At 69.1% G+C, this 113,244-nt stretch carries 97 protein-coding genes (2 of these 97 cut by a window edge); 50 read left to right on the top strand and 47 right to left on the bottom strand.

Annotated features, from left to right (window positions below; translation table 11 throughout):
- Together AC07O8_RS07350 and AC07O8_RS07345 are read right to left on the bottom strand one after the other, a co-directional pair.
- On the bottom strand, positions 1 to 756 hold the 5' portion of the coding sequence (locus AC07O8_RS07350) for a phospholipase (RefSeq protein WP_495047404.1). Its footprint begins 327 nt before the window's first position; only the first 756 of its 1,083 coding nucleotides appear in the window; the start codon lies at positions 754 to 756; the stop codon falls past the left edge of the window.
- Positions 757 to 823: 67 nt separating this feature from the next.
- The gene (locus AC07O8_RS07345; protein ID WP_495047403.1) at positions 824 to 2,962 is read right to left on the bottom strand and encodes a TonB-dependent receptor plug domain-containing protein; all 2,139 of its coding nucleotides are present in this window, start codon (positions 2,960 to 2,962) and stop codon (positions 824 to 826) included.
- Positions 2,963 to 3,480: 518 nt separating this feature from the next.
- Here AC07O8_RS07345 and AC07O8_RS07340 point away from each other — a divergent pair.
- Together AC07O8_RS07340 and AC07O8_RS07335 are read left to right on the top strand one after the other, a co-directional pair.
- On the top strand, positions 3,481 to 3,777 hold the full coding sequence (locus AC07O8_RS07340; RefSeq protein ID WP_495047402.1) for an IS110 family transposase: 297 nt from the start codon (positions 3,481 to 3,483) through the stop codon (positions 3,775 to 3,777).
- On the top strand, positions 3,774 to 4,226 hold the full coding sequence (locus tag AC07O8_RS07335; RefSeq protein WP_495047401.1) for a transposase: 453 nt from the start codon (positions 3,774 to 3,776) through the stop codon (positions 4,224 to 4,226). The genes AC07O8_RS07340 and AC07O8_RS07335 overlap by 4 nt, the downstream gene beginning before the upstream one ends.
- A gap of 67 nt (positions 4,227 to 4,293) precedes the next feature.
- Here AC07O8_RS07335 and AC07O8_RS07330 read toward each other — a convergent pair whose 3' ends face one another.
- A complete protein-coding gene (locus tag AC07O8_RS07330; RefSeq protein WP_495047400.1) occupies positions 4,294 to 6,633 on the bottom strand; it encodes a Tex family protein in 2,340 nt (779 codons plus the stop codon).
- Between the two features lie 52 nt (positions 6,634 to 6,685).
- Positions 6,686 to 8,395, bottom strand: coding sequence for an acyl-CoA dehydrogenase family protein (locus AC07O8_RS07325; protein WP_495047615.1), 1,710 nt, complete (start codon positions 8,393 to 8,395; stop codon positions 6,686 to 6,688).
- Between the two features lie 415 nt (positions 8,396 to 8,810).
- On the opposite strand from AC07O8_RS07325, the gene AC07O8_RS07320 reads away from it, so the two are divergent.
- Both AC07O8_RS07320 and AC07O8_RS07315 read left to right on the top strand, forming a co-directional pair.
- Positions 8,811 to 10,643, top strand: a complete 1,833-nt coding sequence (locus tag AC07O8_RS07320) for a M4 family metallopeptidase (RefSeq protein ID WP_495047399.1) — start codon at positions 8,811 to 8,813, stop codon at positions 10,641 to 10,643.
- A gap of 95 nt (positions 10,644 to 10,738) precedes the next feature.
- Positions 10,739 to 12,325: a M20/M25/M40 family metallo-hydrolase gene (locus AC07O8_RS07315; protein WP_495047398.1), complete on the top strand. Its 1,587-nt coding sequence runs from the start codon at positions 10,739 to 10,741 to the stop codon at positions 12,323 to 12,325.
- Here AC07O8_RS07315 and AC07O8_RS07310 read toward each other — a convergent pair.
- Complete coding sequence (locus AC07O8_RS07310; RefSeq protein WP_495047397.1) at positions 12,300 to 13,202, bottom strand: LysR family transcriptional regulator; 903 nt, start codon at positions 13,200 to 13,202, stop codon at positions 12,300 to 12,302. The genes AC07O8_RS07315 and AC07O8_RS07310 overlap by 26 nt on opposite strands.
- Before the next feature lie 197 nt (positions 13,203 to 13,399).
- Here AC07O8_RS07310 and AC07O8_RS07305 point away from each other — a divergent pair, with 197 nt between their 5' ends.
- On the top strand, positions 13,400 to 14,386 hold the full coding sequence (locus AC07O8_RS07305; protein ID WP_495047396.1) for an MBL fold metallo-hydrolase: 987 nt from the start codon (positions 13,400 to 13,402) through the stop codon (positions 14,384 to 14,386).
- A 225-nt stretch (positions 14,387 to 14,611) separates the two neighbouring features.
- Positions 14,612 to 14,824 (top strand): cold-shock protein, encoded by a 213-nt coding sequence (locus tag AC07O8_RS07300; protein ID WP_331615178.1) that lies wholly within the window; start codon positions 14,612 to 14,614, stop codon positions 14,822 to 14,824.
- Positions 14,825 to 14,878: 54 nt separating this feature from the next.
- Here AC07O8_RS07300 and AC07O8_RS07295 read toward each other — a convergent pair whose 3' ends face one another.
- The 4 genes from AC07O8_RS07295 to AC07O8_RS07280 form a co-directional block, all read right to left on the bottom strand.
- A complete protein-coding gene (locus AC07O8_RS07295; RefSeq protein WP_495047395.1) occupies positions 14,879 to 15,112 on the bottom strand; it encodes a hypothetical protein in 234 nt (77 codons plus the stop codon).
- Between the two features lie 19 nt (positions 15,113 to 15,131).
- The gene (locus tag AC07O8_RS07290; RefSeq protein WP_495047394.1) at positions 15,132 to 15,329 is read right to left on the bottom strand and encodes a hypothetical protein; all 198 of its coding nucleotides are present in this window, start codon (positions 15,327 to 15,329) and stop codon (positions 15,132 to 15,134) included.
- A 148-nt stretch (positions 15,330 to 15,477) separates the two neighbouring features.
- On the bottom strand, positions 15,478 to 16,626 hold the full coding sequence (locus tag AC07O8_RS07285) for a hybrid sensor histidine kinase/response regulator (RefSeq protein WP_495047393.1): 1,149 nt from the start codon (positions 16,624 to 16,626) through the stop codon (positions 15,478 to 15,480).
- Between the two features lie 99 nt (positions 16,627 to 16,725).
- Positions 16,726 to 17,715: an aldo/keto reductase gene (locus tag AC07O8_RS07280; RefSeq protein WP_495047392.1), complete on the bottom strand. Its 990-nt coding sequence runs from the start codon at positions 17,713 to 17,715 to the stop codon at positions 16,726 to 16,728.
- Positions 17,716 to 17,816: 101 nt separating this feature from the next.
- On the opposite strand from AC07O8_RS07280, the gene AC07O8_RS07275 reads away from it, so the two are divergent.
- From AC07O8_RS07275 to AC07O8_RS07265, 3 genes are all read left to right on the top strand, one after another.
- Entirely contained in the window at positions 17,817 to 18,740 is a 924-nt protein-coding gene (locus AC07O8_RS07275; RefSeq protein WP_495047391.1) for a M14 family metallopeptidase, read from the top strand.
- Between the two features lie 152 nt (positions 18,741 to 18,892).
- Positions 18,893 to 19,381 (top strand): DUF1579 domain-containing protein, encoded by a 489-nt coding sequence (locus AC07O8_RS07270; protein WP_495047390.1) that lies wholly within the window; start codon positions 18,893 to 18,895, stop codon positions 19,379 to 19,381.
- Positions 19,382 to 19,675: 294 nt separating this feature from the next.
- Positions 19,676 to 20,653 carry an Abi family protein gene (locus tag AC07O8_RS07265; RefSeq protein ID WP_495047389.1) on the top strand — a complete coding sequence of 326 codons (978 nt, stop codon included), beginning with the start codon at positions 19,676 to 19,678 and terminating at the stop codon, positions 20,651 to 20,653.
- Positions 20,654 to 20,818: 165 nt separating this feature from the next.
- Here AC07O8_RS07265 and AC07O8_RS07260 read toward each other — a convergent pair whose 3' ends face one another.
- Together AC07O8_RS07260 and AC07O8_RS07255 are read right to left on the bottom strand one after the other, a co-directional pair.
- Positions 20,819 to 21,808 (bottom strand): dipeptide epimerase, encoded by a 990-nt coding sequence (locus AC07O8_RS07260; RefSeq protein ID WP_495047388.1) that lies wholly within the window; start codon positions 21,806 to 21,808, stop codon positions 20,819 to 20,821.
- A 3-nt stretch (positions 21,809 to 21,811) separates the two neighbouring features.
- Positions 21,812 to 22,963 (bottom strand): NAD(P)/FAD-dependent oxidoreductase, encoded by a 1,152-nt coding sequence (locus tag AC07O8_RS07255; protein ID WP_495047387.1) that lies wholly within the window; start codon positions 22,961 to 22,963, stop codon positions 21,812 to 21,814.
- A 114-nt stretch (positions 22,964 to 23,077) separates the two neighbouring features.
- On the opposite strand from AC07O8_RS07255, the gene AC07O8_RS07250 reads away from it, so the two are divergent.
- Complete coding sequence (locus AC07O8_RS07250; protein WP_495047386.1) at positions 23,078 to 24,469, top strand: peptide MFS transporter; 1,392 nt, start codon at positions 23,078 to 23,080, stop codon at positions 24,467 to 24,469.
- Positions 24,470 to 24,844: 375 nt separating this feature from the next.
- On the opposite strand, the gene AC07O8_RS07245 is transcribed toward AC07O8_RS07250, so the two are convergent.
- Positions 24,845 to 25,573, bottom strand: coding sequence for a helix-turn-helix domain-containing protein (locus AC07O8_RS07245; RefSeq protein ID WP_495047385.1), 729 nt, complete (start codon positions 25,571 to 25,573; stop codon positions 24,845 to 24,847).
- A gap of 175 nt (positions 25,574 to 25,748) precedes the next feature.
- Between AC07O8_RS07245 and AC07O8_RS07240 the strand changes: the two genes are divergently transcribed.
- The 4 genes from AC07O8_RS07240 (at position 25,749) to AC07O8_RS07225 (ending at position 33,743) form a co-directional block, all read left to right on the top strand.
- Complete coding sequence (locus AC07O8_RS07240; RefSeq protein ID WP_495047384.1) at positions 25,749 to 28,064, top strand: TonB-dependent receptor; 2,316 nt, start codon at positions 25,749 to 25,751, stop codon at positions 28,062 to 28,064.
- Between the two features lie 10 nt (positions 28,065 to 28,074).
- Positions 28,075 to 30,105, top strand: coding sequence for a serine hydrolase domain-containing protein (locus AC07O8_RS07235; RefSeq protein ID WP_495047383.1), 2,031 nt, complete (start codon positions 28,075 to 28,077; stop codon positions 30,103 to 30,105).
- 70 nt (positions 30,106 to 30,175) lie between these two features.
- Positions 30,176 to 32,257 carry a serine hydrolase domain-containing protein gene (locus AC07O8_RS07230; RefSeq protein WP_495047382.1) on the top strand — a complete coding sequence of 694 codons (2,082 nt, stop codon included), beginning with the start codon at positions 30,176 to 30,178 and terminating at the stop codon, positions 32,255 to 32,257.
- Between the two features lie 22 nt (positions 32,258 to 32,279).
- Positions 32,280 to 33,743 (top strand): M81 family metallopeptidase, encoded by a 1,464-nt coding sequence (locus AC07O8_RS07225; RefSeq protein ID WP_495047381.1) that lies wholly within the window; start codon positions 32,280 to 32,282, stop codon positions 33,741 to 33,743.
- Here the strand turns inward: AC07O8_RS07225 and AC07O8_RS07220 are convergent.
- Positions 33,704 to 35,380 (bottom strand): NAD(P)H dependent flavin oxidoreductase family protein, encoded by a 1,677-nt coding sequence (locus tag AC07O8_RS07220; RefSeq protein ID WP_495047380.1) that lies wholly within the window; start codon positions 35,378 to 35,380, stop codon positions 33,704 to 33,706. The two genes, AC07O8_RS07225 and AC07O8_RS07220, sit on opposite strands and share 40 nt — an antisense overlap.
- A gap of 228 nt (positions 35,381 to 35,608) precedes the next feature.
- Between AC07O8_RS07220 and pdxR the strand changes: the two genes are divergently transcribed.
- Together pdxR and AC07O8_RS07210 are read left to right on the top strand one after the other, a co-directional pair.
- Positions 35,609 to 37,171, top strand: coding sequence for a MocR-like pyridoxine biosynthesis transcription factor PdxR (gene pdxR, locus AC07O8_RS07215; RefSeq protein ID WP_495047379.1), 1,563 nt, complete (start codon positions 35,609 to 35,611; stop codon positions 37,169 to 37,171).
- A 77-nt stretch (positions 37,172 to 37,248) separates the two neighbouring features.
- Positions 37,249 to 37,494 (top strand): helix-turn-helix domain-containing protein, encoded by a 246-nt coding sequence (locus AC07O8_RS07210; protein ID WP_495047378.1) that lies wholly within the window; start codon positions 37,249 to 37,251, stop codon positions 37,492 to 37,494.
- A 68-nt stretch (positions 37,495 to 37,562) separates the two neighbouring features.
- Here the strand turns inward: AC07O8_RS07210 and AC07O8_RS07205 are convergent, their stop codons facing one another.
- Positions 37,563 to 39,107: a methyl-accepting chemotaxis protein gene (locus AC07O8_RS07205; RefSeq protein ID WP_495047377.1), complete on the bottom strand. Its 1,545-nt coding sequence runs from the start codon at positions 39,105 to 39,107 to the stop codon at positions 37,563 to 37,565.
- A gap of 338 nt (positions 39,108 to 39,445) precedes the next feature.
- Between AC07O8_RS07205 and AC07O8_RS07200 the strand changes: the two genes are divergently transcribed.
- Together AC07O8_RS07200 and AC07O8_RS07195 are read left to right on the top strand one after the other, a co-directional pair.
- The gene (locus AC07O8_RS07200; RefSeq protein ID WP_495047376.1) at positions 39,446 to 40,822 is read left to right on the top strand and encodes an alpha/beta hydrolase family protein; all 1,377 of its coding nucleotides are present in this window, start codon (positions 39,446 to 39,448) and stop codon (positions 40,820 to 40,822) included.
- 66 nt (positions 40,823 to 40,888) lie between these two features.
- On the top strand, positions 40,889 to 41,041 hold the full coding sequence (locus tag AC07O8_RS07195) for a hypothetical protein (RefSeq protein WP_431104798.1): 153 nt from the start codon (positions 40,889 to 40,891) through the stop codon (positions 41,039 to 41,041).
- 102 nt (positions 41,042 to 41,143) lie between these two features.
- Here AC07O8_RS07195 and AC07O8_RS07190 read toward each other — a convergent pair whose 3' ends face one another.
- Positions 41,144 to 41,326: a CsbD family protein gene (locus AC07O8_RS07190; protein ID WP_495047375.1), complete on the bottom strand. Its 183-nt coding sequence runs from the start codon at positions 41,324 to 41,326 to the stop codon at positions 41,144 to 41,146.
- A gap of 160 nt (positions 41,327 to 41,486) precedes the next feature.
- Positions 41,487 to 41,879 (bottom strand): YdaS family helix-turn-helix protein, encoded by a 393-nt coding sequence (locus AC07O8_RS07185; protein ID WP_495047374.1) that lies wholly within the window; start codon positions 41,877 to 41,879, stop codon positions 41,487 to 41,489.
- On the opposite strand from AC07O8_RS07185, the gene AC07O8_RS07180 reads away from it, so the two are divergent.
- Entirely contained in the window at positions 41,878 to 42,051 is a 174-nt protein-coding gene (locus AC07O8_RS07180; protein WP_495047373.1) for a hypothetical protein, read from the top strand. The two genes, AC07O8_RS07185 and AC07O8_RS07180, sit on opposite strands and share 2 nt — an antisense overlap.
- 7 nt (positions 42,052 to 42,058) lie before the next feature.
- Here the strand turns inward: AC07O8_RS07180 and AC07O8_RS07175 are convergent, their stop codons facing one another.
- On the bottom strand, positions 42,059 to 42,628 hold the full coding sequence (locus AC07O8_RS07175; protein ID WP_495047372.1) for a hypothetical protein: 570 nt from the start codon (positions 42,626 to 42,628) through the stop codon (positions 42,059 to 42,061).
- Between the two features lie 153 nt (positions 42,629 to 42,781).
- Between AC07O8_RS07175 and AC07O8_RS07170 the strand changes: the two genes are divergently transcribed.
- Positions 42,782 to 43,000 (top strand): tautomerase family protein, encoded by a 219-nt coding sequence (locus AC07O8_RS07170; protein ID WP_495047371.1) that lies wholly within the window; start codon positions 42,782 to 42,784, stop codon positions 42,998 to 43,000.
- A gap of 14 nt (positions 43,001 to 43,014) precedes the next feature.
- Here AC07O8_RS07170 and AC07O8_RS07165 read toward each other — a convergent pair whose 3' ends face one another.
- The 7 genes from AC07O8_RS07165 to AC07O8_RS07135 all read right to left on the bottom strand — a co-directional run bounded on the left by AC07O8_RS07165 (position 43,015) and on the right by AC07O8_RS07135 (position 51,137).
- The gene (locus AC07O8_RS07165) at positions 43,015 to 44,196 is read right to left on the bottom strand and encodes a Fic family protein (RefSeq protein WP_495047370.1); all 1,182 of its coding nucleotides are present in this window, start codon (positions 44,194 to 44,196) and stop codon (positions 43,015 to 43,017) included.
- A gap of 70 nt (positions 44,197 to 44,266) precedes the next feature.
- Positions 44,267 to 45,535, bottom strand: coding sequence for a BaiN/RdsA family NAD(P)/FAD-dependent oxidoreductase (locus AC07O8_RS07160; protein WP_495047369.1), 1,269 nt, complete (start codon positions 45,533 to 45,535; stop codon positions 44,267 to 44,269).
- 184 nt (positions 45,536 to 45,719) lie between these two features.
- Positions 45,720 to 47,411: a sensor histidine kinase gene (locus tag AC07O8_RS07155; RefSeq protein ID WP_495047368.1), complete on the bottom strand. Its 1,692-nt coding sequence runs from the start codon at positions 47,409 to 47,411 to the stop codon at positions 45,720 to 45,722.
- 247 nt (positions 47,412 to 47,658) lie between these two features.
- Complete coding sequence (locus AC07O8_RS07150) at positions 47,659 to 48,552, bottom strand: SDR family oxidoreductase (RefSeq protein WP_495047367.1); 894 nt, start codon at positions 48,550 to 48,552, stop codon at positions 47,659 to 47,661.
- Between the two features lie 55 nt (positions 48,553 to 48,607).
- Positions 48,608 to 49,624 carry a glutathione S-transferase family protein gene (locus AC07O8_RS07145; protein WP_495047366.1) on the bottom strand — a complete coding sequence of 339 codons (1,017 nt, stop codon included), beginning with the start codon at positions 49,622 to 49,624 and terminating at the stop codon, positions 48,608 to 48,610.
- Entirely contained in the window at positions 49,621 to 50,118 is a 498-nt protein-coding gene (locus AC07O8_RS07140; protein WP_495047365.1) for a GNAT family N-acetyltransferase, read from the bottom strand. The genes AC07O8_RS07145 and AC07O8_RS07140 overlap by 4 nt, the downstream gene beginning before the upstream one ends.
- Positions 50,118 to 51,137 (bottom strand): NADP-dependent oxidoreductase, encoded by a 1,020-nt coding sequence (locus AC07O8_RS07135; RefSeq protein ID WP_495047364.1) that lies wholly within the window; start codon positions 51,135 to 51,137, stop codon positions 50,118 to 50,120. Before AC07O8_RS07135 ends, AC07O8_RS07140 begins: the two co-directional genes overlap by 1 nt.
- A 249-nt stretch (positions 51,138 to 51,386) precedes the next feature.
- Here AC07O8_RS07135 and AC07O8_RS07130 point away from each other — a divergent pair, with 249 nt between their 5' ends.
- The gene (locus AC07O8_RS07130; protein WP_495047363.1) at positions 51,387 to 52,640 is read left to right on the top strand and encodes a hypothetical protein; all 1,254 of its coding nucleotides are present in this window, start codon (positions 51,387 to 51,389) and stop codon (positions 52,638 to 52,640) included.
- Positions 52,641 to 52,642: 2 nt separating this feature from the next.
- Here AC07O8_RS07130 and AC07O8_RS07125 read toward each other — a convergent pair whose 3' ends face one another.
- The 6 genes from AC07O8_RS07125 to AC07O8_RS07100 form a co-directional block, all read right to left on the bottom strand.
- On the bottom strand, positions 52,643 to 53,095 hold the full coding sequence (locus AC07O8_RS07125; protein ID WP_495047362.1) for a PaaI family thioesterase: 453 nt from the start codon (positions 53,093 to 53,095) through the stop codon (positions 52,643 to 52,645).
- A gap of 29 nt (positions 53,096 to 53,124) precedes the next feature.
- Complete coding sequence (locus AC07O8_RS07120) at positions 53,125 to 53,916, bottom strand: SDR family oxidoreductase (RefSeq protein ID WP_495047361.1); 792 nt, start codon at positions 53,914 to 53,916, stop codon at positions 53,125 to 53,127.
- A gap of 20 nt (positions 53,917 to 53,936) precedes the next feature.
- A complete protein-coding gene (locus tag AC07O8_RS07115) occupies positions 53,937 to 55,769 on the bottom strand; it encodes an acyl-CoA dehydrogenase family protein (RefSeq protein WP_495047360.1) in 1,833 nt (610 codons plus the stop codon).
- Positions 55,770 to 55,810: 41 nt separating this feature from the next.
- Positions 55,811 to 56,611, bottom strand: a complete 801-nt coding sequence (locus AC07O8_RS07110) for a hypothetical protein (protein WP_495047359.1) — start codon at positions 56,609 to 56,611, stop codon at positions 55,811 to 55,813.
- 119 nt (positions 56,612 to 56,730) lie between these two features.
- Entirely contained in the window at positions 56,731 to 57,906 is a 1,176-nt protein-coding gene (locus AC07O8_RS07105; RefSeq protein ID WP_495047358.1) for an acetyl-CoA C-acyltransferase, read from the bottom strand.
- Positions 57,907 to 57,933: 27 nt separating this feature from the next.
- The gene (locus AC07O8_RS07100) at positions 57,934 to 60,030 is read right to left on the bottom strand and encodes a 3-hydroxyacyl-CoA dehydrogenase NAD-binding domain-containing protein (RefSeq protein WP_495047357.1); all 2,097 of its coding nucleotides are present in this window, start codon (positions 60,028 to 60,030) and stop codon (positions 57,934 to 57,936) included.
- A gap of 281 nt (positions 60,031 to 60,311) precedes the next feature.
- Between AC07O8_RS07100 and AC07O8_RS07095 the strand changes: the two genes are divergently transcribed.
- Complete coding sequence (locus AC07O8_RS07095) at positions 60,312 to 61,871, top strand: hypothetical protein (protein ID WP_495047356.1); 1,560 nt, start codon at positions 60,312 to 60,314, stop codon at positions 61,869 to 61,871.
- Between the two features lies 1 nt (position 61,872).
- Here the strand turns inward: AC07O8_RS07095 and AC07O8_RS07090 are convergent, their stop codons facing one another.
- Positions 61,873 to 62,415, bottom strand: a complete 543-nt coding sequence (locus tag AC07O8_RS07090) for a hypothetical protein (RefSeq protein WP_495047355.1) — start codon at positions 62,413 to 62,415, stop codon at positions 61,873 to 61,875.
- A gap of 338 nt (positions 62,416 to 62,753) precedes the next feature.
- Here AC07O8_RS07090 and AC07O8_RS07085 point away from each other — a divergent pair, with 338 nt between their 5' ends.
- The 3 genes from AC07O8_RS07085 (at position 62,754) to AC07O8_RS07075 (ending at position 67,985) form a co-directional block, all read left to right on the top strand.
- The gene (locus AC07O8_RS07085) at positions 62,754 to 64,670 is read left to right on the top strand and encodes a hypothetical protein (protein ID WP_495047354.1); all 1,917 of its coding nucleotides are present in this window, start codon (positions 62,754 to 62,756) and stop codon (positions 64,668 to 64,670) included.
- Between the two features lie 96 nt (positions 64,671 to 64,766).
- The gene (locus AC07O8_RS07080; RefSeq protein ID WP_495047353.1) at positions 64,767 to 66,743 is read left to right on the top strand and encodes a hypothetical protein; all 1,977 of its coding nucleotides are present in this window, start codon (positions 64,767 to 64,769) and stop codon (positions 66,741 to 66,743) included.
- A 129-nt stretch (positions 66,744 to 66,872) separates the two neighbouring features.
- The gene (locus tag AC07O8_RS07075; protein WP_495047352.1) at positions 66,873 to 67,985 is read left to right on the top strand and encodes a hypothetical protein; all 1,113 of its coding nucleotides are present in this window, start codon (positions 66,873 to 66,875) and stop codon (positions 67,983 to 67,985) included.
- On the opposite strand, the gene AC07O8_RS07070 is transcribed toward AC07O8_RS07075, so the two are convergent.
- The 6 genes from AC07O8_RS07070 to AC07O8_RS07045 all read right to left on the bottom strand — a co-directional run bounded on the left by AC07O8_RS07070 (position 67,955) and on the right by AC07O8_RS07045 (position 75,110).
- A complete protein-coding gene (locus AC07O8_RS07070) occupies positions 67,955 to 68,755 on the bottom strand; it encodes an ABC transporter ATP-binding protein (protein ID WP_495047351.1) in 801 nt (266 codons plus the stop codon). The genes AC07O8_RS07075 and AC07O8_RS07070 overlap by 31 nt on opposite strands.
- The gene (locus AC07O8_RS07065; protein ID WP_067275955.1) at positions 68,752 to 69,543 is read right to left on the bottom strand and encodes an ABC transporter ATP-binding protein; all 792 of its coding nucleotides are present in this window, start codon (positions 69,541 to 69,543) and stop codon (positions 68,752 to 68,754) included. Before AC07O8_RS07065 ends, AC07O8_RS07070 begins: the two co-directional genes overlap by 4 nt.
- Positions 69,540 to 70,910, bottom strand: coding sequence for a branched-chain amino acid ABC transporter permease (locus tag AC07O8_RS07060; protein WP_495047350.1), 1,371 nt, complete (start codon positions 70,908 to 70,910; stop codon positions 69,540 to 69,542). Before AC07O8_RS07060 ends, AC07O8_RS07065 begins: the two co-directional genes overlap by 4 nt.
- Before the next feature lie 3 nt (positions 70,911 to 70,913).
- A complete protein-coding gene (locus AC07O8_RS07055; protein WP_495047614.1) occupies positions 70,914 to 71,858 on the bottom strand; it encodes a branched-chain amino acid ABC transporter permease in 945 nt (314 codons plus the stop codon).
- Positions 71,859 to 72,032: 174 nt separating this feature from the next.
- Positions 72,033 to 73,304, bottom strand: a complete 1,272-nt coding sequence (locus AC07O8_RS07050; RefSeq protein ID WP_495047349.1) for a branched-chain amino acid ABC transporter substrate-binding protein — start codon at positions 73,302 to 73,304, stop codon at positions 72,033 to 72,035.
- A gap of 135 nt (positions 73,305 to 73,439) precedes the next feature.
- Positions 73,440 to 75,110, bottom strand: a complete 1,671-nt coding sequence (locus AC07O8_RS07045) for a 3-(methylthio)propionyl-CoA ligase (RefSeq protein ID WP_495047348.1) — start codon at positions 75,108 to 75,110, stop codon at positions 73,440 to 73,442.
- Between the two features lie 280 nt (positions 75,111 to 75,390).
- On the opposite strand from AC07O8_RS07045, the gene AC07O8_RS07040 reads away from it, so the two are divergent.
- Positions 75,391 to 76,944 (top strand): methyl-accepting chemotaxis protein, encoded by a 1,554-nt coding sequence (locus AC07O8_RS07040; RefSeq protein ID WP_495047347.1) that lies wholly within the window; start codon positions 75,391 to 75,393, stop codon positions 76,942 to 76,944.
- Positions 76,945 to 77,157: 213 nt separating this feature from the next.
- On the opposite strand, the gene minE is transcribed toward AC07O8_RS07040, so the two are convergent.
- Genes minE through minC form a run of 3 tightly spaced genes read right to left on the bottom strand, consistent with a single transcriptional unit; the run spans position 77,158 to position 79,252 of the window.
- Complete coding sequence (gene minE, locus AC07O8_RS07035) at positions 77,158 to 77,421, bottom strand: cell division topological specificity factor MinE (RefSeq protein ID WP_088403459.1); 264 nt, start codon at positions 77,419 to 77,421, stop codon at positions 77,158 to 77,160.
- Positions 77,422 to 77,438: 17 nt separating this feature from the next.
- Entirely contained in the window at positions 77,439 to 78,251 is an 813-nt protein-coding gene (gene minD / locus AC07O8_RS07030; protein WP_297526444.1) for a septum site-determining protein MinD, read from the bottom strand.
- Between the two features lie 50 nt (positions 78,252 to 78,301).
- Positions 78,302 to 79,252, bottom strand: coding sequence for a septum site-determining protein MinC (gene minC / locus AC07O8_RS07025; RefSeq protein WP_495047346.1), 951 nt, complete (start codon positions 79,250 to 79,252; stop codon positions 78,302 to 78,304).
- Positions 79,253 to 80,198: 946 nt separating this feature from the next.
- Between minC and AC07O8_RS07020 the strand changes: the two genes are divergently transcribed.
- The 4 genes from AC07O8_RS07020 (at position 80,199) to AC07O8_RS07005 (ending at position 84,598) form a co-directional block, all read left to right on the top strand.
- Positions 80,199 to 81,191, top strand: a complete 993-nt coding sequence (locus AC07O8_RS07020) for a bile acid:sodium symporter family protein (protein WP_495047345.1) — start codon at positions 80,199 to 80,201, stop codon at positions 81,189 to 81,191.
- 106 nt (positions 81,192 to 81,297) lie between these two features.
- The gene (metG, locus tag AC07O8_RS07015) at positions 81,298 to 83,343 is read left to right on the top strand and encodes a methionine--tRNA ligase (RefSeq protein ID WP_495047344.1); all 2,046 of its coding nucleotides are present in this window, start codon (positions 81,298 to 81,300) and stop codon (positions 83,341 to 83,343) included.
- Between the two features lie 125 nt (positions 83,344 to 83,468).
- Positions 83,469 to 83,672: a DUF3460 family protein gene (locus AC07O8_RS07010; RefSeq protein WP_495047343.1), complete on the top strand. Its 204-nt coding sequence runs from the start codon at positions 83,469 to 83,471 to the stop codon at positions 83,670 to 83,672.
- Between the two features lie 83 nt (positions 83,673 to 83,755).
- The gene (locus AC07O8_RS07005) at positions 83,756 to 84,598 is read left to right on the top strand and encodes a segregation and condensation protein A (RefSeq protein WP_495047613.1); all 843 of its coding nucleotides are present in this window, start codon (positions 83,756 to 83,758) and stop codon (positions 84,596 to 84,598) included.
- A 93-nt stretch (positions 84,599 to 84,691) separates the two neighbouring features.
- Here the strand turns inward: AC07O8_RS07005 and AC07O8_RS07000 are convergent, their stop codons facing one another.
- The 3 genes from AC07O8_RS07000 to AC07O8_RS06990 form a co-directional block, all read right to left on the bottom strand.
- Positions 84,692 to 85,432 (bottom strand): response regulator, encoded by a 741-nt coding sequence (locus tag AC07O8_RS07000; RefSeq protein WP_495047342.1) that lies wholly within the window; start codon positions 85,430 to 85,432, stop codon positions 84,692 to 84,694.
- Between the two features lie 317 nt (positions 85,433 to 85,749).
- A complete protein-coding gene (locus AC07O8_RS06995) occupies positions 85,750 to 86,202 on the bottom strand; it encodes a MaoC family dehydratase (protein WP_495047341.1) in 453 nt (150 codons plus the stop codon).
- 62 nt (positions 86,203 to 86,264) lie between these two features.
- Positions 86,265 to 86,942 (bottom strand): nucleotide-binding protein, encoded by a 678-nt coding sequence (locus AC07O8_RS06990; RefSeq protein ID WP_495047340.1) that lies wholly within the window; start codon positions 86,940 to 86,942, stop codon positions 86,265 to 86,267.
- Positions 86,943 to 87,003: 61 nt separating this feature from the next.
- Between AC07O8_RS06990 and kefF the strand changes: the two genes are divergently transcribed.
- The 3 genes from kefF to AC07O8_RS06975 are packed head-to-tail and all read left to right on the top strand — an operon-like array spanning position 87,004 to position 90,042.
- Positions 87,004 to 87,624, top strand: a complete 621-nt coding sequence (kefF, locus tag AC07O8_RS06985; RefSeq protein ID WP_495047339.1) for a glutathione-regulated potassium-efflux system oxidoreductase KefF — start codon at positions 87,004 to 87,006, stop codon at positions 87,622 to 87,624.
- Entirely contained in the window at positions 87,624 to 89,576 is a 1,953-nt protein-coding gene (gene kefC / locus AC07O8_RS06980; protein ID WP_495047338.1) for a glutathione-regulated potassium-efflux system protein KefC, read from the top strand. The genes kefF and kefC overlap by 1 nt, the downstream gene beginning before the upstream one ends.
- A 25-nt stretch (positions 89,577 to 89,601) precedes the next feature.
- Positions 89,602 to 90,042 (top strand): DUF1841 family protein, encoded by a 441-nt coding sequence (locus AC07O8_RS06975; RefSeq protein WP_495047337.1) that lies wholly within the window; start codon positions 89,602 to 89,604, stop codon positions 90,040 to 90,042.
- An 88-nt stretch (positions 90,043 to 90,130) separates the two neighbouring features.
- On the opposite strand, the gene AC07O8_RS06970 is transcribed toward AC07O8_RS06975, so the two are convergent.
- The 3 genes from AC07O8_RS06970 to flgA form a co-directional block, all read right to left on the bottom strand.
- A complete protein-coding gene (locus tag AC07O8_RS06970) occupies positions 90,131 to 90,520 on the bottom strand; it encodes a hypothetical protein (protein ID WP_297526466.1) in 390 nt (129 codons plus the stop codon).
- 37 nt (positions 90,521 to 90,557) lie between these two features.
- The gene (gene flgM, locus AC07O8_RS06965; protein ID WP_331614953.1) at positions 90,558 to 90,881 is read right to left on the bottom strand and encodes a flagellar biosynthesis anti-sigma factor FlgM; all 324 of its coding nucleotides are present in this window, start codon (positions 90,879 to 90,881) and stop codon (positions 90,558 to 90,560) included.
- A 120-nt stretch (positions 90,882 to 91,001) separates the two neighbouring features.
- The gene (flgA, locus tag AC07O8_RS06960; RefSeq protein ID WP_495047336.1) at positions 91,002 to 91,826 is read right to left on the bottom strand and encodes a flagellar basal body P-ring formation chaperone FlgA; all 825 of its coding nucleotides are present in this window, start codon (positions 91,824 to 91,826) and stop codon (positions 91,002 to 91,004) included.
- 161 nt (positions 91,827 to 91,987) lie between these two features.
- On the opposite strand from flgA, the gene flgB reads away from it, so the two are divergent.
- The 14 genes from flgB to AC07O8_RS06890 all read left to right on the top strand — a co-directional run bounded on the left by flgB (position 91,988) and on the right by AC07O8_RS06890 (position 107,675).
- A complete protein-coding gene (flgB, locus tag AC07O8_RS06955; RefSeq protein WP_495047335.1) occupies positions 91,988 to 92,377 on the top strand; it encodes a flagellar basal body rod protein FlgB in 390 nt (129 codons plus the stop codon).
- Positions 92,378 to 92,404: 27 nt separating this feature from the next.
- Positions 92,405 to 92,821, top strand: a complete 417-nt coding sequence (gene flgC, locus AC07O8_RS06950; RefSeq protein ID WP_297526474.1) for a flagellar basal body rod protein FlgC — start codon at positions 92,405 to 92,407, stop codon at positions 92,819 to 92,821.
- A 60-nt stretch (positions 92,822 to 92,881) separates the two neighbouring features.
- On the top strand, positions 92,882 to 93,541 hold the full coding sequence (locus AC07O8_RS06945) for a flagellar hook assembly protein FlgD (protein ID WP_495047334.1): 660 nt from the start codon (positions 92,882 to 92,884) through the stop codon (positions 93,539 to 93,541).
- Between the two features lie 87 nt (positions 93,542 to 93,628).
- Positions 93,629 to 95,032, top strand: coding sequence for a flagellar hook protein FlgE (gene flgE, locus AC07O8_RS06940; RefSeq protein ID WP_495047333.1), 1,404 nt, complete (start codon positions 93,629 to 93,631; stop codon positions 95,030 to 95,032).
- 52 nt (positions 95,033 to 95,084) lie between these two features.
- Positions 95,085 to 95,813, top strand: coding sequence for a flagellar basal-body rod protein FlgF (gene flgF, locus AC07O8_RS06935; RefSeq protein WP_495047332.1), 729 nt, complete (start codon positions 95,085 to 95,087; stop codon positions 95,811 to 95,813).
- A 59-nt stretch (positions 95,814 to 95,872) separates the two neighbouring features.
- Positions 95,873 to 96,655 (top strand): flagellar basal-body rod protein FlgG, encoded by a 783-nt coding sequence (gene flgG / locus AC07O8_RS06930; RefSeq protein WP_495047331.1) that lies wholly within the window; start codon positions 95,873 to 95,875, stop codon positions 96,653 to 96,655.
- A 94-nt stretch (positions 96,656 to 96,749) separates the two neighbouring features.
- A complete protein-coding gene (locus tag AC07O8_RS06925) occupies positions 96,750 to 97,490 on the top strand; it encodes a flagellar basal body L-ring protein FlgH (protein ID WP_495047330.1) in 741 nt (246 codons plus the stop codon).
- Between the two features lie 45 nt (positions 97,491 to 97,535).
- A complete protein-coding gene (locus AC07O8_RS06920) occupies positions 97,536 to 98,681 on the top strand; it encodes a flagellar basal body P-ring protein FlgI (RefSeq protein ID WP_495047329.1) in 1,146 nt (381 codons plus the stop codon).
- Between the two features lies 1 nt (position 98,682).
- Positions 98,683 to 99,570 (top strand): flagellar assembly peptidoglycan hydrolase FlgJ, encoded by an 888-nt coding sequence (flgJ, locus tag AC07O8_RS06915; protein ID WP_297526486.1) that lies wholly within the window; start codon positions 98,683 to 98,685, stop codon positions 99,568 to 99,570.
- Positions 99,571 to 99,632: 62 nt separating this feature from the next.
- Positions 99,633 to 101,609 (top strand): flagellar hook-associated protein FlgK, encoded by a 1,977-nt coding sequence (flgK, locus tag AC07O8_RS06910; RefSeq protein WP_495047328.1) that lies wholly within the window; start codon positions 99,633 to 99,635, stop codon positions 101,607 to 101,609.
- A gap of 87 nt (positions 101,610 to 101,696) precedes the next feature.
- Complete coding sequence (gene flgL / locus AC07O8_RS06905; protein ID WP_495047327.1) at positions 101,697 to 102,944, top strand: flagellar hook-associated protein FlgL; 1,248 nt, start codon at positions 101,697 to 101,699, stop codon at positions 102,942 to 102,944.
- 13 nt (positions 102,945 to 102,957) lie between these two features.
- Entirely contained in the window at positions 102,958 to 104,103 is a 1,146-nt protein-coding gene (locus tag AC07O8_RS06900) for an EAL and HDOD domain-containing protein (protein WP_495047326.1), read from the top strand.
- Between the two features lie 216 nt (positions 104,104 to 104,319).
- A complete protein-coding gene (locus tag AC07O8_RS06895) occupies positions 104,320 to 106,845 on the top strand; it encodes a sensor histidine kinase (RefSeq protein WP_495047325.1) in 2,526 nt (841 codons plus the stop codon).
- A gap of 203 nt (positions 106,846 to 107,048) precedes the next feature.
- The gene (locus tag AC07O8_RS06890) at positions 107,049 to 107,675 is read left to right on the top strand and encodes a response regulator (protein ID WP_495047324.1); all 627 of its coding nucleotides are present in this window, start codon (positions 107,049 to 107,051) and stop codon (positions 107,673 to 107,675) included.
- 77 nt (positions 107,676 to 107,752) lie between these two features.
- On the opposite strand, the gene AC07O8_RS06885 is transcribed toward AC07O8_RS06890, so the two are convergent.
- Positions 107,753 to 109,537: a sensor histidine kinase gene (locus tag AC07O8_RS06885; RefSeq protein WP_495047323.1), complete on the bottom strand. Its 1,785-nt coding sequence runs from the start codon at positions 109,535 to 109,537 to the stop codon at positions 107,753 to 107,755.
- A gap of 256 nt (positions 109,538 to 109,793) precedes the next feature.
- On the opposite strand from AC07O8_RS06885, the gene AC07O8_RS06880 reads away from it, so the two are divergent.
- The 3 genes from AC07O8_RS06880 to AC07O8_RS06870 all read left to right on the top strand — a co-directional run.
- On the top strand, positions 109,794 to 110,177 hold the full coding sequence (locus AC07O8_RS06880; RefSeq protein WP_495047322.1) for an Hpt domain-containing protein: 384 nt from the start codon (positions 109,794 to 109,796) through the stop codon (positions 110,175 to 110,177).
- On the top strand, positions 110,174 to 112,381 hold the full coding sequence (locus AC07O8_RS06875; protein ID WP_495047321.1) for a putative bifunctional diguanylate cyclase/phosphodiesterase: 2,208 nt from the start codon (positions 110,174 to 110,176) through the stop codon (positions 112,379 to 112,381). Before AC07O8_RS06880 ends, AC07O8_RS06875 begins: the two co-directional genes overlap by 4 nt.
- An 85-nt stretch (positions 112,382 to 112,466) precedes the next feature.
- On the top strand, positions 112,467 to 113,244 hold the 5' portion of the coding sequence (locus AC07O8_RS06870; protein ID WP_495047320.1) for a GGDEF domain-containing protein. It continues 1,100 nt past the right edge of the window; only the first 778 of its 1,878 coding nucleotides appear in the window; it begins with the start codon at positions 112,467 to 112,469; its stop codon lies beyond the right edge, outside the window.

The following is a 113,244-nucleotide window of genomic DNA, read 5'->3' as shown; positions in this document are numbered from 1 at the left end:
CAGGTGCAGGTGGTAGTCGGTGATGCCGCCGTCCCAGTAGGCGCCGGCGGGGGCGCCTTCGATGTCGTGCACGGCCTGCAGCCAGAACGGGATCGAGCAGCTCGCCAGGATGCTCGGCTTGAGGTTGGCCGCGTCCAGCGCCACCTGTCGGCTGCGGTAATCGGCCAGCGGCATCGGCAACGGGGAACGCTTGTCGGAGAACACCACCCGCTCCAGCCAGGCGCCCATCGCGCGGCGCGACATCGCATTGGCGGCGAACGCGCCCAGATAGCCGAGCGGCGTGCGCAGCCGCCCTTCCCGCCCGAGCACGTGCCTGCCGCGCGAGGTGAACACATGCAGGCGGAACTGCGGATGCGACAGCACCTCGGCTTCGCGGCCGCCGAAAATCTCACCGAGCTTGCCGGCGAATGCGCGCGAGACCGTCGCGGCGGTGGGCCGCTTGCCGGGCGCCGACTCGTAATCCTGATGGGCGTAATCGTGGGCGAGCCGTTCGAATTCGGCATTCGCCTGCGCGGCGTCGCGGGTCAGGCAGGCGGTGGCCATGCGCCAGGCGCCGATGGACGCGCCGAGCAGATGAACCTCCTGACCGCCCGACGGCAGGAACTCGCCGAAGAGATGCGCGTCGAGCGCGCTGAGCACCAGCCCCTTCGGACCACCGGCGGCGCCGGGTACGACGCGCACGTCGGCCGCACGCAGGCCATGGTCGCGCAGCCGTTGGCGCGCACGGGGTCCGGCGAGGATCTGCAAGGCCTGCATCGGGCGGGTCGTCCTTTCAAAACGGAGGCGCCCGACGCGGCCGGTCAGCCGATCCCTCGCGGAGGGATCAGAGCTTCATTTCCAGATTCAGCTGGAACCAGGGCTTCAGCCCGCGACCGGTGGCGTAGTAGTCGCCGCCGGCCAGCGTGGTCTCGGCCCGCGCGTCGAGCGGGAAGAGATTATTGGCCGAGAAGCGCACCGAGGTCTTCGGATTGACGGTCCACTGGGCGAAGACGTCCAACCCGCGGTTGCGCGAGTACTCCACGCTCTGGCGGTCGGTCTGCCGCACCGTGTAGACCGGCGTGTAGTTCAGGTTGGCGCCGGTGGTGACCGGCACCGCGCTGAAGCGGTAGTCGAAGCCGAGGTTGGCCGTCCACGGCTGCTGCTGATCGAGGCGGTTGTCCGGGCCGGAGACCGACTTCACGCGCGACTGATAGACGCTCACCGAGCTGCGCAGGTTCAGCGGCAGCTTGGGCTCGAACAGCGACGGGAAGAGCTCGCCGGCGCGGCCCTTGAGTTCCATCTCGATGCCGGTGGTGGTGGCGCTCGAGAAGTTGGTGGGGCGGATCACGTAGCGCGACACCGGCACCAGCGCCGTCGGCGCGTCCAGCGTGACGACGTTGCGGATCAGTTGGCTGATGTTGCGGTGGAAGACGCCGACGCTGAAGAGGCTGCCGCCGGTGAGGTATTTCTCATAGGCGATGTCCAGGCCGGTGGCCAGTTCGGGCTTCAGCGCGGGATTGCCGACGCGGTCGGGGTTGAGCTCGTCGTTGGTCTGGCCCGCCGCCGGGAACTTGCTGTTGAGCGTGTAGCGGCCCAGCATCTGCGTCAGCTCGGGCGCCTTGTAGCTGCGGGTCAGGCTGGCGCGGATCATGTCGCGCCCCTTCGGATCGAGCTTGTAGGTCAGGTGCCACAGCGGCGACAGCACGCTGGAGCTGTTGCGCGCGTCGGTGCCGACGCCGCGGCTGGTGGTCACGATCTGTTCATGGCGCAGGCCGAAGTAGGTCGACCACTGCGGGTTGATCTCCCACTCGTCCTGCACGAAGAAGGCCTGGCGGCGGATGCGCGCGCCGAAGTTCTCGCCGTTCAGCGCGGGGAGCTGGTCCTGGCCATTCACGGTGGTGTCGCGGACCTCGTCGCGCTTGCGGAACTCGAAGTCCCAGCCGACGGTCAGCGTGTGCTCGTCGCCCAGGATCTGGCTGTACTTGCCGGCCTGCGTGAGGCTGCGGTCGCGGCTGTCGAGCAGCGCGTCGACCGGCGCCTGCGCATTCAGCGTGCGGTTCTCGATGTGGTTCTTCGCGTCCTGCACGCCGGCCTTGAGCTCCCACTTCTGCGTCTCGCTGAAGCGGTTGTTCCATTGCAGGTTGGCGCGCAGCATCTGCCAGGTGCCCTGGTTGTCGCTGTCGTCGTCCAGGCGCGGCGTCTTGTAGCTGCCATCCGGCGTCAGGCGGACCGAGTTGTTCCAGAAGCCCTTCTGCGCGAAGCCCTGCAGCGACACGATCTCGTCGTCGCTGAGCTTCCAGCTCGCGCGCGGCGCCGAGTTGAACCCATGCCCCCAGTTGCGCATCTTCCCGTGCTGTGACGCGACGACCGGCTGGTCGTTCTGGTCGGTGCCGGGGCGCTCGGTGGTCGACTTCATCTCCTGCAGCCACTGGAACGCCGACAGCGGCACGGACACCGACACCGGTCCGAAGCGCTCGCCGTAGGTGAAAGTGGCGGACGGCACCGGGTGGTTGATGTTGTAGCCAGCCCCGACGCGCAGGTCGCGCTGCGACATCTTCGGCGCTTCCTTCAGGATGATGTTGATCGCGCCGGCGACGGCCTGCGCGCTCTGGTCGGCACTGGGACCCTTGGTGATCTCGATGCGTTCGACCTGCGCAGGATCCAGCTGGTCCAGCTTGAAGCCGGGCGGCGCCGGATCACCGTTGATCAGGATCAGCGTGTAGCCCGAGCCCAGCCCGCGCATGCGCGGCGCGCCGTCGGACACGTTCACACCGGGCAGTCGCTTGAGCACGTCGGCGACGCTCGTGTCGCCGTACTTGTCGAGCTCGTCGCGGCCGTAGATCTGCTTGGCCACCGGTGCGCGGCGGCGCAGCTCGGAATCGGTGTTCCGGCCAGTGATCTCCACGCGGTCCAGCCGCTTGCCCGACGTCGACTCATTGCCCATCCCCGGCGGGGCGTCCTGCGCCCACACGGCAGCAGGCACAGCAGTCAGGCAGACAAGGGCACAGGCCCTGGCGATGGCGTGGGTCTTCAAGGAAACTCCCGAGGATTTGGTGTCGACACCTTGCAGGTCTGTCGACTTTTGTCTTTGACGGTAAACGGCGCGCAGCGTAGCCGTACGCCGCCCGTTTCGACACCTCAGGTGCGACCAGCCGCGAAAAAAGTGGGATCAAATGCGAATCGGCGCCGCGGATGGCGACGACGGAGCGAGATCAGGACAACCGGGGCCCCTTTTCTCCGTGTCCCTCCTTCGCTTGCCTCCCGGCAAGCGAATTCCCTCCTGATACTTTCCATCTTGCTCCCTTCGCGCTGATGGGAGCCCGCCGCGTGACCCTGTATTCCTTCCTGGGTTCTATCCCGAAGTTAAGAGTGGGGCACGCTGGTCGGATTCGACGCTGTAGCTCGAACGGTGTCTTGGGGCGCCGCCGGTGTTTGACCGGCGGCGACCTCGCGTATCAGGATGCGCATGTCGAATAGGCGCACTCATCGAGGAGGTTCGTCATGACTTCGATGGTGGGAGTGGATGTCAGCAAGGCCAAGTTGGACGTCGCGCTGATGGAAGAAGGGGGGAAGTACCGCTCCAAGGTGTTTCCCAACAAGCCTTCTGGCTTCTCGGCGTTGCTGGTGTGGCTGGGCGATTCAGCTGTGGGCGGCCGCAGCCAGGTGCATATCTGCATCGAGGCCACTGGTGCGTATCACGAGGCGCTGGCGCTGTATCTGCACGATCACGAGTTGCGGCTCTCCGTCGTCAATCCGATGCGGGTGAAGCGCTTCATTGAGCTTCCATCGCCGATGTGAAGGCGCAGATCAAGCAGACCATCGACGATGACCCGGATCTGCGCGAACGCAACGCTCTGCTGGACACCATCCCGGGATTGGGCGAGCGGACGATTCCGCAGTTGCTGGCCTACATTGGTCGGCCAGAACGCTTCAAAAACGTCAAGGCGCTGACCGCCTATGCCCGCCTGTCACCCATGGTCCGGCAATCGGGTGTATCGCTCAACAAGCGGCGAGGCACCAGCCCGCAAGGGCACCGCGCCCTCAAGCATTGCCTGTACTTCCCCGCCATGGTGGCAGGGAAGCACAACCCGTTGATTGCGAGGTTCTGGCAGCGCCTGAAGGCTCAAAACAAGCCCGGCAAGCTGATCGTCGAGGCCTGCATGCACAAGCTACTGGCCATCGTCTACGGTGTGCTCAAGTCCAAGAAGCCCTTCAATCCCCACCAAATTTCGCTTGAAGAGACTTGACGCTTAGAACGGTGTCTTGACCTCCGAAAAGGGGCCCCGGTCGTCCCGATCCGAGGCACCGAGGTCGTCAGCGCTTGAGCTTGGCGAAGGCCGCAGCCATCGCGTTGCCGCCCGTCGGCTGGGCGTCACGCGCGCCGGACGGGCGAGCACCGCCCGCTCGCTCGTTGCGATTGGCCGGACGGAAGCTGTTGTCGGGCTTGGAACCGCCGCGCGGCGCCTGCGCATCGAGCTTCATGGTCAACGAAATGCGCTTGCGCGCCAAGTCGATCTCCAGCACCTTCACCTTGACGATGTCGCCGGTCTTGACCACCTCGCGCGCATCGTTGACGAACTTGTTGGCCAGCTGGCTGACGTGGACCAGTCCGTCCTGGTGCACGCCCAGGTCGACGAAGGCCCCGAACTGCGCGACGTTGGACACCGTGCCCTCCAGCACCATGCCCTCCTTCAGGTCCTTGAGGTCCTCGACACCGTCGTTGAAGCGCGCGACCTTGAAGTCCGGGCGCGGATCGCGTCCGGGCTTCTCCAGCTCGCCGAGGATGTCCTTGACCGTGATCGCACCGAAGCGCTCGTCGGCAAAGGCCTCCGGCTTCAGCGCGCGGATGACATCGGACTTGCCCATCACGTCGGCGATGGGCCGATCGACCTTCGCCAGGATGCGCTGGATGACCGGGTAGGTCTCGGGATGCACGCCGCTGACGTCCAGCGGGTTGTCGCCGTCGCGGATGCGCAGGAAACCGGCCGCCTGCTCGAAGGTCTTCGGGCCGAGGCCGGTGACGTCCAGCAGTTGCTGGCGATTGCGGAACGCGCCATTGGCGTCGCGCCAGCGCACGATCGAGTTCGCCACGCTCGCCGACAGGCCCGACACGCGCGACAGCAAGGGCGCGGACGCCGTGTTCAGGTCGACACCGACGGAGTTCACGCAGTCTTCGACCACCGTGTCCAAGGTGCGCGCGAGCTCGCTCTGGTTGACGTCGTGCTGGTACTGGCCGACGCCGATCGACTTCGGATCGATCTTCACCAGCTCGGCCAGCGGATCCTGCAGTCGGCGCGCGATCGACACGGCGCCGCGCAGCGACACGTCCAGGTCAGGCAGTTCCTTGGACGCGAATTCGGACGCCGAGTACACCGACGCGCCGGCCTCGCTGACGACGACCTTGTCGATGACCGTGTCGGGCGCCATCGACTGGATGCGCTTGATCAGGTCGGCGGCGAGCTTGTCGGTCTCGCGCGAGGCGGTGCCGTTGCCGATCGCGATGAGGTTGACGCCGTGCGTGGCGCACAGCCGGCCCAGCGTGTGGATCGAGCCCTCCCAGTCGCGCTTGGGCTCATGCGGATAGACCGTCGAGGTGTCCAGCACGCGGCCGGTGTCGCTGACGACGGCGACCTTCACGCCGGTGCGGATGCCCGGGTCCAGGCCCATGACGACGCGCTTGCCGGCCGGGGCGGCCAGCAGCAGGTCGCGCAGGTTCTCGGCGAAGACCTTGGTGGCGACCTTCTCGGCTTCTTCCCGCAGGCGCCCGAAGAGATCGCGCTCCAGGCTCAGCGAGAGCTTGACCTTCCAGGTCCAGGCGACGGTCTTGCGGATCAGTTCGTCGCCGGCGCGCTTGGCATGGCTCCAGCCGAGGTGGCGCGCGATGCGGCCTTCGGCGAGCGACGGCTGGCCGAGGACGACCTCTTCGTCGAGCGCCAGCTTGGCATCGAGGAATTCCTGCGTGCGCCCGCGGAAGACGGCCAGCGCGCGGTGCGAGGGCACGGTGCGGATGGGCTCGGCGTAGTCGAAGTAGTCGCGGAACTTGGAGATGTCGGGGTGGTTCTCGTCCTTGCCGTCCATCAGCCTGGACTTGAAGAGCCCCTCCTCCCACAGCCATTCGCGCAGCTTGCCGATGAGCAGGGCGTCCTCGGCCCAGCGCTCGGACAGCAGGTCGCGCACGCCGTCCAGCACCGCGAAGGCATCGGCGAAGCCGGCATCGGGATTGAGGAAGGCGACGGCTTCGGTCATCGGATCCAGCGACGGATCGGCGAAGAGCTTGTCGGCGAGCGGCTCCAGGCCGGCCTCGCGCGCGATCAAGCCCTTGGTGCGGCGCTTCTGCTTGTACGGGAGGTAGAGGTCCTCCAGCTCCTGCTTGGTCGGCGCGGCGGCGATGGCGGCGGCGAGTTCGGGCGTCAGCTTGCCCTGCTCCTCGATGCTCTTGAGCACGGCCTCGCGGCGGTCCTCGAGCTCGCGCAGATAGCTCAGGCGCGCCTCGAGTTCGCGCAGCTGGATGTCATCGAGGCCGTCGGTGGCCTCCTTGCGGTAGCGGGCGATGAACGGGACGGTGGCGCCGCCATCGAGCAGTTCCACGGCCGCGTTGACTTGAGCCGGACGGACTTTCAGTTCGGCGGCAATCTGGAGCAGGATCTTGTCCAAAACAGCGTTGGGGCCAACGCCCCCGAGAGCAACGAAAGCGGGCAAGTTTAGGTCACGCGGGGAAGGCTCTCTGCAACAGCGCATCGACGCTGACGGTACGCGTGTCGATCGTGCCGGCGACGGCGCCCCATTGCGGATCGAACCGGCTGGCGACGAACGCGTCCGCGACGAAGCCGGGTGAGCGCTGGCGCAGCAGCGCGGCCTGGACCAGCAGCACCAGGCGCGTCGCGAAGCGGCGCCCCAGCGCTTCCAGCTGCTCCGGCGGCGTGACCAGAAGACCGCGCAACGCATCGAGCTCGGCGCGCAGCGCGCGCTCATCGCCGACGTCCGCCTCGAGCTCGTCGAGCAACACCAGGAAGGCCTGCGGATCGCGCGCGACGGCGCGCATCACATCCAGGCACATCACGTTGCCCGAGCCTTCCCAGATCGAGTTCACCGGCGCCTCCCGGTACAAGCGTCCCATGATGCCGTCGTCGATGTAGCCGTTGCCGCCGAGGACTTCCATGGCCTCGCCGGTGAGCTCGACCGCGCGCTTGCAGACCCAGAACTTCGCCGCCGGCGTGACCAGCCGCATCCAGGTGCGCTCGCGCGGGTCGTCCTGGTGCTCGAAGGCGTGCGCCAGACGCAGGCTCAGCTGCATGGCGGCCTCGCTCTCGAGCGCGAGGTCCGCCAGCACCGCGCGCATCAGCGGCTGCTCCACGAGCCGCTTGCCGAAAGCCCGGCGGTGCCGCGTGTAGTGCAGCGCCTGCACGAGCGCCTGCCGCAGCATCGCCGCGCTGCCGACGACGCAGTTCAGGCGCGTGTAGGTCGCCATCTCGATGATGGTCGGGATGCCACGACCCTCCTCGCCCATCAGCACGCCGTAGGCGTCCTGGAACTCGACCTCCGAGCTGCTGTTGCTGCGGTTGCCCACCTTGTCCTTGAGGCGCTGCACGTGGACCGCGTTCTTGGTCCCGTCGGGCCGCCAGCGCGGCACGAAGAAACAGCCCGGCGCGCCATCCGGCGTCTTGGCGACGACCAGGTGCGCGTCGCACATCGGCGCGGAGAAGAACCACTTGTGCCCCGTGAGGCGGTACTCGCCGCCGCGGCCGCCGGCGCCCCCGCCCGCGTGCGCGACCGGCTCGGCGCGCGTCGTGTTGGCGCGCACGTCCGACCCGCCCTGCTTCTCCGTCATGCCCATGCCGAGCCAGATCGAGCGCTTCTGCGCGAAGGGCAGGTCTCGCCCGTCGTACGCGGTGCTGAACAACTGATCGCGCAACGCGTCCCACAACTGCGGCTCGCGGCGCAGCACCGGGATGCTCGCCTGCGTCATCGTCGCGGGACACAACGTGCCGGCCTCGACCTGCCCGTGCAGGTAGAAACCCGCAGCCCATGCCGCCCATCGGCCGGGACGCTCGTCGCGGAACGGCATCGCGACCAGGTCCGCATGGCGGTACATCGCGAGCAGTTCGTGCCAGCCGGCGTCGAATTCGACGCGGTCGATGCGGCGGCCTCGCTTGTCGAAGCTGTCCAGCGTCGGCGTGACGCGGTTGATGCGCTCGGCGATCGCGTAGGTCTCGGGACGCCCCAACTCGGTCGCGTACGCGTCCAGGCCCGGCACGAAGGCCTCGGCGCCGGCGCGCGCGAGCGCCTCCTTCAGCGCCGGATCGGTGTCGAGCAGCGAGTAGCCGCTGAGCTCGTCGACCTGATTGGCGACCTCGTGGGTGCGCCACCCGGAGGCCAGGTCGGCGCGGGCCGGATCGACATCGGCGGCGGTGTGCATGGGCTTCGTCTCCATGGGCGTCATGGTGTGCGTCTCCTGATACGTCCCCGGTTTCCAGCATGTCCTCTGGATCGGGGTCGCGGTGAGGCGGATCCTCGCCTATCGCGCGCCTGCCAGCCACTGGCGTGCCCAAAAACTTCGTTGCAAGGGTTACACCGCCTGTAAGGCCTGACAGTCCGAACCGGCCCGCGATGCCCCTACATTCGCCCAGTCGTCCGGACACACAAGACCTGACCTCGGGACCTCCGGGGCACCCGGCGACACCTCGGGACGCGGCGCCAGCCGCACCTCCAAGAACATCTGACACGGCCCCACCACTGGGTCGCGCACAGAGGGGGCCGTCCCGTTCCTACCTGAGCGAGCACGGCCATTTCTTCGGGAGATCTGATCGATCCATCACGAAAGAAAGAGGCTTATGTCTAACGTTTCCACACAGGCATTCATCCAGCGCGCCATTCGCGCCAGCATCCTCGCCGCCGCGGCCACCGCCGCCTGCCAGGCGATCGCCGCAGACCGCGTCCTGCTCGACGACGCTTCCCCCGTGAACACGCAGATGCGCGCCTCCAGCGCCGCGCCGCAGTCCGCCGCCACGGCGCTCGGACTCGGGACCGGCGAGCTGCAGGCCGTGCGCAGCCAGGCTTACGCCGGCGGCAAGGTCGTCACGCGCCACCAGCAGTACTACCAGGGCGTCCCGGTGTGGGGCGAAGGGGTGGTCGAGAGCAGCGACGCGGGCGCCTCGCGCTTCTCCGGCAGCATGCTGGCCAACATCCAGCAGGACCTGCCCACCGCGCAGGCCAGCCTGACCGCGCAAGGGGCGCTGGCGCAGGCCAAGGGCGCCATCAACGCCGCGATCACCGAGAACGAGCAGGTCAAGCTCTACGTCCGGCTGAACCAGAACAACAAGGCCCAGCTGTTCTACCTGGTGTCCTTCGTGCGCCACGACGCCAAGCAGCCGAGCCGCCCGCACTTCATGATCGACGCCACCACCGGCGCGGTGCTGGAGCGATGGGAAGGCCTGGCCCACAAGGACGCGACCGGCCCCGGCGGCAACGCCAAGACCGGCCGCTACGAGTACGGCACCGACTACCCACCCCTGAAGGTGACGGACACCTGCCAGATGAATTCCGGCAACGTCGTCACCGTCAACCTCAACGGCAGCACCGGCGCGAGCAACACGCCCTTCCAGTTCACCTGCTCGCGCAACGAGTACAAGCAGATCAACGGCGCCTACTCGCCGCTGAACGACGCGCACTACTTCGGCGAGATCATCTTCAAGATGTACGGCGACTGGTTCAACATCCGTCCGCTGACCGGCACGCTGTACATGCGCGTGCATTACGGCAGCAACTATGAGAACGCGTTCTGGGACGGCACGGCGATGAGCTTCGGCGACGGCCGCACCACCTTCTATCCGCTGGTGTCGCTGGACGTCTCCGCGCACGAGGTGAGCCACGGCTTCACCGAGCAGAACTCGGGCCTGACCTACTCCGGCCAGTCGGGCGGCATGAACGAAGCCTTCTCCGACATGGCCGGCGAAGCCGCCGAGTACTACCGCAACAACGGCAGCAACGACTGGCTGGTCGGCGCGCAGATCTTCAAGGGCTCGGGCGCGCTGCGCTACTTCGACGATCCGACCCGCGACGGCAGCTCGATCGGCAACGCCGCCGACTACCGCAGCGGCATGGACGTCCACTACTCGAGCGGCGTCTACAACCGCGCGTTCTACCTGCTCGCGACCAAGCCGGGCTGGAACACGCGCAAGGCCTTCGAGGTGATGGTCGACGCCAACCGCCTGTACTGGACCGCCAACAGCACCTTCAACCAGGGCGCCTGCGGCGTGGAGACGGCGGCGACCAACCGCGGCTACGCGAAGGCCGACGTGACCGCCGCCTTCGCCACGGTGGGCGTGAGCTGCAGCGGCACCACCCCGCCGCCGACCACGACGGTGCTGACCAGCGGCGTGCCGGTGACCGGCATCTCGCTGGCCAAGGGCGCGACCAAGCTCTACAGCATCACCGTGCCGGCCGGCCGCACCACGCTGACGATCAAGCTGTCCGGCGGCTCGGGCGACGGCGACCTCTACGTCAAGCGCGGCTCGGCGCCGACGACCACGAGCTACGACAAGCGCTCGATCGGCTCGACCAACGCCGAGACGATCACCTTCTCGGCACCGACGGCCGGCGTGTATTACGTGCTGGTCAGCGCGTACGCGACGGTGACCAGCGCCTCGCTGGTCGGGACCTATTGATCCCCGCTTGATCGATCACTGACCGATCCCGGCGCGCTGCCTTGCGCGGCGCGCCGGCTTCGCCATTCCTGGAACGATTCCGGAGAGAACACCCCATGCGTTCATTCCTCACCATCACCGCGGTGTGCGTCGGCCTGGCCGCGCTCACGCCCGCCTACGCGGGCGACAAGGTCTGGATCAGCCTCGGCGACGCCGCGCTGGCCCAGTTGCAGAAACACCGCCCGGCCGCGCGCGCCGTGGCCAGCGTCAAGGCCGACGCCGCGCAGGACGCGTCGGCGTTGTCCGTCGCCGCCAGGCCCGAGGGCATCCATCTGGTCGAGGTCGACGAGGACGCGCTCGCCTCGCTGAGCCACTCGATCCACGAGGAGCTGCGCCGCTGCGGCGGCTACATGTACCACCCGAGCCAGGAGGCCGGCCTGGCCTCGCTGCAGCGCCACAGCACGCCGGGCGCCTCGCAGCGGCTGGCGGCCGCCTTGGTCGCGACGCGGCCGAACTACACGATCGACCAGCAGGCCGTCGTGACGCCCATCCTGTCGCAGATGCAGGCCAGCAACATCGGCCAGACCATCGTCGACCTCTCGGCCAACCTCAACCGCTACTACACGAGCAGCAGCGGCGTGGCGGCGTCGAACTGGCTCAAGCAGCGGTGGACGACGCTGGGCGCCGGGCGCAGCGACATCACCGTCGAGCAGTTCACCCACGCGGGCTGGGCGCAGAAGTCGGTGATCGCGACGATCCAGGGCTCCGACAACGGCAGCGAAGTGATCGTGATGGGCGCGCACCTGGACTCGATCAACCAGTCCGGCGGATCGGGCGAGACGATGCGCGCGCCGGGCGCCGACGACGACGCCTCCGGCGTGGCGAGCCTGACGGAAGTGCTGCGCGCGCTGGTGCAGGCGAACTACAAGCCGCGCCGCACGATCAAGCTGATGGCTTATGCGGCCGAGGAAGTCGGCCTGCGCGGCTCGCAGGAGATCGCCAACAGCTTCGCCGCGGCCAACACCAACGTGGTGGGCGTGCTGCAGCTCGACATGACCAACTACAAGGGCGCCGTCAACGACATCTACATCTTCACCGACTACACGGACAGCGCGCAGAACACCTTCCTCACGAACGTGATCGCGACCTACCTTCCGACGCTGCGCGTGGGAACGGACCGTTGCGGCTATGCGTGCTCGGATCATGCGTCGTGGAACGCCAAGGGCTTCTTCGCGAGCATGCCCTTCGAATCAAGCTTCAGCGCGGACAACCCCAACATCCACACGGCCAACGACACCTACGCCAACATGGGCAGCCAGGCCGACCACGCGCTGAAGTTCGCGCGCATGGCCGCGGCGTATGCGGTGGAACTGGGCAGCGACGGCCCCGGCACGCAACCGCCGGCGGACAGGACCGAGAACTTCAGCGGCAGCCTGGCGCGCGGCGCCAGCAAGAGCTTCGGCCCGTTCAAGGTCGCCAATGGCGGCAGCCTCGCGGCGAGCACGACCGGCACCGGAGACATCGACCTGTATGTCCGCAAGAGCGCCGTCCCGACGACGTCCACCTATACCTGCAAGTCGGACGGGTCGACGGCGACGGAGGGCTGCAGCGTCACGATGACCGCCAACGGCGATGTGTACGTGCTGGTCTATGCGTACTCGGCCGGCAGCTATCAGCTCAAGGTGACGTACCGGCCGCAGTGAAGCGGTCCCGCAGCCAACGCCCGGCGGCGTCGTTCTGCGCGCGCGGATGCCACGCCATCGCGAGCCGGAACGGCGCCAGCTCGAACGGGAGTTCGAGCAGGTCGACGAAGGACTCGTAGCGCTGCAGCAGCTGTCGCGGCAGCGTCGTGACGAGGTCCGTCTGCGACAGCACCAGCGCGACCTGGTTGTAGCTGGGCACCGCCGCCATGACGCGGCGGTGCCGGCCCAGCTTGCCGAGCACGCCGTCCACCGAGGAGGAGAACTCGCCCTTGGATGACACGATGACGTGCCCGAGCCGGCAGTACTCGTCGAGGTCGGGGGGCCGATTGCCGCGAGGATGGCCGCGCCGCTGCGCCAGCGCGAAATCGGCGCTCAACAGGGAACGCGCCTTGAGCGTCTCCGGCATCTTGTCGATGTCGCCGAGGTAGAGATCCACCTCGCCGCGCGCCATGCGCTCGACGATGCCGATGTCGTAGGGCGGCACGACGGCCATCTTCAGGTCCGGATTGCCGTGACGCATCACCTCGGCCATCACGTCGAGCGCCAGGATCGTGAACACGCTGTCGTTCGCAGCGACGGTGAAGGTGCGCGCCGACGTCGCCGGATCGAAGTCGTGCGGCTGCGCCACGGCCTCGCGCAGTTGCGAGAGCGCCTGCGCGAGCGCGGGGCGCAGCGCCAGCGCGCGCTCGGTCGCGACCATGCCGCGGCCGGTCTCCGAGGGCACCAGCAACGGGTCCTGGAACAGCTCGCGCAGCTTGGCCAGATGGCCCGACAGCGTCGGCTGGCTGATGTGCATGCGCTGCGCGGCGCGCGTGACGTTGAGCTCGTCGAGCAAGGTGTCCAGCGAGATCAGCAGATGCAGATCCGAACGTCTCATATCCACGATTCCGATACCTCCCATCGAATCTGACGACTCACGCCTCCCGGCGCGCCCGCCCTACGCTTCGCCTCGTTCACAGGCTTCAAGCCTTCGACACGCGGGGCGACTGCCTTCCATGGTATCGCCGCAATGGATGACTCGCCGCATTGGCCAGCCTGATCGCCACTTCACCTCGACGACGACTTCCCGACACCATGACCACTCGTTCATTCCTCACCCTGACCCTGGCCATCGCCGCCGCCTTCGCTGCCGTTCCGCCCGCCGCCCACGCGGCGGGCGCCGTCGACGCGCCCCAGCTCAGCCACATCCAGGCGGGCTACCAGCATTTCAAGATCGGCGCCTTCGAAGTGATCGCGCTGTCCGACGGAACGCTGCCCATTCCAGCGCAGCAGGTGCTGAAGGGCCTCAGCGCCGACGAGGTCGGGGCGCGACTCGCCAGCACCTATCAAGGCACCGATGTCGAGGCCTCGATCAACGCTTTCCTGATCAAGGCCGGCGACCGGCTGGTGATGGTGGACGCCGGCACGGGCGAGCTCTACGGCCCCAAGCTCAACAAGATCGGCGCCAGCCTCAAGGCCGCGGGCTACGCGCCGGAGCAGATCACCGACATCCTCATCACGCACATCCACACGGACCACACCGGCGGCCTGATGGACGGCTCGCGTCTGGGGTTCCCGAACGCGACGCTGCACCTCGAACGCAAGGAACTCGACTACTGGCTGGGCGCCGACCAGCGCGACCGCGCGCCGCAGGCGCTGAAGGTCTACTTCGACCAGGCGGCGGCGAAGGTCCAGCCCTACGTCGACGCGGGCCGGGTGAAGACCTTCAGCGGCGAGACCACGCTTTTCCCCGGCATCCGCTCATTGCCGGCGCCGGGCCATACGCCGGGCCACAGCTTCTACGTGCTGGAGAGCCAGGGCGAGAAGCTGGTGTTCTGGGGCGACCTGCTCCACGTGGCCGATGTCCAGTTGCCCAGGCCCGACGTGACCGTCGCCTTCGACGTCGATCCGAAGGCCGCGGCGGCCACGCGCAAGCTGGCCTTCGCCGATGCGTTGAAGGGTCGCTACTGGGTCGCGGGGGATCACGTCGCCTTCCCCGGTGTCGGCCACCTGCAGGCAGACGGCAAGGGCTACCGCTGGATCCCGATGCCCTACGTCAACGACCATTACAAAACGAAGTGAGCGCGTGGCTGTCGGACGGCATTCATCCGTGCTACATTAGCTGGATAGATTCGCACAAGACCTTTCTTCTGAGGTCTTCTCTGCAGCCCCCGCCGGTCCTCTCCGGACCCGCCTCGCGAGCGGCTGCTTCAGCAACACCCCCCCGCTGCAAGCTCTTGAGTGTCTCTGTCCCGGCACGCATCCGTGCGCCGGGTTTTTCCTGTCATTCATTCCAAAGGAAACAACATGACGACCAAGACCGGCACCGTGAAGTGGTTCAGCGACGACAAGGGCTTCGGCTTCATCACCCCGACCGACGGCTCCAAGGACCTGTTCGCCCACCACAGCGAAATCCAGAGCTCGGGCGGCTTCCGCACCCTGGCCGAAGGCGCCAAGGTCGAGTTCGAGACCAAGGACGGCCCGAAGGGCCCGCAAGCCTCCAGCATCCGCGTCATCTGAACGCCGACTGAGTGAGTCCTCTGGCGAGCCTCTCCGCAGGCGCGCCAGTCCGGCTCACAGCTTCCACCCGTCGCTGAGCAGCGACGGGTCGAGCATTCTCCGGATCGCCTGCGCAGCCGCCTCGCGATCATCGGCGACGCCCTCCACGTGGAGCACCCTCCGCGTCGGCAACCCGGGCCGCTGAAAAATGACCGCCCCGACATCCGTCGCCGGCGCCGTCACGAACACCAGATCAAACGAATCGATCCGCAGGCCGCTGATGTTGGCCAGACGCGTCCGGATCAGCACGACGCCGCCCGTGCGGCGGTCACGCCAGCTCCTGCCAGTAGATGCGCTCGCCGTCCTCGGTGAGGCAGAGCGCCCCACCCCGCCATTCCAGCCAGCGCTGGCGCACGAGCCGGTCGATCAGCAGTTCGGGGATCTCGCTGGCGCGGCGCCGGTGAAGTGCGTCCACGCACGTGCGCAGCGACGCCCGGAGCGTCTCCAGGTCCTGCAGTGCAGCCATTGCCCTACTCCTCGCGTTTCGCGCCACGACATGCGGCGCGAACAGAAGCGCCAAGCGATCACGGCGAGGACTTGCGGCGCGTTCGAGACCCTCGAACGAAGCAAGGACTTCGGGATGACAACCTCACGGTCTATGGGCCGATGGTAGCTCAGCGGCCTGCCGTCGCTCCCGCCGCCGACGGCGCCGCGGGGAGCTCGATCCGGAATTCGGTCCCCGAGTCGCCGGTCTCGACGCCGATGCGCCCGCCGTGCGCCTCGACGATCGTGCGGCACACGAAGAGCCCCAGCCCCATGTTGCTGGCCGCCGGCGCGTCCGTGGTCCGATGGGCCATCGGCTCGAAGAGCCGTCCCCGCACCTCGTCCGGGATCGGCCGGCCTTCATTGCGCACGGAGAGCTGCCGGGTATCTCCGTGAGCGCCCGTCCTCACGACGATGGGCCGGCCGACGGCCCCATGCTCCACGGCGTTGCGCAGGAGATTGGCGATGACGCGCGACAGCCGGTCGCCGTCCCACCAGCCGTCGTCGGGCGACGATTGCACCAGTTCGACGACGAGCCCGGGATGGGCCCCGCGCGCCTCGTCGATCGCCGCGGTCGCCAGCCCACCCAGGCGCTGCGGCGCGCGCCGCAGGATGAGGTCGGCGCCGAGCCGGCTGCGGGCGTAGTCCTGGATGTCGTCGAGCATGTGCGTCATGCGTCGCGACGCCGCCGTGATGCGGGTCGCCATCTTCTGCGTCAGCTCGGCGGACGGCGGCGCCTTGGCCAGCAGCTGGCTGCTCATCGAGATCGCGTCCAGCGGATTGCGCAGGTCATGACCGAGGATCGCGAGGAACAGGTCGCGCGCGCGCTCCTCGTCGATGCGCTTCTGGTCGAGCTCCGCGGAGAGCGCGCGCAGGACGTCGCGCCGCCGCAGCAGCGCATGCAGGTTGGCGATCAGCACGTCCTCGTCGACCGGGCGGGTGAGGTAGGCGTCAGCGCCGCTTTCGAGGCCATGGACCAGGTCCCGGTCGGCGACATGGATGCCGGAGACCTGGATGATCGGGACCGACGCGGCCGACTTGGAGGCGCGCAACTGGCGGCAGACCTCGAAGCCGCTGATGTCGGGCAGCATGACGTCCAGGATGATCGCGTCGACGCCGGCACCATCGACGGCCTGCCGGAGCGCTTCCGCGCCGTCCGGGGCCTCGATGACATCGAAACCGGCGAGTTCCAGCCGGCGCCGCAACGCGTACCGGTGTGCGGCCTCGTCGTCGACGAGCAGGATCGTGCGCCTCCCGTGCGCCTGATGTGCGGCATCCATCCTGTTTTCCTTGCAGGAATCCCTCACGCCCCATCGGACCGGGGCGCCGGATTCGGAGCGTCGAGGGTAGCGCAACCCTGCCGGTCGCGCGTCCCGGATTTACTCGTGTCCGCTGATCGCGTGCGGGACGTAGGGCGCCTCCAGCGCGGCGATCTCGTCCGCGGCGAGCGTCAGATCCAGCGCGCCCACGGCGTCCTCGAGCTGACCGATGGTCGACGCGCCGATGATCGGCGCCGTCACCTGCGGCTTCGCGAGCACCCACGCCAGTGCGACCTGCGCCATCTTCGCGCCGCGCCGGGCCGCAAGGTCCTGCACGGCCTGGATGACCGGCCGGTCCTGCTCGCCCGACCTGTCGTAGAGGCGCTTGCCGACGTCGTCGGTCTGCAACCGCCGGGTGGCCTCGTCCGCCGGCCGCGTGAGACGGCCGCGCGCCATCGGGCTCCACGGGATCAGCCCGACGCCCTGGTCGGCGCAGAGCGGGATCATCTCGCGCTCCTCCTCGCGGTACAGCAGGTTGACGTGGTTCTGCATGCTCACGAACGGCGTCCAGCCGTTGCGACGCGCCACCTCCTGCGCCTTGGCGAACTGCCACGCGTACATCGACGAGGCGCCCAGGTAACGCGCCCGGCCCGAACGCACCACGTCGTTCAGCGCGCACATCGTTTCCTCGATCGGCGTGTCGTGATCCCAGCGGTGGATCTGCAGCAGGTCGACATGGTCGGTGCCCAGGCGCGCCAGGCTCGCGTCGATCTCGGCAAGCACCTGCTTGCGCGACAGGCCGCGGCGATGCTTGACGCCCTCGGGGGTCTCATACGGGAAATACATCTTGGTCGCGAGCACGACCTCCTCGCGGCGCGTCATCTCCTTGAGCAGCACGCCCACCATCTGCTCGGACGTGCCGCCGGAGTAGCTGTTGGCGGTGTCGAAGAAGGTGATGCCGCTGTCGACCGCCTTGCGGAAGATCGGCCGCGAGGCGTCGAGATCCAGCGTCCAGCTGTGGTTGCCCACGTCGGCGGCCCCGAAGGTCATGCATCCCAGGCACAGCCGCGAGACGTCCAGCCCCGTGTTGCCCAGCTTGGTGTACTTCATGCCTGCCGCTCCTGGTTGAACAATGACGGCGCAGGATAGTCGACGCTCGTGAATGGGAGACACTCGCCCTCTTGATGGCCCTCCCCGCATTCGGAGCATTCATGAGCACAGCGCGCTTCTATCCCATCGGCACTCCCGGCGTCCCTTGGGGCGACGCGGAACGCACCGCCTGGCGTGAGCGCCAGGTCGTGTCCCGGCGTTATCAGGACGACGTCGTCCCACGCGTCGAAGCCCTGGCGGATCGCTTCGAGGTCGTGCGCTACGGACAGTTGACCTACGGCGCCGACAGCTATCCGCTGCTCGCGTTGAAGAGCCGCGCATGGGACCCGTCGCGCCCGGTGGCGCTGGTGACGGGCGGCGTGCACGGCTACGAGACCAGCGGCGTGCTCGGCGCCCTGCGCTTCGCGGAGGACCATGCCGAGGCCTTCGGCGATCGCGTGAATGTCCTCGTCGTGCCCTGCGTCAGCCCCTGGGCCTACGAGCGCGTGTGCCGCTGGAACTATCACGCGGTCGATCCCAACCGGAACTTCGGCGCGCGCCGCGAAGCCGCGGAGTCCTCGGCCCTGATCGAGCTGCTGACGCCTTTCGCGGGCCGGTTCCTGCTGCACATTGACCTGCACGAGACGACGGACACCGACATCACGGAGTTCCGCCTGGCGCTGGCGGCCCGCGACGGCAAGCCGCTGGAAGCCGAGGAAGTGCCCGACGGCTTCTACCTGGTCGGCGACAGCGAGACGACCCGGCTCGACTTCCAGCAGGCGATCATCGCGGCCGTGGAGCAGGTGACCCACATCGCGCCGCCCGACGCCGACGGCCACATCATCGGCGCGCCGCTGAGCGCCCGCGGCGTCATCGAGTTTCCCGTCCGCAACTCCGGCCTGTGCGCGAGCGTGACGCGGGCGCCGTTCACCACGACCACCGAGGTGTATCCCGACAGCCCGCGGACGAATCCGGAGGAATGCGTCGAGGCGCAGGTCGTGGCCGTGCGCGCGGCGCTGGACTTCGCCCTCGCGCACCAGCCCTGACGGCAGGACCCTCGTGCCGCCAGACGGCACGGCACGGCACGGCACGGCACGGCACGGCACGGCACGGCGCGGCACCGCGCCGGGTCTGCTGCCAGAACTGGACGGGCTCGCGCAGAAACTGGGCTGGTCGACCACGAGACCCGAGGCTTCCCATGCACACGCCCGCACATCCTGGCGCCGATGACTTCGACTTCGAATTCGGCGCCTACGCCGTGCATCACAGCCGGCTCAACCGTCGCCTGAGCGGCTGCGAGGACTGGACCCCCTTCGAGGGCCGCTGCACGACACGGCCGATCCTCGGCGGCCTGGGCAACATCGAGGACAACGAGCTGGATCTCCCGGAGGGCCGCTATCGCGCAGTGGCGCTGCGGTCCTTCGATCCGAAGAGCGGCCTGTGGGCGATCTGGTGGCTGGACAGCCGCGCGCCGCATGCACTGGACGTGCCGGTCAAGGGCCGCTTCGACGGTCCGATCGGGCTGTTTTACGCCGACGACGTGCTGGACGGTCGCGACATCAAGGTCCGCTTCACCTGGGACAAGCGCAACCTGGATGAGCCGCGCTGGGAGCAGGCGTTCTCCGCCGATGGCGGGACCACGTGGGAGACGAACTGGGTCATGCGCTTCTCACGGGTAGCCGGTTGATTCGAATGACGAGGCTTCGCTGCGGCATGCGCTTCGATCGGACAGGCGACGACGAGCTTCACCACTCCGCCGAAGGTCGTCGCCGTATAGCGCCAAACCTTCGTCCGGCACACCGATCTGGTCAAACCGAGTGCAGCGCGCAATCAGGGTGACGCGTGTCGTAGACAGCTTTCGGCATCGACGCCAGGACAGCGTGACACTCTGAATGCCGGCTGTCTAGACTGGGACGACAGTGGACCCGACGCGTCCACCCGGGCTCCACCCACCCCAGGTTCACTGGCTCCAGAACACTCGATGATCCTGCCTACCGGCTCGGCCCTTGTCAGCCCCCTCGTCAATGCGATCTCGCATGCGCGACTGAGCAACTACCGGACGTTCTTCAACCCTCTGGACGATGGCGAAACGCTTGGTCTGTATCAATGGAACGATGACATCAGCGGATCGCTGTTCCGAGCACTGTCGCTCTTGGAAGTAGTTCTCCGGAACCAGTTTCACAAGGCCCTGGGAAGTCGCTTCGGTGCCGTCGGCACGAGCGGCGCGAAGGACTGGTTCAACCACCTTCACTTGAATCCTGACTCGCGTGAGAAGGTCAAGAAGATCACGCATAAGAAGCGCCACGGGACATGGCTACCGCGCAATCCCATGCCCTCACCGGACGATGTGGTCTCGAAGCTGTCGTTCGGTTTCTGGCCTCACTTGCTGGACGTGACTGCTGATAGCACCGGACGCCCGCTCAGGTGGGGCGAGATCCTCGTGGAGGTCGTGCCCGGCCACCGCATGCGACAACCGACCCAGTGGAAACAGGCCGAGCGCGACGCGCTCTTCTCTCGCCTGGATCTATGCAACGCGATACGCAATCGCATCGCGCATCACGAGCCCATCTGGAAGCTGGGGCCCTTGATGGAAGAAGCTCGTGCTCGAACGGGCGTCACGCCAGCCATCGTCGCCGGCGCGCCAGCCACGCCCGCAGATGCCGTCGATCGGCTGCGCCTTTACTACGACCGCATGGTGGAGTTGCTCAAGTGGCTGTCCCCCGACGTGGCGACTGCCTACCGTGGAGGCGAAACGGATGCACGTTGCCGAACGCTGTTGAGCCATGACACCGTGGCGCACTACCGTCGGCGACGATCCTTCGGCGAGGTCCAGCTCGACTTTTTCCTGGGAGATCGCCGCTTGGCGAAGATCCTCAGGTACGCATCACGCCATCGTCAGCCGGTGGCGCTCAAGCGAGGTACGGCAACGATCGGCTACTGGACAAGCCACGCTCGGTAGCCTTCTCGCGCTCACAGGCGTTGCGCGACAGCAGCAACGCACCGCACAAAGGAAAAAGGCCGCTTGCGCGGCCAGTTCCCTCTTTTGCGTCTTGGAGTTTGGCGTCCGTCCGAGGAGGGAAGCAGCCAACCTGTGTTCCAAGCGCCTACCTGCGTAGTGTAACCCCTACCCCCACACCGCCACCGGACAGTCCACCTTCCCTCCGCCGTACCTCACACCCGGCACGACGTCCTGGACCAGGATGGTCGGCCCGTCGAGGTCGACGATGTCGCACAACTGGCCGACCAGCATCGCGGGCGCCATCGCCAGGCTGGTCCCGCCCATGTTGCCGACCATCACGCCGAGCTTGAGCACCCGGGCGCGGTGCGCCATCAGCAGGCCTTCCGTCAGCCCGCCGCACTTGTCGAGCTTGATGTTGAGGACGTCGAAGCGTCCGGGCAAGGCCTCGAGTTCGTCGAGCGTCAGGCAACTCTCGTCCGCCGCCGTCGGCATCGGGAAATCGACGAGCGCCATGTCGGCCTCGCGGCCGCGCGCGAACGGCTGCTCGACGAGGCTGACGTCGCACGCGACCAGCACCGGCAGCAGCGCCTCCACCGTGACCGGCGTGAAGCCCTGGTTGGCGTCGACGCTGAGCCACACGTCCGGCCGCGCGCCGCGCACCGCGCGCACCCGCGCGATGTCGGCATCGGTGTCGCCGGTGAGCTTGAGCTTGAGCGCCCGCATGTCGCGCAGCGCGAGCGCCCGCGTCGCCATGGCGCCGGGGTCATCGGCGCCCAGCGTGATCGTCGTGGTCAGCGGGCGCGGCTCGGTGAGCCCCGCCAGTTGCCACACGGACCGGCCCGATCGGCGGGCCTCGAGCTCCCACAACGCGCAGTCGACCGCGTTGCGCGCGCCGCCCGGCGGCAGCAGGCGCCGCAGCGCCTGACGACCGATGCCGCCCTCGATGGCCTCGCGCACCGCCTCCAGCTGCGCCGGCATGTCGGCCGGGCGATCGTCGAGGTAGTAGACGCCGGCCGCCTCGCCGCGCCCTTCGTACGCGCCGTCGCGCAGGACGACGCGCATCGCGGGCATCTCGGTGAAGCGATAGCCGGAGATGACGAAGGGCTCGCGCAGCACGAGCCGCTCGACCCGGGTGGACAGTTGGAGACGTGACATGGTTCAGAGACGGCGGAATCGTTGAGGGGAGAGGTCGCCGGCACGCACGCCGGCGGCGGCGATGTCCTCGGGCAGCGCCTGCCCGAGCGCGAGCGCGGCGGCCGCGCGGCCCAGCGCGGGCGCGGTCTGGATGCCGTAGCCCCCCTGCCCCGCGCACCAGAAGAAGCCGGGCGCCGTCGGATCCAGTCCCACCACCGGCGTGCGGTCCGGACTGAACACGCGCAGCCCCGCCCAGCGATGGCGCACACGCGCCACGCGGTGTCCGCTGAGTGTTTCGAAACGGTCCACCGCGATCGCCACGTCCAGGTCCTCGGGCTGCGCGTCGCAGGGCGGGCTCGGGGTCTCGTCCGCCGGGGAGATCAGCAGCAGGCCGGCGTCCGGCTTGAAGTAGTGGCTCTCGTCGATCGCGATGACCGCCGGCCAGTCGGCCGCCTCGCCGGCGGCGACGCCGGCCGGCACGTCGATCAAGGCCGCCGTCCGCCGCAGCGGCTGCAGCGACAAGGGCGCGACGCCGGCCAGTTGGGCCACCGCATCCGCCCACGCGCCGGCCGCATTGATCACCAGCGGCGCGCGCACGCTGAAGCTGTCGGTGCGGGCGAGCCAGCCCCTCTTCTCCCGCACCAGCTCGCGCAGCGGCGATCCGAGATGCAGGCGGACGCCGCCGGCCCGGGCCTGCCGCAGGAAGCCCTGATGCAGCGCATCGACATCGATGTCGGCCGAGGTGTCGTCGAGCAGCGCGCCCTCGATCCGGTCGCGCTTCAGGATCGAGAGGCGCCGGATCACCTCGTCCGCATCCAGGCGGCGCGTCTGCGTGCGCACGTCCTCGTCCGCGGCGAACCGGTCGGCGACCGCCTGCTGCCCGGTGCCGATCAGGTAGAGCGTGTCCCGCGCGCGCAGCAGGGGGACGTTGGCGAAACCCGTCGTCGGTTGATCGAAGAACGGTCGGCTGGCCCGCGTCAGCGCACGCACCGGCGCGTTCCCGTAGAGCGCCGAATACAGCGCCGCGGAGCGTCCGGTGGTGTGATACCCGGCATGCGCCTCCGCTTCGAGCACGGCCACCGTCATGTGCGGCGCCAGGTTCGCCGCGATCGACGCCCCCGCGATGCCGGCCCCGATCACCAGGCAATCCACGCTGCGGGCGGTCGTCTCACTCATGGTTTTTAGCTACTTTCCAAATTGGAAAATAACTCTACCATCCGGACAACTCGATGCACAACCTGGTTTTGTCACGGGAAGACCCGCAGAACCGATCCCGGAGGCTCCGCGACGATGAGCGCCACCATGACCCCCGACCGCCCCGCCGCCGACCGCTCAGCGATGGGCTCGCGCGCCACCTGGTTCGGCCAGCCGCGCGGGCTCACCGTGCTGTTCCTGACCGAGATGTGGGAACGCTTCTCCTTCTACGGGATGAGCGCGCTGCTGGTCTATTACATGACCAAGCAGCTGCACTTCACACAGGCCGACGCCTCGCTGATCTACGGCCTGTACACCGGCGGCGTGTTCCTGACGCCGATCGCCGGCGGCTACCTCGCCGATCGCTGGCTCGGGCGCCGCCTCGCGATCGTGATCGGCGGCAGCCTGATGGCGGTCGGGCATTTCGCGCTGAGCTGGGAAGCGATGTTCTATCCGAGCCTCGTGCTGATCGCGCTGGGCAACGGCCTCTTCTTGCCCAACCTGCCGAGCCAGGTGGGCGATCTTTACGCCGAGGACGATCCGCGCCGCGGCGGCGCCTACAACGTCTACTACGTGGGCGTGAACCTCGGCGGCCTCCTCGCGCCGCTGGCCTGCGGCACGCTGGGCGAGGTCTACGGCTGGCACTGGGGCTTCGGCGCCGCGGGGGTCGGGATGTGCGTGGGCCTGGCCATCTATCTGCTCGGCGGGCGGCATCTGCCGCAGGACCGGCCTCGCGACACGTCCGCGCGCGCCGCCAACGCCGCGAGCCCCGATGCGGCGGGGAATGTCGGGACGGCGGGCGCGGCAGGCTCCTCGGGAGGCTCGGCATCCGACGAGGGCGGCGCGAGACGCAAGCCCGGCGGCGCCGCGATCGTCGTGCCGCTGCTGCTGGTGGCCCTGTCGGTGATGGTGTTCCGCAGCGCCTACGCGCACAGCGGCAACACGCTGGCGCTGTGGGCGGACACGAGCGTCGACCTGCATGCGTTCGGGTTGGCGATCCCGGTGACCTGGGTGCAGTCGCTCAACCCGCTGTTCGTCTTCCTGTTCACGCCGCTGCTGATCCGCGCGTGGCGGCGCGCCGCCGTGAAGGGGCGGGAACCCGCGCCGGTCCGGAAGATGGCGATCGGCGCGGCCGGCGTCGCCGCGGCCTACCTGCTGCTGGCAGCGATGGCCGCGATGTCCGATGGCAAGCCGGTGAGCGGCCTGTGGCTGCTGGTGTTCTTCGCGGTCTACACGATCGGCGAGCTCTACATCCTGCCGGTCGGGCTGGGCCTGTTCGCGCGGCTCGCGCCGTCGGGCATGGGCGCGACGGTCATCGCGGCGTGGTTCCTCGCGGCCTTCGCAGGCAACTTGCTGTCGGGGGTCGTGGGGCGTGCGTGGGAGTGGCTCGGACCCGCAGGGTTCTTCGTGCTGCTCGCGGCGCTCGCTGCGGCTTCGGCGATCGCGTTATTGGCGCTCACGCCGATGCTCAGGAAGCTGGAGGATTGATCACTACCACGGCAGCTGGCCCTCACCCCTACCCTCTCCCGCAAGCGGGAGAGGGAGCAAGAAGGGCAGTGCCGATCGCTTCTTCGCAAGCGGGAGAGGGAGTAAGAAGCGCAGTGCCGAACGCTTCTTCGCAAGCGGGAGAGGGAGTAAGAAGCGCAGTGCCGAACGCTTCTTCGCAAGCGGGAGAGGGCGTAAGAAGCGCAGTGCCGAACGCTTCTTCGCAAGCGGGAGAGGGAGTAAGAAGCGCAGTGCCGGTCGCTTCTTCGCAAGCGGGAGAGTGGGTCGAAGGAGCAGTGCCGGACTCCCTCTCCCGCTTGCGGGAGAGGGTGGGGGTGAGGGCCAGCGGCGGCGGAAGTACCCCAGCGGAGCGTGCTTTCAGCGCTTCGATCCGCGCGCTTTCCCAGATGCTACCTTGGCTGCCTTGGCTGCTTTCGGTGCCGGCTCCGGTGCCGGCTCCTGCAGACGCTTCGAGACGTCGATGAAATGCTGGCTGAACCCGTCCGGCGTGCCGCTGCTGCGCGGCGCGCAGGTCGCCAGCACGCGGCAGCGCGCGTCGGACGCCTTCAGGTAGGCGTGCCCCATCTCGCTGTCGAAGTAGATCGAGTCGCCCGCCTTCAGCACCACCGGCGCGTACAGCTCGCAGTGGAAGGCGATCTCGCCCTCGAGCACGTATGCGAACTCCTCGCCGGGATGGCGGATGAGGTCGCCGAACTCCGCCTTGAACTCGTCCAGCGTGCGCGCGCGGACCTCGGCGATCAGCGGCGTGACGCGCTTGTTGAGCAGCTCGGTCGCGAGGTAGAGCTGCTGGTAGCTCTCGGTCACGACCTGCTGCCCTTCCCCCGCGCGCTCCACGATGCGCCGCCCGCCGCCGCCCGGCGCGGCGCGCGAGCCGGGCACGTCGGCGAGCAGCTCGGCCATGTCCACGCCCAGGCCTTTGCTCAGCAGCATCAGCTTGTCGTAGGACAAGGACATGTTGCCCTTTTCCAGTTTGGAAAGCGTCGACACCGCCAGGCCGGTCCGCCCGCTCACGTCGCTGAGCGTCAGGCCCAGCCGTCGTCGCACGCTGCGGATGTGGTCGCCGGGAAGGTTCGAATCGATGGCCATGGTCGAGGGAAGCAGACAGTGCGGCGATCTTAGCAAGGCGGTCCCGGCGGACCACCGCGATCACCCTGGGTTGAAGCTTTGCGTCAAGGCAGCTAAGGTTTCCACCAATGTGAAACCTTTTTCCAAATTGGAAACTTGCAGCTCAACTTCGCCCGCCTCGCCAGGAGTCCACCGAATGACCGCCTCCCCCCGCGCTCCCCGCCCTCCCCGCTCCGGCCGCCGAGCGCCGTCCGCACGGAACACGCGACGCTTCGCCTTCGCGCCCCTGCTGCTGCCCTGCCTGGCCGCAATGCAGGCGCTGCCGGCGTGGAGCCAGGCCGCCGCGCAGAACCCGCCTGCATCGGCGGCGTCATCCGCCACGACGCCCGCCACGGCCCCCGGGAAGGACGGCGACCGCGCCGCGGTCAAGGCGGAGAAGCTGGAGGTCGTGACCGTCACCGCGACGCGCCGCCGTGAACCGCTGCGGGACGTGCCGCTGCGCGTCGAGACGATCAGCACAGAAGGCCTGGAGCGATCCGGCGCGGGCTCCCTGGTGGACTACGTCGGCAGCCTCCCGGGCGTGGACGTCAGCAGCGACGGTGGTCCCGGCCGCGGCCAGGTCAGCATCCGCGGCATCAACGTGGGCAGCGCAGGCACGGCGACGGTGGGCACCTATGTCGACGAGGTGGCCTACGGTTCCAGCACCGCCTTCGGCGGCGCGGCGGTGGCGGCGCTCGACATGTCGCTGCTGGACCTGCATCACATCGAGCTGCTGCGCGGTCCACAAGGCACGCTCTACGGCGCGGGCGCGATGGGCGGCCTGCTCAAGTACGTCACCAACGAGCCCGACACCCTGGAGTTCTCCGGCAAGGTCGGCCTGGGCGTGCGCGGCATCAAGGGCGGCGCGCTCGGACACACGGAGAACGCCGTGGTGAACGTGCCGCTGAGCGCCGGCGTCGCCGCCCTGCGCGTGGCCGCCTTCAACGACCATGACGGCGGCTACATCAAGGCCTCCGGCCTGGCGCCGGGCAAGCACGTCAACGACGGCGACACGCGCGGCGGACGCGTCTCGCTGCTGCTGGAGCCGATGTCGAAGATGAAGGTCCGCCTCTCCGCGGTCGACCAGAAGATCGAGCGCGACGGCACCGGCGTGGTCCAGTACGACGTCGCGACGGGCCAACCGATCCACGGCGACCTGACCCATGACCTGTCGATCTCCGAGCCCTACAGCATCCGCACGCGGCTGCTCTCGGCGGACGTCGACTACGACTTCGGCTGGGCGCGCCTGAACGCGATCGTCTCCAGCCAGCGCTTCAACGGCGACACGCTGCTGGACGCCACCGAGATCCTCGGCGGCGGCGCCTTCGATTTCGTGCAGCTGGACAACCGCACGAAGCTGCGCAAGGAAACGCAGGAGCTGCGCCTGACGTCGGCGCGAGGCACCGTCGAATGGCTGATCGGCCTGTATCACAACAAGGAACGCAACAACTACAACCAGCGCCTGTGGGGCCGGCCCACTGGCGCCGACGCGGACATGGAGCTCGTGCGCGTGGGCCAGCCCGCGAGCTACGAGGAGAACGCCGTCTACGGCGACGTGACCTGGAATCCGACCTCGGCGCTGTCCTTCACACTGGGTGCACGGGTGGCGCGCAACAAGCAGGCGTACGAGACGCTCACCAACGAGGTCCCGGACTTCCCGGAGCCGGCCACGTCCAAGGACCGGTCGAACACCTACCTGGTGACGGGTCGCTATTCGCTCGACAAGCAGAGCAGCGTGTACGTCCGCGCCGCCAGCGGCTACCGTCCCGGCGGCCCCAACCCGCAGGCGATCGACGAGAACGGCCAGGTCATCCCCGGTGCGCCGACCTCCTTCGAGGCCGACACGCTCTGGAGCTACGAGGCCGGCTACAAGGCCGACCTGCTGGACCGCCGCCTGTCGCTGGAAGTCGCACTCTTCGACATCCGCTGGAGCAAGCTGCAGCAGCCGCTCGCCTTCGGCGCGACGACGGTGATGGGCAACGCCGGCAAGGCCGAGGTCAAGGGGCTGGAACTGGCGTCGCGTTACGCGATCAACGACGACTGGCGCCTGGAGGGCAGCCTGGCCTGGACCGACGGCAAGCTGAAGGAAGACGCGCCGGCCCTCGGCCCGTCCGGCGCGAAGCTGCCGAACTCGGCCCGGCTGTCCGTGTCGCTCGGCGCGCGCTACAACTTCGCGCTGGCCGGCAGGCCGTCCTATGCCAGCCTGCAGGTGCGTCACGTCGGCAAGCGCAACGCGGGCTACGACAGCGAGACCACCTCCATCCCCAACTTCGTGATGCCGGCCTACACCCTGGTGGATGCGCAGTGGGGCATGGACTTCGGCGCCTGGCAGCTGTCGGCCTTCGTCCGCAACCTGACCGACAAGCGCGCGATCCTCGGCGCCGACACGGCGCTCACCGCCTTCGGCGGCCCGCTGCGCGCGACGCCGGCGCAGCCGCGCACGATCGGCGCCTCGGTCACCTACAACTTCTGAACGCCGTCCCATGAAGCCACTGACCCTGCGCCTAGTCGCCCTGATGCTGGCCGCCTGCGCGGCGCTGCCGACGGCGTCGGCCCAGACGCCGACGACCACGCCCAAGTCCGCGCCGATCGCGCCGATCACCGCGACGTCGCCGCCTTCGGCGGCCTCGGGCGTTTCCACTGCCGCCAGCACTTCCGGCGCGTCCGCCACGACGCCCGCCGCGGCGACCGCTGCGAAGGCGGCCGCCCAGCCGATGACGCTGGCCGACACGCAGGCCTGGCTGGACGGCCTGATGCCCGCCGCGCTGAAGATGGCGCAGGTGCCGGGCGCCGTCGTCGTCATCGTGAAGGACGGCCAGCCGCTGATCCAGAAGGGCTACGGCTACGCCGACTGGGACCGGCGCGTCCCGGTCGATGCGGAGCGCACGCTGTTCCGTCCGGGCTCCGTGTCCAAGCTGTTCACGTGGACGGCGGTGATGCAACTGGTCGAGCAGGGCAAGCTGAACCTGGACGCCGACCTCAACCAGTACCTCGACTTCAGGATCCCGCAGTTCAACGGCAAGCCGATGACGCTGCGCCACGTGCTCACGCACACCACCGGCTTCGAGGAGACGGCGCGCGACCTGATCACCTATTCGGGCAAGTCGCCCGATCTGGCGAAGGTGTTGAAGGACTACATCCCGCCCGCGCTCTACGAGCCGGGCGCGCGGCCGGGTTACTCGAACTACGCCACCGCGCTCGCCGGCTACATCGTGCAGCGCGTCAGCGGCCTGCCCTTCGACGACTATGTCGAGCAGAAGATCTTCTCCCCGCTGGGCATGCGGCATGCGACCTTCCGCCAGCCGCTGCCGCCAGCGCTGGCGCCGCTGATGTCGCAGGGCTACGAGAAACAGGGCGAACCCGGCAAGGGTTTCGAGATCGTCAGCCTGGCACCCGCCGGCAGCCTGTCGGCCACGGGCGCGGACATGGGGCGCTTCATGCAGGCCTTCCTGCAGCAGGGCCAGCTCGGCGATGCGCGCCTCCTCCGGCCGGAGACCGTGAAGCAGATGCACGGCCAGCTCACGAAGCCGATGCCAGCCCTGCTCGGCATCGGACTGGGCTTCTACCAGCACGACATCAACGGCCACCGCGTCGTCGGGCACGGCGGCGACACCATCCTCTTCCACACCGACCTGCTGCTGTTCGTCGACGACGGCATCGGGCTGTACATCTCGGTCAACTCGCCGGGCAAGGACGGCCAGGGCAAGTGGCTGCGGGACACGCTGCTGGAGTCCTTCGCCAACCGCTATCTGCCCGATGCGCGCCCGGCGACGCCGCGGCAGGTCGACGACGCGACCGCGAAGCAGCATGCGCAGCAACTGGCCGGCGCGTACCAGAGCACCCGGCGCGAGGACTCGACCTTCTTCTCGCTGCTGCCGCTGCTCAGCCCGCTGAAGGTGCAGGCGCTGGACGACGGCCGCGTCGCGCTGGAGCTGGCCGGCTCGCGCAGCGTGTTCCGCGAGGTCAAGCCCTACCTGTGGGAAGAGGAGCACGGCAAGCGCCGCCTCCAGGCGATCGTCGAGAACGGACGCGTCCTGCGCTGGGGCCTGGAGCCCTACGTCTTCGCTTTCGTCTTCGAGCCGGTCCCGGCGCTGTCGGGCGGTCTGGCCCTGCTGCTGGCCGGGCTCTCTCTGGTGACGATGCTGCTCACCGCGCTGCTGTGGCCGGTCGCCGCGGTGCTGCGCCGCAAGCATGGCGCCGCTGCGCCGGGACGGTCGGTGCTGGCGGTGCGCATCGCCAGCGTCCTCGTGCTGCTCGCCGTCGCGCTCTGGACCTTGGTGTTCACGCGGTTGGAAGGCGACGGCGACCTGAGCGTCGTCCTGCCCCTCGCGCAAGGACTGACCCTGCTGGCCTTCATCGGCGGACTGATCGCGGCGCTGTGGCACGCGCGGCTGGCGCTCAAAGGCGGAGGCAAGTCCGCGATGGCGCTAGCGGTGGTGTGGGTGCTGACGTTCGCGGTGCTGATCGTGATCGGCGCCGCCCACCACCTGATGAGCTTCAACCAGAACTTCTGAACCCGCGATCCCCGGCTGTGGATCAGGGCGCGCCCACAAGGCGCGCCCGTGCTTGTTGGAAGGAATCCAGATGACCTTGCCCCCGCAGACCGGCCTGGCCGGCATCCACTCTCGCTCCCGCTCCCGCTCCCGCGTCAGACGATGGGCGCTGCCGATGATGCTGGCCACCGTCCTCGCCGCGGTCGCGACCTTCACGGTCGCCCAACCCACCGGTCAGCCCGCAGCGATCCCGCCGGAGAAGCCGCTCGCGCCGAAGATCGCCGCCACGCCCGAGCCACCGGCGCTGCCCGCCTCGGGCGCTCGCGCTGCCGTGGTGCTGACCGCCGCCGACCTCGAAGCCTGGCTGGACGGCCGTGTCGCCTACTCGCTCGAGGCCGGCGACATCGCCGGCGCCGTCGTCGCCGTGGTCAAGGACGGCAAGGTGCTGTTCCAGAAGGGCTACGGCTACGCGGACGTCAAGGCCAAGGTGCCGATGAACGCCGAGACCTCGATGGTCCGGCCCGGCTCGACGTCCAAGCTGTTCACGTGGACCGCGGTGATGCAGCAGATCCAGGTGGGCAAACTGGATCTGGATCGCGACGTCAACGACTACCTCGACTTCAGGATCCCGCAGGCCTTCGGCAAGCCGGTCACGCTGCGGCATCTGATGAACCACACGGCCGGCTTCGAGGAGGGCCTGAAGGATCTGCTCGCCTACGACCCCAAGCTCGCGCCGTCCAACGAGGACTACCTGAAGCAGCATCCGCGGCCGATGCTGTTCGCGCCGGGGCAGGCGCCGGGCTACTCCAACTACGGCGTCGCGCTGGCCGGCTACATCGTGCAGCGGGTGTCGGGCGAGCCTTTCGACGCCTACGTCGACCGTCACATCTTCCAGCCGCTGGGCATGCGGCACTCGACGACGGCGCAGCCGCTGCCGGCGAAGTTCGCGCCCTTCATCGCCAAGGGATACCGCCAGGCGAGCGATCCGTCGCCCTCCCCGTTCGAGCTCGTCGTCACCGCGCCCGCGGGCAGCGGCAGCGCGACCGCGGCGGACATGGCGCGCTTCATGCTCGCGCACCTGCAGCAGGGCCGGCTCGACGGCGCGGAGATCCTGAGCCCCGCGACCACCGCGCTGATGCACAGCCCGTCCGCCCAGGCGCGACCGGGCTTCAACGTAATGGCGCACGGCTTCTTCCGGGAGTTCCGCAACGGCCGCACGCTGCTGGGCCACGGCGGCGACACCATCGTGTTCCATTCCGACCTGAGCCTGCTGCCGGACGAAGGCGTCGGCATCTTCGTGTCCTTCAACAGCCGCGGGAAGGACTCGGCGGTCTACCTCGCGCGCAAGGCGCTGATGGAAGGTTTCCTCGACCGCTACTTCCCCGGCCAGCCGGTCGTCGACGCGCCGGCGTTGGCGTCGGCGCCCAAGGACGCGTCGCTGATCGCGGGCCGCTACCAGACCTCGCGCCGTGTCGAGCACGGCTTTCTCAGCGCGCTGTACCTGATGAACCAGACGGTGATTGCCGCCAATCCCGACGGCACGATCCTCGCCCCCTCCGGCCCGACGGGCGAGATGGCCACCTTCCGCGAGGTCGCGCCGCAGCTGTGGCGCAAGCAGGGCGGCACGCAGGAACTCGCGCTGGCCGACGTCGACGGCGTGAAGACCGTGATCGACAGCGAGAACCCCGTCTCCGTGCTGCAGGAAGCGCCCTTCCTGCGCTCGGCGCCGTTGACGCTGAGCATCCTGGGGCTGTCGCTGCTGGTGCTGGCCGGCGCGCTCGCCGCCTGGCCGCTGGGCGCGCTGCTGCGACGCGCGGACCGCGCCACGAGCGGCGCCTCGCCCGCGCTGCAGAAGCTGCGCCGCTGGCAGCGCATCGCCGTCGTGGTGGACCTCGTCTACGTGACGGCCTGGATCGTCCTCATCATGCCGGTGCTCAGCACCGACCTGGCCCTCTACAACGGCGGCAACGACTGGTTGTTCGGGCTGATGCAACTGAGCGGCGTGTTCGCGGTGGCGGCCGCCCTCGTCGGCGTCTGGGTCGCGTGGCGGCTGTTCCGCGTCGATGCGACGCGGCTGTCACGCGCATGGGGCGTGCTGGTCGCGCTCGCGCTGGCGGGCATCGTCTGGATCGGCGTCGTCGGCCAGTTGATGGCCCTCAACCTCAACTACTGAGCCCCTGCGCACGGAACGACCCATGAAGTTCTTCATCGCCCACCTCGCCACCGAGACCAACACCTTCGCGCCGGCGCCGACAGGGCTCGGCGGCTTCGAGGAATACCGGATCTTCCACGGCGACGCGAGCCGGCGCGATCCCGAAGGCACCGGTGCCTTCATGCGTTTCCTGCGCGAGCTGATCGAGGCGGACGGCCATGGGGTCGCCGAGAGCCTGTGCGCGATCGCCCAGCCCTCGGGTCGCACCGTGCGCCACGTCTACGAGGCGCTGCGCGACGAGATCCTCGCCGACCTGCGCGCGGCGATGCCGGTCGACGCGGTGCAGCTGCTGCTGCACGGTGCGATGGCCGCGGAAGGCTACGACGACTGCGAGGGCGATCTCGCGACGCACATCCGCGCGGTGGTCGGTCCGGACGTGGCGATCGGGCTGGAGCTCGATCTGCACTGCCATCTCACGGCGCTGATGCAGCGCTCGGCGACGGCGATCGTGGCGTTCAAGGAGTACCCGCACATCGACGCGGAACCGCGCGGGCGCGAGCTCTACCGGATCCTCGTCGACACGGCGGCGGGCCGCGTGCGACCGGTCACGGCGACCTTCGATTGCAAGATGGTCGGCCTCTGGCACACGACGCGCGAGCCGATGCAGTCCTTCGTCGCGCGCCTGCAATCGCTGGAAGGCGAGCCCGGCGTGCTGTCCATCTCGCTCGGCCATGGCTTCCCGTGGGGCGACGTGCCCGAAGCGGGCGCGAAGCTCTGGGTCGTGACCGATGACGATCCGGCGCTGGCGCGCTCGCTCGCCGAGCAACTGGGTCGCGAGTTCTGGGCGCTGCGGGATGCCATCGGACCGGCACTGATCGATATCGACGGCGCGCTCGATCGCGCGCTCGCGATGGGCGAAGGCCCGGTCGTGCTCGCCGACATCGCCGACAACCCCGGCGGCGGCGCGCCGTGCGACAGCACCTTCGTCCTGCGCCGCATCGTCCAGCGCGGCATCGGCAACGCGATCGTGGGCTGCCTGTGGGACCTGGGCGCGGTGCACATCTGCCGCGACGCGGGCGTGGGCGCCGAGCTCGACCTGCGGATCGGCGGCAAGTGCGGACCGGCCTCGGGCGACCCGCTGGACCTGCGGGTCGTCGTGCGGGCCGTGGTCGAGGACCACACCCAGTCCGCGCTCGGCACGCGCGAACGGCTCGGCACCTGCGTGCGGGTCGAGGCGGTGAACGGCGTGCACATCGTGCTCTGCTCGATCCGCACGCAGACCTACGGCAAGGATGCGTTCACCGGCCTGGGCCTGACGCTCGAGAACAAGGCGCTGATCGTGGTGAAGTCGACGCAGCACTTCCATGCCGAGTTCGCGCCGATCGCAAAGGCGGTGCTCTACGTCACCACGCCCGGAGCGATGAACTGCGATTTCGCGAGCACGCCTTACCGCGCCCGATCGCTGGACTACTGGCCGAGGGTGGCGGACCCGCACGGATTCGGGTGACGCAGGAGCACGTCCTCGAAGAAGGCGCCGATCGGCCGGACCTGGTCGCGGACCTGGATCTCCAGCACCCAGAGACCGTCCCCCGGCGCGAAACCGGCTTGCGCCAGCTTGTGCCGGTCGTAGAGCGCGTGGGGGAAGTCCGACACGCGGTGCCCGGCCATCTCGCGGACCAGCGTGCACCCGCGGCGCCGCGCCGCCGCCTCGGCCAGCGCGTACAGGTCCACGCCGCTGGCGCCCTGCAACCAGGCCGCGCGGGCCTCCGCGAACACCGCGCGCGCCGCGTCGGCGCAACGCCGATGCGCCTCGTCGGCGCCGAAGACGAAGGTATCGCCGTAGTCGCCCTCGTAGCCGTCCCAGACCGGTCCGATGTCGATGAAGACGATGTCGTCCGGACGCAGGTGGCGCGCCGGATCGCCCGCCTCGCGCGAGGTGCAGGTCGTGTCCTCGCCGAAGCGCACGATCGTCGGATGCCAGTTGCGTTGCGAGCCCAACGCACGCAACCGCTCGTCCGCCAAGGCGCGCGCCTGCTCGCTTGACATGCCCGGTCGCAACAGCGCGGCGATGTCCTGCACGGCCGCGATCGAGCGTTCCCGTGCCGCGACGATGCCGGCGATGTCGAACCGCGGTCCGCTGCGTTCCCAGTCGTGCGCCGCGTCGTCGCGACCGCTGGGGACGAAGGCATCGGCATGCCAGCGCGCGGCGGGCAGGCCGGCGGCCTGCAAGGCCAGGCGCGCGTCGCGCAACATCCCCGGATGGCCGCAGGCATGCACGCGCACCGACGACCAGTCATGCCCGTGCGCCAGCGCGTGGTCCTGCACATGGCGTTGCAAGGCGCCGTCCTGCCCGGCATGGCCCTTCGTCGTCTCCGGCGACACGGCATGCCAACGCAGGCGTGGGTCGGCGGCCGCCCACGCCCGCAGCTCCGCACGGGCGTAGTGATCGGCCTCGTGGCGGCCGCCCCAATACAAGGTCACGCCGGGCAGTGCCCGATCGGCGAGCACCGTCTGGAGCAAAGCCCGCACGCCGGCGTAGCCCGTGCCGGTGGCCAGCAACACCAGGGGCGTGTCCGAGGCGGGCGTCGCGGGCGCGCCGAACGGTCCTTCGACGTCCATCACCTCACCCGGCGTCAAGGTGCCCAGCAGCGCGTCGGAGAAGCGCCCCCCGGGAACGCGCCGGATCTGCAGCTCGATGGGATCCCGCTCGTCCTCGCGACGATTGGCGATGGAGAAGCAGCGGTGGTCGCCATCGGGCAGCCGGATGCGCACGTGCTGGCCGGGCCGCGTCGCCAGCGGGCGGCCGGGATCGAGCACGAGTTCCACGACATCGGCACTCAGCGGTCGACGCGCGAGCACGCGCATGTCGCGCCGCTGCGGCGGTGCCTGAGGGACCCAGTCCGGCACCTGCAGCACCAGTTCGCCGCGAGCGCGCACCTGACACATGAGCACGCGTCCCGGGCCCGGATCGATAGTGGTCGCCGTGGCCGTCGTGGCGGACTCGACATCGCCTGCGACACACTCCGCGGCGCAGGAGCCGCAGGCGCCCCGCTGGCAGGAGAACGGCACCGAGAGCCCCGCGGCCAGCGCGGCGTCGAGCACGCTCGGCCGCCCGGCCATGTGCACGCGGATGCCGTGCGGCATCAACGTGAACGCGTCGTCGGAAGCATCTCCGCGCGAGGCTCCACCGCACGCTCCTGAAGACGCCCCGGAGGACGGTCCGGACGGCGATCCGCACGACGTTCCGCACGACGATCCGGACGGCGCTTCGGGAGTGGGCGGGATGGCGAGGGGATGGGCGGGAGGGGGGACTTGCATGGGGGGCGATCCTGCCTACACTGTGGCCTCCTCGGAACGGCCACTTTCATCCTTTTGAGCAAGCCACTTTCGAACAGCGGATCGCCGCGTGCGTCGACGGCCGCCGGCGCGCCCTTCGACCTTCCCGCCCTGCCCCTCGTCGATGGCGAGACGCGTCAGGCCTGGGTGTATCGATTGCTGCGCGAAGCCATCCTGCGGGGCACGCTCAAGGCGGGCATGCGCGTGCCGTCGTCGCGTGCGCTGGCGCAGCGGCTGTCGGTGGCGCGCTCGACGGTCGAGGTCGCCTTCGACCAGTTGCGCGCGGAAGGGTACGTGGCTGGCGTGGTCGGCTCAGGAACCTACGTGAGCGCCGCGCTGCCCGACCAGTTCCTGAGACCGGAGCGACCCCCACGAGCAGCGAAGGTGGCGCCGACACCAAGCTCGACATCGACATCGGCGTCGACATCGAGGTCGATGCCGCACCCTTCGCCCCGCTCCGCGACCGCCCATCCCTCCCGCCACGATGCGACCTTCGTCGCGCGGGTGGCCGACGCCGCGCTGTTCCCGCTCGCCGAATGGCGCAGCCTGCTTCAGGCCGCGGCGCGTGGGACGCGGCTGCGGGCGTCCGCAGAGGACGATGCCTTCGGCGCGTGGGAACTGCGGACGGAAGTCGCCCGGTATCTCGGCGCCGCCCGGGGCGTGTCCTGCGATCCGACGCAAGTCATCGTGGTCGCGGGCATCCGCCAAGGGCTGAACCTGGCGGCGCGGGTCCTGCTGCGACCGACGGACAAGGTGCTGATCGAGGATCCGGGCTACGCGCTCGCCGCCGACATCTTCGCGCCCTTCGCGCGGCGCCTCGCTGCCGTGGCGATCGACGAGGCGGGCTTCTCGGTCGCGCGGGCGCGCCGGCACGCCGGCGTGCGGCTCGCCCATGTGACGCCCGCGCACCAGTCCCCGACGGGCGTGACGATGCCGGTCTCGCGCCGCCTCGACCTGCTGGGCTGGGCGCAGGAGCGATCGGTGTGGCTGCTGGAGGACGACTACGACAGCGAGTTCAATTACCGCAGCGCGCCGCTGCCCGCGCTCAAGAGCCTGGACAAGGACGACCGCGTCATCCACTGCGGCAGCTTCAACAAGACGATGTTCGCGGACCTGCGCATCGGCTACGCCGTGGTCCCGCCGGCATTGATCCCCGGTTTCGCCGCGGCGTGCCGCGCGATGGGGCCGTCGGTCGGCCTGATCGAGCAACGCGCGCTCGCCGCGTTCATCGCCGACGGCGGACTGGCGCGTCACATCCGGCGCACGCGGAACGTGTATGCACGGCGACGGGAGCGCGTGCTCGAGGCCCTGCGTCAGGCGGTCGCGCCGGCGCCGCTGCGGACCAGCGGCGAACACGGCGGGTTCCACTTCACCTGGTGGCTGCCCGACGAGCTGCCGGCGGATGCCCTGGTGAAGCAGGCCGCCGAGCGCGGCTTGCGACTCGAGCTCGTGGCCGGCTTCTGCCAGCGCGCACAGGTCGCGCCCGGCGTGCTGCTGGGCGACAGCGCGCTGAGTGAGCAGACGCTCGACGACGCCCTGCCGCGGCTCGAGGCCGCCATCTCTGCCACGATCGCGGCCGCCCGGCGCGCCGATCGGTGAACCCGGCAGAGAGGACGGCGGAGCGCACCGCATCGCAGGGAGCGGCGTGTCTCGGCATCCGGCGAGAATGCCGTCCCATGGCACAAGGCAAACGCATCTCGGTGGACATCGACGACGGCGCTCTCGAGGCGATCAAGGCGCTGGGCGCCGCGGCGAAGGCCGCGCGCACGGCCGCCGGCGAGAGTCAGGGCGCGGCGGGCGCGCGGCTGGGCGTGCACGTCCAGACCATCGCGCGGATCGAGTCCGGCGAACCGGGCGTCGCCATCGGCCATGTCTTCGGCATGCTGGCGTTGTACGGGATCAGGCCGGGGCTGCCGGACTGATCCGGACTGATCCGGACACCGCGGCGCACCGGATCACGAACGACCGCCTTGGGCGGTCTGGGCGCCGATCAGGCCAGCTTGAAGGTCGCCACGACCTTGACCAGTTGCTCGGCCTGCGACTTGAGGCCGCTCGCGGCGGCCGCCATCTGCTCGACCAGCGCGGCGTTCTGCTGCGTCGCCTGGTCGATGTGGGTCACGGCCTCGCCCACCTGGGCGACGCCGCTCGACTGCTCGGTGCTGGCCGAGCTGATCTCGCCGATGATGTCGTTGACGCGGCGGATGCTGCCGACGACCTCGGTCATCGTCTCGCCGGCCCGGTCCACCATCTTCGTGCCCTGCTCCACCCGCTCGACGCTGGCGGTGATCAGGCGCTTGATCTCCTTGGCCGCTTCGGCGGACCGCCCGGCCAGCGAGCGCACCTCGGACGCCACCACGGCGAAGCCGCGGCCCTGCTCCCCCGCGCGGGCGGCTTCGACCGCTGCGTTCAGCGCCAGGATGTTGGTCTGGAAGGCGATCCCGTCGATGACGCCGATGATGTCGCCGATCTGGCGCGACGAGTCGTTGATGCCCTTCATCGTCTCGACCACGCGGCCGACCACCTCGCCGCCCTGCACCGCCACGTCGGACGCGTTCTGCGCCAGCTGGTTGGCCTGGTGCGCGCTGTCGGCGTTGTGGCGCACGGCGGCGCTCAACTGCTCCATCGACGACGCCGTCTCCTCCAGCGAGCTGGCCTGCTGCTCGGTCCGTGCGCTCAGGTCCATGTTCCCGGCGGCCATCTCGTCGCTGGCGGTCTGGATGCCCTCCGACGCCTGGCGCACCTGACGCACGAGGTCGGTGAGACCCGCGCTCATCTTGCCGAGCGCACCGATCAGGTAGGCGATCTCGTCACGGCCGTCGACCTGCAGGCGCTTGGACAGATCGCCCTGCGCGACCGCGTCGACCAGCGCGATGGCCTGCGCCATCGGCCGCGTGATCGAGCGGGTCAGCATCACCGCCAGCACGACGCCCAGCGTGATCGCGATCACGCCCAGCACTTCCAGCTGGAACTGCGCGCCCGCGGTGTCCCCGGCGATGGTCTGGTTCATCTCGTCGATGACCTTGCGCTGGTAGTCCAGCACGGCGGTCAGCGCGGCCACGTAAGCCGGCGCGACGACGCTGAATTCGCTGTCGTAGATGCGGTTGGCCTCGTCGGCCTTGTCGGCGCGCTTGGCCGCCATCATGCGGTCCCGCGCGTCGAGGTAGGCCTTGCGGGCCGCGTTGAACTTGTCCAGCAGCGGCTTCTCCGCGTCGTCCGTGGGCAGCTCCGCGAGCGCCTTGACGATCTCGTTGCCGCGCGCGGTCGAGGCCTTCGCCTCGTCGCGGAAGAGCGCCTCGAGCCCGCCGTCCGCGTTCTTCGCGATGGCCTTGCCGCGGGTCACGCCGGCCACGACGTTGCGCAGCTGCTCCTCCAGCAGGCGTTCCTTGGCCAGCGGCGAGGCCATCATGGCCTGGACCGCGACCGACGCGCTGTTCAGGCGCAGCACGCCGACCACCAGCATCAACGCCAGCAGCAGCAGGATGAGGGCAAAGCCGGCGCCGAGCCGGGTGCCGACGCGCAAGTTGTTCAGAGTCATGAGGACCTCATCCAGGGCAGTGGGAGATGGAAGCGGACCCGGGCTGAAATTGCCTGCCGGGATGGTGCGCGAGCCTATGCCCTCGTTTCATCGGCGAACAGTGCCGAGGCGGATCCGAGCGGTCCGGGGACGTGAACAGCTTGACGAAAGCCGGACCGTTACGCCGCCCGGAACCGAACCCCGCATGACGGAGCGATGACGGCGCGAGCGCTGACGCCGTCCGTCGGCGGAGATTGCCTTCCGTCACGATCCAGCGGCAGCACGTCGCGCGGCGATCGTCCCGGACCGGTGGCACATCGAGACTCCGGGCTCCGATGACCGACCTTCCAGGGAGAAGAATGAAATCTTTCGTCGTGCTGCCGCTCTGCGCCTTGCTGGCGGCGTCGCCCTTCCCGGCGACGGCGCAACCTGTCCGGGCCGACCAGGCTGACCAGGCCGCCCCGCCCGTTCCGATCACGACGCGCTGCCTGGTCGGCGCCTATCGGCTGCAGGACGGCCAGACCCTGGACATCGCGCCGGACGAAGGCCATTCATTGCGCTGGACCGCGTTCACGGGCGAGACGGGCCGGCTGCGCCCCGAACCTGACGGCACATGGGCCAGCACCGTCGGCTGGACCGACAGGCCGTCGAAGGACACCCTGGCCTCGGCCGACTGTGACAAAGGCGAGATCACCTTCGCCGGAAAGCGCGGCCGGCGCATCGCGTTCGATGTGAGCGAGACCTCGTTCGATGCGGGCGGCATCGCGCTGGTCGGCCGCCTCGTGATGCCGCGAGGCCAGGGACCGGTCCCCGTGGTGGTGTTCCTGCACGGCTCCGAGACCGACTCCGCGCTCGACGGCAACTCGCTTCAGCGCCTGTTCCCCGCGGAGGGCATCGGCGCCTTCGTCTTCGACAAGCGGGGGACCGGCGCCTCCGGCGGCGCCTACACGCAGGACGTCAGCCTGCTCGCCGACGACGCGGTCCGCGCCATGAAGGCGGCCCGTCGACTGGCGGGATCCCGCGCCGGCCGCGTCGGCTACCAGGGGGCGAGCCAGGGCGGCTGGGTCGCGCCGCTGGCGGCGGACCGCGCGCCGGTGGACTTCACCCTCGTGAGCTTCGGCCTGACGGTGTCCATGCTCGAGCAGGACCTGCAGAGCGTCGCGCTCGAGATGCGGGCCGGCCGGCATTCCGCGCAGGAGACGGCGCAGGCGCTGGCGCTGACGCGCGCCGGCCAGCAGGTCATCGAGACGCGCGGCAGGGAGGGCTACGATGCGTTCGACGCCTTGCGGGAGCAGTACCGCCCGCTGCCCTGGTACAAGGACGTGCGCGGCAACTTCCTGCACCTGGTGCTGCCGCTCGACAAGGCGCAGATCGTCGAAGCCCTGAACACCACCTACAAGTTCGACGTGTCCTTCCGCTACGACCCGATGCCCACGCTGCGGGCGTCGCGCACGCCGCAGCTGTGGGTGCTCGGCGCCGACGACCGCGTCGCGCCGAGCGCGCGGTCCGCGACGGACATCCGGTCGTTGATCGCGGCAGGCCGGCGCTACACGCTGGCCGTCTACCCCGGCACGGACCACGGCATGACCGAGTTCGAGCCCGCCCCGGACGGCCAGCGCGTGTCGACGCGCTACGCGCCGGGCTACTTCGCGTTGATGCGGGACTTCATCCGCGACGGTCAGGTGGGTGATCGCTACGGGAGCGCCGTCCTCACCCGCCCCCTGCCGGTGAAGTGACCCGGGCGCGCGGCAGTAGTAGAGTGCCGCCATCCCGACCCTGAACGACCAGAAGGAAATCAAGCCATGCCAAAAGGCGAGCAACGCAACGACAAGGCCAACAAGAAGCCCAAGAAGGACACCAGCACGCCCAAGGAGTCGTCCTCCGTCTCCACCCGGCCGGTCGCGCCGATGACTTCCGTGATGCCCAAGGGCAAGCTGAAGAACAAGCCGGGCTGATCGCCCGGGCGGGCCGGACCGTCCGGCCGTCCATTCGATCCAGACGACGAAAAACGCCGGCGGGACGCGAGTCCCGCCGGCGTTGTCACTGGCGCCGGGCGATCAGCGCTTGTCTGCGTCCTTGGCCGCTTCCTTCACGTCGCCGTAGGCCTTCTGGGCCTTGCCGTCGACCTGCTTGGCCAGGCCCTTGGCCTGTTGTTCGGTGCTGCCGACGACCTCACCGGTCTTCTGTTGCACCTTGCCTGCGGCGTCCTTGACGGCGCCCTTCACTTGGTCCTTGTTCATCGTCTACTCCAGAAAGTTACTGCGTATCTCGCAGGGTGCGATGGCACGGACTTGATCCTAGGACGCCGGGCTCGCAGCGCGTGACGGCGGGCAGCGCGTCCTCGCGTCGGCGCGGTCCTACGCGTCTGGACGCCACCCGTACAAGTCGGCCACACGGCGTTCACAGACCATCGCACTGGCGGGCGAACGGATTGCGCCGCGGCATGTTGGCGACCTCCTGCAAGGTCCACAGGTCGGCAGGGGTCATGTGGACGAGTTGCCCGAGCGCCGGCAGGCGGTCCGTCGGGATCGTGCGACCGCCCGTGCGGGCCTCGCTGACGTGCTGCCGAGGCACCTTCAGATGCCGGGCCAGCGCGGCCTGACTGCCGCACAGGCGCACGGCCCGGTCGACCGCGCCCTGCCAGGTCGATGTCGATGGCGATGTCGATGGCGATGGCGACATGGACGCGTGCGCGTGCCTGGGCGTGGGCGTGGGCGTGGACGTGGGTCCGGCCGCGTCCAGATCGCGAGCGCCGAAGAAGGCGCCCGGGGAGTGGGTTCCAAATGTTGCCATGACGAGAGATCCTGCTGCCGCGTCGGCGGACAGCCGATGGCGCCGCGTCGACCTGTCGGCGACGGCGGCGTGGCCTCATCGGACGGGCGCGGCCAGCGCGGCGGCCCGGACGATGCGGAACGGCGGCGCGCGCGACGTCCGCGCCGAAGGCGTGGACGTGTGCGCGCCATGAAGGCCGTTCAGCGCCGGGGCGGCCGCTCCAGTCGCGCATCGCCGATGCTCCGCCAGGACGGCGGTCTGGCGCGAGGCCAATGGCCGTTGGCGTTCTCTGGCGCGGGAACGCGCGGCATGTCGACGTTCGCCATCGGCAGGACGTAGCCGCCCAGCGCCGCCGCGTCGCTCAAGGCGGGCCCGTCATGGTCGTCCAGCACGACGGTGGGATCGTCGGCCTCGTGATGGTGGCGCTCGAACAGGCCGTGGGCGTGGACGTGCGCGGGTCTCCCGTCACGCTGGAGCTGGACCTGCTGCTGTCGCGCGCGTGCGGTGTCGAGGACCTGCGAGCCCTCCTGCCCCGCCAGCGCCTGCAGCCCCCGGTGGACGACCTCCCGCCATCGCTCGGCCAGCGATCGATGGTCGTGATCGGCGACGGGCGCATCGCGGTGGTGATGCATCGGGCCGAGCGTCGTCAGCCGCGCGCCTGCGGTGCCATACAGCGGCACGGCGGCGCACAGCAGCAACAGCAGCAGGCCGCGCGCCTGGCGGAGCCAGCCGGCGAGCCTGCGGGCGAGGGATCCGGTCGCAGAACGCATCGCGACGCAGGGTCGCTGAACTTCATGTCAGCCGCATGACCGGCCCGCATTGTTGGCGCCCGTTGGCATGTGATGCCGACGCGAGACCCTTTGTCCACACGCGCCGATTGCGAAGAATCATCCCCGTCATCCATTCACTTCAACGAGGCCACCATGCCCTTTGCCAACATCAAGCTCCCCGAAGGCGTCGCGGACGCCGCCCGCAAGGAGGAAATCATCCACCGCGTCACGGCGATGTTCGTCGAGTACTTCGGCGAACGTGCCCGTCCGTACACGATGGTGCTGGTCGACGAGGTCGCCGACGGCGGCTGGGGTCGCGCGGACGAGACGCTGACGCTCGAGAAGATGGGGCTCACGCCGAAACAGGCCTGAGTGCGGCCCGGGCGCTACGCGATGCCGTGCGTCCAGCCGGGCACGTCGACGTAGTAGCGCACCGCCTTGCCCACACCGTGCGCGCGCAGTTGGCCGGCCGCGGTCATCTCCGACAGGTCGCGCGTCGCCGTCGCCTTCGACACGCCGGTCATCTTCATGTATTTCTCGGCGTTGAGTCCGCCGAGGAAGCCGCCGTCGCCGTCGTCGAGCAGGCGTTGCAGGACCTTGCGCTGGCGCTCCGCCAACGACGCGGCCGCATGCGCGTCCCAGAAGCGTCGCTTCTGGATGGCGGACCCGATGAGGCGGTCGGCCGAGTCGCACGCCCCGGTGTACTGGCGGACGAACCACTGCACCCATCCGGTCACCTCCGCGCCGCCGCGTGACGCCTTGTTCAATTCGGCGTAGTACTCGCCGCGCAGGGTCAGGAGTTGCCTGGACAGGCTGTGCAGCCGCATCGGCGGACGCAGATGCTGCGCGATCGCCATGTCGACGATGGCTCGGCCGATACGACCGTTGCCGTCCTCGAAAGGATGGATGCTCTCGAACCAGAGATGCGCGATCGCGGCCCGCGCAATGCCGTCGAGTCGCGGCCCCTCCAACGACGGCAGCACGCCCTTGCGCGGTGTGGTCGCGGCGAACCATGCGAGGAATCGCGCCATCTCCGCGGGCACGTCGCGCGACGCGGGCGCCTGGTAGTGCACCACCTCCCGGCCGGGACGCCCGCTGACGATCACCATCGGATCCTCATGGTCCCGATACCGTCCCACCGCGATGCGCTGGAAGCCGGAGGTGCCGTTCGGAAACAGCGCGCCTTGCCAGCGGCAGAGGCGCTCTTCGTCCAACGGACGATCGAAGCCCTCGGTCGCATCGGCAATCACGGCCACGAGGCCGTCGATGTGCCGATCGACCGGGCCGTCGTCGCCGAGTCCCAGGCGCCGGAGCACGGAAGAGCGGACCGCCTCCACCGACAGCAATTCGCCTTCGATGGCCGCGGTGGCGACCACCTCGTCATAGAGCAGGTCCAGGACCACAGGGCTTTCAACGCCCAGACCGATGGCCATCGCCTTGCCTTCGATGCTTCCATGCATCAGGTAGGCCTCCGCCAGGTACGGCGCCACGTCCTGGGCGACGTATCGGAAGTCCGGCCAGTCCGGGTGCTGCCAGATCCAGGTCGCGGCGGGAGGCGTTGAGCTCATGAGCCGCATTCTGGCATTTCCGGCTCATCATTTGAGCCGTATTTCATCAAATGCGGCTCACGCGCCCGGATCAGCGCAGGTACGCGGCGGCGCCTTCCCCGGCAACGAGGCCGCTGGCCATCGAGGCCGTCAGCAGGTAACCGCCCGTCGGCGCTTCCCAGTCCAGCATCTCGCCGGCGACGAACACGCCGGGACGCGTTTTCAGCATCAGCCGCTCGTCGAGCGATTCGATCGTCACCCCGCCCGCGGTGCTGATGGCTTCCGCGACGGGACGCGCGGCGCGCAGGCGCAGCGGCAGCGCCTTCAGCGTGCGGGCGAGCGTGGCCGTGTCCGCGTATTCGTCCTTCGTGAGCACCTCGTGCAGCAAGCCGGCTTTCAGGCCCTCGATGTTCAAGCGGCTCTTCAGGTGCGAGGACAAGGACCGCGAGCCGCGCGGATGAGCGACCTGCTCCAGCACCCAGGCCGCGTCGCGGCCGGGCAGCAGGTCCAGGTGGACGAGCGCCTCGCCGTCGCGCTCGATCTTCTCGCGCAGCAGCGCGGACGCGGCATAGACCAGCGAGCCTTCGATGCCGGTCGCGGTCACCACGAATTCGCCCTGGCGCGCGAACTGACGACCGTCGGCGCCTTCGGCGCTCAGGGCCACCGGCTTGAGCGGCTGACCCGCGAACTTGTCGGCGAAGAACGGCGACCAGCCGGGCGCCGCGCCGTCCCGCGGCGCGCCGAGATCGAAGCCGCAGTTGGCGGCCCGCAAGGGCGACACGGTCGCGCCGACGTCGGCGAGCAGCGGCGCCCAGGCGCCGTCCGACCCCAGTTGCGGCCACGAGGCGCCGCCCAGCGCGAGCACGACGGCGTCCGCGCTCACGGTCACGGTCGCCTCGCCGCCAGGCGCGCTGAAGCGCAGCGCCCCGTCCGCGTCCCAGCCGAGCCAGCGATGGCGCATGTGGAAGCGCACGCCCTGCGTGCGCAGGCGCGACAGCCAGGCGCGCAGCATCGGCGCGGCCTTGAGGTCCCGGGGAAAGACACGCCCGGAAGTGCCCACGAAGGTCTCGACGCCCAGGCCCTGCGCCCAGGCGCGGAGCGCCTCGCCATCGAAGCGGTCGAGCCAGCGGCCGACATCGGCCTGGCGTTCGAAGAAGCGCGAATCGAAATCGGGACGCGACTCCGAGTGCGTGAGGTTCAGTCCGCCCTTGCCTGCCAGCAGGAATTTGCGGCCGACGGAGGCCATGGCGTCGTAGAGGTCGACGGACAGTCCGGCATGGGCGAGGCGCTCCGCGGCCATGAGGCCGGCGGGGCCGCCGCCGATGACGACGGCGCGACGGTGAGATTCGGAGATAGGCATGGGATGGAGGGTACCGCGCAAGGCCGCGCAGTGTGCCAGAGCGCCAGAGCAGAGCGCCGCGGTGCCTCGGATCAGGGCGACCCCGCCCCCTTTCCCGAACTCAAGGAGGGAAGTCGCTTGCCGGGAGGCAAGCGAAGGAGGGAGATGGAGGAAAGGGGGCGGGGTCGCCCTGATCGTGCTCGGTCTAAGCCACGCTCGGCACGGCAGGCAATTCCAACGTGAACCTCGACCCCCGCCCGCTCTCGCTGTCCACCAGGATGCGCCCGCCCATGCGATCCATCAGCTGCTTGCAGATGACCAGCCCGATGCCGTGTCCCGGCTGCTCCACGCGCCCGAGCCGGTTGAACGGCTGGAACAGCTGCGAGCGTTGCTCGGGACTCAGGCCGATGCCGTTGTCGGCCACCTCGATGCGGAAGCCGCGCGGTTCCGCGCTGGCCCGGACCTTCACCCAGCCGCCGCGCCGGTTGTACTTGATGGCGTTGGAGATGAGGTTGTGCAGCACCTGCTCCAGCCGGATGGGATCGGCCTGCACCAGCGGCAGCGTGCTGTCCTCCTCGGGCGTCATGCCGACCTGCAGGTCGACGCCCGCGGCCGCGGCCGCCGGCTGCGCGAGCTCCACCACGCGGCGCAGCAGCGGCCCCGCCTGCAGCGGCAGCGACTGCACGGTCAGCGTGTTCGCCTCCACGCGCGACAGCGTCATCATGTCCTCGATCAGCACCAGCAGGTGCTTGGCCGCCTGGTCGATGTGCCTGAGCCGCGACTGCTGCACCTCGTCCAACGGCCGCTTCGGATCGTGCGCGAGCAGCTGGCTGAACCCCAGCACCGCGTTCAGCGGCGTGCGCAGCTCGTGGCTCGCCTGGGACAGGAACTCGCTCTTGGTCTTGCTGGTGACCTCGGCCAACTCGCGGGCCTGGTCCACGTCCTGCAGCCGCATGCGTTCGCCGAGCTCGCGCTGCAGCAGCTCGCCGCGCAGGCGCACCTGACGCTGCAGGGCGCGGTTCCAGAGCAGCGTCACGCCGAGCCCGACGACGACCAGCGCCAGCGCGATGCCCACGGCCCACAGCGCGCGGCGCTGCCAGCGCATCGCCGCCGTGTCCTGCGTGATCCAGCGGTCGGCGATGGCCTGGCGCTCGCCGTCGCCGATGCGCGTCAGCGCCTTGTCCAGGATGCGGCCCAGCATCGGCCAGTCGCGGCGGTAGCCGATGCCCAGCCCGTAGGCGTAGCCGATGTCGTCCACCACGCGCAGGTTGCCGATGCCGTCGCGCCGCATCAGGTAGGTCGCGCCGGCCAGGTCCACCACCGCCGCGCCGACCTGGCCGCCGGCCAGCCGGCGCAGCACCGTGCGGTCGTCGACCTCGACCTGCACCGGATTCGTCGCGTAGCGGTCCCGCAGGAATTCCGCCACCGCATAACCGCGCGCCACCGCCACCGCCTCGCCCGGCCGCAGCGGATCGTCACCGGCGCCGGCGCGGCGCAGCAGCACCGCCGGCACCGTGATGTAGGGTCGCGTGAAGCCGAAACGCTGCGCGCGGTCCGGCGTCTCGCGCAAGGACATCTGCAGGTCGAGCTCGCCCGCGGCCAGCGCGTCGAGGTTGTCGGCGAAGGGCCGCGGCGCCTGGAATTCGAAGCGCAGTCCGGTGAGCTCCGACAGCCGCCGCGCATAGTCCAGCGACAGGCCGGTAAGGCGGCCTTCCTCGTCGACATAGGTGAACGGGCCGTAGCTGGCCGAGCCGCCGACCCGCAGCACCGGATGCTGCGCCACCCAGGCGCGCTCCTCGGCCGTCAGCCAGTCGCGCGGGTCCGCGTGCCCCTGCCCTGCCAATGCCAGCCAGGCCGCCACGACCGCCGCCAGGATCGGCAGCAGGCGCGTCAGCACACGCGGAGGTCGGAGGAGTGCGAACGAAACCACGCGACCATTGTGGGCCCGCCTACCCCGGGCGAGGGGAAGGGCTCTCCCGCATCCGGGGGTGGTCCCCTGTCAGAAGTGTCAGGTGCGGCCCACGCCGCCCTGCGCACGCGGACATGCGCACGCGGACATGCGCACGCGGACATTCGCATGCGGACATGCGCATGCGGACATGCACCCCCGTGATTGCACTTTCCCGTGCGCCGTCCGTCAGGCTTCAGCCGCGCAGCGACGCCTTGAGCCTGGCGCCGATCTCCGGCTTGTCCTCGAACGGGTCGGTCGGGTTGCGCAGCTGCATCACGTCCTCCAGCCGCGTCTGCACGCCCTTGAGCGCCTGCGGGTGGCTGAAGATGTAGAAGCGCTCCTCGTCCATGGCCTCGAACACCATCCGCGCGACGTCCGCCGCCGTCAGTTTGCCGGAGCTGACCGCCTTGTCGGTCATCGCCTGCGAGATGAGCTGGCTCTTGGTCGGCTTGTCGGCGCCGAGTTCGCCCGGCCGGTTGCGATGGCTCTGCGTGATGCCGGTGGGCACGAAGAACGGGCACAACACCGACGCGCGGACCTGGTCCGTCACCAGCGCCAGGTCCTGGTAGAGCGTCTCGCTGAGCGACACCACCGCGTGCTTGGACACGTTGTAGACGCCCATGTTGGGCGGATTCAACATGCCGGCCATCGAGGCCGTGTTGACGATGTGGCCCTGCCACGCGGGGTCCCGGCCGGCGGCCTCCAGCATCATCGGCGTGAACAGCCGGACGCCGTGCACCACGCCCATCAGGTTGACGCCCAGCACCCAGTCCCAGTCGGCGAGCGAGTTCTCCCAGATCAGCCCGCCCGAGCCGACGCCGGCGTTGTTGAACACGAAGTTCGGCGCGCCGAAGCGCGCCTTCACCGCGACCGCCAGCGCCTCCATCTGGTCGGCCTTGGACACGTCGACGCGTTGCGCCAGCACCGGATGCGCGGCGAATTCAGCGGCGGCCTGGTCGAGCGCGTCCTGCTGCACGTCGCACAGCACCAGGTTCATGCCGCGCGCGGCGGCGATGCGCGCCACCTCGAGCCCGAAACCCGAGCCCGCGCCGGTGATGACCGCGGTCTTGCCTTGATAGTCCTTCATGCACTTGTCTCCGTGATGCGGTTCTTGTCTGTGTGCTTGCGAGGGCCCCGACGGGCTATGCCCGCTTCAGCGTGTAGCGGATGCGCGGGAAGTGAACATGCACGCGGCCGGCGCGCTCGTCCTCGCGGGCGAGCGTCACCGTGCGGCAGCTGAGGCCCACGAGTTCCCCGGCGACCGCGTCGCGGGCGTAGTCGTACGGGGTGACCGTCACGGCGTCGCCGGCGGCGAAGCCCAGGCCCTCCTCGACCTGCGCCGGACGCGGCGTCGACGCCTTGGCCAGCGCGATCGCGGCGGCGCCGTCGAGCTTGCCGGCACGTTCGCCGTGCCCGATCGCGGCGACACGCGCCATCCAGGCGCGCAGCGCCTCGTGCGGCTGGAAGATCTCGGCCAGCGGGCCGGTCCGGGTCACGAACCACAGCGGGTGGTAAACGCTGAGGTCGGCGATGCTGGTCTGGTCGCCGAGCAGCCAGGACCGGCCGTCGGACAGCATGTCCGACAGCCACGCGAGGTACTGCGTCAACGCCGCGCCGGCGTCGACGCCGCGCACCTGCGGCATGCCCTCGCTCATCGCCTTGCGGTCGGCGACGAAGATCTTGAGCATGTCCGGCGGCGCGCCGGCGAACAGCGCGGTCGCGCCCGCCGGCTGCATCGCGTAGGGCAGCGCGGTCCAGAACAGGTCCGTGTCCGCCCACTGCGCCAGCGCGCGCGCGTGGCCGGCGACGGCCGCGGGAAAGAGGCTGGGCGTCGGCCGGCGGCCTTCCAGCACCTCGGCGATCAGCGCGGTGTCGCAGTAGATGTCGGCGCCGAGCTGCAGGAAGGGCGTGCGGCGGTAGCCGCCGGTCAGCGCCACCACGTCGGGCTTGGGCAGCACCATGGGCACGGTCACCGACTGCCATGCCAGTCCCTTGAGACCGAGCATCAGCCGCGTCTTCTCGGCGAAGGGCGAGCTGCTGTAGTGATGCAGGACGAGGTCGTCGTCGGAGGGGCCTCGGCCCGGCGTGCCGTCGTTGCCGGCATGGCCGGTGCTATCGCGGATGGGATCGCGGATGGGGTCGCGGGTGGGGTTGCTCACGGCGTCGCCTCCTTGCGCATGTCGATGTGGGGGATGCCGTCCTCGTCGTAGACGTCCGAGATCGGCGTGAAGCCGAAGCTACCGTAGAACTCGCGCAGGTGGGCCTGCGCGCCGAGTTCGATCGGCTGGCCCGGCCAGAGTTTCTGGCACTCGCGCACGGCCTGGCTCATCAGCGCGCGGCCGAGGCCGCCGCCGCGGGCCGTCGGCGCCGTGATCACGCGACCGATGCGCGCCGCGCCGCCGCCGATCTCCGGCGGCAGCAGACGCGCGTAGGCGAAGAGTTCCTCCGCGCCGCCGACGCCTTGCCCCACGCCCTGCCCCAGGCCTTGCCCCAGTCCCTGCAGATGCCACGCGTGCTCGTCGAGCCCGTCGGGATCGAGGTAGAGGCAGCGCTGCTCGATGACGAAGACCTCGGCGCGCAGCCGCAGCGCGCGGTACAGGCCGCGCACGCCCAGCGCGTCGAAAGGCTGGTTGATCCAGCGCGGGCCGGCCATCAGACCAGCTTCACCAGCTGCTTGCCGAAGTTGCGGCCCTTGAGCAGTCCGAGGAAGGCCTCCGGCGCGTTCTCCAGGCCCTGCGCGACGCTCTCGCGGAACTTCAGCTTGCCGGTCGCGACCAGCGTGCCCAGTTCCTTCAGCGCCTCGGGCCACAGGTCCATGTGCTCGGAGACGATGAAGCCCTCGACCTTCATCCGGTTCGTGAGGATCAGCTGCGGGAAGGTCAGCGGGATCGGCTCGCCGTTGTAGCCGGCGATCATGCCGCACATGGCCACGCGGCTGAACGCGTTGGCGCGCATCAGCACGGCGTCGAGGATCATGCCGCCGACGTTCTCGAAGTGGCCGTCGATGCCGTCCGGGCAGGCGGCCTTCAGCGCGGCGGACAGCGACTTCAGGTCGGTGTGCTGCTTGTAGTCGACGCAGGCGTCGAAGCCGAGTTCCTCGACCACGTAGCGGCACTTGTCCGCGCCGCCGGCGATGCCAACCGCGCGCGCGCCGCGCACCTTGGCCAACTGCCCGACGGCGCCGCCCACCGCGCCGCTGGCGGCGCTGACGACCACGGTCTGTCCGGGCTTGGGATCGATGATCTTGACCAGGCCGTACCAGGCCGTCACGCCGGGCATGCCGACCGCGCCGAGGTAGGCGGACAGCGGCACATGCGTCGTGTCGACCTTCTGCAGCACGCCGCGCTGGTTGGCATCGACCAGGTGGTATTCCTGCCAGCCGCCCATGCCCACGACCTTGTCGCCGACGGCGAAGTGCGCGTTCTTCGACGCGACCACCTCGCCCACGGTGCCGCCGATCATCACGGCGTCGAGCGGCTGCGGCGCGGCGTAGCTCTTGCTCTCGTTCATGCGGCCGCGCATGTAGGGATCGAGGCTCAGGTAATGGTTGCGGACCAGCACCTGGCCGTCCGCGAGCTCGGGGATGGGCTGCTCGACCAGCTTGAAGTTGTCAGTGCCGGCTTCACCGGTCGGGCGGGAGGCCAGCAGGATCTGGCGGTTCACTTGGCTCATCGAGGGCTCCTCGGTCGTTGTTGATCCATGTCATTGCATGGCTCATGAAAGGGAATCGCGGGCGGCCACCCGGCCACGATCCGTGACGGAATGCCGACGATTGAACCACGCCCACCCACCCCTCCACGTCCCTCGGGTGACAGAAAAGAACGAGCGTGCTTTTCCTGCTGGCGACCTGCATCTTCATGTCAAGAACCGCGGGCGGCGGGTGTCGACTGACCCCTCATTCCAGTCCATCGTCCCTTCACCATGTCACAGATCTTCCGTCGTTCGAATCTCCCCTCCTGGCTGGTCGGCGACACCGCGCCGGCGCAGGCGGCCCACGATCTTGAAGTGCGCGCGTGGATGAAGGAGGTGGCCCCGGCGGGCAAGGAGGCCGCACCGCTGGCCCGCATCCTCGAGAAGGCCCTGGCCCGCAAGCCGCAGACGCTGGACCTCTCGTCGGCGCCGCCGCGACTCCTGGAACAGTTGCCGGTCAGGCTGTTGTTGCGCCTGCGAGGGCCCACGCAGACCTTGGTGCTGGCGCAGGATTGCGCCCCGGTCGTCGCGCTGCGGTTGATGCACGAGGTCGGCGCGCGTGATCTGCTGCCGACGTCGCTGATGAAGGCGGTCGAGCAGGCCATGTCGCCGAAGCCCGTCGCGAAGTTGCTCCAGCCGCGGCTGGAGAGGCCGTCGATGACTGCGACGCCAGATCGGACCCGCGCCGCTTCAACGGATGACCACCTGCCGCCGCGCCGCGACGAATCCGTCTACGACACACCGCCTCGCCGCGATGAATCCATCTACGACACACCGCCGCGCCGCCATGAAGCGATCTACGACGTACCGCCGCGCCGGCGTGAAGCGATCTACGACGTACCGCCCCGTCGCCGGGATGCAGCGCCGGACGCCCCCCGTGCTTCGACCGTCGGAGGCTACGAGACGCCCGCCCCGCTCTTCGCCGGCCAGCGCGACGCTGCGCATCGCGCCGGCGTTGCGTCCGGAAGGCCGGACGGGACTGGCGGCGACTATGTCATGCCAGACCGTTTGCCCGCCGCCGATGCCCCGAAGGCGCCGGTCTATGCCAACCAGCCGGCGCCCGCGCGGACGGCCCTTCGCCAGCGCGAGCTGATCGACGGCATGCCGATGCTCTCGCCCGTGCGCGTGAGTTCCGAGCACATCGACACGGCGCTGCGCGCGCTGCGCACGCTCACCGCCTGGTCCCGGGCTCATGCCGGCAATGAAGGCCAGCATCCGCGATGCGCCATGTCCGCCGGGGACGCGGAGGCCCTCGCCCGCGTCCTGCGACAGGTGTCGGTGGCCGATCTGAAAGCCCACGAACGGAGCTCGTGGCTGGCCGCCACGGCGGCCCTGGCCACGCGGCCGCCGCGCGCGGGCTTGCAAGTCGCGCCGGAAACGGTGCGTCATCTGGAACGCGCGCTGGATGCCGTACGGATGCTGGTCGCCGATGCCGGCAGCGACTCGCCGGCGCTGCCGCGCCGTCCGCGCGGCCATGGCGGTTGACCTCAGTCCTCGCTGCGCTGCAGCGCCTTGAGGCTGCGTCCTTTCCCGGGCAGCGCCTTCAGGTACTTGAAGGTCCCGGTGGCATGGGCGCAGAGCTTGCCGTCCTCGCCGTAGACCGCGCCGTCGCAGAAGGCCATCGTCGTCGAGCGGTGCAGCAGCCGGCCGACCGCGCGCAACGCGCCCTCGCCGGGGCGCATGAAGCTGGTCTTCATCTCCACCGTGACCACGCCGGGGCCGAAGCCCGGCTGGTCGCGATGCACGCTGCGCGCCGCATGCGCCATCGCCACGTCCAGCAGCGTCATCAGCACGCCGCCGTGCGCCACCTCCCACGAGTTCAGGTGCGGCTCGCGGATGTCGACCCGCAGCTCGGCCTCGCCCTCGTCGATGCGGACCAGCTCGAAACCGAGTTGCTGGACGAAGGGGATGTGGACGGGGAACTTCAACGGCTCGGACATGTGACGGGGGACCGGGGACGGTGAGGAGATCAGCTGCCGTGGACGGCGGAGACGCCGCCGTCGACCGCGAGGATCTGCCCGGTGATGTGTTTCCCGGCGCGGCTCGCGAACAGCAGGGCGGCGCCCTTGAGGTCCTCATCATCGCCGATGCGCTTGAGCGGCGCGTGCTCGGCGAGTTTCTCCTCGCCGATCGCGGCCATCAGGCCCTTGGTCATCTTGCTGGGGAAGAAGCCCGGCGCCAGCGCGTTGACGGTGATGCCGTGCACGCCCCATTCACCGGCCAGCGCGCGGGTGAAGTTCACCGCCGCGCCCTTGCTGGTGTTGTAGGCGATGGTCTTCATCATGCCGCTGTTGCCGCCCAGGCCGGCGATCGACGCCACGTTGATGATGCGGCCCGACTTGCGCGGGATCATGCTGCGCTTCGCGACTTCCTGGCTCATCACGAACAGGCTGCGGATGTTGAGGTCCATCACCTTGTCCCAGGCCTCGACCGGGTGGTCCTCGGCGGGCGCGCCCCAGGTCGCGCCGGCGTTGTTGACGAGGATGTCGATCTGGCCGAGCTTCGCGAGCGTCTGCTCGACGATGCCGCGCGCCTGCGCCTCGTCGGAGGCGTCGGCGGCGATGAAGTGCGCCGCGATGCCGCGCGCCTTCAGATGCGCCACGGCCTCCTCCAGGTCGGCCGCCTTGCGCGAACTCAGCATCAGCGTCGCGCCGGCCTCGCCGAGCGCCTCCGCGATCTGCAGCCCGAGGCCGCGTGATCCGCCCGTCACCAGCGCCACCTGGCCGGTCAGGTCGAAGAGGTCTTGCACCTTGCTGCTCATCGTCGTCTCCTTGATGTTGTTCAGAACCACTCGTCGCGCATCTCGCGGGTGAGCGCCTCGCGCCGCGCCACCACGCCCAGCCAGGCGTGGATCTTGGGCAGCTCGTAGGCGAAGAAGTAGCGCTGCGCGGCGCGCTTGCCGCGGGCGAAGTCATCGTCCCGGCCCTCGAGCGCGAGCGCGACGTCCAGCCAGACCCACGCCAGCACCGTGTGGCCGAAGGCCTGCAGATAAGGCGTCGCGTTGGCGAGCGCCGCTTCCGGCTCGCCGGTGGACCAGGCCTTCTTGGTGGCGCCGCCGACGGCGGCCAGCGCCGCGCCGAGTTCGTTGGCCGCTTCGGCAAGACCCGGCACCTGGCCGGCGCGCTGCGCGGTGTCGCTGATGCGCGCGGCCAGCGCCATCAGCGCCTGCCCGCCGTCCATCACGACCTTGCGGCCCAGCAGGTCCAGCGCCTGGATGCCGTGCGTGCCCTCGTGGATCATGTTCAGGCGGTTGTCGCGCCAGTACTGCTCGACCGGGAAATCGCGCGTGTAGCCGTAGCCGCCCAGCACCTGGATCGCCAGCGAGTTCGCCTCCAGGCACCACTCGCTGGGCCAGCTCTTGGCGATCGGGATCAGGACCTCGAGCAGCCGCTTCGCGGCGGCGGCCTCGTCCTCCGAGCCGGTGTGCTGCTCGTCGACGAGCCGCGCGCAGAACAGCTCCAGCGCCAGGCCGCCTTCGACGAAGCTCTTCTGCGCCAGCAGCATGCGCTTGACGTCGGCGTGCTCGATGATCAGCGCCTGCGGACGCGCCGCGTCCTTCCCACCGGATGCCGTCACCGGTCGACCTTGGGGACGTTGCCGCGCGTACGCGAGGCTCGCCTCGTAGCCCGCGTAGCCCAGCATCACCGCGCCCAGACCGACGCCGATGCGGGCCTCGTTCATCATGTGGAACATCTGCCGCAGGCCCTCGCCGGGCTTGCCGACGAGGTAGCCGATCGCGCCCCGCCTGCCGCGCGGCGCCTGACGTCCTTCGCCGAAGTTGAGCAGGCAGTTGGTCGTGCCGCGATACCCGAGCTTGTGGTTCAGGCCCGCCAGCGCCACGTCGTTGCGCTCGCCGGTGAGCTGCCCCTGCGTGTCGACCAGGTGCTTGGGCACGATGAACAGCGAGATCCCTTTCGTGCCCGGCAGCGGCTTGCCGTCGGGGCCGGGGATCTTGGCCAGCACCAGATGGACGATGTTCTCGGTGATCTCGTGCTCGCCGCCGGAGATCCACATTTTGTTGCCGGTGAGCCGGTAGCGCGGGCCGAGCGGATCGGCCTCGAAGTCCGGGCCATCCCCATCGGTGTCGGGATCGGCGCGCGTGGCCACATCGGACAGCGACGACCCGGCCTGCGGCTCGGACAGGCACATGGTGCCGAACCAGCGCCCGGACAGCTCGTTCATCGCGAAGACTTCGCGCTGCGTGTCCGTGCCGTGCGCCATCAGCAGGTTGGCGTTGCCGTTGGTCAGCATCGCGTAGCCGCCCAGGGACACGCTGGCCTTGCTGAAGAAGCAGTTGGCGGCCATCTCCACGACGCAGGGCAGCTGCATGCCGCCGTGCGCGTAGTCCTGCGCGGCGGCCAGCATGCCGGAGCCGACGTAGGCGGCGAGCGCCTCGTGCGTCGCCTTCGGCAGATGCACGCGTTCGCCGTCGAAGCGCGGTTCCTCCGTATCGGCCAAGCGGTTGAACGGCGCGAACTTCTCGCGGGCGATCTTCTCGCAGGTGTCGAGCACCGCGTCGAAGGTCTCCCGCGAGTGCTCCGAGAAGCGCTCGCGCCGGCCGAGGTCCTGCACCTTCAGCCAGTCGTAGAGCAGGAAGTCGAGGGTCTGGCGCATCGCGCCCTCCTGGTTGGCGTCAAGGCCGGGCGCGTGCGCGCTCAGCCGTGGAGGTTGAACGCGAAATCGCGCTGGAGGCGCCACTCCGCCGGCACGCCCGCCGGCCTGGCGAAACGCTTCAGCGCACGGTGGCTGGTCTCCTGGAGGGCGTTGCGCAGCGTCTGCTGGACACGGCCGCTGTCGCGGTCGCGCACGTCGTCGCCGCTCGCCGCGCCCATCATGGTGCCCAGGCGCAGCTCCAGTTCCTCCCACTCGACGGTGGCCGTCGCCGGATTGAAGTTCATCCGGTAGCGGCCATAGACCGCGTAGGCGGTGCCGACGCTGGGGTACTCGATCTCGCCGGAGATCGCGTTCACGACGCCCACCAGGTACACGCAGGCATCGAGGCGACCCGCGGGCCAGCGGCGCAGTTGCGCCACATAGGCCTCGGGCTCGTTGCGCAATTCGTGGCCGGCCCGGCATTCCTCGGGCAGTCCCGACGGATCCTCCACCGCCCAGTACATTGCCGCCGCGCGGTCCCGACCGCCTTCGGCCAGGCCAGCGATCATGCGGTGCCGGCCCTGCGGCTCGCCCGCGTCGTTGGCCTGCTCGAACAGACGTGCGGCGCGGTCCCAATCCTGCTTCAGGCAGAGGCCCTGCTCGTACAGGGTCCCGGCCAGCAGATAGACCGACGGGTACTTGCGCTTGAGCCCGTCGTTGAGCCGGCTGGCCACCAGAGCGCAATCGCCGGCGCGCAGCGCGTCGTGGATGCCGGCGACCGCCTGCTCCTCGACCTTGCTCGGCGGCTCCTCGCGACCTGCGGCGCCCGCGGGCGCCGCGGCCAGCGCGAGCAGCACGCCCATCACGACAGCCGCCGATGAAGCCCTGTAGGCCCTGGACGCCCTGGACGCCCTGGACGCCGCAGGCATCGTCACTGCGTCAAGCGTCGTGCAAGGTGCGACGTCCTCTGACATCCGCCGCCTCACAGGACTTCGAACACACCGGCGGCGCCCATGCCGCCGCCGATGCACATGGTGACGCAGACGCGCTTGGCGCCGCGGCGCTTGCCCTCGATCAGCGCATGGCCGGTGAGGCGCTGGCCCGACACGCCGTAGGGATGGCCGATCGCGATCGCGCCGCCGTTGACATTCAACTTGTCCATCGGGATGCCGAGCTTGTCCGCGCAGTACAGCACCTGCACCGCGAAGGCCTCGTTGAGTTCCCACAGGTCGATGTCCGAGACCTTCAGGCCCAGGCGCTTGAGCACCTTGGGCACGGCGAAGACCGGGCCGATGCCCATCTCGTCGGGCTCGCAGCCGGCCACGGCGAAACCGAGGAAGCGGCCCAGCGGCTTCAGGCCCTTCTTCTCGGCATAGGCCTCGCTGACGATCGCGCAGGCGCCGGCGCCGTCGCTGAACTGGCTGGCGTTGCCCGCGGTCACCACGCCGCCGGGCACGGCCGTGCGGATGTCCTTGATGCTCTCGTAGGTCGTGCCCACGCGCAGGCCTTCGTCGACGCCGACGGTGACTTCCTTCGTCGTCATGCCGCGCACCTTGTCGGCGATGCCGGCCATCACGGTGATGGGCACGATCTCGGCGTTGAACAGGCCTTCGGCCTGCGCGGCGCAGGCGCGCTGCTGGCTGGCCGCGCCGTAGCGGTCCATGCGCTCCTTCGGGATCTTGTAGCGCTGGGCGACGTTCTCGGCCGTCTGCAGCATGGACCAGTAGATCTCGGGCTTGTGCGCCGACAGCCAGCTCTCATGGCCCATGTGGCGGTTGGCCTCGTTCTGCACGCAGGAGATGCTCTCCACGCCGCCGGCCACGAACACGTCCGCCTCGCCCGCGATGATGCGCTGCGCGGCCGTCGCGATGGTCTGCAGGCCGCTGGAGCAGAACCGGTTGACGGTCTGTCCGGAGACGCTCACCGGCAGGCCGGCGCGCAGCGCGATCTGGCGCGCGATGTTGCCGCCGGTCGCGCCCTCGGGCGTGGCGCAGCCCATGAGGACGTCCTCGACCTCGCCGCCCTCGATGCCGGCGCGCTCCAGCGCCGCGCGCACCACGTGGCCGCCCAGCGTGGCGCCGTGGGTCATGTTGAACGAACCCTTCCAGCTCTTGGCGAGCGGGGTGCGGGCCGTGGAAACGATCAATGCCTTGCTCATTCTTTTCTCCTGATGCGGTCCGCGGGGTCAGTCGTTGAAGCCCTTGCCCTGGTCGGCCAGGCGCTTCAGCAGCGGCGCGGGCTCCCAGAACTTCCCGTCGTCCAGCGGGTTCTTGGCGAAGCGCTTCATCGCCTGCACCACGTTGTAGAGGCCGACCGTGTCGGCGTAGCACATCGGGCCGCCGCGATGCAGCGGGAAGCCGTAGCCGGTCAGGTAGACCATGTCGATGTCGGAGGCGCGCAGGGCGATGCCCTCCTCCAGGATCTTGGCGCCCTCGTTGACCAGGGCGAAGACCAGGCGCTGCACGATCTCCTCGTCGCTGATCTTGCGCGGCGTGATGCCCAGCGCCGAGCGGTGCATGTCGATCATCTCCAGCACGGTCTTCGACGGGATCGCGTCGCGCTTGCCGGGCAGGTAGTCGTACCAGCCGGCGCCGGTCTTCTGGCCGAAGCGGCCCATCTCGCACAGCAGGTCGGCGGTCTTGGAGTAGCGCAGGTCCGGCTTCTCCAGGTAGCGGCGCTTGCGGATGTACCAGCCCACGTCGTTGCCGGCCAGGTCGCCCATGCGGAACGGGCCCATCGCGAAGCCGAAGCGCTCGACCGCCTTGTCCACCTGCTGCGGCGTGCAGCCCTCCTCGAGCAGGAAGCCGGCCTGGCGGCTGTACTGCTCGATCATGCGGTTGCCGATGAAGCCGTCGCAGACGCCGGAGACGACGCAGGTCTTGCGGATCTTCTTGCCCAGCGCCATCACGGTGGCCAGCACGTCCTTGGCGGTGGCCGCGCCGCGCACCACCTCCAGCAGCTTCATCACGTTGGCCGGGCTGAAGAAGTGGGTGCCGATGACGTCCTGCGGACGCTTGGTGAAAGCCGCGATCTTGTCGACATCCAGCGTCGAGGTGTTGCTGGCCAGGATCGCGCCCGGCTTCATCACCGCGTCGAGCTGCTTGAAGACCTGCTCCTTGACGCCGATGTCCTCGAACACGGCCTCGATGACCAGGTCCGCCTGGCCGATCTCGGCGTAGCTCAGCGTGGTGCCCAGCAGGCTCATGCGCTGGGCATAGCGGTCTTCCTTGAGCTTGCCCTTCTTGACCTGCGCCTCGTAGTTCTTGCGGATGGTGGCGACGCCGCGGTCCAGCGCCTCCTGCTTCATCTCGAGGATCGTGACCGGGATGCCGGCGTTGAGGAAGTTCATCGCGATGCCGCCGCCCATCGTGCCGGCGCCGATGATGGCGACCTGCTCGACCTTGCGCAGCGGCGTGTCCTCGGGCACGTCGGGGATCTTGGAGGCGGCGCGCTCGGCGAAGAAGGCGTGGCGCAGCGCCTTCGATTCGGGCGTCAGCATCAGTTGCTGGAAGGCGTCGCGCTCGGCGCGCATGCCGTCCTCGAACTTCATGGCCACCGCGTTGGCGACGGTCTCCACGCACTGCAGCGGCGCGGGGAAGTTCTTGGACATCGCGCCGACGGTGTTGCGCGCGAACTGGAAGTAGGCCTGGGCTTCGGGATGCTGGGCCTTGATGTCGCGCACGCGCGGCAGCGGGCGCTTGTCGGCGATGCTCATCGCGAACTGCACGGCGCCGTCGATCAGGTCGCCGTCGATGAGCTTCTGGAACAGCACCTGGCCGGGGACCTGCGCGAGCAGCTCGCTGGCGACGGGCTCGCCGCTGACGATCACGTTGAGCGCGGGCTCGACGCCGAGCGCGCGCGGCAGGCGCTGCGTGCCGCCGGCGCCGGGCAGCAGGCCCAGCTTCACTTCCGGCAGCGCGATCTTGGCGCCGGGCGCGGTGACGCGGTAGTGGCAGCCCAGGGCCAGTTCCAGGCCGCCGCCCATGGCGACGCTGTGGATCGCGGCGACGACCGGCTTGGTGCAGGACTCGACGCGGTTGATCAGGGAGCCCAGGTTGGGTTCGGCCAGCGCCTTGGGCGAGCCGAACTCGCGGATGTCGGCGCCGCCGGAGAACGCCTTGCCGGCGCCGGTGATGACGACGGCCTTGATGGCGGGATCGTTCTCCGCCTGCTCGATGCCCTCGGCGACGGCCAGCCGCGTGGCGTGGCCCAGGCCGTTGACCGGCGGATTGTTGAGCGTGATCACCGCGACCTGACCGCGGACTTCGTAGCTGGCACCCATGCTTGTTCCTTCCGATGCTGAAGAGTCGCCTCGCCGCGGCCGCGTGTTCCCCGAAGGCCGCCGGCGAAAAGAACGATCGTTCGATTCTAGGCAGCGCCGAGGCGCGGCGCTTGTCTCTGCTGTGACAAGCAGTTCGGCCTGCGATGCGGACAAGCCCTGAGGCCGCCGACCCCGATCTGCGCAAGAAGGTGGTCGCGAGGCGTGTTTTTGCAGTGGTCGGATGAAAACCAGAGACGCCCCGGAGTCACTGCACCGTGAACACCACGTCAGAAGGCTCGTCCATGCACCCTCAATCCTCCCCGCCCTCTTCCTCATCCTTGCCCCTCACTGCAGGTGTCCCCACCCGGGGCGGTCCTGATCCCGCGGGCGCCGGCGACCTCCGCGAGGCGCTGCTGAACGATTGGCTATCCAGCTGCGACGACGACTGGCTGCAAATAGCGTTCCGCGGCGAATGTGTCGAGCGCCTCCGGCAGGCCATGCGATCGGCGGATGGAGACGCCCCTGTGGAGCTGGACATGAAAACAGCCCTGGAGCTTCCTCCTCACGATGCGCTGCGCGCCGCCGGAATGACGGCCCCCCGCCTGAAGCCCGACCTGGACTTCAGCGAGTGGGCAGGCGCGCAAGCCCTGCAACAGAGTCTGAACGCCTTGGCGGTCGAGGAAGTGGCCGTTTCGAAACTGGCGCAGGGGCAACTGCCGCGGGACTGCCGTCTTGAAAGCGTGCGGGTGTTGGACCTGTCGATGACGTCGGGGCCCATCGACTGGGCGTCACTGCTCGACGCCCTGGCCGCGTGGCCGTCCCTGGAGGCGGTTCTCCTGCCCAGCCGCGAGCGCGCGATCCAGTGCCCGGCGGGTTGGTCCTACCTCGACGACCAGCACTGTCTGCGCCTGGATCGCGGCCGCGCGGCCGTCCCACCCCGCCCGTTCCGCGACACGGCACGGGAGGCGGCACGGGAAGCGGCACGGCAAGCAGCGCAGGCTGAAGCCGAATTCAAGCCCTTCTTCGACGACCTGAAGCAGCTGCTGCGATTGAGCACCGCCGTGGCCGCGCCGATCATCCAGGCCCACAAGCTGCGATTGAAAGCGGTGCAGAAATCCCTGGCCGAACATCCGGAGCTGAATGCCACCGTGCACGCGTTGCTGTCGCAGCAGTCGGGCGGCTGCGTGGACGCGGGGCTGCGCCGGCTCGACGACATCGAGATGCTGTTGCATTGCGGCCGACTGACGTCGCCGGCCGATGCCGGCCCGGCCGCACTGCACCTGGCGCTGCTCCGCCGAGCCGATCAGTCGCGGGCGATCGCGTACCGGAACGATGGCGAGAACCTCGAACGCGCCAACGCGCTGCGCGTGCTGGTCGGCCAGCGTCTGAACGCCTACCTCGGGAGCGATCTGCGGGTGGCCTCGGCACCGGTCTACGCCCGCCTGGCGCAGCTGCGCGACGTGGCTCCCGGCGAGACGCCCCAGCCGCAGGACTGGCCGGTCAAGTTGCGCCAGGCCGCCGACAAGGTCTTCCAGGGCGAAGTGGCGGATGGGTTCCCCAACCTGCAGTTGCTGCTGGCCGAGGAGGAAGGCGCCGGCGCATTGATTGCCGGGGTCCTCGCGCGAGACGCGGCGCATCAAGCGGACCTGCAGCGCGTGGAAAGGCAGTACCAGCTCGACTACGCGGCGGCACAGGACGCCGACCCGGACAATCCCCTGGCCGGCATCGCGCTGCACGCGGCCAAGGAGCAGGCACTGGCGCAGCGCCGCTTCGCGCTGCTGGCGCCCTGGACGGACAAGCTCACGGCGCAGGTCCGTGAGTCTCTCCCCGCGCCTGCGGGCGGCCGGACCCAGGCCGATTGACTCAGAACGGCTTGTCCAGCTGCGTCGGCATGAAGCCGCGCGAATTGGGGCCGTCGCCGGCGTCTTCCTGGATCTCGGTGCGGGCGAAGCCGCCCTCGGCGCGGCGCTCGCGGGCGCGGTCCTGGCGCTCCAGCGCGGCATCGACGCTCGCGACGGTGGGCGCCGGCGCGGGCACGCTCCGTGGCTTCTCGATCGGGCGGAAGGCCGGCAGCGGCGTGGGCGCGCTCACGGGCGGGACGGAGTCCAGCGGCAGGAGGGAATCGGCGCCGTCGACGACTTCATGCGGCGCGGCGGCGATCGCGGCCTTGCGACGCAGTCGCTCGACGGTCAGGCGCATTTCGCCCAGCTCCATCTGCTGGCGCTCGATCTGGCGACGCGCCTGCGTGGTCTGCTCGTTGAGCAGCAGCCGCGACGACTCGATCCGGTCGATCAACCGACGCGCGCGCTTGAGCTTGGGCCACCACCAGCCGCTCACCGCGGTAGCACCGACGGCCAATCCGGCCAGCGTCCCGACGGCCACCATCCATGGCTGCACCGAATTCATGGGGGGCTCCCTGTTCTTGTTGCCTGCCGGCCAATGTAGACCGGCGCCCCCGCGAAGGGGAGCGACGGGCCACCCGGATCAGGGGACGGCGCAACGCGGTGGGGGGACCATGAACGTGGGGGGTGGGCATGTCGGGATCCGCGCGGGCACGCCCGGCGACGTCGCCGTCGCCGTCGCCGCGTGGCCGACCGACGCTTCGCATCATGCGAAGAACCGGTGCGCTTGTCGGATGACTACCTTTCACCATGACACCACGCCATCCCTCCCTCTTCCTCGGATCCTCCGTGGATGCCCCGCTCTTCCACGGATCCTCCGTGGATGCCCTTTCACCGCTGCCGATGGCCAACGGCCTCGCGTCCATCGATTCAGGAGCGGGCTACGCGACGCCGGACTCTGGGCGCACCCGCGAAGAGGAACAGCACCGCCAGCTCCTGTCCGGCAAGCCGATGCCGCATTCACCGGACGTGGCCGCCCTGCTCGAGCGTCTGGACGGGAGTCACGGCGATCGGGAATCGCTGTACGAGGCCCTCACCGGCAAAGCGGACTGGACCGCGCAGGCTTTCGCGGACGCACGCGCCATGATGTCGGCAGTGCCGCCTTGCCTGCTGGATCGAGAGACGAGGGACAAGGTCCGACTGCTCCTGACGGGCTGGGAGGAACAGCCGACGGCACTTCCCGCCCGAGGGCTGGCGCTTGACGACAGCGAACTGACGCAGCTCCGGACCGCCCTGAAGGTGGCGATCGCGCCGCAGAACCTCAAGGCGGATACGCTCCGCAGCAGACTCGCGTGCCTGGCGGGCTGGGAGACCGAACCGACCGACGCCGATGAGGCGGCCGCGCGGGCCGTCGGCGCGGCCGCCGTGCGCGGCCTCCTCCTGAAAAGAGCCCAGGGCCGGACGCCGGGGCTGGAAGTCCTCCAATTGAAGGCTCCGGCCAACCCCGGTCAGGGCAGCGGCCCGTCGAACTTCTCGCTGCCGCCACCCGCTGAACTGAGGGGCCTGGGGCTTGCCGGCATTGGCTGCACCCTGCACCCGGGTGGATGCCAGCCGCTGGATTCGCGTGCGTATCAAGAGAGCAGCCAGCTGCTCGGTATCACCCGACTCTACGTGCCCGCCCCGGCGACGCAGGTCGCCGCGCTGATGAGTCCCGGCATCTACAGGGTGGACGTCAGTTGCAGCCGGAACCCCGGCGTCCCCTCGATCGAGACCATCAGGCGGCTGATGGCCACGCTCCCTGCCCAGGTCCGTGAGCTCTGGGTGTCTGGCGACGACGATGCGCTCAGCACGGTGATGCTGGACGCGGACGGATCCGCCGGATGGCGCCCCAAGCCGGGGTGGCGTTGCCTGGAAAGATGCGATTCGCCCCAACCGATCCTGTTCGACCCGCCGTCGGACCTCGCCACCCGCCCGGAGGGAGTCACGCTGCTGCGCTTCCTGCGACGACTGAGCGGGCGGCTCACCGAGATGCCCCCGGAGGGCCGCGAGCACCGGATCGACCTGGCCCGCGCCCGCGTGCAGCGCCTGCTCCAATCGATCCAGGGCCAGCCCGCGTTGCTGGACGAATTGCAGCACCATCTCCACGATGTCGGCGCCTGCGTCGATCAGCACCTGCACTGCCTCGCCGGCATGGATCTGGCGGCGAGCGCCGGCGCCGCCCAGACCTGCGACGAGGCTGCGGGCGTGCTGCTGCGCATGGCGCTCCAGGACATCATCGACCGGCACGTCGGCATCACCAGCGCCCACGACCCCGAGAACCTGGAAGAGGCCATGGCCTTGCGCGCGCTGCTCGACAGGCGACTGGCGGCGATCACGGGCAAGCGCTTCGATGCCTCGTTCATGCCCTTCCACAGCGGGCTCGCGGGGATGCGCTCGAACCAGGTGGGGCCGGACGGCGCGGCGCTCGACGACAGCGCGTGGCCGCCGGAGATGCATGCGCTGATCGACCGCTTGATCGGCGACGAGGTGCGCGCCGGATTCCCTGCCGTGCAGGACCTGCTGGAGGACGCCGCGGGCCCTGGACGCCGCGCCGCGGCGCAGTTGACGGACCAGCCGCTCTACCAGGACGCCGAGCGGACCTGGCAGCAGCGCTTCCTGGAGGCCGAGACGGACGCCGATCGCGCAGACGCCAGCGAAGCGGATCGATCGGCGTACCGGGCGATCCAGGCGGACATGCCGCGCGAACTGCGTGCCCTGCGCTTGTCCTTGATGGACAGCTGGTTGTCGCCGTTGCGCGAGGCCTTCCCCGACCCCCGCTGAGGCCCGCTGACGCCCGCTGACGCCCCCTCGGTTCCCCGAGGCCCCCGTGGCTTCCCGCCGATCCCGAAACTCATCCGGCCCGAGCGGCCTACTCCCATGATCCCTTCCACTTATCCGGCTGCCTCGTCCTGCATCACCACCTACGACCCAGACGCTGACGCGGGCGGCACCGCCCTCCGGGTCGGCACGTCGCCATCGTTCCCCTGGTCCCTTCCTCCAGACGAGGTGGAGAAGATGGAGCGACTCGAACGAGGCGAGAGGCTGAGGCTCTCTTCGACGGTCGAACGATGCCTGAACCGGTTGGGGATCAACGACGACGATTGGCCGGCCTTGAAGTTCGCGTGGACCCGCTCTGGCCGAAGTGGGTCCAGCCCTCCCAGTGACGACGAGCTGCAGGCGATCATCGCCGAGGTGCCCCTCTGCCTGCTGAACGGCCGTCAGCGGCCGCAGGCGCTTGCCGTGCGACAGCACGGATGGCGCGGGTGGGAGCAGTCCCCTGACTTCGATCCGCAGGAAAGTGCCACTGATCTGATCATCGCGACCCTGGAAGCATTGGATGCCGCCCGAGGTCAGTGGGTGACCGATTGGGCCAGAGGGGGGGCAGGTCTTGCCCGATGGGAGGCGGACGCGACATCTCCGGCCGAGGCGGAGGCCAGGGCGAGCGGGGGGCGCGCCTTGCGCCGGTTGGCGATATGTCCGTTGACCTGGATCCTGGATCTCAACGGTCACGGGCTCACCCGCGCGCCGGCACCTCAGTTCGCACTGCCGCCCCGGCCTATTGTGGAAGCGCTCAGGCTGGGAACGCGCGAACTGGTGGTGCTCATGGGGACGGCCCGACCCTGGGATCGCCGCGCGATGTCCGACGCCATGGAGGCCCTGGTCGTGCCCATCTGGAACCTTGAACTCAATGACTCCCAGGGCGTGCCCGCCACCGTGGTTCCAGAACAGGCTGTGCACGTCAACCTCGATGGCGATACGGAACGTTGCGCTGAACTCGCAGAGGCGCTGACCGCCAGGCCCGGCGGCGCGCTGCAGGAAGTGCAGGTCTATCGCCTCGGCGGCACTGCAGCGCTGAACCGGCGGCTTCAGGCGCCCGACGGATGGCGCGTCGAGAGGTCGCGCTTGCATTCCTCCTTGACCCGGCGGCCGCTGCCTCCGGCGCCGGCGCCGGTGCTCGCCTACTGGGGGAGCAAGGATCCTGACGCGCTGAAACGCCAGCTCGACGCGCAGCAGGATGGCCCGCTCCTGCTGGCTTTCCTTGAGGAGGCCCGGTCTCAGCTCGAGGCCGTCAGTCCGCTCGTCGCCCCGGCCTTGCGCGAGGAAATGCTGGCCCGCAGCCAGGTCCTGCTGCAGCGGCTGGCGCAAGAGCCGGCATTGATGTCCGAGCTGGCGATCGATCTCTCCGACACCTGGCCCTGCATCGATGCGAAGCGGCGCGTCCTCGACAACATGGAGATGACCCTGCTGGCGGGCAGCGGGATCGACAGGGGAACCGCCAGCCTTCTGCTGCTGCGCGCGGCCCTGCGCCACCGGGTCCATCTCCACGTCAGCATCACCGATCGGAGGGAGGAAAACCTCGAACGCGGCCTCGCCCTGGAAGCGCTGCTCGACCTGCGGCTGGCGCAGATCACCGGCAAGTCGTTCGCGCAGACGGGCGCGCCTGTCTACCGGTCGATTGCCGGCATGCGCGACGCCGCGGCCAATCAAGCCCCCACGCTGGCAGACTGGTCGGCGGAACACCGAGCCACCATCGAACAGATCCTCGGTGACGAGGTCCACGCCGATTTCCCCGCCTTGCGCGGGCTCATGGCGTCGGACCAGGAACCCGCCAGCCGGGCGATGGCGCACCTGCTCCTCGATCCGTCGTACCAGGCGGCGAAGGCGGCGCTGAACCGGGAGTTCCTGGCCGCCGAAGAGCGCAGGGACGACGATCCTTCCGACGCGACGGCCGCGCAGCGTTACCGGGAGATCGAGGCAAGGATGCCGCAGGAACTGGCCCGACGACGCTTCGAGTTGCTGGATGTCTGGCTCGCGCCCATGCGCCAGGCCTTTTCCATCCCGCCGACAAACTGACCGGCGGCGCGCCTCTCCGACCTCCAGCCCCTCGGGGACGGCGATTCAAGCGCCCGTGCTGCCAATCGGCCTCAGGAACCGGAATCGATCGCGGCCAACTCAACGCGCCTCACTCCAAGGAGAAAGCGGATGATCTCGATGCCTTCGACACAGGGGCCGATCCCGGCCGATGACACGCTTGAAACGGCGGCCGCGTGGCAGGCCGGCATCCATCCCGACGTCCACCGGGTCAACGCGCCGCCATCACCTCCCTGGGCGCTCCCGGCCGAAGAGGTGACGAAGATGGACAGACTTGAACGCGGGGGAACGCTGCCGCTCTCGACCACGATCGAGCACTGCCTGGACCGGGTCGCGAAAGCCGACAGCGCCTGGAACAGCAGCCGCTTCCGACTGGTCTTCCATCCGAAGAGACCGCATCCTCCCCGTGACGACGAAGTGGCAGCGATGATCGCCGAGGTGCCGCTTTGCCTGTTGAACGGTCATGAGCGGGCGCAGGTCCTGGAGCGGCGACAGCGCGGTCTGCAGGCCCCTGGACTGGCCTGCCCGCAGGACTTGGCGGTCGCCTGCATGGAGGCCTTGAATGCCGCACGAGGCGATCGCACCGTCCCCTGGACACAGGCGCTGGCGCGGCTTGCCCGATGGGAGACGGACGCGCCTTCGGCTCGGGACGCGCAGGCCCGGGCGCATGGCGGGCGCGCGCTGCGCCAGGCCGTCAAGGACCCCAGCGATCCCACCCTTCATCTCATGGAGGATGTCCTGAACCCGGCCGCACCTGAGTTCTCGTTGCCGCCCCGCGCCCTGCTCGCTGCGCTCGACCTGGGATCGAGAGAACTTCTTGCCGACCTGGGCCGGACCCGGCCTTTGCATCTCAAGGCCTTCCATGACGCCCTGCCCGCCCTCGCGCTGAGCCACTGGGACCTTCGCCTCACTGACCAGTCGGAAGCAAGCGCCGCATTGATTCCGGATGGCGCCAAGGAAGTCGGTCTCCGGGGCGACACCCCTCGCTGTTGCCGTCTCGCCTTGGAACTGGTCAGCCAACCGGGACCCGATCTCCAGAAAGTGCGCATCCATTTTGACGCGCCAGCATCGGCGCAAGACTTTCCTCCGGCGCCCGCCGGGTGGCGCGCCGATCTCGGGAAATCGACATGGGTCCTGGGCCGGGAGGCACCGCTGGCGTCCGCGTCCGCGTCTGCAGCCGCCGCCGCAGTGCCTCAGACCTCCAGCCACTCCTTGCGCACGTAGGCGTTCGCGCGCAGGTCCGCGGGCGTGCCTTCGAACACGATGCGCCCGTGGCCCATCACGTAGCAGCGCTCGGAGATCTCCAGCGCGATCGCCAGCTTCTGCTCGACCAGCAGCACCGACACGCCGCGCCGCTTGAGCTCCTTGAGGTACTCCGCGACCAGCTCGACGATCTTGGGCGCCAGGCCTTCGGTGGGCTCGTCGATCATGATCAGGTCGGGATCGCCCATCAGCGTGCGGCACAGCGTCAGCATCTGCTGCTCGCCGCCGGACAGCACGCCGGCCTCGGTGTGCTGGCGCTCCTTCAGGCGCGGGAACATCGCGTACATGTCGTCGAAGGTCCAGCGCGGCTTGCCGCCGCGCCGGCCGCCCTTCTCGCCCAGCATCAGGTTCTGGTGCACCGTGAGCTTGGGGAAGATGTCGCGGTTCTCCGGCACGTAGCCGATGCCGCGGTGCGCGATCTCGTAGGCCTTGCGGCCCAGCAGCACCTCGCCGCCCCAGGCGATAGCGCCGGTGCCGTCCACCTGGCCCATGATGGTCTTCACCGTCGTCGAGCGGCCCGAGCCGTTGCGACCGAGCAGGCTGACGATCTCACCGGGTCGGACCTCCATCGTGACGCCGTGCAGCACGTGGCTCTTGCCGTAGAAGGCGTGGACGTTGTCGAGCTGCAGCGCGCGCGTGGCCGCGACCGTCGCCGATCCCGCTGAACCCGCTGAACCGGTCGACGCGGCGCGCATCGCGCCGATGTTGGTGTCGTTCATCGCGACGCTCATGCGTGGGCTCCCGCGCTCTGCGATTCGGCCAGCACCGAGCCGAGATACGCCTCCTGCACGCGCGGGTTCGCGCGCACCGCGTCGGGCGTGTCGAAGGCGATCACCTCGCCGTAGACCAGCACCGCGATCTTGTCGGCCAGGCCGAAGACCACGCCCATGTCGTGCTCCACCGTCAGCAGGGTGCGGCCCTCGGTGACCTGCCGGATGAGCTGGATGAAACGCTTGGTCTCGCTCTTGCTCATGCCCGCCGTCGGCTCGTCCAGCAGGATCACCTGCGCGCCGCCGGCGATGGTGATGCCGATCTCCAGCACGCGCGCCTCGGCGTAGGTCAGGTTCACCGCCGGGACGTCGCGCTTCTTGTCGAGGTGCAGCATCTCCAGCAGTTCCTCGACGCGGTCGTTGACGTCGTCCATGCCGGCGAGGAACTTCCAGAACGCGTACTTGTGGCCCATGGACCAGAGCAGCGCGCAGCGGATGTTCTCGAACACCGACAGCCGCGTGAACAGGTTGGAGACCTGGAAGCTGCGCGACAACCCGCGCCGGTTGATCTGGTACGGCGCCAGCTGGTCGATGCGTTCGCCGAAGAGCCGGATCTCGCCGCTGGTGGGCGCGAAGCGGCCGCTGATCAGGTTGAACAGCGTGGACTTGCCCGCGCCGTTGGGGCCGATGATCGCGACGCGCTCGCCGGGCTTCACCGCCAGCTCCGCGCCGCGGATGATCTCGCTCTTGCCGAAGCTCTTGCGGACGGACTTCAATTCCAAGGCATAAGGGGCGTGGTGCGCGCTCACAGGCTCTCCCTCCGCTTGATCTCTTTCTCGATCTCTTCCTGCGCCCGGTCCCACTCGGCGCGGAACTCGCGGCGCACCAGCTCGAACAGGCCCAGGCCGGTCACCAGCACGAAGCCCGCGCCGAACCAGGACTCGACGCTCTTCGCATCGAGCGCCACGCCCAGGTAAGTCATCTTCGGGCCGAGCGCCTCGTTGAGCTGCAGGTGGTAGAGCATTTCCACCATCGCCGAGCCGCCGACCAGCATCGTCAGCGCCGCGCCGGCCAGGCCCAGGTAGGACGGCCACAACGGGCGCAGCTTGCCGAAGGCCGCCAGCCGCAGGTTCATCATGATCAGCGAGGCGATGCCGCCCGGCGCGTACATCACCATGAACAGGAAGATCAGGCCGAGGTAGAGCAGCCAGGCCTTGGTGAGTTCCGACAGCAGCACGGTGGCCACGACCATCAGCACGGCGCCGATGATGGGCCCGAAGAAGAAGGTCGCGCCGCCGAGGAAGGTGAACAGCAGGTAGGCGCCGGAGCGCGCCGCGCCGACGACCTCGGCGTTGACGATCTCGAAGTTCAGCGCCGACAGTCCGCCCGACACGCCGGCGAAGAAACCCGCGATCAGGAACGCGAGGAAACGCACCCACTGCGTGTCGTAGCCGATGAACTCGACGCGCTCGGGGTTGTCGCGCACCGCGTTGAGCATGCGCCCCAGCGGCGTGCGCGTGAACGCGAACAGCAGTGCCGTGCAGACGAAGGCGTAGATCGCGATCAGGTAGTACACCTGGATCTGCGGCCCGAAGGTGATGCCCCACACCGCCTTGCCGACGACGCGGTTGGACGAGACGCCGCCCTCGCCGCCGAAGAACTCCGGCAGCATCAGCGACATCGACCAGATCAGCTCGCCCAGGCCCAGCGTGATCATCGCGAAGGGCGTGCCGGATTTCTTCGTCGACACGTAGCCGAACAGCGCCGCGAAGAACAGGCCCGCCAAGCCGCCGACGAGCGGGACGAGCCCGACCGGCAAGGCCAGCTGACCGGCCCCGACGACGTTGAGCGTGTGGATCGCCAGGTAGGCGCCCAGCCCGGTGTAGACGGCATGACCGAAGCTCAGCATGCCGCCCTGCCCCAGCAGCAGGTTGTAGGACAGGCACGCGATGATGGCGATGCCCATCTGCGACAGCATCGTCTGGGCCAGGCTGCTGGTCCACATCAGCGGCGCCACGAACAGCGCCAGGGCGTACAGGCCCCAGATCAGCCAGCGGCCGACGTTGTGCGGCTTGAAGTGGTAGGTCTCGCCGCGTGTCGCCCGGGCAGGGACGCGATGCGCGTCGCCGGACGGGGTCGCGGCGGGAGCGGAGGAAGAAGGCATGACGACGGACATCGGTCAGCCCTCCCGCGTGCCGAGCAGGCCCTTGGGCCGGAAGATCAGGATGAGCACCATCAGCAGGTAGGGCAGGATGGGCGCGACCTGCGCCAGCGAGAGCTTGAGCAGGGGGTAGCCGAAGGTGTCGGGTCCGAGCTGGAAGACCTGGGCCAGGGACGCGTCGACGGTCAGCGGCAGGGTCTGCAGCAGGCCGATGACGATGGAGGCGACGAAGGCCCCGGCGAGCGAGCCGATGCCGCCGATGACGACGACCACGAAGATGATGGAGCCGACGAGCACCGCCATCGACGGCTCGGTGACGAAGGTGACGCCGCCGATGACGCCGGCCAGCGCCGCGAGCGCGCAGCCGCTGCCGAACACCAGCATGAACACCCGCGGCACGTTGTGGCCCAGCGACTCGACCATCTCCGGATGCGTCAGCGCGGCCTGGATGACGAGGCCGATGCGGGTGCGCGTCAGCAGCAGCCACAGCGACAGCAGCATGAACAGCGCGACCAGCATCATGAAGGCGCGCGTCAGCGGGAACTTGGAGCAGCTGGCCGCGGCGCACACGGCGGCCGGCGCATCGCCCCAGGCCACCTGCAGCGCCTGGCCCGGCGCGTGGATCAGCGTGAAGGCCGCGCCCTGCAGCGAGGGCGGCGGCGGGAAGGGCACCGCCGTGCGGCCCCACACCAGCTGGACCAGCTCCAGCACGACATACGACAGGCCGAAGGTGATCAGCAGTTCCGGGACATGGCCGAACTTGTGGACGCGCCGCAGCGCGCCCCGCTCGAACAGGGCCCCCAGACCGCCCACCACCAGCGGCGCGAGGAACAACGCGGGCCAGAACCCGATCCATCCGGCGATGGAATACGCCACGTACGCGCCCAGCATGTAGAAGCTCGCATGCGCGAAGTTCAGCACGCCCATCATGCTGAAGATCAGCGTCAGGCCGGAGCTCAGCATGAACAGCAGCAGGCCGGAGGACAGGCCGTTCAGCAGGTTGATCAGGATCTGTTCCAAGAGTTCATCCTCTCAATCGCGCCGCATCAGGCGGCATCACGCGGCATCACGCGGCCCCACCGCGAGCGGTCCGGCGGACCCACTCGCGGTGCGCGGTGCGCGGTGCGCGGACGCCGGTCAGCTCGGACGCTTCATCTGGCACGAGGTCGGCGTGGAGCTCACGTACGCGTCGTAGGTCTTCACGACGGCGAAGTTGAAGCCGGTGTTCTCGACGTTGTACGGATGCTTGGCGTCCACCTTCTCCCAGCGCGAGATGTAGATCGGCTGCTGCAGCTGGTGGTCGCCCTTGCGGATCTCGACGTCGCCGTTGAAGGACTTGAACTTCAGGCCCTCCAGCGCCGCGGCCACCTTCACCGGGTCGGTGCTCTTGGCCTTGGCCATCGCCGCGCCCAGGGCCGAATAGATGTGGATGACGCTGCCGGTGTAGAAGTCGTCGTTGAACTTGGCCTTGAACTCGTTGGCCCAGGCGTCCATCTGGCCGCCCATGTTGTTGTAGTTGTAGGCCGCCTGGTAGACGCGTCCCGCGCCCGCGGCGCCGATGGCCGTCGGCGTGCCGGTGACGCCGGCGTAGTAGGTGTAGAACTTGCCGTTGTAGCCGGCCTCGGAGGCGGCCTTCACCAGCAGCGCCAGGTCCGAGCCCCAGTTGCCGGTGATCACCGTGTCGGCGCCGCTGGCCTTGATCTTGGCGACGTAGGGCGCGAAGTCGCGCACCTGGGCCAGCGGGTGCAGGTCCTCGCCGACGATCTGCACGTCGGGGCGCTTGCGGGCCAGGCCTTCCTTGGCGTACTTCGCCACCTGGTGGCCGTGCGCGTAGTTCTGGTTGAGCAGGTAGACCTTCTTGACGTCGGGCTGGTCCTTCAGGAAGGTCGTGATCGCCTCCATCTTCATCGACGTGTCGGCGTCGAAGCGGAAGTGCCAGTAGCTGCACTTGCTGTTGGTCAGGTCCGGGTCCACGGCCGAGTGGTTGAGGTACACCACCTCCTTACCGGGATTGCGCTCGTTGTGCTTGTTGACGGCGTCGATGATCGCCAGCGCCGCGCCCGAGCCGTTGCCCTGCGTCACGTAACGCACGCCCTGGTCGATCGCGGACTTCAGCGCGTTGAGCGACTCGGCCGGGCTGAGCTTGTTGTCGATCGGGATGACCTCGAACTTCACGCCGGCCGGGTTGGTGGCGTTGAACTTCTCGGCGAAGAACTGGAAGGACTTGACCTGGTTCTGACCCACCGGCGCCATCAGGCCCGACAGCGGATCGATCCAGGCGATCTTCACCGTCTCGCCTTTCTGCGCATAGGCGCCGGTGGCTGCCGTGACGGCGAAGGCGGCGACCGCGATGGCGCGGGCCACGGGACGGACCGGCGAGGAAATCGAACGCGTGCTGGGCTTGCTCATGCTTGTCTCCTGATTTGCTTTGTGTGTGTGCAAGGCGGTGAAGCGGCGGGTACGACGGACCGCAGCGGACTGCGGTGAACTGCGGAGAGGAAAAACGGTGGCGAACCTCCTGCGGCGGGCGCGGGACCGGCAGGCTCAGCAGCCCGGCAGCTTGTGGCCCTTGAACTGCTCGCGCAGCTTGAGCTTGAGCATCTTGCCGGTGGCGGTATGCGGGATCTCGTCGACGAACACGACGTCGTCGGGCACCTGCCACTTGGCGATCTTGCCCTCGTAGAAACCGATGACCGCCTCGCGGGTCAGCGCGGCGCCGGCGTCGGTGGGCTTGCGCACGACGACGAGCAGCGGGCGTTCGTCCCACTTCGGATGCGCGACGGCGATGACTGCCGCCTCGTGCACGGCGGGATGCGCCATCGCGATGTTCTCGACGTCGATCGAGCTGATCCATTCGCCGCCGGACTTGATCACGTCCTTGCTGCGGTCGGTGATCTGCATGAAGCCGTCGGCGTCGATCGCGGCGACGTCGCCGGTCGGGAACCACAGGCCGGCGTCGCGGCCGTCCTCGCCGGTGACGCGGATCAGCGGCGAGCCCTCATGACCGAAATAGCTGTCGATGACCCACGGGCCGCGCACGACCAGGTTGCCCGAACTCTTGCCGTCCCACGGCAGCGCGCGGCCGCCGTCGTCGACGACGGCCATGTCCACGCCGTAGATCGCCTTGCCCTGCTTCTCGAGCAGGCGGCGCTGTTCTTCCTTGGGCAGCTCGAGCTGGCGGCTGCTGAGCCGCGACAGCGTGCCCAGCGGCGACATCTCGGTCATGCCCCAGGCGTGGATGACGTCCACGCCGTAGTCGTCCATCAGCGTGCGCAGCATCGTCGGCGGGCAGGCGGAGCCGCCGATCACCGTGCGCTTGAAGGTCGAGAACTTCAGCCCGTTGGCGCCGACGTAGTTCAGCAGCCCCAGCCACACGGTGGGCACGCCGGCGCTGAAGGTGACCTTCTCCGTCTCGAAGAGCTCGTAGAGCGACTTGCCGTCCAGGTGCGGTCCCGGCAGCACCAGCTTGCAGCCGACCAGCGCGGTGCTGTAGGGCAGGCCCCACGCGTTGACGTGGAACATCGGCACCACCGGCAGGATCACGTCGCGGCGCGAGGACGCCATCGCATCCGGCAGCGCCGCGCCGTAGGCATGCAGCACCGAACTGCGATGGCTGTAGACGGCGCCCTTGGGATGGCCGGTCGTGCCGCTCGTGTAGCAGATGCTGGACGCGGTGTTCTCGTCGAACTCGGGCCAGACGTAGTTCCCGTCCTCGGCGTCGACGAGTTCCTCGTAGCAGCGCAGGTTCGGGATCGAGGACGCCGCCGGCATGTGGGCGCGGTCGCTCATCAGGATGAAGTGGCGCACCTGGCCGAGCTGCGGCGCGATCTTCTCCACCAGCGGCAGGAAGGTCAGGTCGAAGCACAGCGCGCGATCGTCGGCGTCGCCGGAAATCCAAGCAATCTGCTCGGGGAACAGGCGCGGGTTGATCGTGTGGCACACGAGCCCGGAGCCGGACGTGCCGTAGTAGATCTCGAGGTGGCGGTGGCCGTTCCAGGCCAGCGTGCCGACGCGCTCGCCGGGCTGGAGGCCGAGCCGCGCGAACGCCTGCGCGAGCTGCCGGGCGCGGAACTCGACCGCGCCCCAGGTGGTGCGATGCAGGTCGCCCTCGACCCGCTTGCTGACGATCTCGGTATCCCCGGAATGGCGCGCCGCATGCTGGATCAACGATGAGATCAGCAAGGGCATCGACATCATCTGGCCCATCAGTGCCATGTCGTCTCCTGGATATTGTTGCCGGCGCCTCTCGGCTGCCGGACCGCGCGGAACGCGATCCTGCAAGCGCACGGGCGCCTTGATTTCGGCTGTTCGAGTCAGTCTATCGACCGCCCCGGGCGCCTCGCGTCACCCTAGTGACGCGGCGGCGTTTCAGGCATAGGGGATTACACGGGACCGCGGTGGGCGCAATCTCTCTTGGCAGCGTCGCGAAGCGATGCTCAGAATCGGTGCGTCCAGGCCTTCACTTCGAAAAACCAGAACCCTGCAGGAGACAGCGATGCGGCTCAACGACCTTTCCCTGACCAGCAAGCTCAACGGCGCGATCGTGCTCTTGATCGTGGCGATGCTCGTGGTGGGCCTGTTCACGCTCTGGCGCGGCGACCGCATCACCAGCGAATCCACCGCGACCATCAACGCGGCTCAGGACATCATCCGCAAGTCCGTCCAGTGGCAAGGCATGACGCAGACGGCGGTGGCGCGCAGCATGGCCAGCGCGATCAGCTCGGACCCGGCGGTGGGCGAGCTCTTCAAGGCCAACATCGCCAACGATGCGCCCGAGGTCGCCAAGCTGCGCGAGCAGATCTCGGCCGAGGCCAAGCGTCCGGAGGACCAGGCCAAGCTCAAGGAGATCGTCGGGCTGGGGCAGACGCTGCTGGCGGCCAGCAAGAAGGCGCGCGAGGCCGGCGCGGCCGGCGACTGGAGCGCCACGAGCCGCATCGTGCAGAACGAGTACGTGCCCTCGGTGAAGGTCTACCTCGACGCGATCGGTCAATTCGTCGCGATGCAGGAGGATCACGCGCAGGAGGCCCGGCAAGCCGCGGCGGACGCGCGTGCGGCGCTGCGTTGGCAGGCGGGGTTCGGCGCGATCGTGATCGCGGCGGTGGGGCTGTTCACCGCGTGGCTGCTGAGCCGCGCGATCGTCGTGCCGATGGCGCAGGCGGTGAAGGTGGCGGAGGCGGTCGCGGCCGGCGACCTGCGCTCGCAGATCCACGTCGACGGCCGCATCGACAGCCGCGACGAGACGGGACAGCTGCTGGGCGCGTTGCAACGGATGAACGAGAGCCTCACCCGCATCGTCGGTCAGGTGCGGATGAGCAGCGACTCGATCGCGACGGGCACCGGCGAGATCGCCAGCGGCAATGCCGACCTGTCGCAGCGGACGGAGGAGCAGGCGTCCAACCTCGAGCAGACCGCGGCGTCGATGGAAGAGCTCACCGCGACGGTGAAGCAGAACGCCGAGACCGCGCGCACCGCGACGCAGCTCGCGCAGACCGCGTCGACGGTCGCGGCGGAAGGGGGCCAGGCGGTGCAGCAGGTGGTGGCAGTGATGCGTCAGATCGACGAGAGCTCGCGCCGCATCACCGACATCATCGGCACCATCGACGGCATCGCGTTCCAGACCAACATCCTGGCACTGAACGCGGCCGTCGAAGCGGCGCGCGCCGGCGAGCAGGGACGCGGCTTCGCAGTCGTGGCCAGCGAGGTGCGCGCACTGGCGCAGCGCAGCGCGGCGGCGGCCAAGGAGATCAAGACGCTGATCGGCGACAGCAGCGCCAAGGTCGAGGCCGGCACTCGCATCGCAGGCTCGGCCGGCGAGACGATGGGGCAGATCGTCGAGCAGGTGAAGCGCGTCTCGGACCTGATCGCGGAGATCAGCCACGCCAGCGTCGAACAAAGCCAGGGCATCGGCCAGGTCGGCGACGCCATCACGCAGCTGGATCAGGTCACGCAGCAGAACGCCGCGCTCGTGGAGGAAGCGGCTGCGGCGGCGGAGAGCTTGAAGCACCAGGCCGCGCAGTTGAATCAGGCGGTCGCCGTGTTCAGGCTTTGAGCATTCCGCTCCGGCTGCGGGCAAGGGCCGTGTCAAACGGCCCTTGAGACTTCATCAAGTCCTTGATCTGCGCACTGCGTGAGGCCGCTGGCCCTCACCCCCACCCTCTCCCGCAAGCGGGAGAGGGAGTCCGACTGGCGCCCTTCTTACCCCCTCTCCCGCTTGCGGGAGAGGGTGGGGGTGAGGGCCAGCGGCGGGTGCAGTACTGCAGGATCAGAGCTTGCGGCCTTCCGGCAGCTCGATCTTGACCTCGAGGACTTCGAGGTCGTCCTGGCGTTCCATGTGGACCTTGATGTCGTCCGGGTTGATGGAGACGTACTTCGAAATGACCGCGAGCAGCTCGCGCTGCAGTTGCGGCAGGTAGTCGGGGCTCGCGCCGCGACCGTTGCGTTCATGGGCGAGGATCAGCTGCAGGCGCTCCTTGGCAACGCTGGCAGTACTTTTCTTTTCGCCCAGGAAGAAGGACATGAATCCCATGGTCTCTCCCTCGGGTGTCAGCGGCTGAACAGACGCTTGAAGAAGCCCGGCTTGACGGCCTCGACAAAACGCATCGGCTTGTCCTCGCCCAGGAAACGGGCGATGACGTCGGCGTAGGCCTCGGCAACATCCGTTCCCTTCATGTGGATCGCCGGCAAGCCCTGGTTGGACGCCTGCAGCACCACTTCGCTTTCCGGGATCACGCCGATCAGCGGCGTGCGCAGGATCTCGTGGATGTCCTCGAGCGACAGCATCTGCCCGCCCTCGACCCGGTTGGGGTTGTAGCGCGTGATCAGCAGGTGCTCCTTGACAGGCTCCTTGCCTTCGATCGCACGCTTGGTCTTGCTGTTGAGCATGCCCAGGATGCGGTCGCTGTCGCGCACCGAGGAGACCTCGGGGTTGGTCACGACCAGCGCCTCGTCGGCGTAGTGCATCGCCATCAGCGCGCCCGTCTCGATGCCGGCCGGCGAGTCGCAGACGATGAAGTCGAACTCCATCGCCTTGAGCTCTTCCAGCACGCGCTCGACGCCTTCCTGCTTCAGCGCGTCCTTGTCGCGCGTCTGCGAGGCCGCCAGGATGAAGAGCTTGTCCAGCTGCTTGTCCTTGATCAGCGCCTGGCTGAGCTTGATCTCGTCGTTGATGACGTTGATCAGGTCGTACACGACGCGACGCTCGCAGCCCATGATGAGGTCGAGGTTGCGCAGGCCGACGTCGAAGTCGATGACCGCGGTCTTGTAGCCGCGCATCGCGAGGCCGGTGGCAAAGCTGGCGCTGGTGGTGGTCTTGCCGACGCCGCCTTTGCCGGAAGTCACCACAACGATCTTGGTCATGGGGCTGGGTCCTTTTTTTCAGAGTGTTCGGTGGGGGATGGTCCGTGGGCTCAGGTGCCCAGCGGCTCCATCAGCAGCTTTTCGCCGTCGAGCCGGACCTGCGCGGCCTTGCCCCGGACGTTGTCGGGCAAGGGGTTCTCGCTGGTGCGGTAGATGCCGGCGATGGCGATCAGTTCGGCGTCGAGCTGCTGCGCGAAGATGCGTGCGTCCGTGTTGCCGCGCGCGCCGGCGATCGCCTTGCCGCGCAGCGGCGCATAGACGTGGATGCTGCCGTCGGCGATGACCTCGGCGCCGTGGTTCACCGCCGCCAGCACGACCAGGTCGGCGCCCTTGGCGTAGACCTGCTGGCCGGAGCGCAGCGGCTTGTCGACGTAGACGGTCCTGGTCTCGGCCGGCACCGGCACTTCCACCGGGCGCTCGACGACGACTTCCTTGACCACTTCCTTGATCACCTGCTCGACGACCTTCTCACCACGCGGTTCCCGCGACTCGCGCTCGGCGCGCACCGGCAGGTCGGGGGCCTCGGCCAGACCGAGTTCGGCCGCCCGCGCCAGTTCCGCGGCGTTGGCGCCGACCACGCCCACCGGTTGCAGGCGGTGTCGACGCAGCAGCGGCAGCAGCGCGGCGATGTCCACGCGGGCCACCGGCGCGGCGGCCTCCGCGGACGCTTCCACGGGCGTCTCGGCCTCCAGGCTCAACTGGCCCTGGCCGTCGATCGTCGGCACCGTGCCCTGCGCCACGCCCTGGCCCGGGTTGACCGGATCGATCTCCGCGTTGGCGACGGCCGGCAACTGGCTCAGGTCGAGCAGCAGCGGATCGTGGTGGAACGCGTCGGGCGTCTCGCCCAGCTTGGCCTGGAGCTCCGCGTCGAGCGCGGCCGGATCGGCCGTCTTCAGGACGAGGGCGAGCAGGCTCAGCGAGGCGCTCTTCAGTTCAAAAAGTTCCGGCGTCTTGCCGGCGGACGATCGCCCGGATGAATTGCCCGCCACTGCCTGCGTCATGAAAGAAATGAGGAATGCGTTTGCAAAGTCGCGGATTTTAGCGGTGCGCGACGCCCTCCCTTTAGGGGCCTGCCCAGCCCGTGCGTCCCCGAAAGCCATCCGCCCCCCCGTCCGGGTCGTGTCATGTCACGTCCGCACATCGTCACGGACCGGTCGCGGACTGCTTCAATTTCGAGCAAACCAGTGGAATACCGCTCGTGACAAGCACTTGCAAGCGTCATCGCCAGGTGACACACATGCTTGTCCACAGGGGCGGGGGACAGATCCTCCGTTCGGAGGAACCCGCTCACCGCCATGCGGTCGCCTCTTCCGGCGTCATCGGCGGGTTGTCAACCCAAAATTCAAGGGGGCGGGGCTTGACTTATCCCCATTCAGCCGCTCCACCGGTGTCGCGGACGCTGCTGTTGCGTTGCAGCTGCTCGTTTTCCCGGGACACCGCTAACTCATTGATTCATATGGAGCGATTTCGCTTGCCCGGAAATGAGGCACGGAACCTCGGGGGGCCGTCGATCAAGGGTTTAGAGCAATCCCCGGCAAGTTTCCCACACAGTTATCCACAGTCTCGGTGGATAGCTTTCCGGGGTCTTTGAAATCAAGCATTTAGCGCACTTGCTTGAACCGCCGGACGAGGTCGGACACCCCTTCGGCGGGACGCCGAGGGGTGTCTGGACCGTGCGACAGGCCGCCGGTCCGTTACAAGTCCGGTCAGATCTGCCGATCGTGGGCTCGCCCAAGCGTGCGCATGTCGTCATCAATGCACCATCGCGCGTCACGAATCCGACATCCGGGGCGACCAGCGTGTGCGCGGGCGGCGAAATCGACGGGCGGCAAGGCCAATGACAGGTGGGCAAGTCGCGGGCCCGCTAGAGTCCCTGACTTGTCTCGGCGGGGTCGCTGTTTTCCGATGGTTGCGATGTGCCGGCTGCGCGCCGGCGAAAGGTTGGCGATGGGCATCCGGTCCTGGTTCCGCAAGGAATGGTTTCTGCTGGCGCTGGTCGGCGCGGTGGCGCTGGCCAGCTTCTGGCCCGGACTGGGCCGCAGCGGCGGGCTGCTCCGGCTGGAGATCGTCAGCAACTGGGGCGTGGCGCTGGTCTTCTTCCTGACCGGGCTGGGCCTGTCCGCCGCGGCGCTGCGCGACGGCGCGCTGAAGTGGAAGGTGCACATGCTGGTGCAGCTCAGCACCTACGCCCTCTTCCCGCTGCTGTGGTGGGGCTTCAGCGCCCTCTTCAACCGCTGGCTGCCGCAAGACCTGGCCCTGGGCTTCGCCTACCTCTGCGCGCTGCCGTCGACGATTTCGTCGTCCGTCGCGATGACCGTGCTGGCCCGGGGCAACGTGCCGGCCGCGATCTTCAACGCCAGCGTCTCCAGCCTGCTCGGCATCGTGCTCACACCGCTGCTGGTGGCGCTGATGGCCGGCACCAGCGGCGCGACGCTGCCCTTCGGCGAGGCGGTGTGGAAGCTGACCCAACTGCTGCTGCTGCCGCTCGTCGCCGGCCAGTTGCTGCGCCCGGTGCTGCTGGGGTTCTATACGCGCCACAAGTCGCGGATCACGCTGATCGACCGCTGGGTGATCATCCTGCTGGTGCTGTCGGCGTTCAGCGACTCGGTGGCCTCGGGCCTGTGGCGCGACCACGGCGCGGAACTGCTGGTCAAGGCGGCCCTCGGCGCGGCGCTGTTCCTGGCCGTCGTCATCGTGCTGAGCCGCCTGGCGGCCCGCGCGATGGGGCTGTCGGTCGAGGACGAGATCGCCGCGGTGTTCTGCGGCTCGAAGAAGACGCTGGCCTCGGGCGTGCCGATGGCCAAGCTGCTGTTCGGCGCGCATCCGGCGGTGGGCGTGATCGTCCTGCCGATCATGTTCTACCACCAGCTGCAGCTGATCCTGTGCTCATGGCTCGCCCAGCGCTACGCGGCGCGCCCAACGCCCGCTTCAGGCGCCTAAAATGGCCGGTTCCCCCCCGCGTGACCGCACGGCCCATCCAGGCTCCGGGCGCGGGGAGGAGAACCGCAGCCCCACAGGCTGCCCAAAAAGCAGGCTCCTCAGCGCCATGACACGCAAGATCTTCGTCACCACCGCCCTCCCGTACGCCAATGCGAATTTCCACATTGGCCACATCATGGAGTACACCCAGGCCGACATCTGGGTGCGCTTCCAGCGGATGCAGGGCAGCGAGGTGCACTTCGTCTGCGCCGACGACGCGCACGGCGCGCCGATCATGATCGCGGCCGAGAAGGCCGGCAAAAGCCCGCAGCAGTTCGTCGCCGACATCGCGTCGGGCCGCCAGCAGTACCTGGACGGCTTCCACATCAGCTTCGACAACTGGCACTCCACCGACGGCGCGGAGAACCACGAGCTGTCCAAGGAGATCTACCGCTCGCTGCGCGCCAACGAGCTGATCGCCGTCAAGACCATCGAGCAGTTCTTCGACCCGCAGAAGTCGATGTTCCTGCCTGACCGCTTCATCAAGGGCGAGTGCCCGAAGTGCGGCGCGAAGGACCAGTACGGCGACTCCTGCGAGGTCTGCGGCGCGGTCTACACGCCGACCGAACTGAAGAACCCGTTCTCGGTGCTGACCGGCGCGACGCCGGTCATGAAGAGCTCGGAGCACTACTTCTTCAAGCTGTCCGACCCGCGCTGCGTCGAGTTCCTCGAGCAGTGGACGCAGGCGCCCGGCCGGCTGCAGCCGGAAGTGCTCAACAAGATCAAGGAGTGGTTCACCAAGGACGAGGACGGCAACGGCGGCCTGGGCGACTGGGACATCAGCCGCGACGCGCCCTACTTCGGCATCGAGATCCCCGACGCGCCGGGCAAGTACTTCTACGTCTGGCTGGACGCGCCGATCGGCTACCTGGCCTCGCTGAAGAACTACTTCGCCAAGACCGGCCGCGACTTCGACGCGTTCATCCAGGACGAGTCCACCGAGCAGATCCATTTCATCGGCAAGGACATCACCTACTTCCACACGCTGTTCTGGCCGGCGATGCTGCATTTCAGCGGCCGCAAGACGCCCAACCACGTGTTCGTGCACGGCTTCCTCACCGTCAACGGCGGCGAGAAGATGTCCAAGAGCCGCGGCACCGGGCTGGATCCGCTGAAGTACCTGTCGCTGGGCATGAACCCCGAGTGGCTGCGCTACTACCTGGCCGCCAAGCTCAACAGCAAGGTCGAGGACGTCGACTTCAATCCCGAGGACTTCGTCGCCCGCGTCAATTCGGACCTGGTCGGCAAGTACATCAACATCGCCAGCCGCGCGGCGGGTTTCCTCTCCAAGCGCTTCGGCGGCCAGCTGTCGGCCGATGTGGGTGTCGAGGGCCGCGCGCTGCTGGACGGCCTGTGCGCGCACAAGGGGACGATCGTCGAGCTGTACGAGACCCGCGAGTTCGGAAAGGCGCTGCGCGAGATCATGCTGCTGGCCGACCGCGTCAACGAGTACGTGGACCAGAACAAGCCCTGGGACCTCGCCAAGCTCGAAGGCAAGGACCAGGTGCTGCAGGACGTCTGCACCGTCTGCATCGAGGCCTTCCGCCTGCTGTCGATCTACCTGAAGCCGGTGCTGCCGGCGCTGGTCGCCAAGGTCGAGGCCTTCCTGCAGGTCGCGCCGATGAGCTTCGTCGACGCGGAGCGCGCGCTGGGCGCGCACCGGATCGGCGGCTACGAGCACCTGATGCAGCGCGTCGACCCGAAACTGCTGGAAGCGCTGTTCGAACCGCCCGCGCCGCCCAAGGTCCTGCCGGGGGGCGAGGAACTCGCGCCCGAGATCAAGATCGACGACTTCGCCAAGGTCGACCTGCGCATCGCGAAGATCGTGAAGGCGGAACTGGTGGACGGCTCGGACAAGCTGCTGCGCCTGACGCTGGACGTCGGCGAAGGCCGCCTGCGCAACGTGTTCAGCGGCATCCGCAGCGCGTATCAGCCGGAGCAGCTCGAAGGCAAGCTCACGGTGATGGTCGCCAACCTGGCGCCGCGCAAGATGAAGTTCGGCGTGTCCGAAGGCATGGTGCTGGCCGCCAGCCACGCGGACGAGAAGGCGAACCCCGGCATCTTCGTGCTGGAACCGTTCCCGGGCGCCCAGCCGGGCATGCGCGTTCGATAAAACCACCCCCTGCCGGCTGACGCCGCCCCCCCCAAGGGGGCGAGCCCGAAGGCCCGGCGGAGCCGGCGCCTCGGACTCCGCCGGGTCAATCCCTTAAGATTCACGCTCACCCACGAGATTCCGCCATGCCGCTGTTCTGGAAGAAATACGAATCCGAAGTCACGCAGTTCATCAACGAGCTGAAGTCCAAGAAGCCGACGCTGGAAGCCGAACAGCGCGCCGGCCGGGCGCTGCTGTGGGACCGCGAGCAGGACCGCCAGGCGCAGGCCGGCTACAACGACGCGCGCGTGTCGCAGCAGCCCTACGTCTACCAGACCAAGTCCGAGTGATCTGACGCCGCCGGTCCGACCGACCTCGCCGCTCGACTGTCGTTCCCTGCGTGAGCAACGCTGACGACCATCGCGACACCGCCCTGACGCTGCCGGACCCTCCGGCGGATCAGGGCGGCGACGCTTCTACGCCTGAAGCGGTCGACCACGTCGCCGTCGCCCGGCTGTACGGCGAACCGCTGTTCGCCATGCCGCAGGACCTCTACATCCCGCCGGATGCGCTGGAGGTGTTCCTGGAGGCCTTCCAGGGGCCGCTGGACCTGTTGCTGTACCTGATCCGCAAGCAGAACTTCAACATCCTCGACATCCCGCTGGCCGAGGTCACGCGGCAGTACCTCAGCTACGTCGAGCAGTTGCGCAAGCACAACCTCGAACTGGCCAGCGAGTACCTGCTGATGGCCGCGATGCTGATCGAGATCAAGTCGCGCATGCTGCTGCCGCCCAAGAAGACGGACGACGGCGGCGAGCCCGAGGATCCGCGCGCGGAACTGGTCCGCCGGCTGCTGGAGTACGAGCAGATGAAGCAGGCCGCGCTGCGGCTGGACCAGATGCCGGTGCTGGGACGGGACTTCCTGCGGGCACAGATCCACATCGAACAGTCCCTGGCGCCGCGGCTGCCGGACGTGCATGTCGACGACCTGCGCGCCGCCTGGGCGGACCTGATGCGCCGCGCCAAGCTCAACCAGCACCACAAGATCTCGCGCGAGCAGTTGTCGGTGCGCGAGTACATGTCGCACCTGCTGCGCCGATTGCAGGGGCGACGTTTCGTCGAGTTCGAGGACCTGTTCGAACTGGACAAGGGGACGCAGGTGGTGGTCGTGTCCTTCATCGCGATGCTCGAACTGGCGCGGGAGCGCCTGGTCGAGATCACGCAGGCGGAAGCCTTCGCGCCGATCTACGTGCGGCTGACCTATTCGCCCACCTGAGCGCCCACCTGAGCGCCGACCGAAGCGCTTGACCATGCAAAACGCCGGGTCGAGCCCGGCGTTGTTCCTTGACCGTGGGCGGCGGCCCCGAGGTCAGCGGAAGGTGGTGAACGCGGCGTTCGGCTGCCGCTGGACCATCTGACCCACCGCCAGCACCGCCTGCGTGCGGGAGCTGACGCCCAGCGCCTTCAGCACCGCGGCGACGTGGTCCTTGATCGTCTCGACCGACACGCCCAGTTCGCGGGCGATGATCTTGTTCGGCTTGCCCTGCAGCAGCAGCGCCAGCACGTCGGTCTGTCGCGGCGTCAGTTGCAGGCTTTCGAGCCCGGCCGTGGTCTGGTAGCCGGCCTGGCTGGCCAGCGCCTGGACCTGCTGCAGCTTGGCGCTGTTCGGCGTGGCCTCGGCGACGGCGACCGGCTCCGGTTCCGGCGGCGCGTCCGAGCCCAGCGACATCGGCGGCACGTAGATCCCGCCCGACATCACCAGTTTCAGCGCCTGCGCCAGCACGTCGTTGCCGGTGCGCTTGGGGATGAAGCCCATCGCGCCCTGGTCGATCGCGCGGATCACGTCGCTGGCGCGGTCGGAGGCGGAGATCACCACCACCGGCAGCGACGGGTATTGCGCGCGGAACTCTTCCAGCACGTCGAAACCGCTGGCGTCGCCCAGGTTCAGATCCAGCAGCACCAGATCGAAGTCCTGGCGCGACTTCAAGGTGTCGCGCGCCTGAGCCGCGCTGTCGGCGCCCAGCACCTGCACGTCTTCCCCCAGACCTTGAATCACGGTCTGGAGCGCGGCCAGGATCAGCGGGTGGTCGTCGATCAGCAAAACCCTCACGGGCGTCTCTCCTTGGATGGGTCGGACTTCGACGAGGGGAGACTCCCCACCGGCCGCACCGAATAACTTTCGAATCAGGGCGCGATCATAGGCGGCCGCTCCTGGGCAGGCACTCCCCCTTACGGTGGCGTCTGACACAGTAGAAAGTTCTATTGGAAAACTGCCATTCTTGTATTCGCACATCCAGGTATCGACGTGTGAAGGCTGTCCGTCGAGTGTGTCCACGGCTCAATGACGCTTCAGAAATGATGGAAATGCCACCCAAGGGCGGTCATCGCCCGGGCCATCCCGCGCTTTCAGTGCGTCTGGCGCGCGGATCAGCGGTACTGGCGCGTCAGCGATTCGGCGATGCAGACCGGCTTCCCGCCGGCTTCGCGCTCGACCGTCACCTCGACCATCATCTGCACGCCGCCCTCGACCGGATCCAGGCGCCTGAGCACGAAACGCCCGCGCAGCCGGCTGCCGACCGGCACCGGCGCCGGGAACCGCACGCGGTCCAGGCCGTAGTTGATCCCCATGCGGACCTCCCTCACCCGGAAGGCGGTCTCGTAGAAACGCGGCAGCAGGCTGAGGGTCAGGAAACCGTGCGCGATGGTGGCGCCGAAGGGCCCTTCGGCGGCGCGGGCCGGATCGGTGTGGATCCATTGCTGGTCCTCGGTCGCATCGGCGAAGGCCTGGATCCGCGCCTGGTCCACCGCGATCCAGTCGGACACGCCGATCTCCTCGCCCACGAGGGGGGTCAGGTCTTCCAGCTTCTCGAACATCCGCATCCCGGTCTCCTGTCGTTCTGAGGTCTTCAGCGCCGGCAGGACCCGGAGTGGGCGCGCAAGGGTCAGTCCTTGCCCGCCTTCCCCGGCCGGTCCAGCCAGGCGCAGAGTTGTTGCCACTGTTCCAGATCGCGGGCCACGCGGCCGGGGGCGATGTCCCAGAGCGTCAGCCCGCGCGCGGCGAGCTGCACGTAGTTCTGGGTGTCGCGCAGCTCGGCCAGCAGCGGCAGCCCGAGTTGCTCGATGAACTGGTGCAGCTGCTGCTGCGACAGCGTCCCCTCGCGGACCCGCATCGCCACCAGCGCGATGTCGAGCCCCCTGCCGGGCTTGTCGAGGGACTTGTCACCGGACTTGCCGCGATCCTGGGCCGCATCTTGCAGCTCGCGCACGAAGTCGTATGTCGCCTGGATGTCAAAGAGACTGGGCTGGAGCGGCACGACCACGCGGTCCGCCACCTTGAGCGCCTGCGCCAGCTTCCTGCCGTGCAGGCCGGCGGGGGTGTCGAGTACCGCGTGCGAGACCCCCTTCGGGGTGCGCAGTTGCTCGGCCGCGGCCAGTTCCCAGCCGCGGATCGCCGGCAGGGCCGCGGGCCGCTGCGCGAGCCAGCGCGCCGAGGACTGCTGCCGGTCGATGTCGCCCAGCATCACCGCGCGCCCGCGATGGGCCAGGAATCCCGCGATGTTGCTCGCGAGCGTGCTCTTGCCGACCCCGCCCTTGGGGTTGGCGACCAGGATCACCGGCATGGCCTCTCCTCTCCTCGATGAGGTGCGCGCGATGTTATGCGATACCGCAAAATCGGCCGCCATGAGCGCCCCCTCCTCCATCCTCATCCTGGCCGCGCATCCGGACCTGGCCCATTCCCGCGTCACGCGGGCGATGCTGTCCGCCGCGCACGGCCTGCCCAACGTCCGCGTGCGCGATCTCTACGCGCTCTACCCGGACTACTCGATCGACACGCATGCCGAGCAGGAGGCGCTGCGCGACGCCGGGATGCTGGTCTGGCTGCATCCGATGCACTGGTACGGCATGCCCGCGCTGATGAAGCTGTGGGTCGACGAGGTGCTGAGCGTGGGCTTCGCCTACGGCCAGACCGGCCACGCGCTGCACGGCAAGGACCTGTGGCTGGTGACCTCCGCCGGAGGCAGCGAGCACTCGTACAGCGCCGAGGGCTACAACCGCCATCCGGTCGGCGATTTCCTGCTGCCCTACGCGCAGACGGCCGCGCTGTGCGGCATGCGCTTCCTGCCGCCGCTGGTCCTGCACGGCGCGCAGAAGGCGCCGGCCGAGCGGGTCCAGGCCCATGCCCAGGCCTTCGTCGAGGGACTTCGCGCGCTGCCCGCGTGGTGCGAGCACCAGCCCGATCCGGACCAGGAGACGGTCCCCGACGACGAGCGCCCGGTGCGCGAGGAAGGAGCGCCGGTCTGATGGACGTCTCCACTCCGATGGCCGCGGCCTCCGCCGCGATGGGCGCCGCCTCCGCCGCCGTGACGGCCACGGAAGCCGCGGCGCACGGCGCCCACGGCAACTGGCTGCTGACCCCGCTCGTGCTGCTGGCGGCGGCGGTGCTCGCCGTGCCGCTGGCGCGCGGGCTGAAACTGGGCTCCATCCTGGGCTACCTAGTGGCGGGCGTGCTGCTCGGGCCGCAGGTGCTGGGGCTGATCAGCCAACCGGCGACGGTGCTGGAGATCGGCGAATTCGGCGTCGTGCTGATGATGTTCCTTGTCGGGCTGGAACTCGAGCCCAAGCGGCTGTGGGCGATGCGCCGGCCGATCTTCGGCTGGGGCTCGGCCCAGATGCTGGGTTGCGCGGCGCTGCTGCTGGTCCCGTCCTTCTTCCTCGATGCCGACTGGCACGCCGCCGTCATCGCGGCGCTGGGCCTGGCGATGTCGTCGACGGCGGTGGCGCTGGCCACGCTCAGCGAGAAGAACCTCGGCAACACGCGCGCCGGCCAGAGCGTCATCAGCGTGGCGCTACTGCAGGACATCGCCGCGATCCCGGTGCTGGCGCTGGTGCCCATCCTGGCCAGCCAGGGCCGGCCGGCGGCGGGGCACTCCGGCTACCGCATCTGGCTCGCGCTCGGCGCGCTGGTGCTGATCGTGCTCGGCGGCCGGCTGCTGCTGCGGCCCCTGCTGCGCTGGATCGCGCGCAGCGGCACGCCGGAAATCTTCACCGCCGCCTCGCTGCTGCTGGTGCTGGCGGCGGCGATGCTGATGCAGAAGGTCGGGCTCTCGATGGCGCTGGGCGCGTTCGCGGCCGGCGTGCTGCTCGCCGAGAGCGAGTACCGCCGCGCGCTCGAGGCCGACCTGGAGCCGTTCAAGGGCCTGCTGCTCGGCATGTTCTTCATCGCGGTCGGCATGGGCCTGGACCTGACGGTGCTGTGGCAGAAGCCGCTGGCCGTGCTCGGCCTGCTGGCCGCGCTGTGGCTGTGCAAGGGCCTGGTGCTGGCCGTGCTGGGCCGGGCGATGGGCCTGCCCAGGCCGGAGCGCGCGGTGTTCGTGATCCTGCTGGCGCAGGGCGGCGAATTCGGTTTCGTCGTCTTCCAGCTCGCCGAGCAGGCGACGCTGCTCGACGCGGGGCAGCGTTCGGTGCTGGTGGCGGCGGTCGCCCTGTCGCTGGCGCTGACGCCGGCCCTGCTGGCCTGGGCGCAGCGGCGCGCCGGCCGGATCGAGCGCAAGTCCCCGCATGAACTCACCGAACCGCAGGAGTCGACGGTGATCATCGCGGGCTTCGGCCGATACGGACAGATCATCGGGCGGATGCTCTTCGCCAACGGCATCCCGGCCACGGTGCTGGACCACGACGCCGACACCGTCGAATCGCTGCGACGCTTCGGCTGGCGGGTGTTCTGGGGCGACGCGACGCGGCTGGAGCTGCTGCGCACCGCCGGCGCCCAGCAGGCGCGGGTGCTGGTGCTGGCGGTCGACGACTTCAACCACAGCGTCAAGATCGCCGAGATCGCGCGGCAGCACTTCCCGCACCTGACGATCGTCGCGCGGGCCCGCAACGTGCAGCACTATTACGCGCTGCGCGAACTGGGCGTCGAGCTGATCGAGCGCGAGACGCTGGATTCCGCCTTGATGAGCGCGCGCAGCGTGCTGCAGCAGCTGGGCTGGGAGCCGCACGCCGCGCGGCAGATGGCGTGGCGCTTCCGCCGCCACACCGTGGAGCAGACCGAGGAACTCCGTCCGCACCGCGGCGACCTGGACACGCTGATTGCGATGTCCAAGCGCGGGCGCGAGCAGTTGGAGGAGCGCCTGGCGTCGGAGCGCAAGGCGCTGGCGGAAGGCAAGGTCCGCAATCCGTGGCAGGAACCGCATCTGGCGCCGGGCGCGGCGCCGGTGCCGTCCTCTGAGCAGCCCCTGCCCGACAAGGCCTGACGAGGCCGGCGACAATCACGCGCTTATGTTTGCCCCTTCCCAACTCGAGGTCCGGCGCTTCTTCTGCCAGACCTTCCGCAAGTACCGCGACAAGCTGCCGCTGACGCCGATGGAGGCGATCGCCTCGGACTGGATCGAGCAGCACCCGGAGTACCACGACGAACTCGCCGACGAGGACGCCGCGCTGGCGGCGGTCTACACGGTCGAGGACGGCCGCACGAATCCGTTCCTGCACCTGTCCATGCACCTGAGCCTGATGGAGCAGCACCAGATCGACCAGCCGACCGGCGTGCGCCAGGCGCTGGACCTGCTGGCGGCCCGCCGCCAATCGCTGCACGAGGCCCACCATGAGGCCATGGAGTGCCTGGGCGAGATGATCTGGAGCTCGCAGCGCAGCGGGTTGCCGCCGGACGGCCACGTCTACCTGGATTGCCTGCGGCGCAAGGCGACGCGGACGCCGACCTGAAAGCCGATCTGAAGCCGACCTGAAAGCCGATCTGGAATGCGAAAGGCCACGCACTGCGTGGCCTTCGTCATTGGCGAGGGAACCGGGCTCAGGCCTGGATCGCGCCGCCCAGTCCCGACTTGCGCTCGCTCTTGCCGGACGCGCCGTACAGGCCGCTCGGCTCGCCGGGCATCAGCACGTCGATGGCGCGGTCCAGCGCCGCGGTCGCGCGGGCCAGCGATTCGCGCTGGGCGGCGACACGGCCGCCGGCCTGCATCAGGCGGGTGCGCAGCCCCTGCGGCACGGTGCCCGTGCGGGCGGCCGCGCTGAACTGTTCGATCGCCCGGGCCAGCGCCGCGTGCAGCGACGCCGCGTGCAGCTCGATCGCCTGCGAGTCGCGGCGATGCAGCGCGTCGCCCAGCAGGTTCAGGCAGCTTTCGACGTCCTGGAGCGGCTGCTCCAGGTCGACGGGGGTCGTGGTCAGAGGCGTGGCGGTCATGGGCATCACCGGGAAAGCTGGGGTCGTGGGTCGCGGCTCAGTGCGACTGCTGGGTGCGGCCCAGCATCTCGGACGCGTTGGCGATCAGCTTGTCGGCGATCGCGTCGGCGTTGATCTTGAATTCGCCCTTCTCGATGGCGCTGGCGATGCGGGCGACCTTCTCCGCGTCGAAGCTGCCGTCGTCCGACCCGGTGCCCGAGATCAGGCTGCTCGCGGTGCTCGACAGCTCGACCTTGGACCCCTCGTTCGAGGGGGCCGCGGCGCCGCCCTTGGCGGTCTTGGCGCCACCCTCGGTCGCGCCGGCAGCGGTGCCGCCGACTTTCGAGTAGGCGTTGATGTCAGCGTTGTTACCGATCTTCATGGCAATTCTCCATGGGCCCGAGAACTTCCGGATCCCTTCCATTGGCAGGTTTATCGACCTGCCTGGACGGAACTTGAGGGGCGAGCTTCACAAATTAGACAGATCTCTCGGTGAAGGGCATCACAGTACCACCTCCACCCGTCGTTCACCGATCGTACGCCCGGTGGCCATGCGGCCATTGTCGAAGCGTACCCGGACATCCTGGCCTTCCAGCCCGACGCCCATCGCCTGGCCTTCGCCGGCGATCGCATAACCATCGCCGGTCGCCATCACCTGCACCCGGTCGCCCGGCTGCACCCACTGGCGCAGCTTGAGGTCGACGGAGCGCAGTGCCTGGCCGGCCGCGACCGGTTTGGCCAGATGACGTCCGAGCCAGCCTTCCGCTTGTGTATAGATGGCGCCGGCCTCACCGGCAATATCTACTTCGGCCAGGCGGAAGTGTTCTTGAGTCAGGACCGTGCCGGTCGGCAGGTCGGCGGCGGCGACGAAGGCCTGGCCGTAGACCTTGATCGTCAGCGGCAGCGTCACGTTCCATTTGGTCACGCCGGCCACGCAGCGCAGTCCCAGGCGGCTGCGACCCCACATCCTGGTACCGGGCGGCAGGTAGGGCTGGATCTGCGCGCAGGGCGCCAGGCGAAGGCGCGGATCCAGCTTGCCGATCTCGATCTCCACGCGCGCCTGGTTCGGCGCCACCTGACGGGCCCCGGCCATCGCCAGCGTCTGCAGGCGATCTTCCAGTGTCGCGTCCAGCGCGTTCAGGCCTGAGCCGCCGGGTTCGCTGATAGAAATATTGGGCGCCACGGCGACCTGCACCGGCGCCGTGGTCTGCGCGTCGGCCTCGTCCACCAGCCCGAACATCAGCCACACGGACATCAGCGCCCCCGCCAGCATGGCGGGCAGCGCCTGCGCGTGGCGGGCATGGGGGGAGGGGCAGCTTTGCGGCATGGGTCGGAACTGTACGGATCCGCGGCTCGCCGGTGGCATCGAAATGCGCCGGGATCACCCGTCTTATCGCGCTCATGTTTTCGGACCTGCTGAACACAATGCTCGAACGTGACAGAACCGGGCCGTCCCGACGTGCCCGAACCGTCCGAAGGAGAAACGACATGCTGAACAAACTGACCGACGCGATGAACTTCCAGTCCCAGGCGCTGACCCTGCGGGCGGAGCGTCAGCGTCTGCTGGCCAGCAACATCGCCAACGCCGACACCCCGGGTTACCAGTCCAAGGACATGGATTTCGCCAAGGCGCTGCGCGCGGCGACCTCCCCGGCGGCCAATCCCTCGGACTCCAGCCAGACCCTGACGCAGCGCACGCAGAACGCGCTGCAGAGCAGCCTGAGTTCGATGACCAGCATGGACAGCAACACCGTCGACATGGACCGCGAGCGCGCCAGCTTCGCCGACAACACGGTCAAGTACGAGGCCTCGCTGCGATTCCTGAACGGCTCCATCCGCACGATGCTCGATGCGATGAAGTCGCCGAACGCGTCCTGATCCGGGTAACGAGACAAGGAGCCCGTCATGTCGATGTTCAGCATCTTCCACATCAGCGGCAGCGCGGTCAGCGCGCAGAGCCAGCGCCTGAACGCGGTGGCCAGCAACATGGCCAACGCGGACACCGTCGCCGGCCCGGACGGCCAGGCCTACAAGGCCCGCCAGGTGGTGTTCCAGAGCGTGCTGGCCCAGAACGGCATGGACCAGACCGACGTCGGCGTGCAGGTGGTGGGCGTCCAGGAGAACCAGACCCCCGGCCGCCGCATCCACGATCCGAGCCACCAGCTGGCCGACGCTGACGGCTACGTCACCTACAGCAACGTGAACAGCGTCGAGGAGATGGTCAACATGATCTCCGCCTCCCGCTCGTACCAGAACAACCTCGAGGTCATGGGCACCGCCAAGTCGCTGCTGCTCAAGACCCTGCAGATGGGCCAGGGCTGACCGCCCGCTCCTCCTGATTAACCGCACAGACGCGAACAGAACGCGAACGGAACGCCCATCATGGACTTCACCGCCCTGAACAACAACACGAAGACCGGCGCCGCCTCGAACACGGCCGCCGCCAGCGCGACCGGCACGAGCGCGCAGGAAACGTCCGACCGCTTCCTCAAGCTGCTGGTCGCGCAGCTGCAGAACCAGGACCCGATGAACCCGATGGACAACGCCGCGGTCACGACGCAGATGGCGCAGATCCAGACCGTCACCGGCGTCAGCACGCTGAACAGCAGCATCCAGGCCCTGGGCAGCCAGTTCGGCCAGATGCAGGCGCTGCAGAGCGTGAGCCTGGTCGGCCGCGACGTCACCGTCCCCGGCAACAAGATCAGCGTCGCCGACGGGAAGTCCACGATGAGCTTCGACCTGGCCGGCGCCGCCGACACCGTCAAGCTGGAGATCCTCAACGGCGCCGGCGAGGTGGTCTCCACGCAGGACCTCGGCAAGATGAAGGCCGGCATGCAGTCCTACACCTGGGACGCGTCCAAGGCCACCGAAACGACCAACCTCAGCTTCCGCGTCACGGCGACCAACGCCAGCGCGCCGGTCACGGCCACCACCCTCACCCGTGACACGGTGCGCGCGGTGAACACGAGCGGCGCCACGCTGCAGCTCGAACTCAAGAATTCCGGCCTGGTCGACTACGACAAGGTCCGCTCGCTGGGCTGATCCCAGCACTTCCGCCCCAGCCCAGCTCCCCAGCTTCACCCCGATTTATCCCGCAGATTCGCGCCTGAATCGCCCAAGGACACGACCATGAGCTTCCAACAAGGCCTCTCCGGACTGAACGCTTCCAGCAAGAACCTGGAAGTCATCGGCAACAACATCGCCAACTCGCAGACCTACGGCGCCAAGTCGTCGCGGGCGGAGTTCGCCGACATGTACGCCGCCTCGCTCAACGGCGCCGGCACCAGCGACGTCGGCATCGGCGTGCAGGTCCAGACGGTGGCCCAGCAGTTCACGCAGGGCAACATCTCGATCACCGAGAACCCGATGGACCTGGCGATCAACGGCGCCGGCTTCTTCCAGGTGTCGGACGGCAAGAGCCCGACGGTGTACACCCGCAACGGCCAGTTCAAGGTCGACAAGGACGGCAACATCGTCAACAACGACCAGCTCAAGCTGATGGGTTATCCCGCCGACGCCAACGGCGTGGTCCAGCCGGGCCTGGCGCAGGGCCTGAAGCTGCCCACCGGCGGCATCGACCCCAAGGTCACCAGCGACATCAAGATGGAGTTCAACCTGGACTCCCGCGCCGGCCCGACGGCCGCCTACGACCTGACCGATCCGGCCGACCCGAACTCGGCCAAGATCGACAAGACCGGCCTCACGCTGAACGACCCGACGACGTACAACAACGCGACGTCGATGACGGTGTACGACGCCAAGGGCCAGCCGACCGCGCTGACGATGTACTTCCAACGCGCCAACAACGACGACGCCAACGGCAACACCGTCTGGAACGTCTACCTGACGGCCAACGGCAGCGCCGTCCAGTTCGACTCGCAGGGCAACCCGATCGAGACCGACGACGGCACCGCCAAGGGCAACCCGCTGACGCCGTTCACGCAGATGACCTTCCTGCCCACCGGCGGCAAGCCGGTCTCGCCCGGCCCGAGCGAGTTCCTGAACCTCAAGATCCCCGCCGGCACGAACTCGCAAGGCGCCCCGACGCTGCCGATCCCGGCGCCGCCGGCCGACCCGTCCGATCCGTCGGTGAAGGGCATCAGCTTCGACCTGCGTTCGGCAACCGAGAACGGCTCCAACTTCGCCGTCACCGACCTGACCCAGAACGGCTACGCGCCGGGCCAGCTGGTCGGCATCAAGCTGGAAGACAACGGCATCGTCACCGCCCGTTATTCGAACGGCGAATCCAAGCCGGCCGGTCAGGTCGAACTGGCCAACTTCCGCAACCCGCAGGGCCTGCAACCGCTGGGCGGCAACGTCTGGGCGCGCACCAACGCGTCCGGCGATCCGGTCGTGGGCGTCCCCGGCGACGGCAACCTCGGCTCGCTGACCCCCGGCGCGCTGGAGGAATCCAACGTCGACCTGACCTCCGAGCTGGTGAACATGATGACCGCGCAGCGCGTCTACCAGGCCAACTCGCAGACCATCAAGACGCAGGACCAGGTCCTGCAGACGCTGGTCAACCTGCGTTGATGCAGGCGCCGACGTCCTGACCCATCCCGTTGCCGATCGCTGAGGAGTTCCGATGGACCGCATGATCTACCTGTCGATGAGCGGCGCCCAGGCGGCGATGTCGCGCCAGGACGTGCTCTCCAACAACCTCGCCAACGCCAACAGCAACGGCTTCCGGGCCGAGCTGCAGGCGTTCCGCGCGGTGCCGATCCGCGGCGACGGCTCGTCCACGCGCGCTTTTGCGCTGGAGACGACCACCGGCCACGACCTCAGCGCCGGCCCGATCACGACCACCGACCGCAACCTGGACGTCGCCATGAAGGGCAAGTCCTGGATGGCGGTGCAAGCGCTGGACGGCACCGAGGCCTACACCCGCGCCGGCTCCATGGACGTCGACCAGGACGGCGTGCTGCGCATGCGCAACGGCCTGCAGGTGCTGGGCGACGGCGGCCCGATCACGGTGCCGCCCAACTCGACCATCTCGATCGGCGACGACGGCACCGTCGTGGCCAAGTCCGACGGCCAGCGTCCGGTCAACATCGGCCGCATCAAGCTGGTCACCGAGGACGGCCGCTTCACGCGCCGCGACGACGGCCTGTTCATCGCCGACGGCGGCGACCCGCTGCCCGCCGATCCCGCCGCCCGGCTGCAGTCGGGCGCCCTCGAAGGCTCCAACGTGAGCCCGGTCGAGACCATGGTCGGCATGATCGCCGCCGCCCGCCAGTTCGAGCAGCAGATGAAGATGCTCTCGATCGCCCAGACCCACGGCCAGGCAGCCTCCAAGCTGCTGTCCGACAGCTGATCCGCCTGCCGACAGTTCGCAGTACGGAACCGCATTCGCCACAGGATTAGGAGACCTCGATGCTTCGCTCGCTCTGGACCGCCAAGACCGGCATGGAAACCCAGCAGACCCAGCTGGACGTGATTTCCCACAACCTCGCCAACGTCTCGACCAACGGCTTCAAGAAGTCGCACGCGGTCTTCGAAGACCTGATGTACCAGACGCTGCGCCAGCCCGGCGCCAACAACACCGAGCAGACCACGCTGCCCACCGGCATGCAGGTCGGCCTGGGGTCGCGCGCGGTCGCCACCTCGCGCAGCCACTCGCAGGGCAGCCTGACGCAGACGTCCAACTACCTGGACGTGGCCGTCAAGGGCAACGGCTTCTTCCAGGTCCAGATGCCCGACGGCACCACCGCCTACACCCGGGACGGCAGCTTCCAGCTCGACGCCAACGGCCAGATCGTCACCAACAACGGCAACACCGTGCTGCCGGGGATCATCGTCCCGGCCGACGCCAAGTCGCTGACCATCGGCGCCGACGGCACGGTGAGCGTCACCACCGCCGCCAGCGCCACGCCGACGACGCTGGGCCAGCTGCAGCTGGCGAACTTCATCAACCCGCCGGGGCTGGAATCGCTGGGCGGCAACCTCTACGCCGAAACCGTCGCCTCCGGCACGCCGCAGACCGGCGCCCCCGGCCAGAACAGCCTGGGCACGGTGCAGCAGGGCTTCGTCGAAACCTCGAACGTCAACGTCGTCGAGGAGCTGGTGCAGATGATCCAGACGCAGCGCGCCTACGAGATGAACTCGAAGGCGATCCAGACCACCGACCAGATGCTCCAGAAGCTCTCGCAGATCTGACCGGCCTGAGCCCCGCTCTTCCACCGACCGGGCGCTGAGCGCCCGCGCGACGATGCGGGGGCCCTCGTTCCTGTCCGTGATCCTAGGAGTCGTCATGCCTTCGTTCCCGTTCCTGTCCCACTTCCTGCCCCGTTCCCTGCCCCGTTCCCTGCACAGCTCGCTCGTCGCCCTGGCCGTCGTGCCGGCCGCCCTCGCGCTGACCGCCTGCTCGACCATGTACCCGCAACCGCGCGTGGACATGCAGCCCGCCCCGGTCGTGAAGATGCCCGAGCCCATCCCGGCCTCGGCCAACAACGGCGCCATCTACCAGAACGCGAACTACCGGCCGCTGTTCGAGGATCACCGCGCCCGCCTGGTCGGCGACATCGTCACCGTGACGATCACCGAGAAGGTCAGCGCGACGCAGAAGTCGACCAGCGAACTGGACAAGAGCGGCGCCCTGGCCGCCGGCGTGACCGCGATCCCGGGCATCGCCGCGAACTCCTTCGGCGCCGGCCGCGCCGACGTGGGCGGTTCCTCGTCGAGCAAGAGCACCGGCAAGGGCACGAACGAGAACACCAACGACTTCTCCGGCACCATCACCGCCGTCGTCACCGGCGTGCTGCCCAACGGCCACCTGCTGATCTCGGGCGAGAAGCAGGTCGGCGTCAACGCCAACGTGGACGTGCTGCGCTTCTACGGCCAGGTCGACCCGCAGTCGATCCGCCAGGGGAACATCGTCGCCTCGACCGCGATCGCCAACGTCCGGGTCGAGCAGCGCGGTCGCGGCGCCGTCGCCGACGCCCACGGAATTGGCTGGCTATCCCGCTTCTTCTTGAACCTTTCGCCCATTTAAGTTTCCCCACAATCGGTCACACGAGTCTGCAACCGTGTGACCGAGATGTACCCCACCACCCTCCCCCGCTTCTTCTCCCGCTCCCCTCGCCTGCTGGCCTCCGGCCTGCTCGCGCTGATGGCCCTGTTCGCAATCGCGACGCCGGCCGAGGCGACGCGCATCAAGGAAGTCGCCGCGGTGCAGGGCGTCCGGTCCAACCCCTTGACCGGCTACGGCCTGGTCGTGGGCCTGGACGGCACCGGCGACCAGACCACGCAGGCCCCGTTCACGGGCCAGAGCATGACGGCGATGCTGCAGCAGTTCGGCGTGCTGCTCCCGCCCGGCGTGACCATGCAGCCGCGCAACGTCGCGGCGGTGATGATCACCACCTCCCTCCCCCCGTTCGCGCAACCCGGCCAGCCGCTGGACGTCGTCGTCTCGTCGATGGGCAACGCCAAGAGCCTGCGCGGCGGCACGCTGATCGCCACGCCGCTGCGCGGCGCCGACGGCCAGGTCTACGCGATCGCCCAGGGCAACCTGATCGTCGGCGGCGCCGGCGCGTCCGCGGGCGGCTCCAAGGTCCAGATCAACCACCTCAGCGCCGGCCGCATCCCCGGCGGCGCGCTGGTCGAGCGCAGCGTGCCCACGCCGCTGCAGCAGAACGAGTGGCTGCAGCTGGACCTGAACGCCTCCGACTTCGGCACCGCGCGCGCCGTCGCCAAGGCCATCAACAAGTCCAAGGGCGAAGGCACGGCCATGGCGCTGGACGGCCGCGTCGTGAAGGTCCGCGCGCCGCTGGCGCCGGACGCGCGCGTCGCCTTCCTCGCCGACATGGAGAACCTGAGCTTCGACCAGGAGACCCCGGCCGCCCGCATCGTCATCAACGCCCGCACCGGCTCGGTCGTCATGAACCAGGCCGTCACGCTGCAGCCCTGCGCGGTCGCGCACGGCAACCTGGCGGTGACCATCTCCAGCACGCCGCAGGTCAGCCAGCCCAACGCGCTGTCCGGCGGCCAGACCACGGTCACGCAGAAGACCGACATCTCGATCAAGCAGGACCCCGGCTCGCTGATCCAGCTGCCGGCCGGCGCGCGCCTGAACGACGTCGTCAAGGCGCTCAACACGCTGGGCGCCACGCCGCAGGACCTGCTGGCGATCCTCCAGGCGATGAAGAGCGCCGGCGCGTTGAACGCCGAACTCGAGGTGATCTGACATGGCCCTCTCCACCCCCCTCAGCACCGCGCTCGGCATGGGCGTGAATGGCCTGTCGTCCGACACGCGCTCGGTCGAGCAGCTCAAGGGCACCGCCTCGCGCGACCCCAAGGCCGCCGTCAAGGAGACCGCGCGCCAGTTCGAGGCCCTCTTCATGCAGGAAGTGATGAAGAGCATGCGCCAGGCCACGATGAACAGCGGGATGATGGAGAACTCGGCGACCCAGATGGGCGGCGAGATGCTGGACCAGCAGTACGCCGCGAAGATGACCGGCCTGCCCGGCGGCCTGTCGCAGGCGATCGAGCGCCACCTGCAGCGCCAGCTCGGCGTCAAGGACGGCGAACTGCCGACCGCGAAGGACGCCACCAAGGTCCAGCAGCTGCCGGCGCTGGCCGTCAAGAACGTGCAGCCGCACGTGCAGGACTTCATCCTGAAGCACGACGCCGCGGCCAAGTCGGCGCAGGCGTCGACCGGCATCCCGGCCAGCTTCATGATCGCGCAGGCCGCGCACGAGTCCGGCTGGGGCAAGCGCGAGATCCTGAACAAGGACGGCTCCAGCAGCTTCAACGTCTTCGGCATCAAGGCCGGCGCCAACTGGACCGGCAAGGTCGCCGAAGTGCAGACCACCGAATACGTCGACGGCAAGCCGACCAAGGTGACGGCCAAGTTCCGCGCCTACGGCAGCTACGAAGAGGCCTTCAAGGACTACGCCAAGCTGATCGGCAACAACGACCGCTACCGCGACGTCGTCGCCAAGGCCAACACCGGCAGCGCCGAGGGCTTCGCCAAGGGCCTGCAGAAGGCCGGCTACGCCACCGACCCCGAATACGCCACCAAGCTCGCGCGCACGATCAACACCACGATGCGCGTGCAGCGCGCGCTGGCCTGATCGCGCGCCGCTGAGCAGGTCCTGAACGCCTAGAACGCCCAGGAAAGACCGAGGACACCGACATGAGTACCTCCCCGCTGCTCTCGCTCGGCATGCGCGCCATGTTCGCCAACCAGGCGGCGCTGCAGACGATCGGCCAGAACATCGCCAACGCGAACACGCAGGGCTACTCCCGCCAGGAAGTGGTGCTGACCACGCCCGAGGGCCAGTTCACCGGCGCGGGCTACTTCGGCAAGGGCGTCAACGTGCAGACGGTGACCCGCTCGCACAACGAGTTCCTGACCCGCGAGGCCGCGGCCGCCAAGTCGCAGGCCTTCGCCGACACGACGATGCAGTCGCAGCTGGCGCAGCTGGAGAAGCTCTTCCCCACCGGCGACGACGGCATCGGCCAGTCCGCCAACGACTTCCTGAATGCGCTGGTCGACGTGGCCAGCCGCCCGTCCGATCCGTCCGCGCGCCAGGTCGTGCTGGGCAAGGCGCAGGCGCTGGCCGCGCGCTTCCAGAGCGCGGGCCAGCAGCTGGCCGACCTGCAGTCGGGCGTCGTCAGCGACATGAACGCCGACGTCAAGCAGGTCAACGAACTCGCCAAGCAGATCGCCGCGGCGAACGACCAGATCGCCCGCTCGGCCGGCACCAGCCACACCCCCAACGACCTGCTCGACAAGCGCGACCAGCTGATCTCGCAGCTCAGCCAGTACGTGCAGGTGAGCACCGTGCCCAACAGCCGCGACGGCACGGCCGGCGTGTTCATCGGCGGCGGCCAGGTGCTGGTGCTCGGCGGCCAGGCGCAGCAGCTCTCGGTCACGCCCGACCCGTACGACGGCGGGCGCGCGCAGCTCTCGATCACCGACACCAGCGGCACGCGCGCGCTGGACGACAGCACGCTGACCGGCGGCTCGCTGACGGCGATGCTGCGCTACCAGAACACCCACCTGCAGGATGCCCGCAACCTGCTCGGCCAGATGGCGACCGCGATCGCCACCCGCGTCAACGAGCAGCAGAGCCTGGGCATCGACCTGAAGGCGCAGGCCGGCGGTCCGCTGTTCACCGTCGCCAATCCGACGGTGCTGCCGGCGACGACCAACCGCGGCGACGCCAAGCTCAGCGCCACCGTCACCGACGGCTCGCTGGTGCCGGCGCTGTCCTTCATGGTCACGCCGGATCCGACCGGCACGCCCGACAGCTACCAGATCGCGGTGCGCCCGGGCGGCCAGCCGACGATCATGAACAACGACCAGATCAAGGCGGCCTACGGCATCAGCCTGTCGACGACCGGCAGCATGCAGCAGGGCGACAGCTTCCTGCTGGAGCCGGTGGCCAACGCGGCGGGCAGCTTCAAGCGCGCGCTGGACGATCCATCCGGCCTGGCGGCGGCGTCGCCCATCATCGGCACGACCAACATCAACAACAAGGGCACGGCGACCGTCGACACGCTCTACGCGATCAACGACAAGTTCGACAAGAGCAAGCAGCCCGCGACCGTTGAGTTCGGCGCCGTCAACGCCGACAACAGCATCAACTACACGATCACGCTGTCGGACAACACGCAGGTCAGCGGCACCTGGAAGGCCGGCGGCAAGATCGGCAACGATCCGGCCAACGGCGTCGACCTGGGCTTCGAACTGCGCATCAACGGCGTGCCGCGCGAGGGCGACAAGATCGCGCTGCAGGTCTCGGACCAGGTGGTCTCGACCAACAACGGCAACGCCAAGGCCTTCCTCGCGATGCAGAGCGAACCCTTCCTGGGCAAGCAGCTGCAGGTCGACGGCACGATGTCGCGCGGCCAGACCGTCAACGAGGCCTACGCCGCCGCGATGGCCGACATCGGCTCGCGCGTGCAGGGCGCGGACTACCTGGCGCAGGTCTCCACGACGGTGGCCTCGGACACCGAGCAGACCCGCTCCAGCCAGGCCGGCGTCAACCTCGACGAGGAGGCGGCCAAGCTGATGCAGTTCCAGCAGGGCTACCAGGCCGCCGCCAAGATGCTGCAGGCCGCGCAGAGCCTGTTCGACCAATTGCTGAGCGTGGTCGGCCGCTGACGCGCCCGACCTGCCGCCCCCCCCGATGCGCGATCGAACTCCCGACAAATCGCCTGACCAATCGCCTGAATACTGAAGGACGCCGCCATGCGACTCTCGACCAACAACATGTTCGACACCAGCATTGCCACGCTGCAGCGCCGCCAGCAGGAGATGCAGGACGCGCAGCAGCGCCTGACCAGCGGCAAGCGCGTCGAGAAGGCCAGCGACGACCCGACCGGCGCGGCCCGCGCCGAGCGCGCGCGCACCTCGATCGGACAGGTCGACGCCAGCCAGCGCGCGCTCGACGCCAGCCGCAACAGCATGACGCTGGCCGAAAGCGGCCTGGGCGACGCCAACGAACTGCTGCAGCAGATCCGCGAGTCCCTGGTCGCCGCCGGCAACGCCAGCTACAGCGACCCGGAGCGCCAGGGCCTGGCGACCAAGATCCAGGGCCTGCGCGACCAGCTGCTGTCGATCGCCAACCGCACCGACGGCGCCGGCGGCTACCTCTTCTCCGGCCAGGGCACCTCGGGCACGCCCTTCCTCGACAACCCGGTGCAACGCGACGCCTCGGGCAACCGCATCGGCGGCGGCGTGGGCTTCGAGGGCATCTCGGGCAGCGTCACCACCGGCAACCTCGAGAACTATCCGCTCAGCGTCGACGGCCGCCAGGCCTGGGAGCAGGCGCGCAGCGGCAACGGCACCTTCGAGACCGGCCCCGCGCCCAACGCGCTCACCGGCAAGGCCTCGACCGGCTACATCGACGCCGGCCGCGTCACCGATCCGGCGCAGGTCACCGGCGACAGCTACAGCATCGTCGTCAGCGGCACCGCGCCGGCGCAGACCTACACGGTCTTCAACGAATCGCAGGGCCACGTGCCCGTCGCCAGCGACAACTACGCCGCCGGCCAGAGCGTCAAGTTCGACGGCATGGCGATGACCATCGCCGGCGCGCCGTCCGACGGCGACACCTTCAGCGTCAAGCCCGCGACGGCCGACCTGAAGCTCTTCGAGGTGCTGGACCGCACCGTCGAATCGCTCAAGACCACCGGCCGCACCGGCCCCGAGATCACGCAGGCCAACCTCATCAACCTGCGCGACCTGGACGCCGTGATGGGCAACCTCGCCAACGTGCGCAGCCAGGTGGGCGAACAGATGAACAACCTGGACGGTTCCGAGTCCCGGCTGCAGACGCTCAAGGTTTACAACAAGGCTGAGCAATCTGCCGCAGAGGACCTGGACATGACCCAGGGCATTTCCGACTTCCAGAATCAGCAGACGGGCTACGATGCGGCGCTGAAGACCTACTCGATGGTGCAGCGCATGTCGCTGTTCCAGTACATCAACTCCTGATGCGCCGATCTGCATGAACTCGACACACGCCGTGCTGGGCCAACTGGCCCTGGGGTACGCGCCCCTGGTTTCCAAGTCCTTCGACATCGAGGCCACCCGCGTCACGGTGTTCGCGCTTCGCCCCGAGGGCACGCCCGACGCCGGCGAGCTGCTGGCGGCGCTGGCCGAGGCCTTCCCGACCAAGCCCGTGCTGCTGAACGTGGCGCACGAAGGCCTGCTCAAGGGCCTGCTCGCCGCCGCGCTCCCGGGCAACTTCAAGATCGAGGTCCCCGCCTTCCTGCTGTCCGACGCCGACCTCGCCGCCCAGGCGCAGGCGCGCGGCGCGCTGCTGAAGGGCCGCTCCGACGCGGCCGGCTTCAAGCAGCTGGTGCTCGACCTGCAGGAGCTGGGCGGCGGTCCGCTGCCGGCGGGCAAGTCGGTGCTGGTCTCCGGCGCGCGCAACGGCGACGACTTCAAGCAGGCGCTGGATGCCGGCGCGGCCGGCGTGCTGGGCTGGACCGTCCACGGCGAGTTCGAGGCGCCCGCCGCGCCGGCGGCCCGCAACGACGCGCAGGCCGACCTCCAGGTGATCGTCGAGCTGATGTCGCGCGTCGACCAGGGCGAGGACGTCGAGCGCCTGGAGCAGACGCTCAAGCGCGATCCCAGCCTGGCCTTCAAGCTCCTGCGCTACATGAATTCCGCGGCCTTCGGCCTCTCGGTCGAGGTGTCCTCGTTCCGTCACGCGATCATGCTGCTGGGCTACGCGCGCCTGCGCCGCTGGCTGGCGCTGCTGCTGGCCACGGCCAGCAAGGACCACGCCATGCGTCCGGTGATGTTCGGTGCGTTGCGCCGCGGCCTGGTCATGGAAGAGCTGGCCAAGAGCATGACGGACTCCGAGGTCCGCGACGAGATGTTCATCTGCGGCCTGTTCTCGCTGCTGGACCACATGCTGAAGCAGCCCTTCGAGAAGCTGCTGCAGTCGATCCCGGTGCCCGAGCGTGTGCGCCAGGCGCTGGTCGATCAGACCGGTCCGTACAAGGGCTACCTCGACCTGGTGCAGGCGATCGAGAACGAATCGGTCATCGACGTCCGTGCCGCGCTCGACACGCTGATGCTGGGCCCCGACGAAGTGAACGGCGCGGTGCTGCGCGCGCTGCACAAGGCCTCGCAACTGGAGTGAACCCGGGCGCGAAGCCCAAAGCAACGAGAGGCCTCGCCGGCACGCCCGCGAGGCCTTTTTCATTGCGGTCCTCGGTCGCAAAACCGTGAAAGTAAGACGGCGATCGGGGACGGCAGGTCGCGGGGTTTTGGCCCTTGCGGCCAAGGCCCTGCGACCTGGCGGCCAACGCTCAAACCGTTGCAGATAGGCGGTCCCCACCCGGCATAAACTCGCCCCGTGTCGACCCAACTTCCCCTCGCCTCCCCCGATCTCGACGCCCTGCGCGCGCTGCTGACGGCTCGTGGTCTGGCGCTGTCCGACCTGCTGGCTGGCCTGTGGGAGGGTCCGTGGCCGGGTTTCGTGCTGGACGCCAAGGGCCAGGTCTTGCTGACCAACGCGCGCCTGCAGGGGTTGATGGGCGCGATTTCGCTGAAGGGTGAGCGCCTGCTGCCCAGCGGCAAGGCGCAGGAACTGCGGCTGGTCGATGACCAGGGTCGCGATCATCTGCTGCAGGCTTGGGTGCATCCGTTGGAGGGTGGACTGGGCCTGGCGCTGCTGCAGGACCACAGCACCGAGCTGGCGGCGCGGGAACGTGCGGACCGGATGCAGTCGGAGATTGACCAGTGGCTGGACCTCAGCCCGCTGCCCGCGCTGATGCACGACGACCAGGGCCTGCTGCTGCGTTTCAACGGCGCCTTTGCGGCGCTGTGCCGACGCCTCAGCCCGCAGATGCCGATCAGCCTGCACGAGCTGCCGCCCGAGTGGCGCGACCTGCTGCATGCGAAGGCCCCCGAGTCGGGCCAGGAGACGCATCGCAACGCGCTGCTCGCGCCGCCCGGCGACCGGCGGCGCTGGATCCGTGTGCGCGCCCGCCGGTTGAGCGGCCCGTGGACGCGACCGCGCACGCTGGTGATGCTCGAGGACCGCAGCGCGGAACAGGACCTGGAGCTCGCGCAGCAGCAGCTGCAGACGCTGATGGACACCGCCGGCGTGGGACTGGCGACCTTCCAGGCGGAAGGCGGCTGGTCGCGGCCCGGCACCGGCGCACCGCCTCCGCCGCCCGTTCCCGGCGACGAAGGCATGCGGCCGGCGCCGGCGCTGCAAGGCGTCAACCGCGACATGGTGGAGCCCGAGTCGCGCGCAGAGTACGAGAAGCTCCAGCAGGCGCTGAAGCAGGCCACGCCGACGGTGGCGCGCTACGCGGTCCGGCATCCCGAGCACGGCCTGCGGTGGCTGATGACGCGGGTCGAGATCGGCCAGTTGGCCTCGGGCCAGAAGACGACCTCCGTGCTGACCGTCGACATCACGGACCACCACCAGGCGCAGGAGCGCAACGAGCTGCTGCAGCATTCGCTGAACCTGCAGACGGAGCGCGAGCGCGCGGTGCTCGACTCCGTGCTGGTCGGCATCGTGACGGTGGGCCGGCAGGGCATCGAGTGGATGAACCGCTCGGCGCGGCGCATGTTCGGCGGGGACCTGCCGGAATTCGCCGGTCAGCCGATCAGCAGCGTCGCGACCGAGGCGCCGGACCATCCGTTCCGCCAGACGCATTACCTGGACGACCTGCCCGAGGGCCAGGCCGAGACCTTCGAGTGCCGCGTGGTCGCGCGCGACGGGCGGGAGTTCTGGGTGGTCGGCAACGCGGTGGCGACGGTCGGGCCGGACAGCTCGCGGCAACTGACCTACGCGCTGCTCGACATCGAACGTCGCCGCCAGGCCGAGGCGCAGAGCCAGCAGGCGCAGGCCTCGCTGCACCGGATCATCGAGGCCGCGCCGATCGCCATCAGCCTGCACGACGCCCGCACGCTGCAGGTGCGGCAGATCAACCAGGCCGCGGCGGCGCTCGCGGGCCGGCCGGAGGAAGAACTGCTCGGCGCGAGCCTGGAGGCGCTCTTCGGCAGCGGCGACGAGGCGGAGACCATCCGCTCGGACATGGAGTTCGCGCTGCAGAGCAGCGAGGTGCTGCAGCGCGAGTACCGCCTGACGGTGCGCGGCCAGGCGCGGATCTGGGACGCGCGGCTGCTGCACCTGGCGGGCGTCAACGACGCCAGCGGCGAACTGGAGCCGGAGCAGCTGCTGCTGGTCGCCAGCGACGTCACGCAGCAGCGCGCGCAGGAAGCCGCGCGGCTGGAGGCGGCGATCGCGCAGCGCGAGCTGCTGGTGCGCGAGGTCCACCACCGGATCAAGAACAACCTCCAGGGCGTGGCCGGTCTGCTGCAGCAGATCGCCGCGCGCAGGCCTGAGGTGCGCACGGTGATCAACGAGGCCGTCGGCCAGGTGCAGGCGATCGCGCAGGTCTACGGGCTGCAGGTGGGGATGTCCGGACCGCTGCGGCTGCGCAAGGTCGTCGAGGCGGTGATGGGCTCGGTGCAGCGGATGTTCGGGCGCGAGATCCTGGTCGAGATCGACGGCGCGATGGCCGAGCAGTCGCACCGCTGGGGCCTGCCCGAAGCCGAGGCGATCCCGATCGCGCTGACGCTCAACGAGCTGTTCACCAACGCGGTGAAACACGGCGGCGAGACGCCGGTGCGCTGCGAGCTGCGTTTCGATCCCGAGCAGGTGGTGCTGCGCATCGTCAACCACGGGAAGCTGCCGGCGGGATTCGACCTTGCGCAGGTGCGCGGCGGCGTCTCCGGCCTCGGCCTGGTGCGCGCGCTGCTGCCGCGGCGCAGCGCGCTGCTGGGGCTCTCGCAGGACGGCGACCAGGTGGTCTGCGAGCTCAGCCTGTGGCCGCCGGGGGTGCAACTGCTGGAGGCGCTTTGAGCCCTCACGGAGCAGGAGCTGCTCCTTTCTCCGCATGCCTGATTCCCACGTCGACAGCAGCACCGCGGACCGCCCACAGGGTCACTTGTGACCACCCGAAACCGGGGCCCGGCCGCCGCAGACCCGGCCGCGGCATTTCGGTGACAATCCCGGGTCCCCCATCGATTGGGGTTGGCCTGGGTGACGTTGGAGTCGGGAGCAGCGTGAGCAGCTTGGATGGCGTGAGCAAGGACGTGGGCGCGAGCGGCAAAGGCCGCATCCTGGTCGTGGACGACGACCGGCTGGTGCTCGCCACCTTGACGCACGGCCTCGCCCAGGCCGGCTACGAAGTGTTCGACGCCGACAACGGCGACGACGCCATCCTCATCGCCCGCCAGCACCGTCCCGACCTCGCGCTGCTGGACATCCGCATGGAAGGCATGACCGGCTTCGACGTCGCCGGCTACCTGCGCGACTACCTGCAGCTGCCCTTCATGTTCCTCTCGGCCTTCGCCGACGAGGCCACCGTGGCCAAGGTGAAGGAACTCGGCGCCCTCGCCTACCTCGTCAAGCCGCTGGACATCCACCAGATCGTCCCCGCCGTCGAGGCCGCCTTCGCCAACCGTCCCGCCCGCAGCGTCGCGGCCCCGCCGACGCCGGCCGTCGAGCCGAGCGCGTCGCTGGAAGTCGTCGAGGCGATGGCCTTGGGCGTGCTGATGCACCGCTACTCGCTGACCCGCGCGCAGGCGCTGTCGCGCCTTGAGCGCATGGCCGCGGAGCAGTCGATCGAAACCGGGGAACAGGCCAGACGCATCGTCGAGGCCGTCGAGCAGTTGTCGCTCGGAAACTGACGCATTGGCCGATGCGGTCGAACGATGCGGTCGAACGATGCGGTCGGCCGATGAGTTCGGCCGGTCAGTTCGGCCGCTCAGTTCGGCAAGGTGAAGTAGAACCGGGCGCCCTGCCCGACTTCCGATTCGGCCCAGATGTCGCCGCCGTGCCGGCGCACGATGCGTCGTGCCGAGGCCAGGCCCACGCCGGTCCCCTGGAAGTCGCTCGCGCTGTGCAGCCGCTGGAACACGCCGAAGAGGCGGTCCGCGAAGCGCATGTCGAAACCCGCGCCGTTGTCGGTGACGACGAACACCCGCTCGCCCTGGCGCTGCTCGGACTCGAAGCGGATCTCCGCATGGTCGCGCTTGCCACTGTACTTCCACGCGTTGCCGAGCAGGTTCTCCAGCACCATCCTCAGCAGCGTCGGATCGCCCTGCACCCGCAGGCCCGGCTGGACCTGCGCATCGACCGCCCGGGCCGGCGCGCCGCGGCGGAGTTCCTCCACCACCTGCGACGCCAGCAGCGACAGGTCCACCGTCTCGTGCCGCAGCGACTGCGACGACAGGTGAGACAGCGCCAGCAACGAGTCGATCATGCTGTGCATCCGCGTCGACGCGCCGAGCACGCGGTCCAGGTGGTCGTTGCCGGCGCGGTCCAGCAGCCGGCCGTAGTCTTCCTTGAGGATGCGGGTGAAGCCCTCGACCACGCGCAGCGGCGCGCGCAGGTCGTGCGACACGGTGTAGCTGAACGAGGCCTGGTCCGCCCGCGCCTGTTCCGCCGCCTGCATCGCCAGCGCCGCCGGCACCGTCTCGGCCGCGCCCTGCGGCCACAGGCTCAGCAGCGTGCCGCCGCCGTGCGGCAGCGCCGTCAGGCACAGCCACCAGGCGCCGCAGGCGCTGCCGGACTGCAGGTCGGGCTGCGCGAGCGCCCGACGGAGTTCCTCGGGCAGCCGTTCCTCGCAGGCGCGCCAGAGCTGACCTCTCGCCTCCGAGCCGCCCATCATCTGCGCGGCCGCCTCGTTGAAATCGATCAGGCGCGCCGATGCCCCCGCGCCGCCCGCGCCGCCTGATCCGTTCGCGGCACCCGCGCCCGCGCCCGCGCCGGCAGCGCCACTGAGCAGCCAGGCCGGACCGGGCAGGGCCTGCAGCCAGTCGGTGGAGGCCGCGGCGGCCGTGACAGTTGCGGTAGCGCTTGCGGGGCCCGAGAACGCCAGACCGTCCGGGCTCGCCGCCGACGGCTCGTCGAGCACACGGGCCGCGCCGAGATAACCGGCGAAGCGCCCCACCGCGTCCGTGGTCGCCTGCCCGCGCAGTTCCCAGCGACGGCCCTGCGAGTCGACGACGCGCAGGCGGTCGAAGCTCTGTCCCGGCTCGACCTGGCCGCGCACGTCCGGCGCGACGCCGTCGGCCAGCCCGTCGCCCGATGCGGAGGACGAGCCGGGGGACGAGCCGGAGGAATGGACGGGCAAGGGCTGGAAGCGTTCCCACAGCCGCTGCGTGACCGAGCCGTTCATCGCCGTGCCGGCCCAGCTCGACGCCGGTGCGCCCTGGGGCGCCTGCCAGCGCACGAGGTGATGCTGGGCGTCGGTCTGCCAGAGCCAGTCCGGCTGCAGCTGCGTCAGCGATTGCGCCTGCTGGCGGCTCTCGCGCAGCAGCTCGCCGAATTGCGCCCGCGCCAGCCGCACCGCGAGGTGCCAGGTCAGCGCGGCCACGAAGATCATCAGCGCGGCGCCCGCCATCACGGCGGTCAGCACCAGGCCGGGGCCGGTGGGCTCGAGGTTGAGCGCGAGCAGCAGGAGCAGGACCACGACCGCCAGCCCCAAGGCCAGCGCGGCTCCCTTCCATGGCCGACGGCGCGCGGCGGCTTCCCCCAACCTGTTCATGCGGACCATTGTAGGCAGGCAACTGCCGGCCCCCGGGCTCCGAACACGTGCGACCGGGCGCCGACGCTTCGCATGAGGCGGCATGGATGCGACACCCACCCCAGGACTTACCCCGAGCGGCGTCTCCAAGAACACCAGAATTGACTGCTTTTTCGCACGCTCGCATCCTTGCGGTGAACGACAATGGTCTGCAACTCCGCGTGGAACCTCCTCGCGGCGCCATGATCAGAAGATGTCACCAGACTACGCCACGACCATGCCCTCCCGGACGCAGCCCGAACCCGCCGTGCTGGACGACCAGGCCCTCGCCCGTCTGCGCGAGCTGGACCCGGCGGGCGTGAACCACCTGCTGGATCGGGTCGTGGCGGCCTTCCTCAAATCGCTGGACCAGCAGGAGCAGGTGCTCGCCCAAGGGCGCGACGCGCCGCGCGACCTGAACGCGCTGCGCCACGTGGCGCACACGCTCAAATCGGCCGCGGCCAGCCTGGGCGCATCGGTGCTGTCGCAGCGCTGCGCCGAGATCGAGGCCCTCGCCCGCGGCGGGCGCGAGGACGGCCTGGCCGACCTGATCGGGACCGTGCTCGACGACATCGCCGCCGCGCGGCTCGCCATGCAGCAACTGGTCCACCCCTCGCGATGAGCCGCGTCGTGAAGGAAGGCGAACTGATCGAACGGCCCCGCGTCCTGCTGGTGGACGACGACCCGGTCAACCTCATGCTGATCGAGGCCGCGCTGCAGGAGCACGGCTTCGAGGTCACCGCGCTGACCGGCGGGCAGCAGGCGCTGCAGCTGGTCACGCAGTGGACGCCCGAGCTGATCGTGCTGGACGCGCTGATGCCCGACCTCGACGGCTTCGAGACCTGCGAGCGGCTGCGCAACCTGCCCGGCTTCGAGAACGCGCCTATCCTGATGCTGACCGGCCTCGACGACGAGGCCTCGATCAACCGCGCCTACCAGGCCGGCGCGACCGACTTCTTCGTCAAGTCCACCCAATGGCGGCTGCTGGCCGGCCGGCTGCGCTACATGCTGCGCAGCTCGCGCACGCGCCAGGAGCTCGAGCGCAGCAAGTCCAAGCTGGCCCGCGCGCAAGACCTGGCCCGCATGGGCAGCTTCGAGTGGCAGACCGGCCACGGCTTCAAGCTGGCCAACGAGGCGCTGCGCGTCTTCGGCCGCGGACCGATCGATCCGCTGGACTTCATCGGCGTGATGCGCATGGTGCCGCGCGAGGAGCGCCTGCTCTTCATGCGCCTGCTGCGCGACGTCGTCGCCCACAACTCGGTGCTGGTGACCGACCTGCCCTTCACGCTGCTGGACGGCCGCAAGCGCGTCATCCACATCGAGGCCGAGCCCGAGTTCAACGAACACGGCAACGCCTGCGGCTACACCGGCGTCATCCAGGACGTGACCGACCGCCGCATGGCGGAGGACCGCATCCGCGAGCTGGCCAACTTCGACGCGCTGACCGGCCTGCCCAACCGCCGCCAGCTGATGTGGCGCGCCGAGCGCGCCATCGAGGCCGGCCGTCGCATGGGCCATGAGGTCGGCCTGCTGCTGATCGACCTGGACCGCTTCAAGGTCATCAACGACACACTGGGCCACGCCGCCGGCGACGACCTGCTGATGGAAGTCGGGCGCCGCCTGCGCTCCTGCGTGCGCCATAGCGACCAGGTGATGGAAGGCATGCTGGAATCGGTCGGCACGCGCTCGCACCGCACGCTGGAGGCGGTGGGCCGCCTGGGCGGCGACGAGTTCGTCGCGCTGCTGCCCGAGGTCGGCGACGAGAGCGACGCCGAGCGCGTCGCCCAGCGCGTGCTGGACGCGCTGCGCGAGCCGATCTTCATCGCCGGCCAGGAATGTTTCGTGACCGCGTCGGTGGGCATCTCGCTCTATCCGCGCGACGGCCTGACCATGGCCGACCTGCTGCGCAACGCCGACGTGGCGATGTACGCGGTCAAGAACCAGGGCCGCAACGCGTCGGCGCTGTACTCGCCGATGCTGGCGGGTCGCGGGCGCGAGAAGCTCGAGCTCGAGTCGGCGCTGCACAAGGCGATCGAGCGCGACGAGCTGGTGCTGCACTACCAGCCCAAGATCGACGTCCGCACCGCCCGCATGGTCGGCGCCGAGGCGCTGATGCGCTGGCGCCGCGGCAACACGCTGGTGCCGCCGGGCGACTTCATCCCGCTGGCCGAGGAGACCGGCCTGATCGTGCCGCTGTCCGAATGGGCGCTGCGCGAGGCCGCGCGCCAGGCCAAGGTCTGGCAACTGAACTTCGGCTTCAGCGAGTCGATCGCGGTGAACCTGCCCAACCGGCTGTTCGAGCGCTCGGACCTGGTCGAGCACATCCACCAGTTCGTCAGCCAGTGGGGCGTGCCGCACCGCGCGATCCAGCTCGAGATCACCGAGACCGGCCTGATGAAGGACCTGCAGAGCGTGATCCCGTCGCTGCACCGGCTCAACGAGGTCGGCGTCGAGATCTCGATCGACGACTTCGGCACCGGCTACTCGTCGCTGGCCTACCTGACGACGCTGCCGATCTCCGAGGTGAAGATCGACCGCAGCTTCGTCCGCGACCTGGGCATCACGCCGCAGAGCTCGGCGGTGGTCACCGCGATCATCGCGCTGGCGCGCTCGCTGGGCCTGCAGGTCATCGCCGAGGGCGTCGAGACGCTGCGGCAGATGGAAGTCCTCAGACGCCTGGACTGCAGCCTGATGCAGGGCTTCCTGTTCAGCAAGCCGCTGCCGCCCGACGACCTGGAACGCTGGCTCGCGCAGACCGTGCTGCCGCGCAAGGCCCCCTGGATCCTGCCGACGTCCGACGCCGGCGAAGACATCCCGACACGCTGAGCCCGGGGCCGGCCGCGAGCGTCAGCGCATTTTCCCGATTCTCCCGATTCCCCCCGTTTCCAACGTCTTCACCGAGTCTCCAACGATGCCGCAGCAGCCCCCCGCTCTCCTGGCAAAAGCGGCCCTGCGCCGGCTGGCGCTGGACAAGCTGGAACCCACGCCCGAGAACTACGCCCGCGCCTACGCGCAGGAGTCCGGCGAGCCCGCCCGTGGCGGCGCCGGCACGCAGCTGCCCGAGCGCGCGCAGGCGTCCGTGGCCCGGCTGCTCGGCCTGGCGGTGCCCGATCCGCAACAGCGCCAGGGTTTCGCGAACCAGGTGCGTGAGGGCAAGTGGGACGAACTCCAGCGCGCGCTGGAAGGACTGCAGCAGACGCACGGGCCCGGCGCGCAAGCCGAGCAGCTCGCGCAGTTGATCGAACGGATGATGCGCGGCCTGGAACGCGGCGGCCGGCAATGGACGCTGGCGCGCAAGAAGGACGGCGTGCTGCGCGTGCTGCAGAGCAACCGCAGCGACCCGCAACGACTGACCCTGCGCCTGAAGCAGCTGGTCGCGAGCTGGGATTCCGACGTCAGCGACGCGCGCGTGGAAACCCAGCCCGCCCCGTTGGACGGCGTCGAGGCAGACGACGACGAACGCGCCGGAACGCCGAGCCAGTTCTTCAGCGAAGAGGAGGCCGCGCAGCCGCCCGACGAGGCCGCCGGCGGGGGCGCCGCCAGCGCCGCGCGTTACGGCTCGCTCGACACGCTGATGGGCGAGGCCGGCCCCGGCCTGCAATCCTGGCCCGAAGTCGGCACGCACCTGAACGGCACCGTGCGCCATGCGCTGCGCTCGGACGACGCCCGCGCGCAGGAGTTGATCGACG

The organism is Roseateles sp. GW821-FHT09G09, from assembly GCF_059415965.1.
Note: the sequence above shows the minus strand (reverse complement) of the source record. Positions and strands in the feature narration are given on the sequence as shown.

What these genes read in the sequence shown, in the direction of transcription:
- AC07O8_RS07340 (WP_495047402.1), top strand. Translation starts at nt 3,481, where the DNA reads ATGACTTCGATGGTGGGAGTGGATGTCAGCAAGGCCAAGTTGGACGTC.
- AC07O8_RS07325 (WP_495047615.1), bottom strand. Translation starts at nt 8,395, where the DNA reads ATGCACACCGCCGCCGATGTCGATCCGGCCCGCGCCGACCTGGCCTCC.
- AC07O8_RS07320 (WP_495047399.1), top strand. Translation starts at nt 8,811, where the DNA reads ATGTCTAACGTTTCCACACAGGCATTCATCCAGCGCGCCATTCGCGCC.
- AC07O8_RS07315 (WP_495047398.1), top strand. Translation starts at nt 10,739, where the DNA reads ATGCGTTCATTCCTCACCATCACCGCGGTGTGCGTCGGCCTGGCCGCG.
- AC07O8_RS07310 (WP_495047397.1), bottom strand. Translation starts at nt 13,202, where the DNA reads ATGAGACGTTCGGATCTGCATCTGCTGATCTCGCTGGACACCTTGCTC.
- AC07O8_RS07305 (WP_495047396.1), top strand. Translation starts at nt 13,400, where the DNA reads ATGACCACTCGTTCATTCCTCACCCTGACCCTGGCCATCGCCGCCGCC.
- AC07O8_RS07300 (WP_331615178.1), top strand. Translation starts at nt 14,612, where the DNA reads ATGACGACCAAGACCGGCACCGTGAAGTGGTTCAGCGACGACAAGGGC.
- AC07O8_RS07290 (WP_495047394.1), bottom strand. Translation starts at nt 15,329, where the DNA reads ATGGCTGCACTGCAGGACCTGGAGACGCTCCGGGCGTCGCTGCGCACG.
- AC07O8_RS07285 (WP_495047393.1), bottom strand. Translation starts at nt 16,626, where the DNA reads ATGGATGCCGCACATCAGGCGCACGGGAGGCGCACGATCCTGCTCGTC.
- AC07O8_RS07280 (WP_495047392.1), bottom strand. Translation starts at nt 17,715, where the DNA reads ATGAAGTACACCAAGCTGGGCAACACGGGGCTGGACGTCTCGCGGCTG.
- AC07O8_RS07275 (WP_495047391.1), top strand. Translation starts at nt 17,817, where the DNA reads ATGAGCACAGCGCGCTTCTATCCCATCGGCACTCCCGGCGTCCCTTGG.
- AC07O8_RS07270 (WP_495047390.1), top strand. Translation starts at nt 18,893, where the DNA reads ATGCACACGCCCGCACATCCTGGCGCCGATGACTTCGACTTCGAATTC.
- AC07O8_RS07265 (WP_495047389.1), top strand. Translation starts at nt 19,676, where the DNA reads ATGATCCTGCCTACCGGCTCGGCCCTTGTCAGCCCCCTCGTCAATGCG.
- AC07O8_RS07260 (WP_495047388.1), bottom strand. Translation starts at nt 21,808, where the DNA reads ATGTCACGTCTCCAACTGTCCACCCGGGTCGAGCGGCTCGTGCTGCGC.
- AC07O8_RS07255 (WP_495047387.1), bottom strand. Translation starts at nt 22,963, where the DNA reads ATGAGTGAGACGACCGCCCGCAGCGTGGATTGCCTGGTGATCGGGGCC.
- AC07O8_RS07250 (WP_495047386.1), top strand. Translation starts at nt 23,078, where the DNA reads ATGAGCGCCACCATGACCCCCGACCGCCCCGCCGCCGACCGCTCAGCG.
- AC07O8_RS07245 (WP_495047385.1), bottom strand. Translation starts at nt 25,573, where the DNA reads ATGGCCATCGATTCGAACCTTCCCGGCGACCACATCCGCAGCGTGCGA.
- AC07O8_RS07240 (WP_495047384.1), top strand. Translation starts at nt 25,749, where the DNA reads ATGACCGCCTCCCCCCGCGCTCCCCGCCCTCCCCGCTCCGGCCGCCGA.
- AC07O8_RS07235 (WP_495047383.1), top strand. Translation starts at nt 28,075, where the DNA reads ATGAAGCCACTGACCCTGCGCCTAGTCGCCCTGATGCTGGCCGCCTGC.
- AC07O8_RS07230 (WP_495047382.1), top strand. Translation starts at nt 30,176, where the DNA reads ATGACCTTGCCCCCGCAGACCGGCCTGGCCGGCATCCACTCTCGCTCC.
- AC07O8_RS07225 (WP_495047381.1), top strand. Translation starts at nt 32,280, where the DNA reads ATGAAGTTCTTCATCGCCCACCTCGCCACCGAGACCAACACCTTCGCG.
- AC07O8_RS07220 (WP_495047380.1), bottom strand. Translation starts at nt 35,380, where the DNA reads ATGCCGCACGGCATCCGCGTGCACATGGCCGGGCGGCCGAGCGTGCTC.
- AC07O8_RS07210 (WP_495047378.1), top strand. Translation starts at nt 37,249, where the DNA reads ATGGCACAAGGCAAACGCATCTCGGTGGACATCGACGACGGCGCTCTC.
- AC07O8_RS07205 (WP_495047377.1), bottom strand. Translation starts at nt 39,107, where the DNA reads ATGACTCTGAACAACTTGCGCGTCGGCACCCGGCTCGGCGCCGGCTTT.
- AC07O8_RS07200 (WP_495047376.1), top strand. Translation starts at nt 39,446, where the DNA reads ATGAAATCTTTCGTCGTGCTGCCGCTCTGCGCCTTGCTGGCGGCGTCG.
- AC07O8_RS07195 (WP_431104798.1), top strand. Translation starts at nt 40,889, where the DNA reads ATGCCAAAAGGCGAGCAACGCAACGACAAGGCCAACAAGAAGCCCAAG.
- AC07O8_RS07190 (WP_495047375.1), bottom strand. Translation starts at nt 41,326, where the DNA reads ATGAACAAGGACCAAGTGAAGGGCGCCGTCAAGGACGCCGCAGGCAAG.
- AC07O8_RS07180 (WP_495047373.1), top strand. Translation starts at nt 41,878, where the DNA reads ATGACGAGAGATCCTGCTGCCGCGTCGGCGGACAGCCGATGGCGCCGC.
- AC07O8_RS07185 (WP_495047374.1), bottom strand. Translation starts at nt 41,879, where the DNA reads ATGGCAACATTTGGAACCCACTCCCCGGGCGCCTTCTTCGGCGCTCGC.
- AC07O8_RS07175 (WP_495047372.1), bottom strand. Translation starts at nt 42,628, where the DNA reads ATGCGTTCTGCGACCGGATCCCTCGCCCGCAGGCTCGCCGGCTGGCTC.
- AC07O8_RS07170 (WP_495047371.1), top strand. Translation starts at nt 42,782, where the DNA reads ATGCCCTTTGCCAACATCAAGCTCCCCGAAGGCGTCGCGGACGCCGCC.
- AC07O8_RS07165 (WP_495047370.1), bottom strand. Translation starts at nt 44,196, where the DNA reads ATGAGCTCAACGCCTCCCGCCGCGACCTGGATCTGGCAGCACCCGGAC.
- AC07O8_RS07160 (WP_495047369.1), bottom strand. Translation starts at nt 45,535, where the DNA reads ATGCCTATCTCCGAATCTCACCGTCGCGCCGTCGTCATCGGCGGCGGC.
- AC07O8_RS07150 (WP_495047367.1), bottom strand. Translation starts at nt 48,552, where the DNA reads ATGAAGGACTATCAAGGCAAGACCGCGGTCATCACCGGCGCGGGCTCG.
- AC07O8_RS07140 (WP_495047365.1), bottom strand. Translation starts at nt 50,118, where the DNA reads ATGGCCGGCCCGCGCTGGATCAACCAGCCTTTCGACGCGCTGGGCGTG.
- AC07O8_RS07135 (WP_495047364.1), bottom strand. Translation starts at nt 51,137, where the DNA reads ATGAGCCAAGTGAACCGCCAGATCCTGCTGGCCTCCCGCCCGACCGGT.
- AC07O8_RS07130 (WP_495047363.1), top strand. Translation starts at nt 51,387, where the DNA reads ATGTCACAGATCTTCCGTCGTTCGAATCTCCCCTCCTGGCTGGTCGGC.
- AC07O8_RS07125 (WP_495047362.1), bottom strand. Translation starts at nt 53,095, where the DNA reads ATGTCCGAGCCGTTGAAGTTCCCCGTCCACATCCCCTTCGTCCAGCAA.
- AC07O8_RS07120 (WP_495047361.1), bottom strand. Translation starts at nt 53,916, where the DNA reads ATGAGCAGCAAGGTGCAAGACCTCTTCGACCTGACCGGCCAGGTGGCG.
- AC07O8_RS07115 (WP_495047360.1), bottom strand. Translation starts at nt 55,769, where the DNA reads ATGCGCCAGACCCTCGACTTCCTGCTCTACGACTGGCTGAAGGTGCAG.
- AC07O8_RS07110 (WP_495047359.1), bottom strand. Translation starts at nt 56,611, where the DNA reads ATGGGCGTGCTGCTCGCGCTGGCCGCGGCGCCCGCGGGCGCCGCAGGT.
- AC07O8_RS07105 (WP_495047358.1), bottom strand. Translation starts at nt 57,906, where the DNA reads ATGAGCAAGGCATTGATCGTTTCCACGGCCCGCACCCCGCTCGCCAAG.
- AC07O8_RS07100 (WP_495047357.1), bottom strand. Translation starts at nt 60,030, where the DNA reads ATGGGTGCCAGCTACGAAGTCCGCGGTCAGGTCGCGGTGATCACGCTC.
- AC07O8_RS07095 (WP_495047356.1), top strand. Translation starts at nt 60,312, where the DNA reads ATGCACCCTCAATCCTCCCCGCCCTCTTCCTCATCCTTGCCCCTCACT.
- AC07O8_RS07090 (WP_495047355.1), bottom strand. Translation starts at nt 62,415, where the DNA reads ATGAATTCGGTGCAGCCATGGATGGTGGCCGTCGGGACGCTGGCCGGA.
- AC07O8_RS07085 (WP_495047354.1), top strand. Translation starts at nt 62,754, where the DNA reads ATGGCCAACGGCCTCGCGTCCATCGATTCAGGAGCGGGCTACGCGACG.
- AC07O8_RS07080 (WP_495047353.1), top strand. Translation starts at nt 64,767, where the DNA reads ATGATCCCTTCCACTTATCCGGCTGCCTCGTCCTGCATCACCACCTAC.
- AC07O8_RS07075 (WP_495047352.1), top strand. Translation starts at nt 66,873, where the DNA reads ATGATCTCGATGCCTTCGACACAGGGGCCGATCCCGGCCGATGACACG.
- AC07O8_RS07070 (WP_495047351.1), bottom strand. Translation starts at nt 68,755, where the DNA reads ATGAGCGTCGCGATGAACGACACCAACATCGGCGCGATGCGCGCCGCG.
- AC07O8_RS07060 (WP_495047350.1), bottom strand. Translation starts at nt 70,910, where the DNA reads ATGTCCGTCGTCATGCCTTCTTCCTCCGCTCCCGCCGCGACCCCGTCC.
- AC07O8_RS07055 (WP_495047614.1), bottom strand. Translation starts at nt 71,858, where the DNA reads ATGCTGAGCTCCGGCCTGACGCTGATCTTCAGCATGATGGGCGTGCTG.
- AC07O8_RS07050 (WP_495047349.1), bottom strand. Translation starts at nt 73,304, where the DNA reads ATGAGCAAGCCCAGCACGCGTTCGATTTCCTCGCCGGTCCGTCCCGTG.
- AC07O8_RS07045 (WP_495047348.1), bottom strand. Translation starts at nt 75,110, where the DNA reads ATGGCACTGATGGGCCAGATGATGTCGATGCCCTTGCTGATCTCATCG.
- AC07O8_RS07040 (WP_495047347.1), top strand. Translation starts at nt 75,391, where the DNA reads ATGCGGCTCAACGACCTTTCCCTGACCAGCAAGCTCAACGGCGCGATC.
- minE (WP_088403459.1), bottom strand. Translation starts at nt 77,421, where the DNA reads ATGGGATTCATGTCCTTCTTCCTGGGCGAAAAGAAAAGTACTGCCAGC.
- minD (WP_297526444.1), bottom strand. Translation starts at nt 78,251, where the DNA reads ATGACCAAGATCGTTGTGGTGACTTCCGGCAAAGGCGGCGTCGGCAAG.
- minC (WP_495047346.1), bottom strand. Translation starts at nt 79,252, where the DNA reads ATGACGCAGGCAGTGGCGGGCAATTCATCCGGGCGATCGTCCGCCGGC.
- AC07O8_RS07020 (WP_495047345.1), top strand. Translation starts at nt 80,199, where the DNA reads ATGGGCATCCGGTCCTGGTTCCGCAAGGAATGGTTTCTGCTGGCGCTG.
- metG (WP_495047344.1), top strand. Translation starts at nt 81,298, where the DNA reads ATGACACGCAAGATCTTCGTCACCACCGCCCTCCCGTACGCCAATGCG.
- AC07O8_RS07010 (WP_495047343.1), top strand. Translation starts at nt 83,469, where the DNA reads ATGCCGCTGTTCTGGAAGAAATACGAATCCGAAGTCACGCAGTTCATC.
- AC07O8_RS06995 (WP_495047341.1), bottom strand. Translation starts at nt 86,202, where the DNA reads ATGCGGATGTTCGAGAAGCTGGAAGACCTGACCCCCCTCGTGGGCGAG.
- AC07O8_RS06990 (WP_495047340.1), bottom strand. Translation starts at nt 86,942, where the DNA reads ATGCCGGTGATCCTGGTCGCCAACCCCAAGGGCGGGGTCGGCAAGAGC.
- kefF (WP_495047339.1), top strand. Translation starts at nt 87,004, where the DNA reads ATGAGCGCCCCCTCCTCCATCCTCATCCTGGCCGCGCATCCGGACCTG.
- kefC (WP_495047338.1), top strand. Translation starts at nt 87,624, where the DNA reads ATGGACGTCTCCACTCCGATGGCCGCGGCCTCCGCCGCGATGGGCGCC.
- AC07O8_RS06975 (WP_495047337.1), top strand. Translation starts at nt 89,602, where the DNA reads ATGTTTGCCCCTTCCCAACTCGAGGTCCGGCGCTTCTTCTGCCAGACC.
- AC07O8_RS06970 (WP_297526466.1), bottom strand. Translation starts at nt 90,520, where the DNA reads ATGACCGCCACGCCTCTGACCACGACCCCCGTCGACCTGGAGCAGCCG.
- flgM (WP_331614953.1), bottom strand. Translation starts at nt 90,881, where the DNA reads ATGAAGATCGGTAACAACGCTGACATCAACGCCTACTCGAAAGTCGGC.
- flgA (WP_495047336.1), bottom strand. Translation starts at nt 91,826, where the DNA reads ATGCCGCAAAGCTGCCCCTCCCCCCATGCCCGCCACGCGCAGGCGCTG.
- flgB (WP_495047335.1), top strand. Translation starts at nt 91,988, where the DNA reads ATGCTGAACAAACTGACCGACGCGATGAACTTCCAGTCCCAGGCGCTG.
- flgC (WP_297526474.1), top strand. Translation starts at nt 92,405, where the DNA reads ATGTCGATGTTCAGCATCTTCCACATCAGCGGCAGCGCGGTCAGCGCG.
- AC07O8_RS06945 (WP_495047334.1), top strand. Translation starts at nt 92,882, where the DNA reads ATGGACTTCACCGCCCTGAACAACAACACGAAGACCGGCGCCGCCTCG.
- flgE (WP_495047333.1), top strand. Translation starts at nt 93,629, where the DNA reads ATGAGCTTCCAACAAGGCCTCTCCGGACTGAACGCTTCCAGCAAGAAC.
- flgF (WP_495047332.1), top strand. Translation starts at nt 95,085, where the DNA reads ATGGACCGCATGATCTACCTGTCGATGAGCGGCGCCCAGGCGGCGATG.
- flgG (WP_495047331.1), top strand. Translation starts at nt 95,873, where the DNA reads ATGCTTCGCTCGCTCTGGACCGCCAAGACCGGCATGGAAACCCAGCAG.
- AC07O8_RS06925 (WP_495047330.1), top strand. Translation starts at nt 96,750, where the DNA reads ATGCCTTCGTTCCCGTTCCTGTCCCACTTCCTGCCCCGTTCCCTGCCC.
- AC07O8_RS06920 (WP_495047329.1), top strand. Translation starts at nt 97,536, where the DNA reads ATGTACCCCACCACCCTCCCCCGCTTCTTCTCCCGCTCCCCTCGCCTG.
- flgJ (WP_297526486.1), top strand. Translation starts at nt 98,683, where the DNA reads ATGGCCCTCTCCACCCCCCTCAGCACCGCGCTCGGCATGGGCGTGAAT.
- flgK (WP_495047328.1), top strand. Translation starts at nt 99,633, where the DNA reads ATGAGTACCTCCCCGCTGCTCTCGCTCGGCATGCGCGCCATGTTCGCC.
- flgL (WP_495047327.1), top strand. Translation starts at nt 101,697, where the DNA reads ATGCGACTCTCGACCAACAACATGTTCGACACCAGCATTGCCACGCTG.
- AC07O8_RS06900 (WP_495047326.1), top strand. Translation starts at nt 102,958, where the DNA reads ATGAACTCGACACACGCCGTGCTGGGCCAACTGGCCCTGGGGTACGCG.
- AC07O8_RS06885 (WP_495047323.1), bottom strand. Translation starts at nt 109,537, where the DNA reads ATGAACAGGTTGGGGGAAGCCGCCGCGCGCCGTCGGCCATGGAAGGGA.
- AC07O8_RS06880 (WP_495047322.1), top strand. Translation starts at nt 109,794, where the DNA reads ATGCCCTCCCGGACGCAGCCCGAACCCGCCGTGCTGGACGACCAGGCC.
- AC07O8_RS06875 (WP_495047321.1), top strand. Translation starts at nt 110,174, where the DNA reads ATGAGCCGCGTCGTGAAGGAAGGCGAACTGATCGAACGGCCCCGCGTC.